Source organism: Streptomyces sp. NPDC054765 (genome assembly GCF_053612065.1).
This window is the reverse complement of sequence record NZ_JBSHBP010000024.1, coordinates 1-107,624: the sequence shown is the minus strand read 5'-3', so window position 1 is coordinate 107,624 and position 107,624 is coordinate 1. Positions and strand designations below refer to the sequence as shown.

General features: G+C 70.1%; 100 protein-coding genes and 4 pseudogenes. 53 read left to right on the top strand and 51 right to left on the bottom strand.

Annotation, left to right across the window (positions count from 1 at the left end):
- Nucleotides 1-148: 148 nt before the first annotated feature.
- A pseudogene (locus tag ACWGJY_RS17895) lies at nt 149-538 on the bottom strand (transposase); the annotation flags it as partial.
- 371 nt (nt 539-909) lie between these two features.
- Here ACWGJY_RS17895 and ACWGJY_RS17890 point away from each other — a divergent pair.
- The 5 genes from ACWGJY_RS17890 to ACWGJY_RS17870 all read left to right on the top strand — a co-directional run bounded on the left by ACWGJY_RS17890 (nt 910) and on the right by ACWGJY_RS17870 (nt 4,843).
- Complete coding sequence (locus ACWGJY_RS17890) at nt 910-1,371, top strand: anthrone oxygenase family protein (RefSeq protein ID WP_453261750.1); 462 nt, start codon at nt 910-912, stop codon at nt 1,369-1,371.
- Nucleotides 1,372-1,534: 163 nt separating this feature from the next.
- Nucleotides 1,535-2,359, top strand: a complete 825-nt coding sequence (locus ACWGJY_RS17885) for an NmrA family NAD(P)-binding protein (RefSeq protein ID WP_453261749.1) — start codon at nt 1,535-1,537, stop codon at nt 2,357-2,359.
- A 131-nt stretch (nt 2,360-2,490) separates the two neighbouring features.
- Complete coding sequence (locus ACWGJY_RS17880) at nt 2,491-3,126, top strand: hemerythrin domain-containing protein (protein WP_453261748.1); 636 nt, start codon at nt 2,491-2,493, stop codon at nt 3,124-3,126.
- A gap of 59 nt (nt 3,127-3,185) precedes the next feature.
- Nucleotides 3,186-3,845, top strand: coding sequence for an anthrone oxygenase family protein (locus tag ACWGJY_RS17875; protein WP_453261747.1), 660 nt, complete (start codon nt 3,186-3,188; stop codon nt 3,843-3,845).
- 5 nt (nt 3,846-3,850) lie between these two features.
- Nucleotides 3,851-4,843 (top strand): AraC family transcriptional regulator, encoded by a 993-nt coding sequence (locus ACWGJY_RS17870; RefSeq protein WP_453261746.1) that lies wholly within the window; start codon nt 3,851-3,853, stop codon nt 4,841-4,843.
- A gap of 16 nt (nt 4,844-4,859) precedes the next feature.
- Here the strand turns inward: ACWGJY_RS17870 and ACWGJY_RS17865 are convergent, their stop codons facing one another.
- From ACWGJY_RS17865 to ACWGJY_RS17840, 6 genes are all read right to left on the bottom strand, one after another.
- Nucleotides 4,860-5,546, bottom strand: coding sequence for a 4'-phosphopantetheinyl transferase family protein (locus ACWGJY_RS17865; protein ID WP_453261745.1), 687 nt, complete (start codon nt 5,544-5,546; stop codon nt 4,860-4,862).
- A gap of 34 nt (nt 5,547-5,580) precedes the next feature.
- Nucleotides 5,581-6,471 carry an alpha/beta fold hydrolase gene (locus ACWGJY_RS17860; RefSeq protein WP_453261744.1) on the bottom strand — a complete coding sequence of 297 codons (891 nt, stop codon included), beginning with the start codon at nt 6,469-6,471 and terminating at the stop codon, nt 5,581-5,583.
- Nucleotides 6,468-7,007: an SRPBCC family protein gene (locus ACWGJY_RS17855; RefSeq protein WP_453261743.1), complete on the bottom strand. Its 540-nt coding sequence runs from the start codon at nt 7,005-7,007 to the stop codon at nt 6,468-6,470. Before ACWGJY_RS17855 ends, ACWGJY_RS17860 begins: the two co-directional genes overlap by 4 nt.
- A 96-nt stretch (nt 7,008-7,103) precedes the next feature.
- Nucleotides 7,104-8,600, bottom strand: coding sequence for an FAD-binding protein (locus tag ACWGJY_RS17850; protein ID WP_453261742.1), 1,497 nt, complete (start codon nt 8,598-8,600; stop codon nt 7,104-7,106).
- Nucleotides 8,601-8,628: 28 nt separating this feature from the next.
- Entirely contained in the window at nt 8,629-10,137 is a 1,509-nt protein-coding gene (locus ACWGJY_RS17845; protein WP_453261741.1) for a flavin-containing monooxygenase, read from the bottom strand.
- Nucleotides 10,138-10,142: 5 nt separating this feature from the next.
- Entirely contained in the window at nt 10,143-11,027 is an 885-nt protein-coding gene (locus tag ACWGJY_RS17840; protein WP_453261740.1) for a class I SAM-dependent methyltransferase, read from the bottom strand.
- Nucleotides 11,028-11,223: 196 nt separating this feature from the next.
- Between ACWGJY_RS17840 and ACWGJY_RS17835 the strand changes: the two genes are divergently transcribed.
- The 6 genes from ACWGJY_RS17835 (at nt 11,224) to ACWGJY_RS17810 (ending at nt 13,896) form a co-directional block, all read left to right on the top strand.
- Complete coding sequence (locus ACWGJY_RS17835) at nt 11,224-11,484, top strand: hypothetical protein (protein WP_453261739.1); 261 nt, start codon at nt 11,224-11,226, stop codon at nt 11,482-11,484.
- Nucleotides 11,485-11,495: 11 nt separating this feature from the next.
- Nucleotides 11,496-11,654 (top strand): 50S ribosomal protein L33, encoded by a 159-nt coding sequence (gene rpmG, locus ACWGJY_RS17830; RefSeq protein ID WP_453261738.1) that lies wholly within the window; start codon nt 11,496-11,498, stop codon nt 11,652-11,654.
- A 60-nt stretch (nt 11,655-11,714) separates the two neighbouring features.
- Complete coding sequence (locus ACWGJY_RS17825; RefSeq protein WP_453261737.1) at nt 11,715-11,969, top strand: type B 50S ribosomal protein L31; 255 nt, start codon at nt 11,715-11,717, stop codon at nt 11,967-11,969.
- Nucleotides 11,969-13,120 carry a CobW family GTP-binding protein gene (locus tag ACWGJY_RS17820; protein WP_453261736.1) on the top strand — a complete coding sequence of 384 codons (1,152 nt, stop codon included), beginning with the start codon at nt 11,969-11,971 and terminating at the stop codon, nt 13,118-13,120. Before ACWGJY_RS17825 ends, ACWGJY_RS17820 begins: the two co-directional genes overlap by 1 nt.
- Nucleotides 13,121-13,176: 56 nt before the next feature.
- Nucleotides 13,177-13,413 (top strand): 30S ribosomal protein S18, encoded by a 237-nt coding sequence (gene rpsR / locus ACWGJY_RS17815; RefSeq protein ID WP_453261735.1) that lies wholly within the window; start codon nt 13,177-13,179, stop codon nt 13,411-13,413.
- 234 nt (nt 13,414-13,647) lie between these two features.
- Nucleotides 13,648-13,896: a hypothetical protein gene (locus tag ACWGJY_RS17810; protein WP_453261734.1), complete on the top strand. Its 249-nt coding sequence runs from the start codon at nt 13,648-13,650 to the stop codon at nt 13,894-13,896.
- On the opposite strand, the pseudogene ACWGJY_RS17805 reads toward ACWGJY_RS17810, so the two are convergent.
- Nucleotides 13,886-14,203 (bottom strand): annotated as a pseudogene (locus tag ACWGJY_RS17805) (ABC transporter substrate-binding protein); the annotation flags it as partial. The gene ACWGJY_RS17810 and the pseudogene ACWGJY_RS17805 overlap by 11 nt on opposite strands.
- Before the next feature lie 76 nt (nt 14,204-14,279).
- Entirely contained in the window at nt 14,280-14,870 is a 591-nt protein-coding gene (locus ACWGJY_RS17800; RefSeq protein ID WP_453261733.1) for a TetR/AcrR family transcriptional regulator, read from the bottom strand.
- A 96-nt stretch (nt 14,871-14,966) separates the two neighbouring features.
- On the opposite strand from ACWGJY_RS17800, the gene ACWGJY_RS17795 reads away from it, so the two are divergent.
- Nucleotides 14,967-15,938: an alpha/beta fold hydrolase gene (locus ACWGJY_RS17795; protein ID WP_453261755.1), complete on the top strand. Its 972-nt coding sequence runs from the start codon at nt 14,967-14,969 to the stop codon at nt 15,936-15,938.
- Between the two features lie 278 nt (nt 15,939-16,216).
- On the opposite strand, the gene ACWGJY_RS17790 is transcribed toward ACWGJY_RS17795, so the two are convergent.
- From ACWGJY_RS17790 to ACWGJY_RS17770, 5 genes are read right to left on the bottom strand one after another with little or no spacing between them, the layout of a single operon-like run.
- Nucleotides 16,217-16,708, bottom strand: coding sequence for a ribose-5-phosphate isomerase (locus ACWGJY_RS17790; protein ID WP_453261732.1), 492 nt, complete (start codon nt 16,706-16,708; stop codon nt 16,217-16,219).
- 9 nt (nt 16,709-16,717) lie between these two features.
- A complete protein-coding gene (locus ACWGJY_RS17785; protein WP_453261731.1) occupies nt 16,718-18,442 on the bottom strand; it encodes a dihydroxyacetone kinase family protein in 1,725 nt (574 codons plus the stop codon).
- 34 nt (nt 18,443-18,476) lie between these two features.
- Nucleotides 18,477-19,931 (bottom strand): FGGY family carbohydrate kinase, encoded by a 1,455-nt coding sequence (locus tag ACWGJY_RS17780; RefSeq protein ID WP_453261730.1) that lies wholly within the window; start codon nt 19,929-19,931, stop codon nt 18,477-18,479.
- Nucleotides 19,928-20,977, bottom strand: a complete 1,050-nt coding sequence (locus ACWGJY_RS17775; RefSeq protein ID WP_453261729.1) for a 2-hydroxyacid dehydrogenase — start codon at nt 20,975-20,977, stop codon at nt 19,928-19,930. Before ACWGJY_RS17775 ends, ACWGJY_RS17780 begins: the two co-directional genes overlap by 4 nt.
- Nucleotides 20,974-21,645, bottom strand: coding sequence for an HAD family hydrolase (locus ACWGJY_RS17770; protein ID WP_453261728.1), 672 nt, complete (start codon nt 21,643-21,645; stop codon nt 20,974-20,976). The genes ACWGJY_RS17775 and ACWGJY_RS17770 overlap by 4 nt, the downstream gene beginning before the upstream one ends.
- 129 nt (nt 21,646-21,774) lie before the next feature.
- Here ACWGJY_RS17770 and ACWGJY_RS17765 point away from each other — a divergent pair, with 129 nt between their 5' ends.
- A complete protein-coding gene (locus ACWGJY_RS17765) occupies nt 21,775-22,560 on the top strand; it encodes a DeoR/GlpR family DNA-binding transcription regulator (protein ID WP_453261727.1) in 786 nt (261 codons plus the stop codon).
- A gap of 210 nt (nt 22,561-22,770) precedes the next feature.
- The gene (locus ACWGJY_RS17760) at nt 22,771-24,093 is read left to right on the top strand and encodes an MFS transporter (protein ID WP_453261726.1); all 1,323 of its coding nucleotides are present in this window, start codon (nt 22,771-22,773) and stop codon (nt 24,091-24,093) included.
- Nucleotides 24,094-24,224: 131 nt separating this feature from the next.
- Here the strand turns inward: ACWGJY_RS17760 and ACWGJY_RS17755 are convergent, their stop codons facing one another.
- The 12 genes from ACWGJY_RS17755 to ACWGJY_RS17700 all read right to left on the bottom strand — a co-directional run bounded on the left by ACWGJY_RS17755 (nt 24,225) and on the right by ACWGJY_RS17700 (nt 38,115).
- Nucleotides 24,225-24,797, bottom strand: a complete 573-nt coding sequence (locus ACWGJY_RS17755; RefSeq protein ID WP_453261725.1) for a hypothetical protein — start codon at nt 24,795-24,797, stop codon at nt 24,225-24,227.
- Nucleotides 24,794-25,915, bottom strand: coding sequence for an ROK family glucokinase (locus ACWGJY_RS17750; protein WP_453261724.1), 1,122 nt, complete (start codon nt 25,913-25,915; stop codon nt 24,794-24,796). Before ACWGJY_RS17750 ends, ACWGJY_RS17755 begins: the two co-directional genes overlap by 4 nt.
- Nucleotides 25,916-26,145: 230 nt before the next feature.
- Nucleotides 26,146-26,955: an ATP-binding cassette domain-containing protein gene (locus tag ACWGJY_RS17745; RefSeq protein WP_453261723.1), complete on the bottom strand. Its 810-nt coding sequence runs from the start codon at nt 26,953-26,955 to the stop codon at nt 26,146-26,148.
- The gene (locus ACWGJY_RS17740; protein WP_453261722.1) at nt 26,952-28,025 is read right to left on the bottom strand and encodes an ABC transporter permease; all 1,074 of its coding nucleotides are present in this window, start codon (nt 28,023-28,025) and stop codon (nt 26,952-26,954) included. The genes ACWGJY_RS17745 and ACWGJY_RS17740 overlap by 4 nt, the downstream gene beginning before the upstream one ends.
- Nucleotides 28,022-29,035 (bottom strand): sugar ABC transporter substrate-binding protein, encoded by a 1,014-nt coding sequence (locus ACWGJY_RS17735; protein WP_453261721.1) that lies wholly within the window; start codon nt 29,033-29,035, stop codon nt 28,022-28,024. Before ACWGJY_RS17735 ends, ACWGJY_RS17740 begins: the two co-directional genes overlap by 4 nt.
- Nucleotides 29,036-29,223: 188 nt before the next feature.
- Nucleotides 29,224-30,246, bottom strand: a complete 1,023-nt coding sequence (locus ACWGJY_RS17730) for a sugar ABC transporter substrate-binding protein (protein WP_453261720.1) — start codon at nt 30,244-30,246, stop codon at nt 29,224-29,226.
- 388 nt (nt 30,247-30,634) lie between these two features.
- Entirely contained in the window at nt 30,635-31,354 is a 720-nt protein-coding gene (locus tag ACWGJY_RS17725) for a GntR family transcriptional regulator (RefSeq protein WP_453261754.1), read from the bottom strand.
- A gap of 255 nt (nt 31,355-31,609) precedes the next feature.
- Entirely contained in the window at nt 31,610-32,437 is an 828-nt protein-coding gene (locus tag ACWGJY_RS17720) for a transporter substrate-binding domain-containing protein (RefSeq protein ID WP_453261719.1), read from the bottom strand.
- A 153-nt stretch (nt 32,438-32,590) separates the two neighbouring features.
- Nucleotides 32,591-33,259: a bifunctional 4-hydroxy-2-oxoglutarate aldolase/2-dehydro-3-deoxy-phosphogluconate aldolase gene (locus tag ACWGJY_RS17715; protein WP_453261718.1), complete on the bottom strand. Its 669-nt coding sequence runs from the start codon at nt 33,257-33,259 to the stop codon at nt 32,591-32,593.
- A gap of 506 nt (nt 33,260-33,765) precedes the next feature.
- Nucleotides 33,766-34,215, bottom strand: coding sequence for a ribonuclease domain-containing protein (locus tag ACWGJY_RS17710; protein WP_453261717.1), 450 nt, complete (start codon nt 34,213-34,215; stop codon nt 33,766-33,768).
- 213 nt (nt 34,216-34,428) lie between these two features.
- Nucleotides 34,429-35,310, bottom strand: coding sequence for a hypothetical protein (locus ACWGJY_RS17705; protein ID WP_453261716.1), 882 nt, complete (start codon nt 35,308-35,310; stop codon nt 34,429-34,431).
- A gap of 411 nt (nt 35,311-35,721) precedes the next feature.
- Nucleotides 35,722-38,115, bottom strand: coding sequence for an IPT/TIG domain-containing protein (locus tag ACWGJY_RS17700; RefSeq protein WP_453261715.1), 2,394 nt, complete (start codon nt 38,113-38,115; stop codon nt 35,722-35,724).
- Nucleotides 38,116-38,557: 442 nt separating this feature from the next.
- Here ACWGJY_RS17700 and ACWGJY_RS17695 point away from each other — a divergent pair, with 442 nt between their 5' ends.
- From ACWGJY_RS17695 to ACWGJY_RS17675, 5 genes are all read left to right on the top strand, one after another.
- A complete protein-coding gene (locus ACWGJY_RS17695) occupies nt 38,558-39,184 on the top strand; it encodes a helix-turn-helix domain-containing protein (RefSeq protein WP_453261714.1) in 627 nt (208 codons plus the stop codon).
- A gap of 37 nt (nt 39,185-39,221) precedes the next feature.
- Nucleotides 39,222-39,467, top strand: a complete 246-nt coding sequence (locus ACWGJY_RS17690; RefSeq protein ID WP_453261713.1) for a DUF6126 family protein — start codon at nt 39,222-39,224, stop codon at nt 39,465-39,467.
- A 155-nt stretch (nt 39,468-39,622) separates the two neighbouring features.
- Nucleotides 39,623-42,310: a beta-N-acetylglucosaminidase domain-containing protein gene (locus ACWGJY_RS17685; RefSeq protein ID WP_453261712.1), complete on the top strand. Its 2,688-nt coding sequence runs from the start codon at nt 39,623-39,625 to the stop codon at nt 42,308-42,310.
- A gap of 224 nt (nt 42,311-42,534) precedes the next feature.
- Nucleotides 42,535-43,215 (top strand): thiaminase II/PqqC family protein, encoded by a 681-nt coding sequence (locus tag ACWGJY_RS17680; protein WP_453261711.1) that lies wholly within the window; start codon nt 42,535-42,537, stop codon nt 43,213-43,215.
- 48 nt (nt 43,216-43,263) lie between these two features.
- On the top strand, nt 43,264-43,566 hold the full coding sequence (locus ACWGJY_RS17675) for a putative quinol monooxygenase (RefSeq protein ID WP_453261710.1): 303 nt from the start codon (nt 43,264-43,266) through the stop codon (nt 43,564-43,566).
- A gap of 119 nt (nt 43,567-43,685) precedes the next feature.
- Here the strand turns inward: ACWGJY_RS17675 and allB are convergent, their stop codons facing one another.
- Nucleotides 43,686-45,029 (bottom strand): allantoinase AllB, encoded by a 1,344-nt coding sequence (gene allB / locus ACWGJY_RS17670; RefSeq protein WP_453261709.1) that lies wholly within the window; start codon nt 45,027-45,029, stop codon nt 43,686-43,688.
- A gap of 686 nt (nt 45,030-45,715) precedes the next feature.
- Here allB and ACWGJY_RS17665 point away from each other — a divergent pair.
- Nucleotides 45,716-46,555 (top strand): IclR family transcriptional regulator, encoded by an 840-nt coding sequence (locus ACWGJY_RS17665; protein WP_453261708.1) that lies wholly within the window; start codon nt 45,716-45,718, stop codon nt 46,553-46,555.
- 126 nt (nt 46,556-46,681) lie between these two features.
- Here the strand turns inward: ACWGJY_RS17665 and ACWGJY_RS17660 are convergent, their stop codons facing one another.
- Entirely contained in the window at nt 46,682-46,972 is a 291-nt protein-coding gene (locus tag ACWGJY_RS17660) for a DUF5955 family protein (RefSeq protein WP_453261753.1), read from the bottom strand.
- A gap of 368 nt (nt 46,973-47,340) precedes the next feature.
- Between ACWGJY_RS17660 and ACWGJY_RS17655 the strand changes: the two genes are divergently transcribed.
- The 5 genes from ACWGJY_RS17655 (at nt 47,341) to ACWGJY_RS17635 (ending at nt 52,243) form a co-directional block, all read left to right on the top strand.
- Complete coding sequence (locus ACWGJY_RS17655) at nt 47,341-47,565, top strand: hypothetical protein (RefSeq protein ID WP_453261707.1); 225 nt, start codon at nt 47,341-47,343, stop codon at nt 47,563-47,565.
- Between the two features lie 176 nt (nt 47,566-47,741).
- On the top strand, nt 47,742-48,320 hold the full coding sequence (locus tag ACWGJY_RS17650; RefSeq protein WP_453261706.1) for a nucleotidyltransferase family protein: 579 nt from the start codon (nt 47,742-47,744) through the stop codon (nt 48,318-48,320).
- Between the two features lie 319 nt (nt 48,321-48,639).
- Nucleotides 48,640-50,268, top strand: coding sequence for a malate synthase A (gene aceB, locus ACWGJY_RS17645; RefSeq protein WP_453261705.1), 1,629 nt, complete (start codon nt 48,640-48,642; stop codon nt 50,266-50,268).
- A gap of 286 nt (nt 50,269-50,554) precedes the next feature.
- Nucleotides 50,555-51,121 (top strand): TetR/AcrR family transcriptional regulator, encoded by a 567-nt coding sequence (locus ACWGJY_RS17640; protein ID WP_453261704.1) that lies wholly within the window; start codon nt 50,555-50,557, stop codon nt 51,119-51,121.
- A gap of 246 nt (nt 51,122-51,367) precedes the next feature.
- A complete protein-coding gene (locus tag ACWGJY_RS17635) occupies nt 51,368-52,243 on the top strand; it encodes a chitosanase (RefSeq protein ID WP_453261703.1) in 876 nt (291 codons plus the stop codon).
- Nucleotides 52,244-52,550: 307 nt separating this feature from the next.
- On the opposite strand, the pseudogene ACWGJY_RS17630 reads toward ACWGJY_RS17635, so the two are convergent.
- The 8 genes and pseudogenes from ACWGJY_RS17630 to ACWGJY_RS17595 form a co-directional block, all read right to left on the bottom strand.
- Nucleotides 52,551-53,105, bottom strand: a pseudogene (locus tag ACWGJY_RS17630) (solute carrier family 23 protein); the annotation flags it as partial.
- Between the two features lie 406 nt (nt 53,106-53,511).
- On the bottom strand, nt 53,512-54,915 hold the full coding sequence (locus ACWGJY_RS17625; RefSeq protein ID WP_453261702.1) for an 8-oxoguanine deaminase: 1,404 nt from the start codon (nt 54,913-54,915) through the stop codon (nt 53,512-53,514).
- Nucleotides 54,916-54,923: 8 nt separating this feature from the next.
- Nucleotides 54,924-55,211, bottom strand: a complete 288-nt coding sequence (locus ACWGJY_RS17620) for a hypothetical protein (RefSeq protein ID WP_453261756.1) — start codon at nt 55,209-55,211, stop codon at nt 54,924-54,926.
- 80 nt (nt 55,212-55,291) lie between these two features.
- On the bottom strand, nt 55,292-56,239 hold the full coding sequence (pucL, locus tag ACWGJY_RS17615) for a factor-independent urate hydroxylase (RefSeq protein WP_453261701.1): 948 nt from the start codon (nt 56,237-56,239) through the stop codon (nt 55,292-55,294).
- A gap of 7 nt (nt 56,240-56,246) precedes the next feature.
- A complete protein-coding gene (uraH, locus tag ACWGJY_RS17610; protein ID WP_453261700.1) occupies nt 56,247-56,660 on the bottom strand; it encodes a hydroxyisourate hydrolase in 414 nt (137 codons plus the stop codon).
- Complete coding sequence (uraD, locus tag ACWGJY_RS17605; protein WP_453261699.1) at nt 56,657-57,208, bottom strand: 2-oxo-4-hydroxy-4-carboxy-5-ureidoimidazoline decarboxylase; 552 nt, start codon at nt 57,206-57,208, stop codon at nt 56,657-56,659. Before uraD ends, uraH begins: the two co-directional genes overlap by 4 nt.
- Nucleotides 57,209-57,391: 183 nt before the next feature.
- On the bottom strand, nt 57,392-57,772 hold the full coding sequence (locus ACWGJY_RS17600; protein WP_453261698.1) for a helix-turn-helix domain-containing protein: 381 nt from the start codon (nt 57,770-57,772) through the stop codon (nt 57,392-57,394).
- Complete coding sequence (locus ACWGJY_RS17595) at nt 57,769-58,038, bottom strand: hypothetical protein (RefSeq protein ID WP_453261697.1); 270 nt, start codon at nt 58,036-58,038, stop codon at nt 57,769-57,771. The genes ACWGJY_RS17600 and ACWGJY_RS17595 overlap by 4 nt, the downstream gene beginning before the upstream one ends.
- A gap of 136 nt (nt 58,039-58,174) precedes the next feature.
- Between ACWGJY_RS17595 and ACWGJY_RS17590 the strand changes: the two genes are divergently transcribed.
- The 6 genes from ACWGJY_RS17590 to ACWGJY_RS17565 all read left to right on the top strand — a co-directional run bounded on the left by ACWGJY_RS17590 (nt 58,175) and on the right by ACWGJY_RS17565 (nt 64,043).
- Complete coding sequence (locus ACWGJY_RS17590; RefSeq protein ID WP_453261696.1) at nt 58,175-59,017, top strand: TIM barrel protein; 843 nt, start codon at nt 58,175-58,177, stop codon at nt 59,015-59,017.
- Between the two features lie 30 nt (nt 59,018-59,047).
- A complete protein-coding gene (locus ACWGJY_RS17585; protein ID WP_453261695.1) occupies nt 59,048-59,944 on the top strand; it encodes a 2-hydroxy-3-oxopropionate reductase in 897 nt (298 codons plus the stop codon).
- 216 nt (nt 59,945-60,160) lie between these two features.
- Nucleotides 60,161-61,618: a catalase gene (locus tag ACWGJY_RS17580; RefSeq protein ID WP_453261752.1), complete on the top strand. Its 1,458-nt coding sequence runs from the start codon at nt 60,161-60,163 to the stop codon at nt 61,616-61,618.
- Nucleotides 61,619-62,128: 510 nt separating this feature from the next.
- Nucleotides 62,129-62,872 carry a hypothetical protein gene (locus ACWGJY_RS17575; protein ID WP_453261751.1) on the top strand — a complete coding sequence of 248 codons (744 nt, stop codon included), beginning with the start codon at nt 62,129-62,131 and terminating at the stop codon, nt 62,870-62,872.
- Between the two features lie 157 nt (nt 62,873-63,029).
- Nucleotides 63,030-63,563 carry a GNAT family N-acetyltransferase gene (locus ACWGJY_RS17570; RefSeq protein WP_453261694.1) on the top strand — a complete coding sequence of 178 codons (534 nt, stop codon included), beginning with the start codon at nt 63,030-63,032 and terminating at the stop codon, nt 63,561-63,563.
- A 96-nt stretch (nt 63,564-63,659) separates the two neighbouring features.
- The gene (locus ACWGJY_RS17565) at nt 63,660-64,043 is read left to right on the top strand and encodes an MmcQ/YjbR family DNA-binding protein (RefSeq protein WP_453261693.1); all 384 of its coding nucleotides are present in this window, start codon (nt 63,660-63,662) and stop codon (nt 64,041-64,043) included.
- Between the two features lie 60 nt (nt 64,044-64,103).
- Here ACWGJY_RS17565 and ACWGJY_RS17560 read toward each other — a convergent pair whose 3' ends face one another.
- A complete protein-coding gene (locus tag ACWGJY_RS17560; protein ID WP_453261692.1) occupies nt 64,104-65,744 on the bottom strand; it encodes an AMP-binding protein in 1,641 nt (546 codons plus the stop codon).
- Complete coding sequence (locus tag ACWGJY_RS17555) at nt 65,741-67,444, bottom strand: AMP-binding protein (RefSeq protein WP_453261691.1); 1,704 nt, start codon at nt 67,442-67,444, stop codon at nt 65,741-65,743. Before ACWGJY_RS17555 ends, ACWGJY_RS17560 begins: the two co-directional genes overlap by 4 nt.
- Nucleotides 67,445-67,537: 93 nt before the next feature.
- On the opposite strand from ACWGJY_RS17555, the gene ACWGJY_RS17550 reads away from it, so the two are divergent.
- From ACWGJY_RS17550 to ACWGJY_RS17535, 4 genes are all read left to right on the top strand, one after another.
- Nucleotides 67,538-68,383, top strand: a complete 846-nt coding sequence (locus ACWGJY_RS17550; protein ID WP_453261690.1) for a response regulator transcription factor — start codon at nt 67,538-67,540, stop codon at nt 68,381-68,383.
- A 708-nt stretch (nt 68,384-69,091) separates the two neighbouring features.
- Nucleotides 69,092-70,621 carry an NAD(P)/FAD-dependent oxidoreductase gene (locus ACWGJY_RS17545; RefSeq protein ID WP_453261689.1) on the top strand — a complete coding sequence of 510 codons (1,530 nt, stop codon included), beginning with the start codon at nt 69,092-69,094 and terminating at the stop codon, nt 70,619-70,621.
- A gap of 53 nt (nt 70,622-70,674) precedes the next feature.
- Nucleotides 70,675-72,498, top strand: a complete 1,824-nt coding sequence (locus ACWGJY_RS17540) for a 3-deoxy-7-phosphoheptulonate synthase (protein WP_453261688.1) — start codon at nt 70,675-70,677, stop codon at nt 72,496-72,498.
- 16 nt (nt 72,499-72,514) lie between these two features.
- A complete protein-coding gene (locus tag ACWGJY_RS17535; protein WP_453261687.1) occupies nt 72,515-73,849 on the top strand; it encodes a cation:proton antiporter in 1,335 nt (444 codons plus the stop codon).
- A 137-nt stretch (nt 73,850-73,986) separates the two neighbouring features.
- On the opposite strand, the gene ACWGJY_RS17530 is transcribed toward ACWGJY_RS17535, so the two are convergent.
- The 5 genes from ACWGJY_RS17530 to ACWGJY_RS17510 all read right to left on the bottom strand — a co-directional run bounded on the left by ACWGJY_RS17530 (nt 73,987) and on the right by ACWGJY_RS17510 (nt 80,970).
- Nucleotides 73,987-75,228, bottom strand: a complete 1,242-nt coding sequence (locus ACWGJY_RS17530) for an XdhC family protein (RefSeq protein ID WP_453261686.1) — start codon at nt 75,226-75,228, stop codon at nt 73,987-73,989.
- A gap of 70 nt (nt 75,229-75,298) precedes the next feature.
- Complete coding sequence (locus ACWGJY_RS17525; protein WP_453261685.1) at nt 75,299-76,756, bottom strand: NCS2 family permease; 1,458 nt, start codon at nt 76,754-76,756, stop codon at nt 75,299-75,301.
- A 295-nt stretch (nt 76,757-77,051) separates the two neighbouring features.
- Nucleotides 77,052-79,463, bottom strand: coding sequence for a xanthine dehydrogenase family protein molybdopterin-binding subunit (locus ACWGJY_RS17520; protein WP_453261684.1), 2,412 nt, complete (start codon nt 79,461-79,463; stop codon nt 77,052-77,054).
- A 5-nt stretch (nt 79,464-79,468) separates the two neighbouring features.
- Nucleotides 79,469-80,092 carry a (2Fe-2S)-binding protein gene (locus tag ACWGJY_RS17515; protein ID WP_453261683.1) on the bottom strand — a complete coding sequence of 208 codons (624 nt, stop codon included), beginning with the start codon at nt 80,090-80,092 and terminating at the stop codon, nt 79,469-79,471.
- Nucleotides 80,083-80,970, bottom strand: a complete 888-nt coding sequence (locus tag ACWGJY_RS17510) for an FAD binding domain-containing protein (RefSeq protein WP_453261682.1) — start codon at nt 80,968-80,970, stop codon at nt 80,083-80,085. Before ACWGJY_RS17510 ends, ACWGJY_RS17515 begins: the two co-directional genes overlap by 10 nt.
- A 270-nt stretch (nt 80,971-81,240) precedes the next feature.
- Between ACWGJY_RS17510 and ACWGJY_RS17505 the strand changes: the two genes are divergently transcribed.
- The 3 genes from ACWGJY_RS17505 to ACWGJY_RS17495 all read left to right on the top strand — a co-directional run bounded on the left by ACWGJY_RS17505 (nt 81,241) and on the right by ACWGJY_RS17495 (nt 85,450).
- A complete protein-coding gene (locus ACWGJY_RS17505; RefSeq protein WP_453261681.1) occupies nt 81,241-82,902 on the top strand; it encodes a PucR family transcriptional regulator in 1,662 nt (553 codons plus the stop codon).
- 397 nt (nt 82,903-83,299) lie between these two features.
- A complete protein-coding gene (locus ACWGJY_RS17500) occupies nt 83,300-84,154 on the top strand; it encodes a hypothetical protein (RefSeq protein WP_453261680.1) in 855 nt (284 codons plus the stop codon).
- Between the two features lie 420 nt (nt 84,155-84,574).
- Nucleotides 84,575-85,450 carry a hypothetical protein gene (locus tag ACWGJY_RS17495; RefSeq protein WP_453261679.1) on the top strand — a complete coding sequence of 292 codons (876 nt, stop codon included), beginning with the start codon at nt 84,575-84,577 and terminating at the stop codon, nt 85,448-85,450.
- A gap of 17 nt (nt 85,451-85,467) precedes the next feature.
- On the opposite strand, the gene ACWGJY_RS17490 is transcribed toward ACWGJY_RS17495, so the two are convergent.
- Complete coding sequence (locus tag ACWGJY_RS17490) at nt 85,468-86,166, bottom strand: GntR family transcriptional regulator (RefSeq protein ID WP_453261678.1); 699 nt, start codon at nt 86,164-86,166, stop codon at nt 85,468-85,470.
- A gap of 171 nt (nt 86,167-86,337) precedes the next feature.
- On the opposite strand from ACWGJY_RS17490, the gene ACWGJY_RS17485 reads away from it, so the two are divergent.
- On the top strand, nt 86,338-87,177 hold the full coding sequence (locus ACWGJY_RS17485) for a (2Fe-2S)-binding protein (RefSeq protein ID WP_453261677.1): 840 nt from the start codon (nt 86,338-86,340) through the stop codon (nt 87,175-87,177).
- 116 nt (nt 87,178-87,293) lie between these two features.
- Here the strand turns inward: ACWGJY_RS17485 and ACWGJY_RS17480 are convergent, their stop codons facing one another.
- Complete coding sequence (locus ACWGJY_RS17480) at nt 87,294-87,758, bottom strand: MarR family winged helix-turn-helix transcriptional regulator (protein ID WP_453261676.1); 465 nt, start codon at nt 87,756-87,758, stop codon at nt 87,294-87,296.
- Between the two features lie 91 nt (nt 87,759-87,849).
- On the opposite strand from ACWGJY_RS17480, the gene ACWGJY_RS17475 reads away from it, so the two are divergent.
- Nucleotides 87,850-88,122, top strand: coding sequence for a hypothetical protein (locus tag ACWGJY_RS17475; RefSeq protein WP_453261675.1), 273 nt, complete (start codon nt 87,850-87,852; stop codon nt 88,120-88,122).
- Between the two features lie 181 nt (nt 88,123-88,303).
- Here the strand turns inward: ACWGJY_RS17475 and ACWGJY_RS17470 are convergent, their stop codons facing one another.
- The 3 genes from ACWGJY_RS17470 to ACWGJY_RS17460 form a co-directional block, all read right to left on the bottom strand.
- Nucleotides 88,304-88,540, bottom strand: coding sequence for a hypothetical protein (locus ACWGJY_RS17470; protein ID WP_453261674.1), 237 nt, complete (start codon nt 88,538-88,540; stop codon nt 88,304-88,306).
- Nucleotides 88,541-88,804: 264 nt separating this feature from the next.
- Nucleotides 88,805-89,788, bottom strand: a complete 984-nt coding sequence (locus tag ACWGJY_RS17465) for a quinone oxidoreductase family protein (protein WP_453261673.1) — start codon at nt 89,786-89,788, stop codon at nt 88,805-88,807.
- A gap of 74 nt (nt 89,789-89,862) precedes the next feature.
- Entirely contained in the window at nt 89,863-90,699 is an 837-nt protein-coding gene (locus ACWGJY_RS17460; RefSeq protein WP_453261672.1) for a helix-turn-helix transcriptional regulator, read from the bottom strand.
- Between the two features lie 331 nt (nt 90,700-91,030).
- Here ACWGJY_RS17460 and ACWGJY_RS17455 point away from each other — a divergent pair, with 331 nt between their 5' ends.
- Nucleotides 91,031-92,167, top strand: coding sequence for an FAD-dependent oxidoreductase (locus ACWGJY_RS17455; protein ID WP_453261671.1), 1,137 nt, complete (start codon nt 91,031-91,033; stop codon nt 92,165-92,167).
- 28 nt (nt 92,168-92,195) lie between these two features.
- Here the strand turns inward: ACWGJY_RS17455 and ACWGJY_RS17450 are convergent, their stop codons facing one another.
- Together ACWGJY_RS17450 and ACWGJY_RS17445 are read right to left on the bottom strand one after the other, a co-directional pair.
- Nucleotides 92,196-92,324 (bottom strand): hypothetical protein, encoded by a 129-nt coding sequence (locus tag ACWGJY_RS17450; RefSeq protein WP_453261670.1) that lies wholly within the window; start codon nt 92,322-92,324, stop codon nt 92,196-92,198.
- A 196-nt stretch (nt 92,325-92,520) separates the two neighbouring features.
- Nucleotides 92,521-92,847 carry a hypothetical protein gene (locus ACWGJY_RS17445; protein ID WP_453261669.1) on the bottom strand — a complete coding sequence of 109 codons (327 nt, stop codon included), beginning with the start codon at nt 92,845-92,847 and terminating at the stop codon, nt 92,521-92,523.
- 38 nt (nt 92,848-92,885) lie between these two features.
- On the opposite strand from ACWGJY_RS17445, the gene ACWGJY_RS17440 reads away from it, so the two are divergent.
- From ACWGJY_RS17440 to ACWGJY_RS17425, 4 genes are all read left to right on the top strand, one after another.
- The gene (locus ACWGJY_RS17440; RefSeq protein WP_453261668.1) at nt 92,886-93,989 is read left to right on the top strand and encodes a reverse transcriptase domain-containing protein; all 1,104 of its coding nucleotides are present in this window, start codon (nt 92,886-92,888) and stop codon (nt 93,987-93,989) included.
- Nucleotides 93,919-95,151, top strand: coding sequence for a site-specific integrase (locus ACWGJY_RS17435; protein ID WP_453261667.1), 1,233 nt, complete (start codon nt 93,919-93,921; stop codon nt 95,149-95,151). The genes ACWGJY_RS17440 and ACWGJY_RS17435 overlap by 71 nt, the downstream gene beginning before the upstream one ends.
- Entirely contained in the window at nt 95,141-95,893 is a 753-nt protein-coding gene (locus ACWGJY_RS17430; RefSeq protein ID WP_453261666.1) for a tyrosine-type recombinase/integrase, read from the top strand. The genes ACWGJY_RS17435 and ACWGJY_RS17430 overlap by 11 nt, the downstream gene beginning before the upstream one ends.
- Nucleotides 95,894-96,224: 331 nt before the next feature.
- On the top strand, nt 96,225-96,713 hold the full coding sequence (locus tag ACWGJY_RS17425) for a group II intron maturase-specific domain-containing protein (protein ID WP_453261665.1): 489 nt from the start codon (nt 96,225-96,227) through the stop codon (nt 96,711-96,713).
- Nucleotides 96,714-97,147: 434 nt separating this feature from the next.
- Here ACWGJY_RS17425 and ACWGJY_RS17420 read toward each other — a convergent pair whose 3' ends face one another.
- Nucleotides 97,148-97,759, bottom strand: a complete 612-nt coding sequence (locus ACWGJY_RS17420; protein ID WP_453261664.1) for an IS5 family transposase — start codon at nt 97,757-97,759, stop codon at nt 97,148-97,150.
- Between the two features lie 246 nt (nt 97,760-98,005).
- Between ACWGJY_RS17420 and ACWGJY_RS17415 the strand changes: the two genes are divergently transcribed.
- The 8 genes and pseudogenes from ACWGJY_RS17415 (at nt 98,006) to ACWGJY_RS17380 (ending at nt 107,565) form a co-directional block, all read left to right on the top strand.
- Entirely contained in the window at nt 98,006-98,587 is a 582-nt protein-coding gene (locus ACWGJY_RS17415; protein ID WP_453261663.1) for a hypothetical protein, read from the top strand.
- Nucleotides 98,588-98,694: 107 nt separating this feature from the next.
- The gene (locus ACWGJY_RS17410; RefSeq protein WP_453261662.1) at nt 98,695-100,284 is read left to right on the top strand and encodes a S1 family peptidase; all 1,590 of its coding nucleotides are present in this window, start codon (nt 98,695-98,697) and stop codon (nt 100,282-100,284) included.
- Between the two features lie 476 nt (nt 100,285-100,760).
- Nucleotides 100,761-102,305: a trypsin-like serine peptidase gene (locus ACWGJY_RS17405; RefSeq protein ID WP_453261661.1), complete on the top strand. Its 1,545-nt coding sequence runs from the start codon at nt 100,761-100,763 to the stop codon at nt 102,303-102,305.
- Between the two features lie 474 nt (nt 102,306-102,779).
- The gene (locus tag ACWGJY_RS17400) at nt 102,780-104,561 is read left to right on the top strand and encodes an ALF repeat-containing protein (RefSeq protein WP_453261660.1); all 1,782 of its coding nucleotides are present in this window, start codon (nt 102,780-102,782) and stop codon (nt 104,559-104,561) included.
- A pseudogene (locus ACWGJY_RS17395) lies at nt 104,540-104,602 on the top strand (hypothetical protein); the annotation flags it as partial. The gene ACWGJY_RS17400 and the pseudogene ACWGJY_RS17395, both read left to right, overlap by 22 nt.
- A 117-nt stretch (nt 104,603-104,719) precedes the next feature.
- On the top strand, nt 104,720-106,666 hold the full coding sequence (locus tag ACWGJY_RS17390; RefSeq protein ID WP_453261659.1) for a polymorphic toxin-type HINT domain-containing protein: 1,947 nt from the start codon (nt 104,720-104,722) through the stop codon (nt 106,664-106,666).
- A gap of 73 nt (nt 106,667-106,739) precedes the next feature.
- Nucleotides 106,740-107,003, top strand: a complete 264-nt coding sequence (locus ACWGJY_RS17385) for an Imm32 family immunity protein (protein ID WP_453261658.1) — start codon at nt 106,740-106,742, stop codon at nt 107,001-107,003.
- Nucleotides 107,004-107,172: 169 nt separating this feature from the next.
- Complete coding sequence (locus ACWGJY_RS17380; RefSeq protein ID WP_453261657.1) at nt 107,173-107,565, top strand: hypothetical protein; 393 nt, start codon at nt 107,173-107,175, stop codon at nt 107,563-107,565.
- Nucleotides 107,566-107,624: the final 59 nt, after the last annotated feature.

Below are 107,624 nucleotides of genomic sequence, written 5' to 3'. Positions count from 1 at the left end.
AGCTACCTCGCCGGCCTCCACCTCCGCGCCTCGATGATCTGGGTCAATGACCTCCTGCAGGCAACTGATTGATCACAACCACACACAGGCCCTAGAACCCAAGAATCCCGACGGGGGTCTCATCTCTCAACAGCCCCTATGACGGGGGTCATGACTGTGCGGGCCTGACCAGGTGGAACACCTCGCGGGCGGCGTAGCGTTTGAGGCATCGGACGATTTCGCGTCGGGTTTTGCCCTCCTTGGTGCGGCGTTCGTAGTAGTCCTGGGGGCGTGGGTCGAAGCGCAGGCGGGTCTGCACGATCTGGTGGAGGGCGGCGTTGGCCTGCCGGTCGCCGCCGCGGTTGAGGCGACGGTACTGCCGAGTGCCCGAGGAGCGTTCTACGGGGCCGACCCCGCACAGCGCGGCGAAGGACGCCTCACTGTGCAGACGTTCCGGGTTGTCCCCCATCGTGATCAGCAGAGTGACGGCCGTGTCCGGGCCGATGCCCACCACAGTGAGCAGCTGCGGGGCATAGCGTTCCACGAGCCGGGCCAGGCGGGCCTTCCAAGTCCTGGATCTCCTGATCCACGCCGTACGCACAGTGTTCCCCGTCCCCACGGATTCCGGCAGGCCTGTGGACAACTCCCGCGGCTCCCGACCCGCGGGGCGCGGAAGAAGAGGGGCGCGCCGAACCGCCTGGCTCGACGGCCGGTTGGGCGCCTCTCCCGGCCGGGCTCCCGAGCCCTCCCATCCCCCTACCGACGGCAGTTCACCCTGCCAGGTGCAGGCGACGGTGGCCGTCACGGCATGTCGTGGCCGTCCGGCCTCAACGCCGCCCCGGTCGGCAGGAGGCTCGGCTCGGGAGGGGCCATGATCCGGATATCGGCAAGAGCCCTCGCCACGGCGGGAGCGGGGCCATGATGACCGGCATGTCTGATGCTCTCGTTGTATGCGCACTCGCCTGCACCGGGCTCTACGCCGGCTATCTGCTCGCCTTCCAGTCGGGGGTCATGCCCGCCTTCCGCACGCTGCCGGACGATCGCTTCACCGAGACGATGCGCGAGGTGAACCGCAAGGTGCCCGGACCGCTGTTCCTGCTGCTCTTTCTCGGATCGGTCGGTCTGCCGACGGCCTCCTGGTTCGTCGCCCCGGAAGGCCGGGACGACGGCGCGCAGCTGCTTGTGGCCGTCGCCGCGGGCTGCGCGGCGGTCGGCCACCTGGTGACCGCCGCGGGCAACGTCCCGCTGAACAGCGCACTGGAGGCGGCCCGCGACCGCGGCGGCCAGCAAGCGGCCCGGCAGGCGTTCGAGGGCCGCTGGAACGCCCTGCACGCCGTACGGACGCTGTTCGCCGTCGTCGCCTTCGTCCTGATGTCAGCCTCCACCCTCTGACTCGTCGTCCGGTCCCGCCCCCCGAGGCCGGACGGACAGTTCTGGGCCCGGACCGACGGTTCTGGGCCCGGCTTACGCCATCGGCTCCGAGGTGAGACGGATGCGTATGCATCTGAGTCTCTTTCTGGTGTTGCGTCCAGACTCCGCAGACTTCAATGCATGCATGACTACTCACGAGCAGACCGTCCCCCTTCTCGTCATCGGCGGCACGGGCAAGACCGGGCGACGCGTCGCCGAGCGGCTGACGGGCCTCGGCCGCTCCGTCCGCATCGGATCGCGCTCCGCCGAGATCCCGTTCGTCTGGGAGGACAAGGGGACCTGGGCCGCCGCCCTGGACGGCGTAGGCGCGGCCTATGTCGCCTACTACCCCGACCTCGCCTTCCCCGGGGCCCGGGAGACGATCGAGGAGTTCGCCGCCTTCGCCGTCGCCCGCGGCGTCCGGCATCTCGTGCTGCTGTCCGGCCGCGGGGAGGAGGGCGCCGTCGCCAGCGAGGAGGCCCTCAAGGCCGCCGGCGGCGACTGGACGATCGTGCGGGCCAACTGGTTCAACCAGAACTTCAGCGAGAGCTTCTTCCTGGACCCCGTACGCGCCGGTGAGCTGGCGCTGCCCACCGGCGACGCCGTCGAGCCGTTCGTGGACGCCGACGACATCGCCGATGTGGCCGTCGCCGCCCTCACCGACGACCGGCACATCGGGAAGACCTACGAGCTCTCCGGCCCCCAGCTGCTGAGCTTCCACGACGTGGCCCGGGAACTGTCCGCGGCCACCGGCCGGACCCTCGCCTACGTCCCCGTCACCATCGACGACTACCGTGCGGCGCTGCGGGAGTTGGGCGAGCCGGAGGAGTTCGCCGATCTGTTCACGCTCATCGTGGACGGACGCAACGCCAGCGTGGTGCACGGCGTGCGCGAGGCGCTGGGGCGCGAGCCCAAGGACTTCTCCCAGTACGCCAAGGAGGCCGCGGCCTCCGGGGTCTGGGACGTCTGAGACCAGCCGCCGGTCCGCCCCGCCGGCCCGAGCGCGTGGGGCCGCGGGCGGACCGGCCGTTCGACGACCTGACACGACACCGATCCAGGCCGGCACCCGGGGGCGTCCGGCGAACCGGAAGAAGAGGGGCCATGGACGGAGCATTGTGGGACGGGCGCGGGGCGGAGGCGTTACCCCGCTACCTGAGAGGATTCGCGCAGACTCATCTCGCGCTGCGGAGGGACTCGCGGCGCCTGCGGTCGGCTGCTGCGCTGCTCACGCCGGCCGGCATGCCGGCGGCGGCCCACTGGTGGCGGCAACTGCGCGGGATCATCGAATGGCACCACCGTACCGAGGACGACATCCTCTGGCCCGGTCTGATGCCGCACGTGCCCGAAGTCACCGCGGCCGCCCATCGCCTGATCCAGGACCATGTCGCCCTCGACGACATGATGCTGCGGGTGACCGAGGCGATGGACAGCGGTCTGGCGGACCGACTGGCCGGGGCAGCGGCCGACTTCGACGAGATCATGCACAGGCACCTCCAGGAGGAGGAGGCGGTCTCCTTCCCCGTCTTCGACAAGGTGCCGGGACCGGTGTTCACCGCCCTGGAACGCAGCGTCCTGGTCGCGGCGCCGCTGCGCGTCAAACGGGTGCTGCCGCCCTGGCTGCTGGACGGGCTACCCGCCCCGGCGGGCGTCATGCCCGCGCCGGTGCGCTTGCTCGGCCGCGCCGTGCTGGAGAACGGCTACCGCCGTTCGGTCGCGGCGATCCTGGAGCCACGGTGAACTCCGCGCCGGGCGGGGGCGGCCGTCCGCCGGCACACGCAGCCGACCGGAGGAGCACCATGCCGCCACGAAAGGACCTGGCCGGCACCGGAGCCGCTCCCCGCACCCGGCTTGAGCCCGCACTGCTCGCGGCGACATCGGGCACCACCGCGATGGCGTGCCTCTACCTGGCGTTCGACGTCGGCGTCATGCCAGTCCTGGCCCGCCGCGGGGACGCCCACTTCGTCTCCGCGATGCGGCGTATGAACGCCCGGCTGGACGACAACGCCCCGTTCGGCGCGTTCTTCCTCGGAGTGTTCGTCGCCGGCGGGCTGGCCGCCCGTCGGTTGCGCCGGGCGGGAGAGGAGGGCCCGGCGCAACAGGTGCGTGCCGCGACGGCGCTGTACGGCGCCAGCATGGTGGTCACCGCGGCGGTGAACCTCCCGCTCAACCGCCGGCTGGCCGGGGCGCCGACCGTTGATCCCGTCGGTCTGCACCGGGCCCGCCGTGCGTACGAGCGCCCGTGGCGCACCGCCAACGCGGTCCGCACTGGGCTGACCCTGTGCGCCCTGGGGCTGCTGCGCCGTACTGTGCGCCCACCGGAACAACGGCCCGGCGCGGGGCGCCGGTCGGGCCCCGTACCGGACCGGGAAGGGGGCCCGCATGACGGGGGCCGCCTATGGGGAGGTCTGCTCCTGAGTCACCGGGCCCGCCCCCAGGACGAGGACAGGGAGAGGTGAAAGCCGTGGACACACTCAGCGGCCTGCTGCAGAGCCCGAAGGCGCGCGGCGCGTTCCTGCTGAAGTCGGTGTTCAACCCCCCGTGGGGCCTGCGCATCGAGGACCGCGCGCCGCTGTCGCTGGTGACGATGCTGCACGGGTCGGCCTGGGTGCTGCGGGACGGCGGGGAGCCGGCGCGCCTCGCCCCTGGGGACGTCGCGGTGCTGCGCGGCCCCGAGGCGTACACCCTCACCGACGACCCGGATTCGCCGCCCGGCATCGTCGTCGGGCCCGAGCAGAGGTGCAGCACCTCCTCCGGCGAGGACGTCACCGATGCCATGTCACTCGGCGTACGGACCTGGGGTGAGGCACGGCGCACCGGGTCCACCGTGATGCTCAGCGGCACCTACCAGGCGCCCGGCGAGCTGGGGCGGCGCCTGCTGTCGAGCCTGCCCGCCCTGCTGGTGCAGCCGGCCTCCGCCGCCCGCACCCCGCTGATCGCCATGCTCGCCGGGGAGGTGGACAAGGAGGAGATCGGCCAGGAGGTGGTGCTGGACCGGCTGCTGGACCTGTTGCTGATCAACGTGGTGCGGTCCTGGCTGGTGGAGCCCGGCGCCGGTGCGCCCCCGTGGGTGCGGGCGCAGAGCGATCCGGTGGTCGGCTGGGCGCTGCGGTTGCTGCACGAGCGGCCCAGTGAGCCGTGGACGGTGGCCTCGCTGGCCTCCGCCGTCGGTGTCTCCCGTGCCGGACTGGCCCGGCACTTCACCGAGCAGGTCGGCGAGCCGCCGATGTCCTACCTGACCGGGTGGCGGCTCACGCTCGCCGCGGACCTGCTGCGCGAGCCGGACCTGACGGTCGCCACGGTCGCGCACCGGGTGGGCTACTCCGGCGCATTCGCGCTGAGCGCCGCGTTCAAGCGGGAACGGGGCGTGAGCCCCCAGGAGTTCCGCAAGGGCCTGCGCTCGGCCGAGCCTCTACCCGGCCGCCCCGCCATGGGTACCGTCGTCCTGGAGCGCTGAACCGGGCGCGCAGCGGTCACCAGCGGCCGGTGACGGCCGTGAGGAGCAGTCCCGAACCGGCGGCCCAGCGGCCAAAGTAGCGCCCGCCGGCCTCGTTCGACGCCGCGGGCCGCACCCGCGCGCGCAGGGGGCCCGTCACCAGGTCGTCGTCGGCAGCCGGGCCGCTCGGTGACGGGGCCGGGGCGAGCGTGACCTCGACGTCGGCGCAGCCGATCCATCGGCCGCTGACCGGGTGCCAGGCCTTGTAGACGGCTTCCTTGGCGCTGAACAGCAATCGGTCCCACGGCACGCCGGGTGAGTGTGCCGCCAGCTGTGTCAGGGAGCGGCGCTCGGCCGGCGAGGCGACCAGACCGAGCACGCCGTGCGGCAGGGGGAGGGCGGGCTCGGCGTCGATGCCGAGCGCTTCCACGGCCGTGCCGGGCGCGGCGACCGCGCCTCGGTAGCCGTCGCAGTGGGTGATGCTGCCGATCAGCCCGGCGGGCCACGCCGGGGCGCCGGACGGGGTACGCAACAGCGGTCCCTCGGGCGCCCCCAGGGCGTCCAGGCAGCTTCGCGCGCACGCCCGTGCGGCGGCGAACTGCCGCACGACGCGCTCCGGGCGGCCGCGGACCAAGGCCATCTCCCGGTGGTCCGGCACACCGGGGAGTGCGTCGTCGAAGGCTTCGGACCAGGCGACCCCGGCCGGCAGCAGTCGCTCGATCACGCCGCGGCCTGACGGGGTGGCGGGGGCGTCGTCCTCATCGCGGCTCCAGCGCCTCCCCCGTGTCCTGCGGGAGCCGGCCGGTGGGCCGGCCCCCGGCCTGTCGCGTGACCTCCTCGATCGCGCGGGAGACCGCCCTCGGGTGTTCCAGTGGCAGGAGATGTCCGGCGCCGGGCAGCGAGGTGAAGCGGGCGCGGGGAAGGGCATCGGCCGTCTCACGGCCCAGTCGGGGAGCGATGATCTTGTCGGCACCGCCCGCCAGGACCTCCACCGGTACGCGCACCGCGGCCAGGTCCTCGCGCAGGTCCATCCCCCGTGACGAGCGGAAGCACTCCGCGCGGACCTCGGGGCGGGTCGCGGCGAACAGCTCCCGGTTGACCTCGCGCAGCCGGGGATGCAGCGCCGTCCCGGTCATCTGGCGCAGCAGCAGCCGCCCCGGCCCGCCGCTGCGCAGCGCGCGGGAGAACAGCGGCGCGCCCATCATCCGCGCCTCCTTCTCCGGCGTGTCCTGGCCGTGCGCGGCTGTGGCGACCAGCACCAGGCCCACCGGACGGGCACCGGGGTCGTCCGCGACCGCCTGGGCCAGCGCGGCGAAACCGCCGCCGGAGTGGCCCGCCACCACGGCCGCACCGCCCGCGTACCGGAGGACGGTTGCCAGGTCGGCGCGCATCGCCTCCGCGGTGATGCCGTCGTCGCCGACAGTCGAGGCGCCGTGGCCGCGCAGGTCGTAGGAGAGGACCGTGTGGCCCGAACGGATCAGGCCGTCCGCCACGCTGCCCCACACACGGCGGCTCCCGCCCCAGCCGTGGGCGAGCACGACGGGCGGCCCGACTGCCGCAGGCCCTTTCAGCGGTGTCAAGCACGAGACCGCCAGTCGTGCGCCGTCGTCGCCGCGCAGGTATGTCTCACCCGCTGTGGGCGCGATCACCGGGAGTCCTCCGGCAGCCGCTCGCCGCCGACGGCGGTCTCCACCGCTCGTCCGCCGACGGCGGGGCGCGGGGAGGTGGACAGCCGGGCGTTCAGGCGGGCGAAGGCCGCGCGGGTGGCGCGGCTGTGCTGCGCGCCGACGTCCACCAGCCGGGCGAGCAGCGCGAATCCGCCGTGCGGCCGGGCGCGGAAGCGCAGGGCCAGCCGGGTGCCGCCGTCCTCCAGCGGGCCCACGGTGAACTCCGCCGAGCCGCGGAAGGCGCCGTGGACGTAGGCGAGGACGAGCCGGCGGCCGGGCTCGACGGCCGTGGTGCGCGCCGTGAACCTGATCTTCGGCCCACCCTTGTCGACGCCCTTGGTGTGCACGGTGACCAGTGTCGTGCCGCCCACCTCGGCGGCGGTGCCCCGTCCCGGCTCGAACGTGTTGTCAGGCACCCACCATTGCGCGGCGCCGCCGAACTCCGAGATCAGCGCGTCCCACACGCGGTCCGGCCCGGCTTCGAGCAGGGCCTCGTCGAGCAGGTCGTAGCGGTCCATCAGAAGTTCCTCCTCACGTGTTCGTCGCTGCAAGGCCGCCGGTGCGGGCGGCGCCGGCGGCCTTGCAGCGGGGTCGTGATCAACGTCATGGGCCGCTCAGCCGAAGAACCCCTGCCCCGGGGTGAGGACGTTGCCGGGGTCGTAGGTCTGCTTCGCCCGCGACAGCTCCTCGTACACCGGCCCGAAGTGCCGCCGCCAGTCGGTGGCGGTCATCCGGGGGACGGCGCCCACGAGGTAGCGCTTGGCGCCCAGCTCGACGGCCTTGTCGTAGAACCAGCGGTTCTGGTCGACCAGGCGCTGTATGTCGGGGGTGCCCGGGTCGGGGAAGCGCAGCAGGTCGAACAGGTAGCCCGTCGGGCCCTGGGGCTGCACGGCCATCGGCACGGTCACCTTGCCGATCTGGTACGGGTAGGTGAGCACCAAACCCGCGCCCACTCCCTCGAGCGTCAGCTCCTTCTCCACCAGTTGTAGGAAGGCGGCCGCCTGGGACTGCGGGAGGAAGAGGCTCAGCCACGGCTTCGGCGCATACCAGTGGCCGCCTTTCTTGAGAGCCGCCTCGAAGGCGTCGAGCCGGAAGAGGTAGTCGCGGATCGCGCAGTCCTCGATGACGGCCTCGGCCCGTATGTCCTTCAGCCCGCTGAGGAGTTTGTTCCGGTCCGGGGTGCGGCCGCCCGAGTAGGTGGCGACGGCCTCGATCTTGTAGCGCCAGCCGGAGTTGTCCCGGCGCCGGATCATCTCACCCCCCTGGAGCTGGAAGCGGCGGTCGGCCAGCAACTTCTCGGAGTCCGCCATGAAGGAGTGCACGTCCGGGTAGAAGAGGCTGAACACGGTGGCCCGCTCAGCGGCTGCCACCGTAGGCAGCGTCACCTGGACGATGACGCCGGCCTGCCCGCCGCCCGCGAGCGCGGCGCGGAAGAGGTCCGGGCGGGCGGTGGGGGAGGTGGTAACCACCTCCCCGGTGCCGGTGACGACCACCATCGAGCGCACATTGTCAGCGATCAGGCCCTGGGCGCCCATGGCCAGGCCGATGCCCCCGACGCTGAGCGTGCCGCCCACCGACAGTGGCAGGTAGTCCGGCAGGGTCGGCAGCATCCGGCCCTTGGGCAGCAGGTGGTCGGTGATCTGAGCCCACGTCACGCCCGCTTCGACGGTCACGGTGTCCGAGCCGGTGGACAGGATGCGCGACATGCCCTTCGCATCGACGGCGATGCCGCCGGTGACCGCGGCCTGGCCGTAGCAGGAGTGGGACTCCAGATCCTTGCCGGTTCCACTGCGGCCGTTGACGGCCAGCTTGAGTTTGTTGTCACGGGCGTAGCGGATCATCGTGGAGATGTCATTGACCGATCCGGGGGTGAGCACCGCCCAGGGACGGGTGCCCTTCACCAGCCCGCCGAAGTCATGGGCATACGGCTCCAGTTGGCCGGCATCGGTAATGAGCGTGCCGTCCAGGTCGGGGACGCCGACGATCCGGTCGCCAGGGCGACGGTCCGCAGCGGTGGCCCAGCCGGCGGTGGCGGCGTTCCAGCCCACCACGGTGGCGGCGGCACCCAGGGTGCCCAACACCGCTCTGCGTGAGGGCCTTTGCAGGTTCATCGTGGACAGCTCCGTCTCTGTACGGTCGTCAGGAGGCACCGGTCAGTGCCGACCGCAGGTCTTCGCTGGTGGTGAGCTGGTGCTCGGCGAGGGAGAAGCTGCGGGTGGCGCGGCGGAAGCGCCAGGTGTAGGTGGGCCAGATGGAGGGGTTGCGGCCGCTCTCGTCCAGGTACCAGCTGCGGCAGTTCCCGGCGTTCCAGACGGTGCCCTCCAGGCGCTCGTCCAGCTCCGCGTTCCAGGCACGCTGCGCCTCGGGCCGGACCTCCACGCTGGCCAGTCGGCGCTGCTCCATCTTCCGCAGGGCGTCCAGCAGGTAGGCGATCTGCGCCTCGATCATGACCACCTGAGAGGAGTGGCCGAGCGTGGTGTTCGGCCCGAGCAGCATGAACAGGTTGGGGAATCCGGCGACGGTGGTGCCGCGGTGGGCGCTCATGCCCTCGTCCCACACCTCCGCCAGCGTCCTCCCCTCGCGACCGGTGATCCGCCTGGCCACCGGCCGGCGCACGGCCTCGAAGCCAGTGCCCAGGATGATGGCGTCCACCGGCCGCTCCGTGCCGTCCTGACCGACCACCGCGTCGGCGGTGATCTTGGAGATGCCGGAGGTGACGATCTCTACGTTGGGTTGCTGGATCGCCGGGTAGTACGTGTTGGAGAACAGCAGACGCTTGCACGCCAACACATAGTCCGGGGTCAGCCTGGCGCGCAGCTCCGAGTCCGGCACGCTCTTGAGCAGATGGTCGGAGGCCATCTTCTGCATCTTCGACGCGACCGCGGGCCGGGCCATGACGAACGCCAGGACCTCGCGGCCCCACATGTTGACGTCGCGCCGGAAGCGCTGATAGCCGGGCACCGAGGTCAACATCCACGTCTGAAGCGCGCTGTTGGCCTTGTCGTTCTTCGGGCCGATCCACGGCGGGGTGCGCTGGTAGAGGTCCAGGTGGCCCACCTGCGGCTGGATCGCCGGCACGAACTGGATCGCCGAGGCGCCGGTACCGACGACCGCGACCCGCTTGCCGGTGAGGTCGTAGTCGTGGCGCCAGCGGGCCGAGTGGAAGACCTCGCCCTGGAAGTCGGCCAGTCCGGGGGTGTCGGGGACGACCGGCTCGCTCAGGTAGCCGGTGCCGGTCACCAGCACCCGCGCGGTGTAGTCACCGCCCGTGGTGGACAGCAACCACCGCTTGCGCCGGTCGTCCCAGCGCGCAGAGGCCAGCTCGTGCCGGAAGCGGATCTTCGAACGGACCCCGAACCGGTCGGCGCAGTCACGGAGGTACTTCTGGAGCTCCGCCTGCTTGCCGAAGGTACTCTTCCAGCGCGGGTTGCGCGCGAAGGAGAAGGAGTACAGGTGCGACATCACGTCGCAGGCGCAGCCCGGGTAGGTGTTGTCGCGCCAGGTGCCGCCCACCTCATCGGCCCGCTCGAACACCAGGAAGTCGTCGATGCCCTGCTGTTGCAGCCGGATTGCGGTGCCGAGGCCGGAGAAGCCGCTGCCGATCACCGCCACCCGCAAGTCGCGGGCGCCATCGGTCGTCCTCGTCACGCCGCTCACCCCTTGCGGGCCAGGACGACCCGGAAGTTGTTGAAGAAGCGGTCCTCCAAGGTGTAGGCGAAGATGTCGAGGTAGCGCTCGAAGCGTGCCACCACTTCCTCGCTCTCCAGCCCGACCGCCTCCGCACGGCGCTCGGCCAGCCGCGCCAGCCAGGCACGGCAGGCGCGGGCGAAGGATTCACGCTCATTGACCAGCTCGACGACCTCGAACAGCCCCTCGGCCGCCGCGGTCAGCTCATGCAGGTGCGGGATGTGCATCCCGGTGAACTCCGAGCGCTGAAGGAACTTCAGGTCGGCCAGGATCTCCCGGCCGATCGGCTGCGCCTCGGCGGTCATCGTGTGCAGCACGAACCGCCCGTCCGTCTTCAGCGCCTCGTGCACCCGCTGGAAGAAGAAGCGGTAGCGCTTCGTCCGCTCCCGCGGTGCCAGGCTGGACGGCACGAAATGTTCAAGGGCGTTGACGCAGAAGGCCGCGTCGTAGGCGCCGGGGTTGCTGTGCGCCGACCAGCTCTCGACGCACGTGGTGATCGAGGGGTTGTCCAGCCCGTCGATGTATCGTTCCTGGGTGCGACTGAGGGTAAGCCCGACCGCCTCCTTCACCCCGTGCCGACGGGTCAGGCGGTCGGTGAGGGTGCCCCAGCCGCAGCCGATGTCCAGGACGCGCTCCTTGCCGGCGGCGCGGGCGAGGCGCGCGAAGACGTCCAGCTTGCGCTCCTGCGCGGTGTCCAGTGCGCCGACCAGGTCCTCGCCGGGCTCCCAGTAGCCGCCGCTGTACATCATGCTGGGGCCCAGCAGCAGGCGGTAGAAGTCGTTACTCACCTCGTAGTGGTGGCGGACCGCGTGCACTTCGGGTTCCGCGGTACGGGTGACAGCCGTGGCCATCCTCGCCCTCCCTCGCGACGTCGTCCGGAGGGCGCCGCGACCGGCGCCGTCCGCTCCTGTTGTCGTGCTCTGGACGAGCCAATCCCCTCGGCGCAAACTCTCCGCAACATCGCGCTGTGGCGCCTGTGTTGCGGCGCGCTTGCGAGCGGGGGCTTGCATGCCTAAGGACTGTCCGCCGACGAGAGAGGACCCAGCCATGGCACTGCCCACCGTCGAGGAACTCGCACAGCAGCTCGCCGCCGTTTCGGGCGCCGACGAGGTGACCCCCGACGCCCCGATCCAGCACCTCGCCGACGTGGACTCGCTGGATCTGATGGAGTGGCTGTACAACTTCCAGAACCAGTACCCGGACATCCCCGCCGACGAGTCGCTCTTCGCCGAACTGGACGACACCACCACCATGCGGGACGTCCACGCGAAGCTTGAGCAGCTCGCGCCCCAGCCGGCCGAGCGCTGACGGCCGCCGGGATGAACGGATTCGACATCGCCGGCTGGGGCACCGCCCTGCCCGCGACCGGCTACACCTGCGTCACCCGCAAGAACCGGCGAAACGACCCTGACCGGATGGTCCTGCGCACATACGACCCGGTGGTCGGCCGGCACGTCGGCTTCCGCGAAGAACGCTGACCCCGAACCCCGACCCCGAACGCTGACCCACGAGCTGAATTCACAGACAGGAACACCGACATGAAACCCGGCATCCACCCCACCTACCGGCCCGTCGTCTTCCGCGACAAGGCGGCCGATTTTGCCTTCCTCACCCGGTCGACCGCGACCAGCGACAAGACCATCGAGTGGGAGGACGGCAACACCTACCCCGTCATCGACGTGGAGATCTCGTCGCAAAGCCACCCCTTCTACACCGGGACGGCCCGCGTACTCGACACGGCCGGCCGCGTCGAGCGCTTCGAGCGGCGGTACGCCCGGCGCGGGGCACGCTGATGACGAAGAACGGCAGGCTCCCCGTCGTCCTCGTCGGCGGGCTGCACTCCGAAGCCCGCGAGCAGGTCGTGCTGCGGCTGCTGCACACCGTGCGTGGCAGTGTCGCGCTCCACCACGACCTCTCCACGACGGACGGCACGGTACGTCGCACGGTGCGGGACGCCTCGGGCGAGCTGTCCTCCGGCGAGGCACCCCTCGTCTACGACTGTGCGTGCTGCGCCCTGCGCGAGGACCTGGTGCCCGAGCTCCAACGGCTGGCCGACAGCGGTCTGCACCGGCTGGCGGTGGTCGAACTCTGGGACTCCGTCGAGCCCCGGGCGATGGCCGAGGTCATCGCGGCGCACGGCGGCGAGTCGCTGATGCTCTCCAACGTGATGACTGCGGTCGACCCCGCGCTCGTGCTGCCCTACCTCGCCAATGGGGACGACCTGGCGAAGGCGGGACTCGCGGCGGCCGCAACCGATCAGCGGACCATCGGGGACACCTGGGCGCGCCAGCTGGAGTACGCCCCCGTGCTCGCGCTCGTCGACGGAGCGGAGGCGGACGACGAGGACCGTGCGGTCCTCACGCAGCTGCACCCGACGGCACGCCATGTGCCCGTGACCTCACGACAGCTCGCGGAGGCCGCGTTCGCCGGATTCGACGTCGAGGCGGCCGCCGCCGCCCAGCACCCCGCCTGCGCACTGCTCCCACAGGAAGCGGAGGAGTCGGGAGTCGCCACCCTGGTGTGGCACCGCCGGCGCCCCTTCCATCCGGAACGGCTCTACCAGGCGCTGGAAGACCTGGCCTGCGCGGCCGTTCGCAGCCGTGGCCGGTTCTGGCTCGCCGACCGCCCCGACACCCTGCTGTCCTGGGACGCCGCGGGCGGCGCACTGTGCGTGGAGAACGCCAGCCCGTGGCTCGCGTCGCTCCCGGACGCCGCCTGGGACATGATTCTCCCGATGCGCCGAGCGGCCGCCGCCGTCGACTGGCATCCCGAACACGGCGACTGCTGCCAGCACCTGGTCTTCACCGCACCCGGCCTGGACCGCGAAGGGCTGGAGCGGCTGCTCGACTCCTGCCTGCTGACGGAGGACGAGTTCGCCGACGGACGTGAGGCATGGAAGCGCCTCCCGGCATCCTTCGACACCCTCCTCGCCCCCGTCTCCTGAGCACCCGACGCCCCAGCTCTTCCCCCGCACCGACCCGACCGAGAAAAGGAAGTGCCATGGCCCGCCGCCCCGATCCCCGCACGCCCGTCAAGTCGCGCCCCAACCCGCTGGACCAGGCCGGTATCACCTACATCGACTACAAGGACAACGACCTGCTGCGGAAGTTCCTCTCGGACCGCGGCAAGATCCGCAGCCGACGCGTCACCCGGGTCACCGCGCAACAGCAGCGACAGCTTGCCCGCGCGATCAAAAACGCCCGCGAGATGGCGCTGCTCCCGTACGCCGCCAAGTAGTGCGGTCCCGCTGCCCTACGGATCTACCCCGAAGAGCGGCCGCCGCGTCGAGCGGCGGCGCTCCCGGGGTCGCGTCATTCCCGACCACCTGCCGCGCTGCCAGAGCGGCCAGAGCGGCCAGAGCGGCAACTCCACGACGGAACAGTCCGCATCGATTCGATTCAGGGAGTGCAACAAAATTCCCGCGCGCGCGGGAATTTCATCTCTGCTGTAGGAACATTCCGATGAGATCCAGTGGTCGTCCCAGTGGCCATGGTGAGCCGCGTGGCGGTGGCCGTCGTGCACCTAGTCGATGTGACCGCCATGCGGCACCGCTACATGCCCGCAGCCTTCCCCATGCGCATGGTCATGACCGGAATGCTCCTGGTGCCCGCCCGGCTCGCACTCGTCCGCAGACTCTTCCTGGCGGGATCCCTGGCTCAGCGCTGCGGGACCGCGTCCGGCAGGACACGGTCCCGCAGATGCCGGACGGTCAGCTCTTGAGTGTGCGCAGGTACTTCGCGAACTTCTCCAGGCCGTCGATGTTGGGTGGCCCGCTGATTCCCTCGTTGTGGTCGAGGAGGAAGAAGTTGTTCTTCTTGACGGTGGGAAATTCCTTCGTGTGGGGAGAATTCTTCAGGAAGTCGATCTTCTTTTTGGCGGGCTGGTCGCCGTAGTCGAGGATCATGATGACTTCGGGCTCGGACTTGGCCACGGCCTCCCAGTTCACCTGGGTCCAGCGCTGGTCGAGGCCGTCGAAGACGTTCTTGCCGCCTGCGGTCTTGATGATGTCGTTGGGCGGGACCTGATCGGGGCCCTGACGCGCACCCTGACGCACGGCGGGTTCTGCTCAGACAGACGGCGAAGTCCGCTTCGCCGGACAAATCTCAGTCGCTCGTGCCGAGAGTCTGCGCAAGTGCGTCGAGGGTCACCTCGACGATGGCGCGCAGCTGCTCCGCGCTCGTTCCGGCTCTGCTCATGACGGCGAGGGACTGGTTCACGGCCGCAAGGTGGGTCGCGAAGTACTCGGCCGCCTCGTCGTGCAGCCGGCCGGCCTTCAGCGCGGCGCGTAGCCGGGTGTGCTGGAAGCCGATCGCCTCCCGTGCACGCGCCGCGACGCTCGCGCTCAGCACTGGGGCCGCCATGACGGTTTGGGCCACCAGGCATCCGTCGGGCAGACCGGGGTCCGCGATGCGTTCCAGGGTGATGTCGAAGAATGCCCGCGCGGCTGCCAGAGGCCGGTCGGCGGCGCAGGACAACGCGGCGTCGTACTTGTCTCCGTAGCGCGTGGTGTAGCGCTCCAGGCAGCGCATGAAGAGCGTGTCCTTGTCGCCGAGGGAGGAGTAGATGGAGCTGCGGTTGAGCCCGGTCGCCCGGGACAGGTCGTCCACCGACGTGTCCGCGTAGCCGGCCCGCCAGAACTGGATCATCGCGGCATCGAGCGCCGTGGCGATGTCGAACCGCTTCTTGCCTGCCATGCCGGCACCTCCCTCCTGCTCTGCCTTCTTTTAGTGGAGACCATCATCCCATCTTGAACTAATCAGTTCAAGATGGATTAGGGTGGAGGCATGATCATGGCCGGATACCCCGCAAACCTCACAGCGCAGCGACACGCGCACGCCCCCGCAAGCACCCCCCGCGACGCCGGCAACCCGGTCCGCGACCTGCCGCTGCCCGACCTGGCCGGTTTCACCCACCGTTGGGTCGACGCGGGCGGCGTCCGGCTTCACGCGGTTGAAGGCGGTCAGCCGGACGGTCCAGCCATCGTGCTGCTCGCCGGGTTCCCTCAGACCTGGTGGGCATGGCGCAAGGTGATGCCGAACCTGGCCGACCGATTCCAAGTCATCGCGATCGACCTGCCGGGCCAGGGCCACTCCGAACGCCCGGACATCAGCTACGACACGCACACGGCCGCTGCGCACGTCCACGCCGCGGTCAAGGCGCTCGGAGTCTCGACATACTGGCTGGTCGCCCACGACATCGGCGCGTGGGTCGCCTTTTCCCTCGCCTTGAAGTACCAGAGCCAGCTGCGTGGCCTGGCACTGCTCGACGCCGGCATCCCGGGCATCACACTCCCTGACGCCATCCCGACCGACCCCGAGCAGGCGTGGAAGACCTGGCACTTCGCCTTCCACCTCGTGCCCGACCTGCCCGAGACACTGCTCGCCGGCCGCGAACGGGAGTACGTCGGCTGGTTCCTGAAGGTAAAGGCCCTCTCCTCCGACACCTTCGACGACGCCGAAATTGAGCAATACGCCGCGTCCGTGGCCGCCGGCGGCGGTCTCCGCGCATCCCTGGCCTACTACCGGGACGCCGCCGAGTCGGCGCAGAAGAACCACGAAGCGCTGGAACAACAGCGCCTGACGGTCCCGATCCTTGGGATCTCCAGCAGCCACGGCTCCATCCCCGACATGGCAGCTTCCATCAGGCCGTGGGCCGACCACGCCACCGGGATCGTCGTGCCGGACGCAGGACACTTCATCCCCGATGAACAGCCCGATGCCGTCGCTGCCGCGCTGACCGACTTCATCACCGAAGACGATTGAGACCGGGCAGAAGCCAGTGTGAGGACCGGCACCCGTGCCCGGCGTAGGTGCCGCGCGTCTCTGCGGCGGCCATGTTCAGGGCGCTGAGGAAGCCGCGTGGCGTCCGGACGCGGCAGACCCTGCCGGGATGCACTGGACGTCGTCGCCAACAAGCCGCTCGGCAGAGCCACTTGAGAGGGCCGGCGACGTGCCGCAAGCGTCCACCGGCGCGGCCCGGGTCGTCCAGCCGGACCGGCGTCCCGGCGTACCGGCCTTGGCGAGGCGCTGGATCATGCCGTTCACGGACGCGCTTGTTTCGTCTGCTCGTAGGTGCCGATCGCGGCGACCTTCTCGGCGGATGCGGACTGCTCGTCGAAGTGCTGGTCGAGCCATTCGTCGACGAGGGTGCGGGCCAGTTCCAGGCCGATGACACGCTGCCCGAAACAGAGGATCTGCGCATTGTTGCTGAGGACCGAGCGGCGTACGGAGTAGCTGTCGTGGGCGGTGACGGCGCGGATGCCGGTGACCTTGTTGGCGCTGATGGCCACGCCCAGTCCGGTGCCGCAGACGAGCAGCGCGCGGTCGGCGCCGCCCTCGGCGACGAGGCGGGCCGCGTCGACGGCCACGTGCGGGTAGGCGGTGTGCTCGTCCGCACGGACGCCGACGTCGGTGACCTCGGCGACGCGGGGGTCGGCGGTGAGGTCGCGCTTGAGGGCTTCCTTGTACTCCAGACCGGCGTCGTCACTGCCCACGACGAGGCGGAGCGGAGGGCGAGGGGTCGCGGTGGTCATCGTGGTTCCTTAGCGCTTCGGGTGGTCGGCCACGGCTTCGAGCACCATGGCGAGGGAGATGGCCCCGGGGTCGGGGGTGCCGAGGCTGCGCTCGGCCAGCGGGCGGGCGCGGCCGAGCCTCGGGCGCAGTTCGGCGGTGGCCTCGGCGGCGGTACGGGAGTCGGCGGCGGCCTGGGCGAAGGCGCCGGCCACCGGGTCGCCTGCCGTGATACGCCGGGTGAATGCGGCGACGAACGGCTGGAGCGCGTCGACCAGGGTCTTGTCGCCCGGCTCTGCCTTGCCGAGGGAGGTGATGGTGGCAAGCGCCAGCTCGGCCCCGGCCGCCAACTCCTTGGGTTCGGCGGCCCGGTCGGCGGGCAGCGCGGAGCCGAGTGCCCGCAGCGCGGCACCCCACAGGGCGCCGGAGGTGCCGCCCGCGTCGGCCGCCCAGGCGTCACCGGCGGTGCCGAGCAGCGCGGCGGGCGCGGCATGCTCGGCGTGCGCCCGTTCGGCGGCGGTGAGGGCCGCGTCCACGCCCTTGCACATACCGCGCCCGTGGTCGCCGTCCCCGGCCACCGCATCGAGGCGGCCGAGGGTTTCCTCCTGCTCGTGCAGCACGCGGTGGGCGGCGCGCAGTGCCCGTACGGCGCGGTCCGCGGTCTGCGCGGCGGCGCCGGTGGCGGTGGGGAGAGGGGCGGCCACGGAGGCACGGCGGCCGGGGTGCGAGTGCGGTGCCTCCGCGGCCGGTTCGGCGGGGTGCACCGTTCCGCGGCGGTAGGCCGGGGTGTCGGCGGGGGCGAGCCACAGGCGTTCCAGCTCGTCGTCGAGCCAGGTCAGGGTGAGGGAGCAGCCGGCCATGTCGAGACTGGTGACGAGCTCGCCGACCTCGGGGCGTACGGGTTCGAGCCCCGCCTCGGCCAGGAGGCGGGAGACGCCGGCCCACAGGACGTACAGCTCCTCGTATTTGGTGGCGCCGAGGCCGTTGAGGAGGACGGCGACGCGGGGGCCGGCGTGCGGGGGGCGTTCGGCCAGCAGTCCGTCGACGAGGGTGCGTGCCAGATCGTGCGCGGAGGTCAACTCGCTTTCGCTGACGCCGGGTTCGCCGTGGATGCCGAGGCCCAGGCCGAGTGTGCCGTCGGGGACGGTGAACAGCGGATCGGACTGGCCCGGCAGAGTGCAGCCCGCGAAGGCGACGCCGAGGGTGCGGGTGCGGGCATTGGTGCGGTCCGCGATCCGTACCACCTCGTCGAGCGAGGCGCCTTCCTCGGCGGCGGCGCTCGCCGTCTTGAACACCACAAAACCGCCCGCTATGCCGCGCCGGCGAGCGAGCTCGCCGGCGGGGGCGGAGGCGATGTCGTCGGTGACCGCGAAGCACTGTGCGGGGATGCCGTCGGCGGTCAGCCGCTGGGCGGCGAGGCCGAAGTTCATCACGTCCCCGGCGTAGTTGCCGAAGAGGAAGAGGATTCCGCCGCCGGTTTCGGCCTCGACGGCCACCGCGTGGGCGCGGTCGGCGGACGGTGAGGTGAAGATGTTCCCGATCACCGAGCCGTCGGCGAAGCCGGGGCCGACGACACCGCAGAACGCGGGGTAGTGGCCGCTGCCGCCGCCGGTGAGGACGGCGACCTTGCCGGGCCGCGGGCGCGCCGCCCGCACGACTCCGCCGGGGACCGCGGTGATGTACTCGGGGTGCGCCGCGGCGAAGCCGGTGACCATGTCGTCGGCGAAGCGCGCCGGGTCGTTGAACAGGCGGGTCATCCAAGGCTCCTAGAGGTGCGCGGGCCGGGTACGGTCATCGCGACCAGCCCTCGCGGGCAATGGCCAGGGTGCGCCGGTAGTCGGCGTAGCCCTGGGCGTAGAACTCGATCGCGTCGGGATCGGCAGTGACGGTACGCCGCTGGGCGCGCCACCGGTCGGCGTCGACGGGCTGCCCGAGGGCTTCCCAGGCGACCTGGGCGGCACCGCGGATGCCGACGGCGTCGTCGCAGACGTACAGATCGGTGCCGAGGACGCCGGCGACGATGCGGGCCCATTCGGCGGACCGGGCGCCGCCGCCGCAGGCGGTGACGGCTCCGGTGACGCCCAGCGTCTCCATACAGTGCCGGGCGGAGTACGCCACGGACTCACACAGGGCACGGATGACATCGGCGCGGGAGGTCAGCGGGGACAGGCCGTCCAGCCGGCCCCGGGCGCGGGCGTCGACGAACGGGGCGCGTTCACCGCTGGCGGACAGGAACGGCAGGGCGGTCACCCCGCCCGCGCCCAGGGGCGAGGTGGTCAGCAGGGCGTCGAGTTCGACGATCCGGACGCCCAGCAGCTTCAGCAGCCAGTCGAGCCCGGCGGTGCCGATCATGGCGGGCATCACTCGCAGATAGCGCTGCTCGTAAGGGGTGGCGAGCAGCATGCCGGCGGGCTCGTCGCCGGGTGCCGGGGACGGGTCGTCGGTGAGCATCTGGCTGGCGAGCGTCGTCCCGATGATCAGGTTGCCGTCGCCGGGTCGGGCGAGGCCGGAGCCGAATCCGCAGGCGGGGATGTCGAACGGGCCCGCGGAAACGGGCAGTCCGGGCGGCAGGTCGAGCTGGGCGGCCACCTCCGGCAGGAGGGTGAAGAGCGTGCCGGGCGGCGCGGGCTCGGCGAGCAGCCGCCGGCCGGAGCTCAGGCCGCACAAGTCGAGGGCCGCTTCGTCGTACGTGCGGGTGGCGACGTTCAGGAACGGCTGGGAGGCGTCGGAGGCGTCGACGGTGATCTCGCCGGTGAAGCGCTGGACGATGGCGTCCACGCAGTATCCGGCGACAGCGGCGTCGGCCAAGCGCTCCGGCTCGTGCTTGGCCAGGTGGGCAAGGAGCGGGGCGGCCGAGCCGGGGAACATCCCGGCGCCGGTGCGCTGGTGGACGTGCTGGGCGACGCCGTCGGCCGTCCAGCCGTCCAGGATGCCGGCGGCGCGGCCGTCCATCCACGAGAGGGCACGGCCGACGCTCGCTCCGGCGGCGTCGCGCAGCCACAGCCCGTCGCCCTGCCCGGTCAGTGCCAGCGCCTCGATGGGCCGGCCGAGCCGCCGGGCGTCGGCGACCGCCGCCCGAACCACGGTGACGACGGTGCCGATGACCTCGTCCAGGTCCTGCTCGACGCGGTTCCCCGGCAGCGTGTAGACGGTGCTGCGGGCCTCGTGGGCGGGGGTGGTGTGGCCGTCCCGGCCGATCAGCTGGGCTTTGGTGACGGAGGTGCCGACATCGACTCCGACGATCATCGTGCACCCCCTGGGAGCACTTCGGGGTTGGCGACGAACGCCAGCGGCTCGCCGCGCAGGAAGCGGGCAGCCTCACCGGCACTGATGGCGGCGGCGCGGTGGGCGGTCTGGCGGGTGGCACCGGCCAGGTGCGGGGTGGTGATGACGTGGGGGGCGCGGTGCAACGGCCAGTCGGCGGGCGGCGGTTCGATGTCGTAGACGTCGAGGGCGAGGGCGCCGAGGCGGCCGGTCTCCAGGAGGGTGGGCAGCGGTGCGTAGTCGAGGAGGCCGCCGCGCGCGGAGTTGACCAGGACCGCACCCTCGGGCAGGAGGCCGAGGTTGTCGGCGTTGAGCAGGTGCCGTGTCTCGGGGGTGAGCCGCGCGTGCAGGCTCACGACGGCGCTGCGGCGCAGGAGTTCGTCGAGGGCGACCAGTTCGACCCCGTCGGCGGCGGCCCTGGCCGGATCGGTGTACGGGTCGGCGACCAGGACGTGGGAGCCGAAGGCGCGCAGTACACGGGCGACGATCGAGCCGATGGCGCCGTAGCCGACCAGGCCGACGGTGGTGCCGTCGAGTTCGAGGCCTGCGTTGTCGTAGGCGTAGTAGTCGCCGCGCCAGATGCCCTTCTTCAGCTCGGTGTCGGCGGCCGGGATACGGCGCAGGGCGGCGAGCATCAGGCCGATGGCGAATTCGGCGGCCGCGGCGGCGTTGCGGCCCGGGGCGTAGGAGACCACGACGCCGGCCTTGGTGGCGGCGGCGAGATCGACGTTGACGGGGCCGCCCCGGCAGACGCTGATCAGCTTGAGCGCGGACGCCTGCTCGATGACCTTGGCGGTGAACGGTGCCATCTGGGTGACGGCGATCTCGGCATCGCCCAGGGCTGCCAGGACGTCGTCCTCGGTGCCGCTGGCCTCGTCGACGCCCCCGACCGGGCCGAACGGGGTGACCGGCCAGGGAGAACGCAGGGTGCGGAAAGCGAGGTCGGTGCCGGGGGCGGCGTCCCGCAGTGCGTCGATGAACAGTTCCGGGGCGACGAATTCATCGCCCGCTGCGAGGACCTGGGTCATGCCCGGTCACCTTCCTTCAGCTGGCTGATCAGGTAGCGGCGTACGGCGTCATGGTCGGCGGCGCTGAATCGGGCCGCGGCGAGCGCGTCGGCGGCCGGCGGGTACTGGGGATTGGGGATGGCTACCACGGTCATCCCCGCTGCGGCAGCGGCGCGCAGGCCATTGCTGGAGTCCTCGACGGCCAGGCAGTCCTCGGCGGGCACACCCAGCTTCGCCGCGGCGGCCAGATACACATCCGGGCTGGGCTTGCCGCGGGCCACCTCGGCGCTGGAGACCGTCGCTTTGAAGTAGTGGTCGATGCCATGGTGCACCAGTACCCCGTCGATCATCCGGCGCGGCGCGGAGGAGGCGAGCGCGATCGGCGCGCAGGTCGCCACCTCAGCCACCATCGCGCGCGCGCCGGGCAACAGGTCTATACGGCCCTGCTCCAGGGCGTGGACCATGCCGTCGACCACTGCCCGCTCGGTGGCCTCGATGCTCTCGCCGCCACCGGCGAACGTGGTGAGGAAGGCGGCCCACTCGGGAGCGCTCATGCCCTGGCAGCTCTTGGTCTGCTCGGGCCCCCACGTCGCGCCGCGTTCGGCTGCGAAGGCCGTCCACAGCTCCTCCCACAGGTGCTCGCTCTCGACGAGCACGCCGTCCATGTCAAATACCACTGCTTCGGCCACGGTCGGCACTCCTTAACATCGCGGGTCCCCTCTCAAATTAACGTCGAACGAGTTAATTGTCATCACTCAACTGATGAAAATATCGACCTGAGGATGCCCCGCCCGGCCGGGCGGGGCAGGATGGCCCCTATGACCAACGAGGGAAAACGTGCCCGCCGCCAGCAGCGACAGCAGCAGATCATCGACCATGTGGTCGCACGCGGGGACGCTACTGCGGCCGACCTGGCGGAGCTGACCGGCGTCAGCCTGATGACCGTGCACCGGGACATCACTGAACTGGTAGAACGCGGCATCCTGCGCAAGTACCACGGCGGCGTCTCGGCGCAGCCTTCCACGGTCTTCGAGTCCAGCTCCGACTACCGGCTGCACTCCCATGTGACGGACAAGAACGCCCTGGCCAAGGAGGCGCTGAAGTTCATCACGCCGGGCATGTCCCTGATGCTCGACGACTCGACCAGCGCCCTGGCGTTGGCCAGGCTGCTGCCGGAGGCGGGGCCGCTGACCGTGGTGACCAACTACCGCCTGATCACTGAGGAGTTGCGAGACGCGGAGGACATCCGGCTGATGTGCATCGGCGGGGAGTACTCCCGTACCCACGACTCGTGGGTCGGACTGCCCGCACTGGAGATGATCGCGGGCTTCTCCGTGGACCTCACCGTGCTGTCCACCTCGGCGATGACGGCCACCATGACGTTCCACCAGGAACAGGAGATCGTCGCGGTCAAACGGGCGATGCGGGTCGCCGGTGCGCGCAGCGTGCTGCTCATGGACAGCAGCAAGGTCGGCCGCAGTGCGCTGCACCGGCTGGTCGGCGTGGAGACCTTCGACCATGTGCTGCTGACCGGCCCGATCGAGGCCGATCTGCTGGCGTCCATGAGCAAGCTGACCGATGTCCGGGTGGTCGACACCGACTGAGCGGACGCCCCCGGCGCTCGGCTCGGGGAGCGCCGCCGGTTCGAGGCCGACAGCGCAACACCTGGGAAACGATTCAGTCGATATTTTTAACGCAACTATTGATATTTTCCATACGGGTACTGACCCTGTAGGTGCCGACAGGTTCCCCTCGAACCTCGCGCTTCGCATACGGCCCCCGGCCGTCCGGACACCTACGCAAGGAGGCGCCCCGTGGGTTCCACGCCCCCCATCCCCAGCGGGCCATCACCCAAGCTGACCGAGCGGCTCGGTATACCGCACTCCCTGACCTGGGGTTTTCTGGGCCTGCTGTTCTTCATGGTCGGTGACGGTGTCGAGTCCGGCTATCTCTCGCCGTATCTGACCGACCACGGGCTCTCCACGCAGCGGGTCGCCCTGCTGCTGTCCGCTTACGGCATCACCGCCGCCGTCGCCGCATGGGCCTCCGGCGCTCTGTCCGAGCTGTGGGGGCCGCGCCGTGTGATGTGGGCCGGACTCGGCATCTGGGGGGTGTGCCAGGTGTTCTTCCTCGCGTTCGGCGTCGCGACCTTCAACTACCCGATCATGCTCGCCACTTATACGCTCCGCGGCTTCGGCTATCCTCTCTTCGCCTTCGGATTCCTGGTCTGGATCACTTCCGCGACGCCCCGGCACCGGCTGGGCACCGCCGTGGGGTGGTTCTGGTTCGCGTTCACCGGTGGCCTGCCCACCCTCGGCTCACTGTTCGCCAAGGCGGCCATCCCCGTCGTCGGCCAGTACACCACCCTGTGGCTCTCCCTCGGCCTCGTCGTCCTCGGCGGCGCCATCGCCCTCCTGGGGGTCCGCGAACCGCACGGCGCGATGCGCGCCGAAGGACATCCCGTCGCCACCCTGCTCAAGAGCATCACCATCATCTGGCAGCAGCCCAAGATCGGCGTCGGAGGCCTCGTTCGCGCCATCAACACCGCCCCCGAGTTCGGCTTCCTGGTCTTCCTCCCGCTCTTCTTCACCAAGACCGTTGGCTTCTCGCTGGGCTCCTGGCTGACGATTCTCAGCGCGATGTTCACGAGCAACATCATCTGGAACCTGCTGTTCGGGGTGATCGGCGACAAGCTCGGCTGGCGCCGCACCGTGGCGTACTGCGGCGGCCTCGGCTGCGCGGTCAGCACCCTGCTGCTGTACTACGTGCCGGTCGCCGCCGGCGCAAACATGGGGATCGCACTCCTCGTGAGCGTGCTCTACGGCGCCGCCCTCGCCGGATACGTCCCGCTCTCCGCGCTGATGCCGTCGCTCTCCCCGGAACACAAGGGCGCGGCGATGTCCATACTCAACCTCGGCGCCGGGCTCAGTACCTTCATCGGCCCGGCCATCGTCGGTCTGGCCATCGGCCCGTTCGGCGTCGAGGGCGTCATATGGATCTTCGTGATCCTCTACGTCATCAGCGCGGTCCTCGCCCTCTTCCTGCGACTGCCCTCCGAGGAGCCGGCCCTGGCCGCCGGCCAAGAGCCCGCCGCCGGCCGGGACAGCGCGCCGCCGGCCGAGCCCGTCAGCCGCTGAGGCACTCGACGTGCTTCGGCTCAGCGGCCCGCCCCGCTGGGCCGAAGCGCGTCAGGCCTCGGTCGCCATCGGATACGAACCGGGAGCAATCCGGCACCGGACCCCGGACCGGGGTCCGGGCCGGGGTCCGCTCAGAACTTCACGGTCGAGACGGTGTAGACGACGGGGTGCCCCGGCTCGTCGTAGTTGACCATGATCCGCTGGTACGGGTGCGGTGCCTTGCCCGTGGCCGTCGTACCGGTCCACGGCACGTCGGTGCCGAAGTCCCAGCCGACCTTCGCCGCCTGTTCGGGCGGGATCGTCTGCTGGTTCTTCTTGAGGGCGGCGGTGCTGGTGCCGACCGCGTTGAGGTAGTGCTCAAGCCCCCACTCGTTGGTCCTGAACTGCACGAACAGCGAGCTGGTCTGCCAGGAGTTGGTCTCGTAGTAGTAGACCGGGGTGGAGCCGATCGGCACCGGGACGTTGTAGATCCGCTGCTGGACCTTGGAGGGGAAGGCGTTCGTCAGGCCGGTGGCGGCGGCCTCGGCCTCCTTGCCCTCGCCGCTGTTCCGGCTCTGTTCGGCGGAGATGACGATATAGCCGGCCGGGATCGCGATCAGCAGAAAGACGATCAGCGCCATCAGCACCGGACGCCGGCGCTTGACGCGGGACGGCGGGACGGGGTGCGTGTCGTCGTGCACGGTGTGCAGGTCGGTGTCGGTCATCGGCGGCCCGCCCGTTCGTAGCGTTCGTAGCGCTCGACGCGGCGCCGGTTGGCGCGCCGGAAGCGGCGGGCCACCAGGCGGGCCAGGTCGGCGGCGCCGACCATACCGGCCTCGGGGCCCAGCTGCGCCTTGGTGAGGGTGGCTTCGGGACGGTAGCCGCGGCCGGTGAGATTACGCCGGAAGGCGTCCCTGGCCGGGCCGATCAGCAGGTCGTCGGCGGCACTGACGCCGCCGCCGATGACGAAGCAGGACGGGTCGAGGGCGGCGGCGAGGTTGGCGATGCCGACGCCGAGCCACTGGCCGATCTCCTGGAGGAGCTCGACGCACATCGCGTCGCCCTCCCGGGCCAGCTCGGTGATCAGCGGTCCGGTGATGTCGCCGATGCGGCCGCCGACCCGCTCGATGATGTTGTACGCGACCGGGGAGTCGGCCGCGGCCAGCTCGCGGGCCTCGCGCACCAGGGCGTTGCCGGAGCTGTACTGCTCCCAGCAGCCGCGGTTGCCGCACGGGCAGCGGTGGCCGCCGGGGACGACCTGCATATGACCGAATTCACCGGCCACGCCGTACTTGCCTCGCTTGACCGCGCCGTCCTCCAGGATCGCGCCGCCGATGCCCGTACCGAGCGTGATCATGACGAGGTGGTCCTCGCCGCGGCCGGCGCCGAAGCGCCACTCCGCCCAGGCGGCGGTGTTGGCGTCGTTGTCGACCATGACCGGGACCGCGAGACGGCCGGCGAGGCGGTCCCGCAGCGGCTCGTTGCGCCAGTTCAGATGCGGCGCGAAGAGCACCTTGCTGCGGTCCGCGTCGACCCAGCCGGCCGCGCCGATGCCGACCGCGTGGACGTCGTGCCGGTCGGAGAGGTCGAGCACCAGCTCGGTGATGGTGTCCTCGACGACCTTGGGGCTCTTGGACTTGTCCGGCGTCTCGGTGCGGACCTTCTCCAGGATGGTGCCGTCGGCGTCGACGACGCCCGCCATGACCTTGGTGCCACCGATGTCGATGCCGACGGTGGGCACCCGGGGGGCGGTCAGATGCGAGCGCCGCTCACGGGCGCCGACCGTGCGCAGCACGGTGGCTCTGGCGGATCCCCGGTGGACCCGGTCCCGGTACATGCTCATCGCCCCACCTCTTCGCCGTTGCTCCCCCACTGCCTCATGGGCGTGGGTGGTACCCCCATGCGGCGGCTGTGTGCTCGCAAGAGTCGTCTCGTCCCTGCGGGGTCTCGGGAGGCCGGGGCCTCGATGTGCTGGTTCGGTGCGATTGTGCATCACCGGCGGCATCCGGCGCACCGCGACGAAGAGTAATGCGCCCCGCGCGGCCCGGGGGCCTGCGCGGGGCGCGGTGATGATCACTCGGGCCGGTGACCGCCGGGGAATTCCGGAGTCGCGCTCCGGGCCAGCTCATGGCTGAGCTGTTCCAGCTCGCTGCCGCCCGCCATTTGGCGGGTCAGCTCTTCCAGGGCGATATCCGATTTTGCGTGGCTGCCGGCCATCGTGCCGCGTTTGAGGAGCACAAAGCGGTCGCCGACGAGGTAGGCGTGGTGCGGGTTGTGGGTGATCAACACCACGCCGAGTCCGGCGTCCCGCGCGGCCGCGACGTACTTGAGGACAACACCGGACTGCTTGACGCCCAGTGCCGCCGTCGGCTCGTCCAGGACGAGGACCTTGGCGCCGAAGTACACGGCGCGGGCGATGGCGACGCACTGCCGTTCGCCACCCGAGAGGGTGCCGATGGGCTGGTCGACATCGCGCAGGTCGATACCCATCCGCAGCAGCTCGCTGCGGGTGGTCTCGCGCATCGTACGGACGTCGAGCCGCTTGAAGGGGCCGGCACCGGTGGTGGGCTCGGAGCCGAGGAAGAAGTTCCGCCACACCGGCATCAGGGGGACGACGGCCAGGTCCTGGTAGACGGTGGCGATCCCGCGGTCCAGGGCCTCGCGCGGGGAGGAGAGGCTGGTCTCCTCCCCGTCGATGGTGAAGGTACCGGCGTCGTGCCGGTGCAGCCCCGCGATGATCTTGATGAGGGTGGATTTGCCGGCGCCGTTGTCGCCGAGCACACAGGAGATCTCCCCCGCGTGCACCTCCAGGGACACGCCTTCCAGTGCCCGGACATTGCCGTAGTACTTGCTGACGTCGGCCAGCTCGACCAGCGCTGTCATGCCTTTTCCTCCGCCCGCTTGCGGACCCATGCGTTCAGGAGTGTGGCGAGCAGCAGCATCGCGCCGAGGAAGAACTTGTACCAGTCCGGATTCCACTGTGCGTAGACGATGCCCTTGCTGGCCATGCCGAAGATGAAGGCGCCGACCGCGGCACCGATCGCCGAGCCGAAGCCGCCGGTCATCAGACAGCCGCCGACCGCCGCGGCGATGATGTAGAGGAATTCATTGCCCACACCGTCGCCGGACTGGATCGCGTCGTACGAGAACAGCAGATGCTGGCCGGAGACCCAGGCGGCGAAGGCGACGCCCATGTAGAGGCCGATCTTGGTCTTGGTGACCGGGACACCGACGGCCCGCGCGGCATCGGCGTTGCCGCCGACCGCGAAGATCCAGTTGCCGACGCGGGTGCGCAACAGGATCCAGGTGGCGAGGGCGACCAGCACGATCCACCACAGGATGGTGATCTGGATGTCGACGTTGCCGAGGGTCAGATGCGAGGCGAAGAGTTTACGGGCCGAGTCGAAGCCCTCCATGTCGGCGATGGACTTCGTCGAGACGGTGCCGCTGATCAGCTTGGTGAAGCCGAGGTTGAGCCCCGTGAGCATGAAGAAGGTGCCGAGCGTGATGATGAAGCTGGGCAGTTTTGTACGGGTCAGCAGCAGCCCGTTGAAGGCCCCGATGGCCAGCGTGACCAGCAGGGACACCCCGACGCCCACCCAGGTGTTGGCCGTCATCTGGTAGCTGACCATCGACGAGATCAGTGCCGAGCTGACGACCATGACACCGGCCGAGAGATCGAATTCCCCGCCGATCATCAGCAGCGCCACCGGCACGGCCATGATGCCGATCGTCGAGGACGCATAGAGCACGGTGGAGAGGCTGGAGGCCCGCAGGAACGGTTCGGCGACGAGGGAGAAGAACACGAAGACGGCGGCGGCACCGACGACCGAGCCCAGTTCGGGGCGGCCCATCAGCCGGCGCGCCAGGGAGCGGTGCAGCAGCCGTTCGTCGCCGGCGGTCCTGGCGGGCGGGCCCGCGGGCTCCAGCGGCGGTGCGTCGGTGCGGCTCATCGGGTGCCCCGCTTCGTGTAGTCCTGCAGCGCGGCGGCGTCCTTCTTGGTGATCACCTGGGGGCCCGTGAGCACCGGCTTCCCGCCGCCGAGGACGTCGGAGTTGTATTTGTGGAGCCACAGCAGGTCGACCGCCTCGTAACCCTGGAGGTAGGGCTGCTGGTCGACGGCGAAGCCGAGGGAGCCGTCCTTGAGACCGCCCGCGACCTGGGCATTGAGGTCGAAGGTGTCGATCTCGGCCTTGCTGCCGGCCTGCTCCTTGGCCTTGACGGCGGTGGCGGCGAACGGGGCGCCGAGCGTGACGACGGCATCGGTGCCCGGGTCCGCCTGCAGCTTGGACTCGATGGAGGACTGCACATCGGGCATGTTGGTGCCGTCGACGTACAGCTTCTGCAGATCGCCCTTGAAGGTTTTCCTCGCGCCGTCGCAGCGCTGCTCATGGCCGACGTTGCCCTGCTCGTGCAGGACACACAGGGCCTTCTTGCGGCCGCGCTTGTTCAGCTCCTCGCCGACCGCCTCGCCGGCCACCGTCTCGTCCTGACCGATGTGGCTGAGCGCCCCGAACGCCTTGGACTCCTCGGCACCGGAGTTCACCGTGATCACCGGGATGCCGGCCTTCTCGGCCTTGGCTATCACGTCCTTCATGGCGTTGGGCTTGGCGAGCGAGACGATCAGCCCGTCGACCTTCTGGTCGATGTAGGACTGCACCAGCTCGCTCTGCCGCTGGGCCTCCTTGTCATGCCCGTAGACGAACTTGATGTTGTCCTTGACGGCGGCCTGCTGGGCGCCGTTCTGGACGATGTCCCAGAAGGAGTCGCCGTCTCCCGAGTGGGTGACCATCGCGAACGTCCACCTGGAGGTGTTCACCGCGGCCTTGCCGCCGGCGGCCCCGGCGGCGCGTTCCTGCTCGGCGCGCAGGCCTCCGGTGCTGCTGCACCCCGCCAGGGAGGCGCCGAGCAGCACCGCCAGCGCGGCGCCGACGACGCGTCCCCTCCTTCGAACCCGTGCCACCAGGACTCGCCCTTCCCGCTGATGCTGCCGTGTCGGCCGCGTTGGTTGTCTGCGCTGTCCGGACCGGCCGGTCCGGGTGCGTACGGTGTCGTACTCCGCCTGCGGCACCGGTCGGCCTGGCCCAGCCGGCCAAGTATCCGTTACCGGTGATCTGTCCCGGTTCATCGGGTCCCGTCTTCCCTGTGGCCTCACCGGGTGCCCCGCCCGGTGTATTCGGTCAGCTTCGGTACGTCCTTACCGGTGACCAGGGCGGGCCCGGTGAGCACCGGCCTGCCGCCACCGAGCACATCGGCGTTGGCCTTGTGCAGCCAGAGCAGATCCACCGCCTCGTAACCCTGGAGGTAGGGCTGCTGGTCGACGGCGAAGGCGACGTCCTTCGCCTTGAGCAGCTTGACGACGGCGGAGTTCAGGTCGAAGGTCGCGATCTGCGCCGTGCTGCCCGCCTCCTCCTCGGCCTTGACGGATATCGCCGCCATCGGCGCACCGAGCGTGACGATCGCGTCGATGGCCTTGTCGGACTGGAGCTTGGCCTCGACCGAGGACTGCGAGGCCGGCGCGTTGGTCCCGTCGACATCGAGGTTCTCGACCGTCCCGTGGAAGGCCTTGCGGACGCCGGCACAGCGGTCCTCCAGCGACACATTGCCCTGCTCGTGCACGACGCAGAGGGCCTTCTTCCGGTGCCGGCTGTTCAGCTCCGCACCGACCGCCCGCCCGGCCACCGACTCATCCTGCCCGATGTGCGTCAGCGCCCCGTACGCCCGGGAGAACTCACCGCCGGAGTTCACGGTGATGACCGGGATGCCCTGCGCCACGGCCTTGCGGACGGCTGCCTTGACGGCCTGCGGCTTGGCGAGGGTGACGATCAGCCCGTCCACCTTCTGGTCGATGTACGACTGGATCAGCGCGGCCTGCTGGGCGCCCTCCTTGTCGTGGGCGTACAGGAACGTCACGTTGTCCTTGGCTGCCGCCTGCTCCGCGCCGTTCTGCACGATGTCCCAGAAGGTGTCGCCGTCACCGGAGTGGCTGACCATGCCGATGGTCATGCGCGGGGTGCCGGCGCTCTTGCCGGATCCGCCGCCCGCACTCTCGGCCTCCCGGCCGCCGGCGGCGCTGCAGCCGGTGGCCAGTACGACGGTCGCCAGTAAAGCGGCGGCGCCGCGCACCGCCACGCTGCGGACACCGAAGGGGGTAGCCGTACGCACGCCGATCATCGTGGGACCGCCTTTTCTCCCGGCCGCCGGACTGCGGCTGGAGGAGTTTGTAACGGCGCGCGCGAAGCCACGTCAATGGTTTGTCAGAACATTCTGACGAGGGAGCGGCGTGGAAGTGCGCCATAGGCGGATATGGCATCCGATACCGCTCCGTCCGATTGCGCCCGGGGCGGCGAATCGGCCGGTCCGGGGGCACCCTCGGGGGCGCTCATGGACTGGCGGGGAAACCCCCGGGAACCACTCATGGGCGGGGCGGGACCGGTGCTGCGCCGGGCACGCCGGGCACGCCGGGCACGCCGGGCACGCCGGGCACGCCGCCAGGATGCGAGGACACCCGCCTACGGCCTCCTCTCGCCCGCCCGGACCCGGTGAGAGCCGCTGTCCCCGCTCAGGGCCGCACCAGCAGCTGGAACTCGAAGGCGTAGCGGGAAGCGCGGTAGATGTGCGAGCCGAACTCGACCGCGCGCCCGGTGTCGTCGAACGTCGTCCGCTGCATCGTGAGCAGCGGGGCACCCTCGGGCTCGTCGAGCCGCTCGCCCTCCTCGGCGGTCGCGGCGCGCGCGCCGACGGCCTGACGAGCGCTGTGCAGGGTGATGCCGGCCGACCGCATCAGGCGGTACAGACCGGTCCCCTCCAGCTCGGCGGTATGCAGCGGGAGCAGCCCCACGGGAAGGTGGTTGCGCAGATGCGCGACGGGCTCGCCGTGCGTCAGCCGCAGCCGCTCGACCAGCGCGACCTCGTCCCCCTCGGCGATCCCCAGCGCGGCGGCGACCTCGGCGTCGGCCGTGGTGGTGGTGTTGAGCAGCACCCGGGTGGCCGGCTTCTGCCCGGCCGCCTCCAGGTCGTCGTAGAGGCTGCTCAGCTCCAGTGGGCGCTTGACCTGGCTGTGGACGACCTGGGTGCCGATGCCGCGGCGGCGCACCAGCAGCCCCTTGTCGACCAGCGACTGGATCGCCTGCCGCACCGTCGGCCGGGACAGACCGAGCCGGCCGGCCAGCTCGATCTCATTGCCGAGCAGACTGCCGGGCGCCAGCTTGCCGTGCTCGATCGCGGCCTCCAACTGCTGCGACAGCTGGAAATACAACGGGACCGGACTGCTCCGGTCCACGCTGAACTGGACGGGGCTCTCGGCGCCCAGGGCTTGTTCTGTCTCGCGTTTCCCCACGCTCGCGAGCGTATCCGTCCGGACAGATGACGGGAAGTCCGGAGGTCACATTGTCCGGACAAGGGCGGACGGCGGCCCGGCTCCCGCGCGGTGGCCGGTGCGGGGGCCGGGGTGAGCAGCGGGGGCGGAGGGCCTGCGTACACGACACCGGCCGGCAGGAAACCCGGCCCTCCAAAACGGCACGCATCCACGGGTGCGCTACTTCATCCAGGCGTCCTCGTACGTCCGGTACGTCCCGTCGTGCGTGGCCAGATGCACCCACTGGTTCACATACGCCGTGAACTCGCTGTCGCCGCGGGGCAGGGCGTAGGCCTTTTCGGAGAAGGAGAAGGGCTTGTCCGGGTGGAGTGAGCAGAGTTCGGGGTGGATCTTGGCCTGGTAGCGGGTCTCGCTCGCATCGGTCATCATCACGTCCGCGCGACCCGCGATGATCTCGTCGAAGATCGTGGTGTTGTCCGGGTGGACCGTCATGGCGGCCCGCCGGAGATGCGCGCGGGCGAACTGCTCGTTGGTGCCGCCGGGGTTGACGATGACCTTGGTCCCGGGCCGGTCGATCTGTTGCAGGGTCCGGTACTTGCCCTTGTCCGCGCAGCGCACGATGGGGGTCTTGCCGTCGGTGCGGGTGGGCTCGCTGAAGGAGACGGAGCGGGCGCGGGCGAGCGTGAGCGAGACACCGCCCATGGCGATGTCACAGCGGCCGGCTGACAGGTCGCCGACGAGCTCGGCCCATGTCGTGGCCACATAACGGGGTGTGGCGTCGAGGCTCTTGGCGAGATCCTCGGCCATCTTGATGTCCACGCCGCGGTAAGTACCGCTCTTGGGGTCGCGGTAGCTGAAGGGGCGGTAGTCGCCGGTGGTGCAGACACGCAGCACACCGCGCCGGGCAACGGTGTCGAGGGCCGATGCTTTCCTGGCGGCTGCGGGTGTGGTCGCCTCTCCCCCGGCGGGTGCGTCCGACACCGCCGGGGCGGCGGCGGTGGCGGCGAGCAGACAGGCCAGGACGGAGAGGGCGACGGCGCGCTTCATGGGGGCTCCTGTGACTCCTGGACGCGGCGGCACGATCGCATGATCGAAGCGCTCAGGGTGGCAGAGCCCGTGGTTCAGGTGAACCCCTTTGACCGGCCTGTGGGGCGGCGTGAGGGGCCGGGACGACGACGAGCCAACGGGCCCGACGAGCCGTCAGTCGTCGTAGAGGTCCGCGGCGCCTCGGGTCGTCAGGCGGTCGGGGGCGGCTTCGTCGAGGCGGCTGAGGAGGTCGGCGGCACGCTTGGCCACGGTGTCACGATCGCCCTCGGAGAGCGCCGCGCCCATACCGACGGCGACCGCACCCGCCGCGATCCACTCCGGCGCGCTCTCGACCGTCACCCCGCCCGTCGGCAGCAGCGGCACCTGCGGCAGCGAGGCACGGACCTCCGCCAGCCAGGACGGGTCGTGCCCCGAGGCGGGGAACAGCTTGACCGCGTCCGCACCGAGTTCGAGCGCGCGGACCATCTCGGTCGGCGTCGACACGCCGGGGAAGACCGGGATGCCATAGCGGTGGCCCGTACGGATGACCTCGGCATCGAGGCTCGGCGAGACGAGGTACCGGGCGCCCGCGTCGACCGCCATCCGCGCCGATACCGCGTCAAGGACCGTGCCCGCGCCGATGATGGCGTCGTCACCCAGCTCGCGGGTGAGCGTCGTGACCGCCTCCAGGGCGAAGGGGGTGGTGAGGGATATCTCCAGGCTGATGATGCCGGCCGAGAGCAGGGTGTCGGCCGTGGCGCTCGCCTCGTCGTAGGTTCTGCTACGGACGATGGCGAAAACCCGCTGCGCCAGTGCGGCCCGGGTGATCTCCCAGCGATACACGGCAGTTCGCCGTCCTTCCTTGTCTCCAGCGCTTCATGCCGGCTCGCCATGCCCCACGGCGCATACGGCACTTCCGGGGCGTGCCGCAGCAGCTGACCGCACATGGTCTTTTTCCGCCGATGCCCGCCCGCTCCTCGTTTCTGTCGAAACGCTACCGGCAGCCACTGACAATCCTCTCTCGGGGGTGCGCCCCGTGCGCCCCTTCTGCCAAGAATGGGGAGAAGAGGGAGGTGGGAGGGGGCGCACGAGATGGGCGCACAGCACCGGCGCACAGCACGGCGGCGGTCGGGGGTACATGTGCACCCCCGACCACCACGCATGGGGGCGGCGAGCCCGACCGGCCCGCCGCCCCTGCTGTTCCGTTGTTGCCCTGCTTGGTGTGGTGCTTGGTGTGGTGCTCGGCCCGTCGGACTCCCAACCGTCAGCCCGTCAGACCGTCAGCCACTCGGCCGCCGAGCCGCCGAGCCGTCAGACCGCCGAGCCGTCAGACCGCCGAGTCGTCGGTCTCAGCAGCTGCGATCGACGAGATCGAACGTCTTGTAGTGGTCGGCGGTGTAGTAGTCCTCGTCCTTCTTCTCGCCGGCCACGATGCGTCGCGCACCGCGGTCGGGCGAGCCCGGCGTGACGACTGTGAACTCGTGGTAGTAGTCGGTGCTCTGGGACGGGAGGATGCCCTCCCGGTTGTCGAAGACCGTCCCGTCCTTCGGATACGGGTAGGGCCCACCCTTGGCGATCAGATCGAGGGTGTCATGGGCCTGCGAAGGCAGCTTGGAGTAGCAGACGTTGCCGACGTCCTTGACGTGCACGGACGAGACGTGCGCCGCCGCGGCGTACGTGGTGGCCGTGTGGGTCGTGGCGACGGCAGGCGTGGCGGCGACCGCGGTCCCGCCGATGAGAAGGGCCGAAGCGAGGGCGCCGGCAGCGCCGATCCTGGTGATCCGTGGGGGGATTCTCATACCTACCAGAATGACGCGCGTAGACATGATCCTGTCAATCCCAACGAGCTTAAGTTTCCCGGGAGTTCACCACATCACGCGCATCAACCGCCCCAATCATTCCCATTTTGCACCCGCACCCCACCGGTCCGCCGGCCCCGGGTCACGGGGCCCACAGGTGACGGCGGCCGGTGTCCGGCCGCCGTCACTGTGGCGCGAGGGTGCGGCTGAGGATCAGCCCAGGCAGCCAGGCACTGCGGTGGGGCTGCCGGAACAGTTGGTGGGGTGGTTGTTGAAGACCTGGACGAGGAGGAGTGCGACGCTTCCGCTGTCGTTGTAGATACCGCCGGGAGCGTTGGTGGCGGTGTTGTCGACGACGCGGCTCTCGGCGGCAGTTGTCTTGGCGCCGGCACCGCCGAAGTTGGCGATTCCGCCCCCGACCCCCGTCGGCCCGATTGCAGCGTTGTGGCTGATGTCGCTCTGAAGGATCTTCAGCGTCGCGTCATTGGCCACTCCGCCACCCTTTTCCAGCGCCGTGTTGTGGGTGACGGAACTCTGGGCGATGGTCATATCGCCGTCGTTGGCCAGCCCGCCGCCGTTACGGGTCACGGAGTTGTCCGAGATGATGCTCTGAATGACGCGAGTGGTGGAACCGATGTTGCCGCCGATTCCGCCGGAGAAGTCGGCCTGGTTGTTCCGGATGACGGATTGCACGACGCTGAGAGTGCCGTCGTTGCGGATTCCGCCGCCGAAGTCTCCCGTCGCGTCACCCTTGCTGATGGTCGCCCGGTCCAAGCTCAGATTTCCGGCGGCGTCCACCTTGAGGATACGGAAGGCAGGGGCCGACACTGCGCGGGTGAGGGTGGCGCCGTTGCCCACGATGGTGATCGTGTTCTGGATGGACGGCAGGGGGCTGGTCAGGGCGTAGACACAGCCGGGCGCCAGGATGAGCGTGCCACCTGCGGTGTTTGCCGTGGTGATGGCGCTCGCCAGTGCGGCGGGAGAACACGGGACCAACGTCTGTGCGGCTGCCGGAGTGATGGCTGCGCCGGTGGCCACGAGGGTGGCACCGGCCACGGTGGCGAATGCGCGGACCGCTGTTCTGCGGTGCTTCATTGCTGCTCCTCGGTTGTGTGGTGAGGGAGTTCACGGACCGCTTTCCGGCGCGCCCGCGAACGAGATGCGGTTTCGATCCGACGCCTCGATGCCGCCTTCTCGGCTTGCGGCCACATCGCGCGGGCCGCTGTCCGGCCGGATTTCACCGGAGCGGAAAAGAACCGAAGAAGGCGGAGGAGGGCGGAAGGGGAGCGGAATGGGGCGGAATGGGGGATGGGGGCGAGGGAAGCCCCGAATGCCATCCGGATGAGGTGACCGTCAAGTGACCTGGCGCGGGAGCAAGTTCAGGGCTCTTGCGCCGTGCGGCGGGCCGCCGTCCAACTGTGGGGGGAGACGGCGGCCCTGGAGCACCGGAAAGGGTGCTCACCTCACCACTCCGGGAGGAGTGGCGCCCGCGGCCGTCGGGGATCGTCAGAAGGTGATGACGTCGCCGTGGGCGGTGGCGGGCTGATAGTTGGAGCTGCCCGCGTAGGTGGCGGTGTATCCGCGGTTGAGGATGATCAGCGGCAGCGCCAGGATGGCCGGGCAGACCGCTTCTCCCTGTGCGTCGGTGACAGAGGTGCACAGGATGGTGCCGCCGGTGGTGAAGGTGATGGGCTGGCCGGCGATGGGCCGGCCGGTGTCGAGGTCGGTCAGCGTCGCGGTCAGAATCCCGGCGTAGGGGTGCGGCGGGAAGATCTGGACGATCGCGGGAGTGGCGGTCAGCTGGGTGCGGTCGCGGGTGTACGTGAACGGGATGCTCGCGCTGCCCCCGGGGGTGGTGACGGTGACGGTGACGCTTCCGGCCGCGTGCGGGGGCAGGGTCGCGTTGATCTGGTTGTCGGAGACGACGATGAAGGGCACCGGGGTGCCGTTGACGGTGACGCTGGTCGCGCCGCTCAGACCGGTGCCGCTGATCGCGACCTGGGTGCTGGCGCCGGCCGGGCCGCTGGTGGGGAAGATCCCGGTGACGGTCGGAGCCGACGTGAAGTAGGTGTAGTTGGTGGCGCTGAAGGCCGTTCCGCCGGGGGTGGTGACGGAGACCGGGCCGCTCGTGGGTGCACTCGGCGCCGTGATGGCGACGATGGTCGTGTCGTTGAGCACCTGGAAGCTCGCGGCGTTGACCCCGGCGATGCTGACCGCCGTGGCCCCGGTGAACCCGCTCCCGGTGATCGTGACTTGGGTACCGCCCGCGGTACTGCCGGAGGTGGGGGCGAAGCCGCTGATGGTCGGGGCCGGGGTGACGTAGGTGTACGTCGCCGGGCCGGTGGCGGTGCCGCCGGGAGTGGTGACGGACACCGGGCCGGTATCGGGTGCGTGCGGCGCGGTGATGGCGGAGATGTGGGTGTCGTCGACGACCTGGAAGCTGGTGACCGGGGTTCCGTCGATGCTCACGGCCGTCGCGCCGGTGAGGTTGGTGCCGGTGATGACGACGAGCGTGCCGCCGGAGGTGGTGCCGGAGACCGGGTTGATGCTGGTGATCGTGGGCGCGGGGACGACGAACGTGAAGCTGCCGCCCGTTCCGGTACCCAGGGGCACGGTCACGCTCGCCTGGACGGTTCCGGCAGCGTGCGCCGGTGTGGTCGCCGTGATGGTGTTGTCGTCGACCACGACGAAACTGGCGACGGGGGTGGAGTTGAGCGTGACGGCTGTCGCGCCGGTGAAGCCGCTGCCGCTGATCGTGATCGGATCGCCGCCGAGCGTCGAGCCCGACGCCGGGGTGATGCTGGTGACGATCGGCCGGATCTGCAGGACGCTGACGTTGTTGCTTCCGTTGTTGGTGACGTAGAGGAAGTTGCCGTCCGGGGTCACCGCGTCCCGGGAGGGCTGGGTGCCCACGGCCAGGGTGGTGAGGATCGTGTTGGTGCCGGTGTCGATCACGCTGACGTTGTTCGCGCCGAAGTTCACCACGAACACCCGGGTGCCGTCCGGGCTCACCGCCACACCCGCCGGGGTCCCGAAGCCGCTGATGGTGGTGACGACACTCGGCGGACCGGTGGTGGTGTCGATGACGCTGACGGTGCTGGAGCCGTTGTTCGCCACGTAGGCGAAGTTGCCGTCAGGGGTGAACGCCACTCCGATCGGGGTGCTGCCGACGGAGACGGTGGCCGTCACCAGGTTCGTGCCGGTGTCGATGACGCTGACCGTGCCGCTGCCGGAGTTGGTGACGTAGACGGTCAGGCCGTCGGGGCTCACCGCCACGCCGTTCGGCGAGGTGCCGACGGTGATCGTGGCAATCGACAGGTTGGTGCCGGTGTCGATGACGCTGACCGTGCCGCTGCCGTGATTCGCGACGTAGGCGAAGGCACCGTCCGGGGTGATCGCGATCTCGAACGGGTTGGCGCCGACGGCGATGGGGGAACCGACGATCAGGTTGGTGCTGGTGTCGATGACACTGACGGTGCTGCCGCTGCCGTTGCTGACGTAGGCGAAGTTGCCGTCCGGCGTGATCGCCACCCCGATCGGCCCGTTCAGGCCCGTGACCGTGGCAGTCACCAGGTTGGTGGTGGTGTCGATGACGCTGACGGTGCTGGAGCCGTTGTTCGCCACATAGGCGAAGCTGCCGTTCGGCGTGATCGCCACCCCGATCGGACCGGTCCCCACGGGCACCAGCGGATCGGCGACCAGCATCGCCAGGGCTTGCGCCGCGGGCGCTGCCGGCCGGCCCGGGAGCGGAAGCGTTCCGCAGGGGACGGTGCCCTGCGAGAGCATGGCGGCGATGGCCGTCGCCGGCATCTCTCCTGCCGCGCTCATCGGTGCCGCTCCCGCCGCCGCCGCGTATAACGCGAGCGCCTGCGCGGATGTCCAACTGCCTGTCGTATCCATGACGACCTCCTTCGCATCAGGGGGCCGTCAACCACCCGGGCCATCATGTTCCTCGCAGCCCAGCGGGTGGTGAAGTCTCTCAACGGGGGCGCCAATACGGCGGCCGGACCGGGAAGTCACGTTCTTCCACGGCATGGCCGCTCACCCCCGGTGAGGGATGGGCGGCCCGCCGGAATTCACTACCAGCAGTAAGGCACCGTCGGTACACCGCGTCCATGCGGCCGATCGAATGTGACCCGGATGGCCGAGCGTGCGAAACCGTCGCCGGGCTCTTCCGGCCTGCGCAGGACACGGTGGCTCAGGAATGTCCCGTAACGATCTCCCGGTCGGTGGAAGTTGACGCCCGCACCCGCCTCGGCCGATGCCCGCACCCCCGGTGGACACTTTTTGCCTCTCAGGCAAATCTTTTGCCTGTCAGGCGAAGGGTCGCTATACCAGGGATATGACCGAGCTCCCCGACGAGCCGTCCGGCACTCCGCCGGAGGTGCTGTCCACCGTCGCGCCGCGCCTTCGCGACCTGCGGAAACGCAGTGGTCTCACGCTGGAGACCGCGGCCCGGCTGGTGGGACTCTCGCCCGCGCACCTGTCACGGCTGGAGACCGGTCAGCGGCAGCCGTCGTTGCCGATGCTGCTGGCGCTGGCCCGTACCTACGGCACCACGGTATCCGACCTGCTCGGCGAGACCGCGCCGGAGCGGGACCCGGTCGTCCGGGCGGGCCGTACGGAGCCGTCGGAAGCCGGCGGCTGGACATACTGGCCCGTGGGCGGCGCCGGCCGGGCCATGCAGGCGCTGCGGGTCCGGGTGCCACAGCGGGCCCAGGGCGAGCTGGTGCGGGTGCACCCGGGCGAGGAGTGGCTGTACGTCCTCAAGGGGCGGCTGCGGCTGACGCTCGGCGCGGCGGTGCATGTGCTGGACCCGGGGGACGCGGCGCACTTCGACTCGCTCACGCCGCACCGTATCGCCGCCGCCACACCCGGCGGGACCGAGCTGTTGTTCGTCCACACGCTGCTGCAGAGCGGGGCCGCCGAGCTGTGCCTCGGCGACGACGCGAGGCATCGCGGGCTGTGAGCCCTTGGCACCGTTCTTGACGGAAGGACCCTACGTCGTGCCTGACCAGACCACTCCTGCCACCCCTGCCACCCCGGCCACTCCTGTTGTTCCTGCCGCTCCTGCCGCTCCTGTCGTTCCCTCGTCGTCGGAGCCGCTTCCCGGGGCGGCGCCCGCCGCCCGGACGTACAAGGAGGACAAGCCACCGCGCGGGCTGTATGTGCGGGTGTTCATCTACGTCGTGGCGACCCACGTACTGCTGGCGTTCATGAGTTTCCTGGTGATCGTCGCCAAGACGCGGTGACGCTGCGCCAGGCTTGCGCGAACGCCCGTCGCCAACGTCCATCCCTTCGGTTCGAAAGTCCATTGCGCCGGTGCGGCGGGCAGGTGAAGCCTGCTGGCGCGAAGGTACACACGACATCGTTCCCTGCACCTCACCGCACCGAGGAGGACCGAAGGATGCACCGTACGCGCACCGCGGCGGCCACCGCATTGGCCATGGCCCTGGCCGTGATCCCTCTGACGGGCATGGCGGGGCCGCCGGGCGCCGGGGGGAAGCCGGGACAGGACGGCCCCGGGGACAGAACCGAAGCGGCAGCTCCCCGCTCCCTCTCCCCCACGCCCCGTTCCGTCCGGAGCCGGTCCGACCGGGTCACCATCACCCCGTCCGTGACCGTCGTCGCCGGACCGGACGCGGATGCCCCGGCGCTGGCCGTCGTCGAGAAGTCGCTCCAGGACGCCGGTGCCGACCGGGTCGTACGGGCCGGGCGGGCGCCGGGCGGCGGGCAGTTGACGGTGTATGTGGACGGTGCGGGTGCGGCGCGGGCTCTGCAGGAACTGGGGGCGCGGGGCACCGGCGGACTGCCCGCCGAAGGGTATGCGCTGGCGGTGGGCGAGGGACGGATCGCGTTGTCCGGCAAGGACGCCACCGGCACGTACTACGCCGCGCAGTCATTGCGGCAGCTGCTGCCCCATCGCGAACGGCCGGGCGCCCGGGTGCGGGGCACGGCCATACGGGACTGGCCGGCCACCCCGCTGCGGGGTGTCATCGAGGGCTTCTACGGAACCCCTTGGTCGCACGACGCCCGGCTCGACCAGCTCGACTTCTACGGCGCGCACAAGATGAACCTCTATGTGTACTCGCCCAAGGACGACGCCTATTTGCGGGAGAAGTGGCGTGACCCGTATCCCCCGGAGCAGCTCGCGCAGCTCAAGGAGCTGGTGGACCGGGCGCACGAACGGCATGTGGAGTTCACCTATGCGCTCTCCCCGGGGCTGTCCGTCTGCTACAGCTCCGACGCGGATCTCAAGGCGCTGACCGCCAAGTTCCAGACCCTGTGGGACATCGGTGTGCGCACCTTCGCGGTGCCGTTGGACGACATCAGCTATACGCACTGGAACTGCGCGGCGGACAAGGACGCGTTCGGGACCGGCGGCGGGGCGGCGGGGGCGGCGCAGGCGCATCTGCTCAATCGCGTCAGCCGGGAGTTCATCGCCGGGCATCCGGGCGCCGGACCGCTGCAGATGGTGCCGACCGAGTACTACGACGTGAAGCCGTCGCCGTACAAGCAGGCGCTGGCCGCCCAGCTGGACCAGCAGGTGCTGGTCGAGTGGACGGGCGTGGGGGTGATCGCGCCGACGATGACCGTCGCCCAGGCGCAGCAGGCCCGGGAGGTGTTCGGGCACCGGATCCTGACGTGGGACAACTACCCGGTCAATGACTATGTGACCAACCGGCTGCTGCTCGGGCCGTTCAACGGCCGGGAGAAGGGGCTGCCGGAGCAGCTGGCGGGGATCACCGCGAACCCGATGATCCAGCCGGCCGCTTCCAAACTCGCCCTGTACACGGTGGCCGACTACGCATGGAACGACACGGCGTATGACGCCCGCGCCTCCTGGGGCGCGGCGATCGGGGAACTGGCCGGCGGCGACGCCCGTACGGCGCGGGCGCTGCGGGCCTTCGCCGACGCCCATTACGCCTCGGCGCTCAACCCGCAGCAGGCGCCCGAACTTGCCGCCGCCATCGCGGAGTTCGGCAGGAGTGGGGATGCCAGGAGGCTGGACGGGGTGCTGCGGAACCTGCAGGACGCGCCGGCGGTGCTGCGGGAGCGGCTCACCGACCGGGGGTTCGTCAAGGACAGCGGGCCCTGGCTGGATGCGACCCACGCCTGGGGTATCGCGGCGCGTACCGCCCTTCAGCTGATCGAGGCGACCAAGGCGGGCGACGGCGCGAGTGCCTGGCAACTGCGGCAGCGGTTGCCGGAGTTGGTGCGGACGGCCAGGTCATTCGTGTATGTGGACATGTCGGGGAAGAGGGTTCCGGTGCTGGTGGCGGACGGGGTGCTGGACACGTTCGTCGAGAAGGCGGTGGCCGCGCATGACGAGGCGCTGGGCGTCGTCGGCCGCCCGAAGGCCACGTCGGATCTGTCGGCTTATCAGGACAACGCGGTCTCGCGGATGACCGATGGTGATGACACCACCTACTTCTGGAGTGGCGCGGGGCCCAAGGCCGGGTCCTTCGTGGAGCTGGATCTGCATGCCGAGCGTCCGCTGGGTGCCGTCCGGCTGGCGATGGGCAAGAGCGGCAGCCCGGACGACTATCTGCGGCACGGCGTCCTGGAGTTTTCGTCGGACCACAAGAACTGGCAGCAGTGGGCGGCCTTCGACGGGAAGGCCGAGGTCGGCGTCGAGCCGCCGGCCGGCGCCAAGGCCCGGTACGTCCGGGCACGGGCCACGCAGGCGCAGGACAACTGGCTGGTGGTGCGGGAGTTCTCGGTGGCCGGGTCCGCGGCGGTGACGGTGACCGGCGGACCGCCCGCGGCGGCGGGCAGCGCGCTGCGGTCGGCGGCGGACGGCGACCCGGCGACCGGCTATCGCGCGGCGCGGGCGGCGCAGTCCGGTGAGGCGCTGGAGTTCACGCCCGACGCGCCCCGTACGGCACGGTCCGTGGTCGTGCTGCGACCGCAGGGCGCACCGGCCGGGGCGGCGGAGGTAGCGGTCCGTACGGGCGGTGCCTGGCGCTCGCTTGGCACGCTGTCCGGGGCCTATACGCGGCTCGCAGCGGGCGACGGGGCGATCGAGGGCGTACGTCTGGCCTGGCGGGACGGGGCGGCGGCGCCCGAGGTCGATGAGGTGATTCTGCACTGAGGAGAGGTGAGGGGCCGGGAGGGACGGGCGGGTGTGCCCCGGCCCCGTCCCTCCCGGCCCCTCCCCCGGCGCGGCATGCCCGGCGGCGTGCCGCGCTGCCGTATCCCGTCTTCCTCGTGCCGTGCATCCCACGCCGTGCCGCGCTGTCGTATCCCGTCTTCTTCGTGCCGTACGTCCTACTCTGAAGCCCTGGCCGCCGCCCTCGCCCCGGAGGAGACCGCCCCATGGCCCGACCTGCTCCCGATGCCCCTCGTCCGACCGCGGCCGCCGTGCTGGATGACGCGGTCCGTGCGCTCGCCCCGGACACCGGCGCCAACCGGCTGGTCTCGCGGATCGAGGCAGGCCAGGCACCGCGCTCCGTGTTCGCCACCTTCGCCCTCGAACAGCACCAGGTGATCTGCGCCGACCGGATCAGCTTCCAGCATCTGGCGCGGCGGGCGGACGGCGACCCGCCCGTCGCCGACTTCTTCGATCTGCTCGCGCAGGGCGAGACGCTGGCGATGAAGCAGCTGGCCGGACTGACGGACGCCTGTGAACTGACCGAAACGGAGATCGCGCAGTACCAACCGCGCCCCGGCTGCCAGGCGTACCCCTCCTATGCGGCGCGGCTCGCCCTCGGCGGCGACCCGGCCGATGTGGCGATCGCGCTGACCGCCAACTTCGCCGCCTGGGGCGGCTATTGCGCGGTCGTCGAGGCCGCGATGCGGGATCACTACGCGTTCCCCGAGGAGGCGTGCGGGTTCTTCGGCTTCTTCGCCGAGCCGGCGCCGGCCGTCGAGGACAAGGCCCGCGAGGCGGTGCAGCACGGCCTCGACACCGGCCAGGCGGAGCCGGCCACGGCGCACCGCTACGGCCGGCTGCTCCAGGCGTATGAGCTCATGTTCTGGAACTCCGTCGCCGGCTGATCCGGTCCTGCACGCATCAGCATCGAACCGAGTGAAGGAGTGCCTCCGATGCCCTACGGCTACCAGGCGACCATGAAAGCCCGCCCCGGACACCGCGACGAGGTGATCGCCATTCTGCTCCGCGGCACCGACGGGCTGCGGGCCGCCGGGTGCCGGCTCTATGCGGTGGGCGTGGCGGATGCCACCGACCCGGACCTGATCTGGGTGAACGAGCTGTGGGACACCAAGGAACAGCATGACGCGTCGCTGCTGCTCCCGGAGACGAAGGCCGCGATCGCGGAGGCGCTCCCGCTGCTGACGGGCGAGTTCACCGGGCAGGAGCTCAGCGTCGTCGGCGGGGTGGGGGTGTAAGGGGCGGGCGTGGCCCGGCGGCCGCGATGGGTGGTCGGTAGCTCCGGATGGGTGGCCGGTGCCCCCGGGCCGCGCCGGTCAGCCGCTCAGTTCGTGGTGGCGAGGGAGGGCGCCGGTGCTCATGTGCGGTGCGGCCGTTCGAGCAGTTCGCCGGTGGGTCCGGCGAGGGTGGCGCCGTCGTTGATCTGCCGGCCGCGCAGCCAGGTGGAGCGTACGACGCCGTGCAGGGTCCGGCCGGCGTATGCGGTGATCTTGTTGCGGTGCTGGAGGGTCTGCGGGTCGACGGTGAAGGTCTCCTCGGGGGCGAGGACCGCGAAGTCCGCGTCCCGGCCGGGCTCGATGGCGCCCTTCCGGCCGAGACCGACCAGCGCGGCGGGTGCGGTGGCCATCCAGCGCACGACGTCATCGAGGGTGTGGCCGCGCTTGCGGGCCTCGGTCCAGATGGCGGGCAGACCGAGCTGCAGGGAGGAGATACCGCCCCAGGCCGCGCCGAAGTCGGCGGTCTTGAGGTCGGCGGTGGAGGGCGAGTGGTCGGAGACGATGCAGTCGATGGTGCCGTCGGCCAGGCCCTCCCACAGCGCGTCCTGGTTGGCGGCCTCGCGGATCGGCGGGCAGCACTTGAACTCCGTTGCGCCGTCCGGGATTTCCTCGGAGGTCAGGGTCAGGAAGTGCGGGCAGGACTCGACGGTGATCCTGACGCCCTCGCGTTTGGCGGCGGCGATCAGCGGCAGCGCGTCGCTGGAGGACAGATGCAGTACGTGCACCCGTGCGTCGAGCCGCCGGGCGAGCGCGATCAGCCCGGTGATGGCGTCGTTCTCGGAGATCCGCGGGCGGGAGGCGAGGAAGTCGGCGTACTTGGTGCCGTGCGGCTCGGGGGCCGCGGCGAGCTGCCCCGGGTCCTCGGCGTGCACGATCAGCAGGCCGCCGAAACCGGCGATCTCGTCGAGGGCTGCGGCCAGTTGCTCCTGGTCGACCTGGGGGAACTCGTCCACCCCGGAAGGCGACAGAAAGCATTTGAAGCCGAAGACACCGGCGTCGTGCAGCGGACGCAGATCCTTGACGTTGCCGGGGATGGCACCGCCCCAGAAACCGACGTCGATATGGGCCTTGCTGCGGGCGACCTGGCGCTTGGTGTCGAGGTGGGCGGCGGTGGTGGTGGGCGGGAGGCTGTTGAGGGGCATGTCCACGAGGGTGGTGATACCGCCGGCCGCGGCCGCGCGGGTGGCCGTCCAGAAGCCCTCCCACTCGGTGCGGCCGGGGTCGTTGACGTGGACATGGGTGTCGACGAGGCCGGGCAGCAGGACGTCGTCGCCGAAGTCCCGGGTCCGCGCCCCGGCCGGAGCCTCGGCGTCGTACGGCAGCACCGCGGCGATCTTGCCGCCCTGGACGGCGACGGACGCGGCGCGCGTCCCCTGCGGGGTGACGACACGTGTGGAGCGCAGCACCAGCTCTGTTTCGGACACCCGGTCCCCTCCTCGTCTTTGTCTTCATCGTTGCGTGATGGTGTGCGGGGTGCACGGCCGCCGGGGAAGCCGTGGCGTCCGGGGCGCGGAATGCACGCCGGAACGCCATGCGGAATGCGGAATGCGGAATGCGGAATGCGGAATGCGGAATGCGGAATGCGTGAAATTCAACATTCTGTTGAATGAGTCTTCACTCCGGGCCGCGGCCCGTCAAGACCCCTTGACCGGCAGCGGCGGGGCAAGCGGCCCGGCCTCCCCGGGCGTCGCGGCCCCCTCCGCCACAACGGCGCCGGCCTGCGACGGGCAGTGGAGTTCACCGGCAGCCCGATCGGATTGCCGCGCCGGCAGGAGCGGTGGTCGGGCGCGGATCGAGGCGGTCATGGAAGCCGTGGTGTCCGGGTTCATGACGAGAAGGCGCATGACACTCCAGCCATGTGGAGGATTCCATAGAATGGACAGTAGGTTTCGCGCAGCAGAACGTAGCTACGCCCCATGGCACCTCAAGGGATCGCGGCCAGGAGCCTGCCGACGGCTCACTCCGTGCGACACCGCGGGGCTGACCGGCGGGAACGAGTGTGCGAGAGACCGTGTGCCCACGTAAGGGGACCGGTAGGCTTCTCCGGTCGGGCCCGGCGCCCGCAAGCCCCGGCCGAGACCGATCCGACCCGCCCCGAAAGGAACGCGACGTGCCGCCGTCCAGCGCCAGCACCTCCGCCGCCGAAGCCAAGCCCGCAGGCGCCAGCACCTCCGCCGCCGAAGCCAAGCCCGCAGGCGCCGGCGGCGGCGTCCAGTCCCTCGAGCGCGCCTTCGACCTGCTGGAGCGGATGGCCGACGCCGGTGGCGAGGTCGGCCTGAGCGAGCTCTCCGGCAGCAGCGGGCTGCCGCTGCCCACCATCCACCGCCTGATGCGCACGCTCGTCGCCTGCGGCTACGTCCGTCAGCAGCCCAACCGCCGCTACGCCCTCGGCCCCCGCCTGATCCGGCTCGGCGAGAGCTCCTCGCGGCTGCTGGGTACGTGGGCCCGGCCGTTCCTGGCCCGCCTGGTCGAGGAGACCGGCGAGACCGCCAACATGGCACTGCTCGACGGCGACGAGATCGTCTATGTCGCCCAGGTACCGTCCCGGCACGCGGTACGGATGTTCACCGAGGTCGGCCGGCGGGTGCTGCCGCACTCCACCGGCGTCGGCAAGGCCCTGCTGGCCCATCACGCCCCGGAGGAGGTCCGCGCGCTGCTCGGCCGTACGGGCATGCCCGCCGCGACCGAGAAGACGATCACCGACCCGGACCGCTTCCTCGAAGCGCTCGCCGACGTCCGGCGCCTGGGCTATGCGGTCGACGACAACGAGCAGGAAATCGGCGTCCGCTGCCTCGCGGTGCCGGTGCCCAACTCCCCCACCTCGGCGGCGATCTCCATCTCCGGCCCGACCGGCCGGGTGACCGAGGCCTCGACGGACAAGATCGTGCCCGTACTGCAGGACGTCGCGGCGCAGCTGTCGGTGGCGCTGGCGAATCAGACGCCGGCGTAAAGGTACCTACCGACGCAGGGCGAGGCGGGCCGCCAGGGCCCTGGCCCGTCGATCGGGTCACCGGTCCACGGCGCGGGTGCCGGGTGCCGGAACGGGCGCCGCCCTGCCCCTGCCCCGCGCTTGTGGTCAGCGGGCGCGCGGGATCCGGCCGAAGCGGTCGATGCCCGCACGGACCTCCGCCAGCGCGGGGGACAGCGCACTCACCGAGCCGACCGCCCCGGCGATCAGCAGGAGCGAGCGGCGTAGCCGGGGCACTTCCGGCAGCCCGTGGCTCACCATCGCGTCCAGTGCGGCCAGCTCGTCATCGGCGGCCGCCCGATCCGGTAACTCCCCCGGAAGTACGGCCAGCTGGCGGCGCAGGCGGGCCACTGCGCCGCGCAGCTCCTGGACCCGGGGGTCGCCCTCGGCCCCGGTCACTCGTCCGTCCCTCTGCAACTGCTCCACAACGACTGCGTCCTCCAAGGCCGTTGCCCGTTCCGCAATGCGGGACAGTTAACGCCACTCTGTGCTGATCGCGCCACACGGAGAGCGAAAAAACCGGGTCGCCGGGCGGATCGTTTGCCCTGCCGGAGCCGGGCCTCGCCATGAAGCGGTAGCCCGCGATCGCCCGCGGTCAGCGGCCATGCCGCGCCATACCCGTTTGCGGCCTGATGAAGCGTCAGTACGTGCGTTCGTCATGCCACCCGTTGGCGTGGGCACATGCGATCCGAAGCGTATGCCGCGACCCGATGGAGCATTCTCCCCTTCAAGGAAATATCCGGCATATCACTGGATCGGAGAACGCCATGGAGTCCCACTCCGGCCCCGACACCGGCTCGAACCGCGGTCGTGTCAGCGTCGTGCAGCTCATCTGCCGCGCGTACGGCCTTTCCGATGCGTCGGAGATCACGATGGACCACATACACCGCTATGTCGCCGAGCGCCGGCGCGCAGAGGAACACATGCATCATCTGCGCGACCGCTTCCGTCCGAGCATCCCCCGCCCACGGGCCTCCGGTGACGCGGCCTGATCCGGCGGGCCACACCCCAACGGGCCGCGCGGCGAGGCGCCATGAGGTAAGCAGTCCCCATGGCACCGACGACACCCGGACGACGGGAAGAACCGCAAGAACCGCAAGAACAGCGGCCATGCGCCGGGGCCGGCACCCCTAGGGGGACGCGGAGCGCCGGGCGGCCCGAGGGAAGGGTGGCCGGCCTGCTGCTCGCCGCGGGCGGCGGGCGGCGGCTGGGGGGACGGCCCAAGGCGCTGCTCGGCCACCGGGGACGGCCGCTGGTCGAGCACGCCGCACGGGCCTTGCGGGACGGCGGCTGCGACCCCGTGCACATCGTGCTGGGGGCGGCCGCCGATTCCGTACGGGAGCGGGCCGACCTCTCGGCGTACGGCACTTCGGACAACCCGGACTGGGCCCAGGGTATGGGCTCCTCGCTCCGGGTGGGCCTCGCCGCGCTGGCCGGTTCGGGGGCGGATGCGGTCGTGGTCTCGCTGGTGGACCAGCCGGGCATCGGCGCCGCGGCGGTGGCGCGGGTGGTGGCGGCGTACAAGGGCGGCGCCTCGCTCGCCTCCGCCGCGTACGACGGGCGCCGCGGCCACCCGGTCCTCTTCGGGGCGGACCGCTGGCCGGACATCGCGGCCGACGCCGAGGGCGACCGCGGCGCGCGCCGCTATCTCCAGCGGCATGCGGACGCCCTCACCCTCGTGGAGTGCGCCGACATCGCCGAGCCGTACGACATCGACACGCCGGAGGATCTCCGCCGGCTGGAGTGAGCCCGCCCGGAGGGGCCCGCACTCCTCGCACTCCCCCTCGCCAACTGCCGGGCGCAGTACGGGAATCCCTGGGCCCAGGGCCGTCATGGAGAGTGACCGGCATGGCACCGGGAGCCATTCGATCACCGCTTCTGTCGACTCCGGGTATCTCGACATCAACAAACCATTGAAGTTCCGCGATAAGGAAACTAGTCTCCACTGGTCAGAAGCGCCCTGAACCCAGACGGCGCCCGCGACCGTATCCAGGAGCCCGCGGCACCCCGTGCCGCCCGGTGTCCCGGAGGCCGCCAGGCACCGCCGCTGAATGGAGTGACAGCTCATGTCCGCACCAGCGCCGTCCCCGCTGGCCATTGCCGAAGTCGACCCCGCGCACACCCCCGAACGGCAGGGCGAGGTTCTCACCGAGGCCGCGCTCGCCTTCGTCGCCGAGCTTCACCGCCGGTTCACCCCGCGCCGCGACGAACTGCTCGCCCGCCGCGCCGAGCGCCGCGCCGAGATCGCCCGGACCAGCACGCTGGACTTCCTCCCGCAGACCGCGCAGATCCGTGCCGACGACAGCTGGAAGGTGGCCGAGGCACCCGCCGCGCTCAACGACCGCCGGGTGGAGATCACCGGCCCCACCGACCGCAAGATGACCATCAACGCGCTCAACTCCGGCGCCAGGGTCTGGCTCGCCGACTTCGAGGACGCCTCCGCCCCGACCTGGGAGAACGTCGTCTCCGGCCAGCTCAACCTGATCGACGCCTATGAGCGCCGCATCGACTTCACCGACGCCGCGTCCGGCAAGTCGTACGCCCTCAAGCCCGCCGAGGAGCTCGCCACCGTCGTGATGCGCCCGCGCGGCTGGCACTTGGACGAGCGCCACCTCCAGTTCGAGGGCCGGCCGGTCCCCGGTGCGCTGGTCGATTTCGGCCTCTACTTCTTCCACAACGCCCGGCGTCTGCTGGACCTCGGCAAGGGCCCGTACTTCTACCTGCCGAAGACCGAGTCGCACCTGGAGGCCCGCCTCTGGAACGAGATCTTCGTCTTCGCCCAGGACTACGTCGGCATCCCCCAGGGCACCGTGCGCGCCACCGTCCTGATCGAGACCATCACGGCCGCGTACGAGATGGAGGAGATCCTCTACGAGCTGCGCGACCACGCCTCGGGCCTGAACGCCGGACGCTGGGACTACCTCTTCTCCATCGTCAAGAACTTCCGTGACGGCGGCGCCAAGTTCGTCCTCCCGGACCGCAATGCGGTGACGATGACGGCCCCGTTCATGCGCGCCTACACCGAACTCCTCGTCCGCACCTGCCACAAGCGCGGTGCGCACGCCATCGGCGGCATGGCGGCCTTCATCCCCAACCGCCGTGACCCCGAGGCCAACGAGCAGGCCCTCGCCAAGGTCAAGAACGACAAGGACCGTGAGGCCGGGGACGGCTTCGACGGCTCCTGGGTCGCGCACCCCGACCTGGTCCCGGTCGCCCGCGCCTCCTTCGACGCGGTGCTCGGCGACCGGCCGCACCAGAAGGACCGGCTCCGTGCGGACGTCGACGTCAAGGCCGCGGATCTGATCGCGATCGACTCCCTGGAGGCCAAGCCCACCTACCAGGGCCTGATCGACGCGGTGCAGGTCGGCACGCGTTACATCGAGGCCTGGCTGCGCGGCCTCGGCGCCGTCGCCATCTTCGGCCTGATGGAGGACGCCGCGACCGCCGAGATCTCCCGCTCCCAGATCTGGCAGTGGGTCGACGCCGGGGTGGTCTTCGAGAACGGGGAAACGGCCACCGCGCAGCTGGTCCGTACGGTCGCCGCGGAGCAACTGGCCGCCATCCGTGCCGAGGTCGGCGAGGACGCCTTCACCTCCGGCCGGTGGCAGCAGGCCCACGACCTGCTGCTCCAGGTCGCGCTGGACGAGGACTACACGGAGTTCCTGACGCTGCCCGCGTACGAACTGCTGGGCTGAGCCGCCCCGCCGCGAGGGCCCGGAGGGCCGGTACGTACCGCTGCACGGCGGTACGCACCGGCCCTCCGCCATGCCGGCCGGTGCGACCGGCGGCGGTCAGGTGGCGACCCCGCCCAGCGCCACGAAGCCGCAGATGAGGAAGAACAGCGGCCTGTGGCCGACTCGGGGAGGACGCCTCCGGGACGGCCGTAGGGCGCGATTCCCGGCCATGCCCGTGCGGTACTACGTTTATAGTGGGTCGGCACTACAGGCACAGCAGGGACGGCTCGGCACGGAGGGCGCTCGGGTGGCACGGCGGCGGGAGCAGGTTCTGGACGCAGGGATCCAGGTGCTGGGCAACGAGGGGGCGCGACGGCTGACCTACCAGGCCGTGGACACCGCGGCAGGCGTGCCGTCCGGCACCACCTCCAACTGCTTCCGCAACCGGGCAGCCCTGATCGAGGGCATCGTCGACCACCTTCAGACCCTGGAACACCGCGACTGGGAGACCTTCGCCGCCGCGGCCGCCCCGGCCGATGCCGGTGAACTCGCCGCTGTCGTCGCCCGGTTCCTCCGGCACACGACCGGACCCGAGCGGACCAGGACCGCCGCCCGCTTCGCGCTCTACCTGGAATCCTCGGCCCGGCCCGAGCTCCGCCCGGCGCTCACCCGCGGCCGCGAGACCGCCGTCGACTGGGGAACGGAGTGGCTGCAGCGCCTCGGCTCGCCGGCACCGCGGCGGCACTGCGAGATCCTCCTCGGCTGCATGGACGGCATTGCCGTCCAGCAACTCACCTTCCCCGCAGTGGACTTCGACCCGGGGCCGGGCATCCGCGAGTTGCTGAACGGGCTGCTGAGCGGGCCGCCCGACTGAGCCTTTGCAGGCCGGCGGGGCGCGAAGAACGTATCCGGGCACCCAGCACCCTCCGGCGGCCCACCGGGGCGGGGTCGCACCGGCCGCCTCGGCCACCCTGGACAACCCCGGCCGTCCGGGCCATCCGGGCCGCCCTGACGGGTAATCCGGGCCGTCCTGACGGGTATACGGCACCTCCCAAGTCTGATAGGAAAGCTTCCTAACGATTGGGGAACCCCCCACGGCCCTCTCCGACTGGAGGACTCCATGCGCACCGGATCGAGAGGCACCACCCTGCCCAGGACCGCCGTCCGCGTCGCCCTGGGCGTCGCGCTGCTCGCCGTGCCGGCCACCGCAGTTGCCGCCACGGCCGGGCCGGCCGGGCCGCACCGCCCGGCCGCGGCGCGGCACGCCGTACCCGCGGCACCCGCCGCGACCGGCCTCGACGACCCGGCGAAGAAGGAGATCGCCATGCAGCTGGTCTCCAGCGCGGAGAACTCCTCGCTGGACTGGAAGGCCCAGTACGCGTACATCGAGGACATCGGCGACGGCCGCGGCTACACCGGCGGCATCATCGGATTCTGCTCCGGTACGCACGACATGCTGGAACTCGTCGAGCGCTACACCCAGCGCAAGCCCGGCAACGTCCTGGCCAAGTACCTCCCCGCGCTGCGCTCGGTGGACGGCAGCGACTCGCACGAGGGCCTGGACCCGAACTACCCCAAGGACTGGAAGAAGGCCGCCCAGGACCCCGAGTTCCAAAAGGCCCAGAACGACGAGCGGGACCGGGTCTACTTCAACCCCGCGGTCCAGCAGGGGAAGTCCGACGGGATCGGGGTGCTGGGCCAGTTCGCGTACTACGACGCTCTCGTGATGCACGGCAACGGCGATGACAAGACCGGCTTCCCCAGCATCCGCAAGCGGGCACTGGCCAAGGCCAAGCCGCCGTCCCGGGGCGGCGACGAGAAGACGTACCTGAATGCCTTCCTCGACGCCCGGGTGTGGGCGATGAAGCAGGAGGAGGCGCACAGCGACACCAGCCGGATCGACACCGCGCAGCGGGTGTTCCTGAAGAACGGGAACCTCGATCTGCACACTCCGCTGGACTGGAAGGTGTACGGGGACAGCTACCACATCGGCTGACCCCGCCCGCCGGGTGCGTCCGCAGCAGTCGCCGCACAGCCCAACGGCCCGTGGGAGAGCCGCAGTTGACGCTCCCCTACGGGCCGTTGCCCTGCCCCGATGTCAGTGGGCGGGCGCCGTCGCGGGTTCTGTGGCGCCGTCCGCCGCAGCGGGGGCGGGCAGTTGGGCGAGGCCCGGACCGGTGGGGCCGCCGGCGGCCGCGCCCCCTTCCTCGTCGCCGTCCGCCGCCTTCCTGCCGCCTTGGTCATCGCGACCAGGCCGATGTTCTGCGCGAAGGCACTGTTGGCGAAGCCGTTGAACAGCGGGCCAGGATCGCGATCTGCTGGAGAAAGCCCCGCAGCACCCGGCGCAGCACCAGCACGATCAGGAAGGTCAGCGCTGCCATCGAGATGTTCGTCAGCGAACCGTAGTCCGGGGCCCGGTCGTTGCCGCCCTGGGACCAGTTAAAGGCGACGGGCAGCAAGGAGACGCCGATCAGGGTGATGACGGTGCCGGTGACCACCGGCGGGAAGAACCGTACGAGTCTGGAGAAGTAGGGGGCGAGGAGGAATCCCAGCACACCGGCGACGATCACCGCGCCGAAGATGACCGGCAGGGCGTTGCCGGGGCTCTGGGACTTTCCGATGGCGACCATCGGTGTGACACCGGCGAACGAGACGCCGTTGACGAAGGGCAGCTTGGCGCCGACCTTCCAGAAGCCCAGGGTCTGCAGCAGCGTCGCGATGCCGGCGGTGAAGAGGCTGGCACCCATCAGGAACGCGGTCTCGGTGGCGCTGAGCCCGCAGGCCGGCCCCACGATCATTGGTGGGGCCACCACTCCCGCGTACATCGCGGCCACGTGCTGGAGGCCGCTGGTGAACATCTTGAAGGGCGGGAGGGTCCGGTCGACCGGATGCTTCCGGTCCTCCTCCGGCTTCTGCCCGGTAACTGCGGCCACTGCGGGCCTTTTCGTTTTCTGCGTCGCCGGGGCCGGCGATGCGAGGCTGTCACGGAGGGCTTGCCATGTGGTGCGTGATACAAGAAGTTGCCTGGTGAGCGATGCTGCGGTGATCCGCGCTTGTGGCGCGTGGACGGCGGTCGGGCCGACCGGCCCGGGGTCGGTGCCGACCGGCCCGGGGTCGGTGCCGACCGGCCCGGGGGTACGAGGAGATCCCGCACCCCCGGGTCCGGCGCCTGTGGACCCCGCTCGGATCCACAAGCCCGGCCGGGAGCCGTCCCTCCCGGCCGAGTTCAGGGGTGTGCGCCGGCCGAGTGACCGCGCCGAGGGGTCAGCCCTCGGCGGCGATCCGGGCCAGACGCTGCGCCTCGGCCCGCGCGGTGCGGGCGATGGCGTCCTCGTCGACGGTGCTGAGGTGGTTGTCCTCGACGACCGGCCGGCCGCCCACGAGGGAGAGGGTGACCGGCGCTGCCGCGCCGAAGACCAGAGCCGTGACCGGGTCGGCGATGGAGGAGTGGCCGAGACCGTCCAGCTTCCACAGCACCAGGTCGGCGAGCTTGCCGGCCTCCAGCGAACCGATCTCGGCGGTACGGCCGAGGACCTGCGCACCGCCGTAAGTGCCCAGCCGCAGCGCCTTGCGGGCGTTCAGGGCAGCCTCCTTGTGGGCACCGAGGCGGTTGATGAGCAGCGCGTTGCGCAGTTCGGTGTGGAGTTCGCCGGACTCGTTGGAGGCGGTGCCGTCCACGCCGAGACCGACCGGGACACCGGCCGCCAGCATGTCGGGAACCCGCGCGATACCGGCGGCGAGACGGGCGTTGGAGGACGGGCAGTGCGCGACGCCCGTGCCGGTGCGGGCGAAGGCGGCGATATCGGAGTCGTTCATGTGGACGCAGTGCGCCATCCAGACGTCGTCACCGAGCCACCCGGTCGACTCGAAGTAGTCGGTCGGGCCCATGCCGAACAGCTCGTGGCAGAACTTCTCCTCCTCCACGGTCTCCGAACCGTGGGTGTGCATGCGTACGCCCTTACGGCGGGCCAACTGTGCGCCCTCCCGCAGGAGTTCGGTGGAGATGGAGAACGGCGAACAGGGCGCGGCGGCGATGTGCACCATCGAGCCGAAGGAGGCGTCGTGATAGGTGTCGATGGCCTCCTCGGTCGCCAGCAGGGCACCCTCTGTCGTCTCGACGGCGAAGTCCGGGGGCAGCCCGCCGTCCTTCTCGCTGCGGTCCATCGAACCGCGGGCCAGGGTGATCCGGGCACCGATCTCCGCGGCGGCCGCCAGCTCGGCGCCGACCAGGTCGCCGGAGCCCCGGGGGAAGACGTAGTGGTGGTCGGCGGCGGTGGTGACGCCGCCCTTGACCATCATGCCGAGCGAGCCCTGGGTGGCGGCGGCGAGCATCTCGGCGTCGATCCGGGCCCAGGTCGGGTAGAGCGCGACCAGCCAGTTGAACAGGTTGTGGTCGGTGGCCAGACCGCGGGTGAGCCACTGGTAGAAGTGGTGGTGGGTGTTGACCAGGCCCGGGGTGACGAGGTGTCCGGTGCCGTCGACGCGCCGGACGACGTTCTCCAGCCCTTCCGGGGCCCTGCCCGCGCCCACCGACTCGATGAGATGGCCGGCGACGACCACATGACCGGTGGCGTACTCCGTGTCCTGCGCGTCGACCGTCGCGATGGCACAGTTCTCGATGACGATGCGCTGTGTCACCGCGCCGTCAGGGGATGCCGGTGCAGCCATGGTGCTTCCTACTTTCGATACTGGGCTTTGGGCACGGCATGACCCCAGGGGATTTGAGTGCCGGAGCCGGACGAGGCGGCTGACAGTACCGCGGTCCGTGAGGTGCTCCGGGTGCCGAGAGGAGGGAAGAACAGATGGAGCTGGACCGCGGTGAGGGGCGGCGGGGTGACGACACCGGCGTACATGGCGGCGATGTGCTGGAGTGCGGCCGGCCCGAGCCGCTTGGCAGCCGGCTTCTCGTCCACCGGATGGACCGGTGGCGCGGGGTGGTACGGGGCGTGCGGTTGCTGTGCCATGGGTCGTTCCCCTCGCGTTTCGCGGTCCCCTCCCCGCTGCGGGGCGGGGAACGCGAGGCACGGCGTTGCGTCGGAGCCGTTCAGAGGTTGGTCAGATCCACCGGGATCCTGGGCTCGACACCGTCGCGCAGAACACTGGCTTCGATCAGGCCGTACGGTCGGTCGGCCGCGTAGTACACCTCGTTGTCGTTCTTGAGCCCGAAGGGCTCCAGATCCACGAGGAAGTGGTGCTTGTTCGGGAGAGAGAAGCGGATCTCGTCGATCTCGGAACGGTTATTGATCACGCGCGACCCCATTTGGTACAGGGTCTGCTGGAGCGAGAGGCTGTAGGTCTCCGCGAACGCGTGCAGCATATGCTTCTTGACCTGCTCGTACGAACGCTCCCAGTGGGGCATCCGCTGCTCGTCGTCGGTCCAGTTGAACCGCCAGCGGCCGGACACCTCGGTGGCCAGGATGCGGTCGTAGGCCTCCTTGAGGGTCGTGTACTTGTCCTTGATGTAGCCCCAGAACTCCGAGTTGGTGGAGTTCATCACCACGAGGTCCTTCAGGCCGGAGATGACCTGCCACTGCTCGCCGTCGTAGGTGATCTCGGTCAGCCGGGTCTCCTGGCCCTTGCGGACGAAGGAGTGGTTGACCTCGTCGGAGCCGATGAAGCGGGAGTTGGCGTCGGAGGTGGCGATCCGCTCCCAGGCGTACTCCTCGATCCGGATCCGGGCCCGGTGGATCGGCTCCTGGCTGGTGACGAAGTGCCGGGCCAGATGGATGCCGAACTGCTCGGCCGACTCGATCCCGTGCTCCTTGGCGAAGGCGTACACGGTGTTCTTGGTCGTGTCCGTCGGCAGGCAGTGGGCGTTGGAGCCGGAGAGGTGGACCTCTTCCAGGTCGCCGGAGAGCGCGACCGAGACGTTCAGGTCCTTGATGTGGTGGGTGTCGCCCTCGCGGGTGATCTTGACGACGCGGTTCTCCGCTTTGCCGTACTGGTTCTGGCCGAGAATCACCGGGCGGGCCGGGCGGGAATGGGCAGTCATGTCGGTGCTAGCTCCCTCGGTATACGGAGTAGCCGAACGGGTTGAGCAGCAGCGGTACGTGATAGTGCTCGCCCGGCTTGACGGCAAAGGTGATTGCCACCTCCGGGAAGAAAGCTCCGCTGTCCCTTACGCGGGGGGCGTCCTGCTGTTCCTCGGCTTGCTGTTGTGGGCTGTGCTCTCGAACGACGAAGTACTCCTCGACGGCGAAGTCGAGGCGCACATGGGTGGTGCCTGCCGGCAGGGCCGGCAGGTCCTTGCAGCGTCCGTCCGCGTCGGTCGTGGAGGCGCCGTGGGCGGCCCAGGCACCGTCGCTGCCGGAGCGCACCGAGAGCGTGAGGGCGACGCCCCCGGCGGGGCGGCCCACGCTGGTGTCCAGGATGTGCGTGGACACCGACGTCCGTGCGGCCGTCTCGCTGCTCATGCTGCGTCTCCTTCTGCGTTCCGGGCGATACGGCTCAGCCGTATGCGGTTGATCTTGCCCAGTTCCCCACGAACGATCTCTCGTTCCTGTTCCGGCGTGTTGTCGATCCGGTTGCGGACGGCGTCCCGCATCTGCTCCCCGGTACGGCCGGAGGCGCAGATCAGGAAGACATGCCCGAACTTCTCCTGGTAGGCCAGGTTGAGTTCGAGCAGCTCCGCCTTGAGCGCTTCGGAGGCGCCGGCCATCCCGCTCTGCTCGCGGTGGGAGGTGGGGTCGCCCGGCTCCGGCCGCCCGATCGGCGGGTGCCCGGCCATCGCCTCGGCCAGGTCCTGGGCGCTCAGCCCGGCCGTGGCGGCGTCGCTCGCGGCGAACAGGGCGTCGGTGGTGGTGTAGGGGCGCCGCGCGAGAACCTTGCTCCCCCATGTCCGGCTGGCACACACCGCGTGCAGTGCGGCCCGTGCCGCACTGTCGTCGGCGGTGTTGAACCGGGTGAGCCCCGGCGTGGGCTCGGGGGCGTCCCCCGTCGAGCGCGATGAACTCGAAGACACGGGAAGCCTCCGTGGCCTGGTGCTGGACAGCTCTTTGCTTGGCTGGAAACAGCTAAGACCCCTGGCAACAACACGTCAACACTTTGTTGAAAACTCGGCAACACAAAAGCCGCCGTCCGGTGCTGCGGGACGGCGGCTTCCGGGTCCGGGCCGCGCCCCGGCGGGGCCTGCGGCCGGCTCACCTCAGTCGGCATCCTTCGCGGCGTTTTCCCTGTTCAGGTAGTTGTACACGGTGAAGCGGGAGACGCCGAGGGCGCCCGCGACCGTCTCCACGCCATGCCGGACCGAGAAGGCGCCGCGGGACTCCAGGATCCGCACCACCGATTGCTTGGTCTTACGGTCCAGCTCCGCCAGCGGCATGCCGTGCCGGCGCTGGAGCTCGGCGAGGAGGTGGTCGAGCGAGTCCGACAGATGCGGGAGCCGTACGGCCACCCGGTCCCGCCCCTCCCAGGTCAGCACGACATCGTCACCCCGGGCCTGGTCCGGCGCGACCAGCTGTCCGCCCATCGCGTCGACCAGCGGCTTGACCGCCTGGACGAACGGGTGGTCGGCGGGCTCCGTCACGTCACATCCCCCTCGCCCTGCCCGGCATCCCGGATCACATTGACCTGCAGGGAGACCCGGGTGGCCCCGGCCTGCAGGGATTCGCGCAGCAGGGCGGCCACCGCGCCGAGCACCTCATCGGCGTCACCCTCGGCCGTATTGCCGAACGGACCGACGTCGACGGCGTCCAGCTCGGCACCCGTGACGATGTCCCGCGCCACCACCGCATGCGCCGGCGCCTCGTCCAGGTCGAACGGCTCCGTCGTGAACTCCACTCTCAATCGCACGCCGCTCAACCTACGCGCGGTTCGGGCCGGCCACCAGAAATTGCCCCAGGGCCCCCTTGACAGCCTTCGAGACGGCCAGGCAGTGTTCCAGTACGCAGAAAAGTAGTTCCGCCATACGGAAGGAGTGCCCGCCCCGATGGGTTTCACGGAGATGCGCTTCCACGTCAATCTGTCGATCCTGTTCACCGAGCTTCCGTTGCTGGAGCGGCCGGCGGCCGCGCGGGCGGCGGGTTTCACGGCGGTGGAGCTGTGGTGGCCGTGGGTGGCTGCCCCGGTCCCTGAGCGGGCGGAACTGGAGGCGCTGGGTGCCGCGCTGAACGATGCGGGCACGCAGCTGGTGGGCCTGAACTTCTATGCCGGGCAGTTGCCGGGACCCGACCGCGGGGCACTGTCGGTGCCGGGTGCGGAGTCGGCGAAGTTCCGGGCGAATGTGCCGGTGGCGGTGGAGTTCGGCCGCTCGCTGGGCTGTACGTCCTTCAACGCCCTCTACGGCAACCGCGTCGAGGGGGCGTCCGCGGCGGAGCAGGACGCGCTGGCGCTGGAGAACCTGGCCTTCGCCGCCCGCGCGGTCGCCGAGGCCGGCGGGACGCTGCTGATCGAGGCGCTGAACGCACCGGAGTCGCCCCACTGCCCGATTGTCAGCGCCCCGAAGGCCATCGAGGTCGTCGATGCGGTCAACGCCGCCACCGGCCTGGACAACGCCCGCTTCTTGATGGACCTCTACCACCTGTCCATGAACGGCGAGGACCTGGACGAGGTCATCGACCGCTACACCGCCAAGACCGCGCATGTGCAGATCGCCGACAGCCCCGGCCGCGGCGCCCCCGGCACCGGCTCACTGGACTTCCCCGCACTGCTGGGACGGCTGAAGAAGGCCGGCTACGACGGCTGGACGGGCCTGGAGTACAAGCCCGGCGACCAGCCCAGCGCAGGCGCCTTCGCCTGGCTGCCCGCCCCCCTGCGCGCCGCCCGCGCCTGACGTCCCACCGCTTCGGAAAGAGGCCTCCTCATGACCAACCTGCCCAAGATCGCATGGATCGGTCTCGGCATCATGGGCTCCCCCATGGCCGAGAATCTGCTCAAGGCCGGCTACCCCGTCACCGGCTACACCCTGGAAGCCGACAAGCTGGAGCGCCTGGCCGCGGCCGGCGGCACCGCCGCCGCGTCCCTGGCCGAGGCCGTCGCCGACGCCGACGTCATCATCACCATGGTCCCCGCCTCCCCGCAGGTCGAGGCGATCGCCTACGGCCCCGACGGCATCCTGGCCCACGCCCGGCGCGGCGCCCTGCTGATCGACATGTCCTCGATCACCCCCCAGACCTCCGTCGACCTGGCCGAGGCCGCGGCAGGCAAGGGAATCCGCGTCCTGGACGCCCCCGTCTCCGGCGGCGAAGCCGGCGCCGTCGAAGCCGTCCTGTCGATCATGGTCGGCGGCGAGCAAGCCGACTTCGATGCCGCCCACCCCTTGCTGGAAGCCCTCGGCAAGACCATCGTCCGCTGTGGCCCGCACGGCGCCGGCCAGACCGTCAAGGCCGCCAACCAGCTCATCGTCGCCGTCAACATCCAGGCCTGCGCCGAAGCCGTCGTCTTCCTGGAGAAGTCCGGCGTCGACCTGACCGCCGCCCTCGACGTCCTGGCCGGCGGCCTCGCCGGCTCCACCGTCCTGGCCCGCAAGAAGGACAACTTCCAAAACCGCGACTTCCGGCCCGGCTTCCGCATCGACCTCCACCACAAGGACATGGGCATCGTCACCGACGCCGCCCGCACCGTCGGTGCCGCCCTCCCCGTCGGCACCCTCGTCGCCGGCCTCGTCGCCTCCCTCCGCGCCCAAGGTGACGGCGGCCTCGACCACTCCGCCCTCCTCCGCGGCGTCGAACGCCTCTCCGGGCACACCGCCGGAAGCTGAGGGGACTTGGAGCAGGTCCCCCACCAACTTCCGGGCGGTGGCCGCGCTGACACCTGTCCTGTCGCGCCCAGGCGTGGCCGCCGCCCGGAATCCCCCGGACACCCCTCAGGTTGTTTCAACAAACTGTTGACGTTTGGTCGGAGCGCTTCTTACGCTCCGACAGCGGAAGCCGACTTCCGCGCTCTCGTACGGAAGGTCACCATGTCGAAGCCCACGCTGACGGCGCGCTTTCTCACTACGGAGGCTGGCGCCCCCGTCGCCGACAATCAGAACTCCGCCACCGCCGGCGTCGGCGGCCCGATCATCCTCCAGGACCAGCACCTGCTGGAGAAGCTCGCCCGTTTCAACCGCGAGCGCATCCCGGAGCGTGTGGTGCACGCCCGTGGCTCCGGCGCGTACGGCTACTTCGAGGTGACCGACGACGTCACCGGCTTCACCCGCGCCGCCTTCCTCGACACCGTCGGCAAGCGGACCGAGACCTTCATCCGCTTCTCGACCGTCGCGGACAATCTCGGCGGCCCGGACGCAGCCCGTGACCCGCGCGGTTTCGCGCTGAAGTTCTACACCGAAGAGGGCAACTACGACCTCGTCGGCAACAACACCCCGGTGTTCTTCATCAAGGACCCGATCAAGTTCCCCGACTTCATCCACTCCCAGAAGCGCGACCCCTTCACGGGCAAGCAGGAGCCGGACAACGTCTGGGACTTCTGGGCGCACGCCCCCGAGGCGACGCACCAGGTCACCTGGCTGATGGGCGACCGCGGCATCCCGGCCTCCTACCGCCACATGAACGGCTACGGCTCGCACACCTACCAGTGGACGAACGCCGAGGGCGAGGCCTTCTTCGTCAAGTACCACTTCAAGACGAACCAGGGCATCCGCTGCCTGGATGCCGAGCAGGGCGCCGAGCTGTCCGGCAAGGACCCGAACAGCCACCAGACCGATCTGCTGCAGTCCATCGAGCGGGGCGTCTACCCCTCCTGGACGCTGTATGTGCAGATCATGCCGGCGGCCGAGGCGGCCGGGTACCGCTTCAACCCGTTCGACCTGACCAAGGTGTGGCCGCACCGCGACTACCCACTGCAGCGAGTGGGCCGTCTGGTCCTGGACCGCAACCCCGACAACGTCTTCGCCGAGGTCGAGCAGTCCGCCTTCTCCCCCAACAACTTCGTGCCCGGCATCGGTCCGTCCCCGGACAAGATGCTCCAGGGCCGGCTGTTCGCCTACGCCGACGCACACCGCTACCGGCTGGGCGTCAACCACACCCAGCTGCCGGTGAACGCCCCCAAGGCGACCCGGGCCGACAACTACGGCCGCGACGGCCTCATGGCCACCAACGGCTACGACCGGCACGCCAAGAACTACGAGCCGAACTCGTATTCCGGCCCGGTGCAGACGAACGAGGCGCTCTCCGCCCCGCTCGCCGTCTCCGGTTACACCGGCACACACGAGGCCCCGGCACACACCAAGGACGACGACTTCTGCCAGGCCGGTGAGCTCTACCGCCTGATGTCCGAGGACGAGAAGAACCGCCTGGTGAACAACATCGCCGGCGGCCTCTCCCAGGTCGGCCGCGACGATGTGATCGAGAAGAACCTCGCCCACTTCCACGCCGCCGACCCGGACTACGGCACGCGCGTCGAGGCCAGGGTGCGTGAACTGCGCGAGGACTGACGGGAGGTCAGCATCCTTGCGCATCCGTGGCGGCCGGCCCGTTGAGGGGTGGCCGGCCGGTACGGAGAGGTAGTGCGAGCTCCGCGGTACCCAGGGAGAACCCAGTGCGGTGGCCGTGCCCGCCCGACAGGAAGGGCGGGCCTCTCCCCCACCGCGGAGCCCGCCTCCTCACCCCCACCTCCTCACCCTCACCCCACAGACTCCGTCCGGCGGCGCGATGTCCTGTCGCGCCCGATTCTCGCGCTGCCGGACGGGCACCACAGCGGGCCCGGAATCCGTACGGTCACGGATTCCGGGCCCTTCGCGCGCCCCGCCCCCACGGCCCTCGCGCGCCCCGCCCCCACGGCCCTCGTACGCCGCGGCGCGCTCCCCCCGTGCGCCGTGTCCCCCGGCTGTCCTCCCCCACCTGCGCCTCTCCTCGCAAATCGCCCCCCTGCGCCCGATTTTGGAGAGACCATGGGGACAGCAGCAGATCCGACCCGTCTGCCGCCCGACCTGCCAGGAGTCGACATGGCCGACAGCGTGCCGGTGCGGTGCCCCACGTGCCGCCGCGAGAACGCCTTCACCCCGCCCACCTTCCCGTGCGCGTGCGGTGCCCCGCTGACCATGCCCGTACTGCGCGGCGGGGTGCCGGTGGAGATAGTCCACCGCACCTGGCAGGGCTCCTGGGTGGAGGTGCGCTGCGAGGTCTGCGGACGGCAGGACGAGTGGCCGGCGCCGGAGTCCGGCTGTGCCTGCGGCACGGTCGTCCGGGTTCCGGTCGCCCCCGCACCCGCCCAACCGTCGCCGAACTTCCCCTCGTTCGGCCCGCCCGTACCGAGGCCCGCGACGCCACCCGCCCCCGATACCCCGCGCGCCATCCTGCGGCCCGCGTTCCGCCCGGTCACCATCCGTACGGCCCGCGACTGCGTCACCGCCGCCGAGCAGTATCTGAAGTGGCTGGGCTACGCCGATGTCGCACGGACCCAGGAGCGCACCGCCTCCGGCGTGGACCTGCGCGGCACGGGCGTGGTCGCCCAGGTCGACCCGACCACCCGCGCCACCCAGCTGCGCGAGATCGAATGCGTCTGGCTCAACGGGCTCAACAACTCGGCCATCGCCGTCTTCTTCTCACTCGCCGGCTACGCCCGCGATGCCCGGTCCCGCGCCGACGACCTGCACATCCCGCTGTTCGTCATGGACCTCACGGGCACCCCGCAGCCGGTCAACGACCCGGCCGACGAACTGATCAAGTACGGCTCGACGGGGCGGTGATCGTGTGGCGGACTCCGGGGTTTCCCGACGCACGGGGGCTCTGCAGGGGCAAGTTCCGGGAAGCCGGCGGCCATGAACGCCCCGAGCCCGCCGGCCGCTTTGGAGGCCCTGCGGAAATCCGCTCGCCGCGCCCGCCCCCACCCGCGACACTGGCCCCGTGATCATCCATGCGCCGTCCCTCGCCGACCTCCCCGTCCTGCGCGACATCGAACGAGCCGCCGGTGAGGCGTTCCGCGGGCTCGGTATGGCTGCGGTGGCGGACGACGAGCCGCCGTCGCTCGCGCAGTTGACGGCGTTGCGGAGTGCGGGGCGGGCCCTGGCGGCCTATGAGGAGCCGGGCCGCGGGGCCACGGACGCGACCGGGCAACCTCTCGGTTTCCTGCTGTGGGAGCCGGTCGACGGATGCACCCACATCGAGCAGGTGTCGGTCGATCCGCGGCAGGCCCGCCGTGGCATCGGCCGGGCGCTCATCGACCGGGCGGAGCGGGACGGCGGCGGGGCCGCGCTGACCCTGACCACCTTTGCCGAGGTGCCGTGGAACGCGCCGTACTACAGCAGGATCGGCTTCCGGGTCCTCGGCGACGCCGAACTCACACCGGGACTACGGGCGGTCCGCGCCCGCGAGGCGGCACTGGGCCTCGACAGCCGGCCTCGGGTGTGCATGCGACGGGAGCCGGGCAGCCGGTCGTGAACGGGGCCGGTCAACGCGGCCGGTATGTCCTGGTGGGCGGGCCCACCGAAGGTGACGTGCCAGCAAAGGCTGCTGCCCGCCGGACATAATGACCACATGATCGACGCGAACGCCCTACGGGCCGTCTGCCTGGACTTCCCCGGCGCGGTCGAGGAATTCCCCTTCCCGCGGAACCCGGATGTGTCGGCCTTCAAGGTCGGCGGCAAGATCTTCGCGTTGACAGCGCTGACGGACGAACCGCTCACCGTGAGCCTCAAGTGCGACCCGGAGCTGGCGGAGCGGCTGCGGGCGGCGCACCCCGAGGTGGTGCCGGGATATCACCTCAACAAGCGTCACTGGAACACCGTTTCGCCGGCGGGCGGCGGCCTCGCCGACCGGCTCGTCCTCGACATGATCGAGGACTCCTACGATCTCGTCGTCGCCTCGCTGCCCCGCGCCCAGCGCCTGCTGCTCGACTGGCCGGGCGAGCGACGGGGCTGACCGGCCGCCGCGGGCGGGCAGCGGGCCGGCACCCGGCCGCGCTGATCGCCATGCGGGGAGTCAGTTCGATATCTGCCCCCGCTCCCTCGCCAGCCGCTCCCGTAGCTCGATCTTGCGGACCTTGCCGCTGACCGTCATCGGGAAGGCGTCGAGGATGTCGAGGTAGCGCGGGACCTTGTAGTGGGCCAGGCGGGAGCGGCAGTAGCGCGCCAACTCATCGCGGGTGAGGGGGTCCTGGGGGTCGCGGAGGATGACGCAGGCGGCGATCTCCTCGCCGTACTTCTCGTCGGGGACGCCGACGACCTGGACGTCGGCGATCTTGGGGTGGGAGTGGAGGAACTCCTCGATCTCCCGCGGGGAGACGTTCTCGCCGCCCCTGATGATCATGTCCTTGATCCGGCCGACGATCCGGACGTAGCCGTCGTCGTTCATCACCGCGAGATCACCGGTGTGCATCCAGCGGGCGGCGTCGATGACCTCCGCGGTACGCGCGGGCTCCTCCCAGTAGCCGAGCATCACGCTGTAGCCGCGGGTGCACAGCTCGCCGGGGACGCCTCGGGGCACGGTCACCCCGCTCGCCGGGTCGACGACCTTCACCTCGATGTGCGGCAGCACCCGGCCGACGGTCGCGGTGCGGTGTTCGAGGTCGTCCTCGCGGCGGGTCTGGGTGGAGACCGGGGAGGTCTCGGTCATGCCGTAGCAGATGGAGACCTCGGCCATGTGCATCTCGGCGACCACCCGCTTCATCACCTCTTCCGGGCAGGGCGAGCCCGCCATGATGCCGGTACGGAGGGAGGAGAGGTCGAAGGTGGCGAAGTCGGGGTGGTTGAGTTCGGCGATGAACATGGTGGGGACGCCGTAGAGGGAGGTACAGCGCTCGTCCTGGACGGCCCGGAGGGTGGTGGCGGCATCGAAGCCGGGACCCGGGATGACGATGCAGGCGCCGTGCGTGGTGATGGCGAGGTTGCCCAGGACCATGCCGAAGCAGTGGTAGAAGGGCACCGGCAGGCACACCCGGTCGTGTTCGGTGTAGGCGACGGTCTCGCCGACCCCGTAGCCGTTGTTGAGGATGTTGTGGTGGGAGAGGGTGGCGCCCTTGGGGAAGCCGGTGGTGCCCGAGGTGTACTGGATGTTGACCGGGTCGTCGGCGGTCAGGGCCTCTTCGCACTCGGCGAGCCGGGTGTGCGGGACGGTGGCACCGGCCGCCAGCAGCCCGCCCCAGGTCGGGTCGCCGATGTAGACCACATCGCGCAGCGCCGGGCTCTCGGCGCGCACCTGCTCGGTCATCCGGCGGTAGTCGCTGGTCTTGTGGTGGGTCGCGGAGACCAGGACGGTGATGCCGGCCTGTTGCAGGACGTACGCCAACTCGTGGACGCGGTAGGCCGGGTTGAGGTTGACGAGGATGGCGCCGATCTTGGCGGTGGCGTACTGGACGAGGACCCATTCGGCGCAGTTGGGCGCCCAGATGCCGACCCGGTCGCCCTTGCGGACGCCCTTGGCGAGCAGGCCGAGCGCCACCTCGTCGACCGCGCGGCCCAGTTCGGAGTAGGTCCAGCGGCGGCCGCTCGCCACCTCGACCAGCGCCGCCCGGTCGCCGAACCGGGCGATGATACGGGCCAGATCGGCGCCGATGGTGTGCCCGAGCAGCGGCTGCTCGGCGATCCCGCCGGCGTACGACAGCTCCTGGTGCGGCCGGCTCATCGGTGGTTCTCCTCCCGGTATTCGGCGCCGCCGTCGCCCTGCGCGGTGCGCTCGCGCAGTTCGATACGGCGGATCTTGCCGGAGACGGTCTTCGGCAGTTCGGCGAACTCCAGCCGCCGGATGCGCTTGTAGGGGGCCAGGACGTCACGGGAGTGCGCGAAGATCACCTTCGCGGTCTCCGGACCGGGCGACCACCCGGCCGCCAGCACGACATACGCCTTGGGTACGGACAGCCGCACGGGGTCGGGGGCCGGCACCACGGCGGCCTCGGCGACCGCCTCGTGCTCCAGCAGGGCGCTCTCCAGCTCGAACGGGGAGATCTTGTAGTCGGATGCCTTGAAGACATCGTCGGCGCGACCGATGTAGGTGATCCAGCCGTCGCTGTCGCGCGAGCCGATGTCGCCAGTGCGGTAGTAGCCGTCGGCCATCGACTCCGCGGTGCGCACCGGGTCGCCCTGGTAACCGGTCATCAGGCCGACCGGGCGGCCGGCGAGGTCGAGGGCGATCTCGCCCTCGTCGGCCGGTGCGCCGCTGACCGGGTCGAGCAGGACGACGTCGTAGCCGGGGGTGGGCCGGCCCATGGAGCCCGGTTTGACGGTCTGTCCCGGGGTGTTCGCCACCTGGACGGCGGTCTCGGTCTGTCCGAAGCCGTCCCGGATCGTCACGCCCCAGGACTGCCGCACCTGCTCGATGATCTCCGGGTTGAGGGGTTCGCCGGCGGCGACGATCTCCCGCGGCGGGGTGCGCAGCGCCGACAGATCGGCCTGGATGAGCATCCGCCAGACGGTCGGCGGGGCGCAGAAGCTGGTGACCCGGGCCCGGTCCATCTCGGTCATCAGCCGGGCCGCGTCGAAGCGGGTGTAGTTGTGGAGGAAGACGGTGGCCTCGGCGTTCCAGGGCGCGAAGAGGTTGGACCAGGCGTGTTTGGCCCAACCGGGCGACGAGATGTTGAGATGCACATCGCCGGGCCGCAGACCGATCCAGTACATCGTCGCGAGGTGGCCGATGGGGTAGGACGCATGGGTGTGCTCGACGAGCTTGGGGCGGGCGGTGGTGCCGGAGGTGAAGTAAAGCATCAGGGGGTCGTCGGCCCGGGTGGGTCCGTCCGGCTCATAGTCGCCGGGGCTGTCGTAGGCCTCCTCGTATGCCAGCCAGCCGTCCGGCGCGCCGCCGACCGCGATCTTGGTGTAGGCGCCCGGTACGGTGGCGAACTTGCCGGTGTCCGCGGCGCGCACGATGACGTGCCGGGCCCGGCCGCGGTCGATCCGGTCGGCGAGATCGGCGGCGCCCAGCAGGGGTGTCGCCGGAATGACCACGGCGCGCAGCTTCATCGCGGCCAGCGCGGTCTCCCACAGTTCCACCTGGTTGCCGAGCATCATGACGATGCGGTCGCCGGCCCGTACCCCGTTGCCGGCCAGCCAATTGGCCGCCTGGTCGGAGCGGTGGCGCAGCTGCGCGAAGCTCAGCCGGGTCTCGCTGCCGTCCTCCTCCACGAGGTGCAGCGCGGTGCGGTCGTTGCCGCGGGCGAGGGTGTCGAACCAGTCCAGCGCCCAGTTGAAGTGTTCGGGGCGGGGCCAGCGGAACCCCGCGCGGGCCGCGTCATAGTCCTCCCGGTGCCGCAGCAGGAGATCCCGCGCCGCCCGGAACTCCTCGGTGGCGGCCGGTGCGCGGCCCCTGGCACCGTTTTCCGTGTCCGTCATGTGTCCTCCTCATTGCCGCACCGCTCCCTGCCATCGTGTAATCAGTGGCGCAGGTCTCACCACCCCCGAATGGGGGGAAGCGGAGGTTTCGGCGTGCAGCTCGGGTCGGGGGCGAACGATGCGGTGGACGTACGGGCGGCGCTGTCGCGGTTGCGGCGGGCGAGCGGGCTGCCGGTCGTCTTCGGCGGGCTGCTGGCCGGTACGGGGCGCTACCGCATCAATGAGCTGGCCGGTACGGAGACCACGGTGCTGCGGGGCCTGGACATCCTGCGGGGCAGCGGGCTGGGCGGGAAGGCGGTGGCGCTGTCGCGGCCGCTCGCGGTGACCGACTACAGCACCTCGCCGGTGATCAGCCACGAGTACGACGCGGCGGTGGCCGCGGAGGGGCTGCGGTCGGTGCTTGCAGTGCCGGTGATCGTCCGGCGCCGGGTGCGCGGGGTGCTGTACGGGGCGCTGCGCCGCCCGGTGCGGCTCGGCGACCGGCCGCTGTCGGCGGCCGTGGAGGCGGCACGGGAGCTGGAGCAGACGCTGCTGCTGCAGGACGAGGCGGCCCGGCTGCTGTCGCTGGCCCGTCAGCCGACCGCCGCCGATCCGGCGGTGTGGGAGGAGGTACGAGAGACGCACGGCGAACTGCGCGCGCTGGCACAGCGGATCGCCGATCCGCTGCTGCGGCAGGAGATGCTGGCGGCGTGCGGCCGGCTCGCGGCGGCCTCGTCGAGGCGGCCCGGCACGGTCCGTGCGGGCCCCGTCCTGTCGCCGCGCGAGGTGGACGTACTGGCCTGTGTGGCGTCGGGCGCGACGAATACGGTGGTGGCGGAGCGGCTGGGGCTGCGCCCGGAGACAGTGAAGAGCTATCTCCGTTCCTGTATGCGTAAGTTGGGCGCGCACACCCGGCTGCAGGCGGTGATCGCGGCGCGCCGGGCCGGGGCGCTCCCGTAGAGGAGGGGCCGGCGAGCACCTCCAGGACCAGGCCGTGGGCGGTGAGATGGTCGGCGAGCGCGGACAGCTCTGCGGTGTCGCGTCCCGGACGCTTCCTCTCGTTCACCGTGAAGATGACGCGGCAGTGCGGGGCGTGTGCGCGAGAACAGGGCCGGCAACCACGTCCAGGAGCGCCTGGACGCAAAGCGGAGGGCATCTACGAAACCCAGCGGATTGACAGGTTCTCGACATCGGGGGCTGATCAGGTCTACGCTGGCCGCCGCCGCATACAAACGGTGCCCACGCTTCAGAAGAGCCCACCGTTAACCCGCTGGCGGACTGTCAGATAACACATTCTGACAACATCCCGATCAGGCAGGCGGTACGTGCCGCACCCAGGGTGACATCCGGGACCAACCGCTCGGTCATCTGTTAACTGCCGGACACTTCAGCCATCCGTTAACTGCCGGACGCTTCGGCCATCCGTTAACTGCCGGAAACCTCAGCCATCTGTTAACTGCGGACAGTTCAGCCATCTGTTGGCTGCCGGAACCTTCAGCCATCCGTTAACTGCCGGACGCTTCGGCCATCCGTTAACTGCCGGACGCTTCGGCCATCTGTGGCCTGCCGGAAACCTCAGCCATCCGTTAACTGCGGACAGTTCAGCATCTGTTGGCTGCCGGACAGTTCAGTCATCTGTTAACTGCCGGACACTTTATGGAGATAACCATGAGCACACCTCCATCACCCGGATCTCTCCACCCAGTCGTCATCATCGGCGGCGGCCCGGCCGGCTCCACCGCAGCGGCCCTCCTTGCCCGGGAGGGCGTCGATGTGGTCCTGCTGGAGCGTGAGAAGTTCCCCCGCTACCACATCGGGGAATCGCTGCTGGCCTCCTGCCCACCCGTACTGGAGCTGAGTGGGGCTCTGCCCAAAGTCGACGCGGCCGGTTTCGTGGACAAGCGTGGCGGGCTCTTCCGCTGGGGCCCCGAAGGTGACTGGGTCATCAACTGGCAGGAGATCTACGGCGAGAACCGGCGCTCCTGGCTGGTCGACCGCAGTGAGTTCGACAAGATCCTGCTGGACAACGCCCGTGACCAGGGGGCCCGGGTGGTGGAGGAGGCCACTGTCCAGGAGGTCGAGTTCGAGGACGACCGACCGGTGGCCGTCCGGTGGAAAGGCCCGGACGGGCAGCAACCGGAGCGGCTGGCCTGTTCCTGGGTGATCGACGCGTCGGGGCGGGCCGGAGTTCTCTCCCAGCAGACATTCCGCAACCGCGAGCACCACAAGGTCTTCCAGAACGTCGCGGTTTGGGGCTATTGGAAGGGCGGCAAAACTCTGCCCGCCACACCGCCCGGCGGACTTAATTCCATATCCGCTCCGAACGGCTGGTACTGGCTCATTCCCTTGGCGGACGGCCGGCTCAGCGCGGGGTTCGTTACCCACCGGGACGTGTTCCGCGAACGCCGTGCTGAATTCTCCTCCCTGGACGACATGGTGAAGGCGCTCATGGCCGAATCCGACGACATACGCCCACAGATCGAGGGCTGTGAGTTCATCGGGCACGCGCGCGCCGAGCAGGACTACTCGTACGCCGCTTCCCGCTTCTGCGACCCTGGCTACATGCTCGCGGGGGACGCCGCGTGCTTCCTCGACCCGCTGCTGTCCACCGGCGTCCACCTCGCCCTGTACAGCGCGACCGTGGCGGCAGCGGGAGTCCTGGCGATGCGCGAGGGGACGGCGACCGAGCAGGAGGCGCTCGACTTCTACGAGTACTGCTACCGGCGTTCGTACGCCCGGCTGCTCACGCTTGTCTCCGGCATGTACGAGCAGTATGGGGGCCAGCAGTCGTACTTCTGGTCGGCGCACCAGCTCAGCCACCAGGTCCCGACACTTGACCGGCAGACTGTCACCAACCGGGATTTCGCCGACATCAGTGCCGGGCTCACTGATCTCGCCGAGGCCGGGGACATGACGTCGGAGGGCCGGCGCATCGCCACCGAGGATCTGCTGCACGATGCCCATCAGGCGCAGCAGCGGGCCATCCAGCTGGGCACCAGCCGCTCGGTCAGCCCGCTGGACTTCGCCCCCGCGCATTGGGAGCCCGTCAATGGACATGAGACGGGCGGCGAACTGACGCTCATCACCTCGCCCCGCCTGGGCCTGGCCAGGATCTCGCCGCCGCGACAAGCCACGCCGGACGAAGCGGGCACCGCCCCGACCGGGCCACACACCCCCGCGGACCCTCGCACGCCATGAGCGGTCCATCAACGGCTTCTGCGACAGCAGCGGCTGACGTCCGGGAAGCCGGGATGTTCGCGCATCCCGGCACCCGGATGCTGCTGACGAGTGACGGTTCCACCACCGCGCTGCTGCAAGCGGTGGCGAATACTCAGGTCCGGGTCGTGGTGCGTGAGCAGTACGAGACGGCCGGCGCCGGGCTTCCTTCCGGCGCGAGGACAGCTCTGCGGCTCGCGCCGGACACCACGGCTCTGATACGGCGCTCGGCGCTGTACGACGAGCACGGCCGGTGCGTGTCCGTCAACGAGGTCGTGGCGGTGTGCCACCAGGACTCTGTGCTGGGCCCGTTGGTCACCGACACGGCCCGTCCGCTTGGCCGCAACCTTGCCGACGTGGGACTGCGGCGCCGTGTCCTGGACACGGGCCTCACCGTCTGGCCGGAAGACCAGCAGGCGCCGGCCGCCGCGTACAAAACGTACCTCCTGCTCGACGGCGACCGGCCCGTCCTCCACATCAACGAGACCTTCAACCCCGAGCTGATCAAGCCGGATCTGCAACCGGGCACCGGTGACGCTGCCCACTCCTGGACGCCGGGCAGCTGGCATAACCTTCCGGTCACCCAACAGCCCGACTGGCCGAGTCCGGAAGACGTCGAGCGTGACGTGCGCGGCCTGGCCCGGCTGCCTGCCATCGCACCGCCCAGGGAGGCCAGACACCTGCTGTCCCTCCTGGCGCGGGCAACCGACGGCGACGGGTTTGTGATCCAGGCAGGGGACTGCGCCGAGACCTTTGACGCCCTCACCACCGATGGCGTGGCCGGCCGGCACCGGCTGCTGACCACACTCGCCCACACTCTTCAGGACATGATGCGGCCGACCGAGCCGGTCGTCGCCATTGGCCGTTGGGCCGGCCAGTACGCACAACCACGCTCCCGAGCCACGGAGACTGCCACCGTCCAGGGCCGTGCGCGCACCGTGCTCAGCTACCGCGGCGACATGGTGAACGGGGCCGAACCCACCGTCCGTTCCCGCACACCCGACCTGCAGCGCCTGCGCACGGCCTACTTCCACTCGGTGGCCACGCTCCACGCGCTGCGCTGCCTTGACGCGGCTGTGCCGGGCGGCATGCCGCTCTTCACCTCCCACGAAGCCCTGATCCTTCCGTACGAGGAGGCGCTGACCCGCCGCTGCGAGACCACTGGCCTGTGGTACGCCACCTCGGCGCACACTGTCTGGATCGGCGAACGCACCAATGACCCCGCCGGGGCGCACGTGCACTTCGCCGCAGGCATCGCCAACCCCGTGGCAGTCGTGATCGGTCCGACCGTCACTCCCGAGCAACTCGTCGCGCTGTGCGAACTCCTCAACCCCACACGTCTACCCGGGCGGCTGACCCTGGTCCCTCGCCTCGGAGCCGACCGGGTACATGCCCTGCTGCCCGCGCTGGTGCAGGCGGTCCAGGCCGAGACGCACCATGTGCTGTGGATGTGCGACCCCCTGCACGGCAACACCCGGACGACCGCCGACGGCCGGAAGATCCGGTGCCTGACGGCCGTTGAAGACGAGATCCGGGGCTTCTTCGAGGTCCACCGAGCCCTCTGTAGCCGCGTTGGCGGACTGCACCTCGAAACGACTCCCGACGACCTCACGGAGTGCATGGGCTCTCCTGTGAGCACTGAGCCGCGTCCGGGGCCCCGGTCCGCCCCGGACTGCGACCTCCGCCTCCACCCGGCACAGGCACTGAGTTGTGTCCTGCTGGCCGCAGGACAGTACGCGCTCAGCAACCGCGCGGCACGGCCCGCAGCGGGGCAAAGAGGGCTCTCCAGCCTGCGGGAATCGCAGCCGTTTTCGCCCAGAGGCGCCGCTTCGGCGCCACCTGCCCCCGATGCGAGGTAAGGCGGAAATCGAAACCATGACCTCACATCAACTCCTCGTGCTCCTGCTCCAGATCACCGTGCTGCTTGCCTGCGCGACGGCCCTGGGCCGGCTGGCCATGCGGTGCGGCATGCCCACCATCGTGGGCGAACTCATGGTCGGCGTCCTGGTCGGCCCCAGCGTCTTCGGAGCGCTGGCCCCAAGCGCGTCCCACTGGCTGTGGTCGAGCAAGGACGGGCAACTACTCGAACCCCTCACCCAGTTCGGGGTACTCCTGTTCGTCGGTGTGGCGGCCGCACATCTCGATGTGCGCATGCTCCGTCGCCGACGGGGGACCATTGCCACCATCGGCGGCACGGCGCTGCTGATCCCATTGACGCTGGGCGTCACAACCGGCTACCTACTCCCGCGATGGCTTGTGGGCCCAGAGGGGAACCGCACGACGTTCGCCCTGCTGGTCGGCGTGGTGATGGCGGTGAGCGCCATCCCCGTCATCGCCAAGACCCTGACGGATCTCAAGATGATGCACCGCGATGTCGGTCAACTGATGATGGCCTCCGCCGCGGGTGACGATGTGGTCGCTTGGCTGATGCTGTCCCTCGTGTCCGGGATGACGGTATCGGGGTACAGCGGTTCGGCCCTCGTACGCAGCGTGGTCCATCTGATCGCCTTCCTGCTTGCCGCCGCTCTGGTGATGCGTCCCCTGGCACGAACCGCACTGCGCGTCGCGGGCCGGGCCGAAGGCCCCGGCCCGAGCATCGCCACCGCCGTCGCGCTCATCCTGGGCGGATCCGCAGCCGCCCTCTCACTCGGCCTGGAAGCCGCTCTCGGCGCCTTCGTGGTCGGCATGGTGATCAGCTCGCACGGCGCCGTCGGGGTCACCAAACTCGCCCCGCTGCGCACCCTGGTCCTCGCCGTGTTCGCCCCCCTGTTCCTGGCGAGCGCGGGCCTGCGCATGGACATCTCCGTGCTGGCCGACCCCGGTGTCGCGCTCATCGCCGTCCTGGTCTGTGCCCTGGCCATCGCTGTCAAACTCGGTGGCGGCTACCTGGGGGCCCGGCTGAGCCGACTGACGCACCGGGAGGGCCTGGCAATCGGCGCGGGTCTCAACGCCCGTGGCGCGGTGGAGATCGTCGTCGCCACCATCGGCTTGAGGATCGGGGTGCTCAGCGAGGCGATGTACACCATCGTCATCCTCGTCGCCGTCGTGACGTCGGTGACAGCCCCGCCGATCCTCCGCTGGGCCATGGCACGGATCGAACAGGACCGCCACGAGCGGCTGCGCGAAATGGAGATGGCCGCCTGGTCCGGCGGCGAGTACCGCTGCGGCGAAAACGACGGGCGCAGATCCAGCGGGCGCCGGACCACCTGAACGGGATCACCTACGTCGTGCAATGCGCGGTGTGCGAGGAGACCGGAGAGCCCAACGAGGACCAGGCCGCCGCGCACGCGTGAGCGACCGGCCACCTGAAGCCGAACGGGGCCGGGGCCGCGTCGGGCCCCACGCCCTCAGGCCACCGACCCGATCCGCCCCACCGGCCGGGCCGAGTCGTGGTGGATGGGGGTGTGCGCGCCGGTCAGCGGTGTGCCGGTGCCGCCGCGGCGGTTGGCGACGATCTCGGCGGCGATGGACAGCGCGGTCTCCTCCGGGGTGCGCGCACCGAGGTCGAGGCCTATGGGCGAGCGCAGCCGGTTCAGTTCGAGCTCGGTCAGGCCGGTGTCGCGCAGCCGCTGCCGGCGGTCCAGGTGGGTGCGGCGCGAGCCCATCGCTCCGACGTAGGCGACCGGGAGCCTGAGCGCCCGCTCCAGCAGCGGTACGTCGAACTTGGCGTCGTGGGTCAGGACGCACAGCACCGTACGGGGGTCGAGGTCCTGGGAGTCCAGGTAGCGGTGCGGCCAGTCGACGACGATCTCGTCGGCGTCCGGGAAGCGGGTCCTGGTGGCGAAGACGGGGCGGGCGTCGCAGACCGTGACGTGGTAGTTGAGGAACTTGCCGACCTTGACCAGCGCGGCGGCGAAGTCGATGGCGCCGAAGACGATCATGCGGGGCGGCGGGACGGAGGATTCGACGAGGAGGACGACCGGCCGGCCGCACCGCGAGCCGCTCCGCTGCGAGGCGCCGTCGCCCGTGGCGTCGTCCTCGGGTGCCGGGCCCGACCCGATCTCGACCGTCGTGGTGCGCCCGGCGTCCAGCAGGGCGCGGGTCTGGGCGAGCGCCGTGCGGTCGAGGGCGGGGTGGCCGCCGAGGGTGCCGGTGTGGCTGCCGTCGGGGCGGACCAGCAGCGCGCGGCCGAGGAGTTCGGCGGGGCCGTCGATGATCCGGGCGAGCGCCGCCGCCTCCCCCGTGGCGGCGGCGGCCAGCCCGGCGGCGAGCGTGCCGGCCGCGCCGTCCGCCGGCTCCCCCGCCGCCCCGCCGTCGCCCGCGGAGCGCGGGGCGCCCGTCCGTACCGGCTGGACGAGGATGTCGATGACGCCGCCGCAGGTCAGACCCACGGCGAAGGCATCCTCGTCGCTGTAGCCGAAGCGCTCCAGGACCGGCCGGCCGGTCTGCAGCGCCTCCTGGCACAGTTCGTACACCGCCCCCTCCACACATCCGCCGGAGACCGACCCGATCGCCGTGCCGTCGCCGTCGACGGCCAGGGCGGCTCCGGGCCGTCGGGGGGCGCTGCCGTGGGTGGCCACCACGGTGGCCACCGCGAAGTCACGGCCCTGCCCGACCCACCGGTGCAGTTCTTCGGCGATGTCCAGCATGTCGGTCTCCTTATGGACGGGATGGGGGTCCCCCCCTCGGGCGAAGCCGGGAGTGGGGGAGGGCGGGCGGCTACTTGACGCCCAGCCACCGCTCGATCGGATGGAGCGAGAAGTAGAGGACGAAGATCGCGGTCAGCACCCACATGAAGCCGCCGGCCTCGCGCCATTTGCCCTGCGCCGCCTTAATGGCAACGTAGGCGATAACACCGGCGCCGACACCTGCGGTGATGCTGTAGGTGAACGGCATCAGGACCACGGTCAGGAAGACCGGGATGGACACCGAGCGGTCACGCCAGTCCACGTGGCCGGCGGCGCTCATCATCATCGAGCCGATGACGACGAGGGCGGCCGACGCCACCTGGGCCGGGACGAGCTGGGTGACCGGCGTGAAGAACAGGCAGGCCGCGAAGAACAGCCCGGTGACCACGGACGACAGGCCGGTGCGCGCCCCCTCGCCGACGCCGCTCGCCGACTCGATGAACACGGTCTGGCCGGACGCGCCGGTCACACCGCCGATCGCACCGCCCGCGCCGTCCACGAACAGCGCCTTGGACAGGCCCGGCATCCGGCCCTTGTCGTCGGCCAGATGTGCTTCCGTACCGACGCCGATGATGGTGGCCATGGCGTCGAAGAAGCCGGCCAGCACCAGGGTGAAGACGATCATGCCGACGCCGAGCGCGCCGATGGAGCCCCAGCCGCCGAACTCGACATGGCCGAGGAGGCCGAAGTCGGGCATCGAGACCGCGCTGCCGCTCAGCTCCGGGGGCGTACCGCCCCAGTCCTTGGCGGTCAGTCCGCCGGTCCTGGTGGCGACGACGGACAGCACACTGCCGGCCACGATGCCGATGAGGATCGCACCGGGCACCTTGCGGGCCTGCAGCATGAAGATCAGCAGCAGGGTGACGCAGAAGAACAGGACCGGCCAGCCGGACAGCTGCCCGGTCAGACCGAGGGTGACCGGGCCGCCCTCGCCCTTGCCCACGAAACCGGCCTTCACCAGCCCCAGCAGGGCGACGAACATGCCGATGCCCATGGTGATCGCGTGCTTGAGCGCCGGCGGGATGGCGTTCATGATCATCTCGCGGAGGCCGGTGACCACCAGCAGACAGATGACCGCGCCATAGATCACGCACATGCCCATGGCCTGCGGCCAGGTCATGTGCGGGACCACCTGTGCGGTCAGTGCGGCGGAGACATTGAGACCGGCCGCCAGTGCCAGCGGTACCTTGCCGATGAAGCCCATCAGCAGCGTGGAGACCGCCGCGGCCAGCGCGGTCGCGGTCACCACGCCCGCCTGCGCGAGGGTGTGCTTCGCCACGTCCGGAGTCGACAGGATCAGCGGGTTGAGCAGGAGGATGTAGCACATCGCCATGAAGGTGGTGATGCCGCCGCGCACCTCGCGCGCGAGCGTCGATCCTCTGTCGGATATGTGGAAGTACCGGTCGAGCCAGGACCGGCCGGCGGGCTGGCGCGAGCCGGCGCCGGCGTCCTCCGCCGTGGTCCTGGGCTCTGTCGACTGCTGGGTCATGGTGCCTTGCTCCCAAGGTTCAAAGGGGCACTCGCCTCGAGTGCGAGATTTGGGATGGAATTTCGGCTGCACGACCCGGGGGACGGCCCGAGACGGACGGTGGGGTACTGACTCCGACGAGGCGGAGCAGCGACTGCGGGGGCGGGGGCGGGGTGGGACTCCGGGCGGTGCGGGTGGGACTCCGGGCGGTGCGCGGAGGAGGACGACAGGGCCCCCTGACACGCACCGCCCGGAGGCCGGTGTCCGGGGTCCGCCCCCGGACGGCCCGGACGGCCCGGACGGCCCGGACGGCCCGCTATGTGCCGGTGAGGTGCTCGGGGCGTACCGGCGTCTTGTTGAGCTCCAGCCCGGTCGCGTTCCGGATCGCCGCGAGGACGGCCGGGGTGGACGACAGGGTGGGGGCCTCGCCGATGCCGCGCAACCCGTACGGGGCGTGTTCGTCGGCGAGTTCGAGCACATCGACCGGGATGGCCGGGGTGTCGAGAATCGTGGGGATGAGGTAGTCCGTGAAGGAAGGGTTGCGCACCTTCGCGGTCTTGGGGTCGACGATGATCTCCTCCATGACCGCCACGCCCAGGCCCTGGGTGGTACCCCCCTGGATCTGGCCGACGACGGACAGCGGGTTGAGCGCCTTGCCGACGTCCTGGGCGACGGCCAGCTCGATGACCTTGACCAGGCCGAGTTCGGTGTCCACCTCGACGACCGCGCGGTGGGCCGCGAAGGAGTACTGGACATGGCCGTTGCCCTGGCCGGTGTGCAGGTCGAAGGGCTCGGTCGGGCGGTGGCGCCACTCCAGCTCCAGATCGACCGCCTCGCCCTCCAGGACCTCCGCCAGGTTGGCGAGAACCTCCCCGCCGTCGGTGACGACCTTGCCGCCCTCCAGCAGGAGTTCGGCGGTCGCCCACGCCGGGTGGTACGTACCGAACTTGCGCCGGCCGATGTCGAGCACCTGCTCGCGGACGTGCTCACAGGTGTTCTTGACGGCGCCGCCGGTGACATAGGTCTGGCGGGAGGCGGAGGTCGAACCCGCCGAGCCGACCCGGGTGTCGGCCGGCTGGATGGTGACCTGCTGGACGCCCAGTTCCGTGCGGGCGATCTGGGCGTGGACGGTGACACCGCCCTGGCCGACCTCCGCCATCGCGGTGTGGACCGTGGCGACCGGCTCGCCACCGACGACCTCCATCCGTACCCGGGCGGTGGAGTAGTCGTCGAAGCCCTCGGAGAAGCCGACGTTCTTGATGCCGACGGCGTAGCCGATACCGCGGACCACGCCCTCGCCATGGGTGGTGTTGGACAGTCCGCCGGGCAGCGCACGGACATCGGCGCCCTCACCGGCCGCCAGCCACTGCTGCTCCGGCGGCAGCGGCATCGCCTTGACCCGGCGCAGGAGTTCGGCGACCGGGGCGGGCGAGTCGACCGGCTGCCCGGTCGGCATCAGCGTGCCCTGTTCCATGGCGTTGAGCTGCCGGAACGCGACCGGGTCCAGGCCCAGTTCCTTGGCGACCTTGTCCATCTGCGCCTCGTAGGCGAAGCACGCCTGGACCGCGCCGAAGCCGCGCATCGCGCCACAGGGCGGGTTGTTGGTGTACAGCGCGAGGGCCTCGATGTCGACGTCCTCGACCACGTACGGGCCGACGCCGAGCGAGGCGGCGTTGCCGACGACGGCCGCGGAGGTGGACGCATAGGCGCCGCCGTCCAGCACGATGCGGCACTTGAGGTGCGTGAGCTTGCCGTCCTTGGTGGCGCCGTGCTCGTACCAGAGCTTCGCCGGGTGCCGGTGGACGTGCCCGAAGAAGGACTCGAAGCGGTTGTAGACGATCTTGACGGGCTTGCCGGTGCGCAGCGCCAGGAGGCAGGCGTGGATCTGCATCGACAGGTCCTCACGACCGCCGAACGCGCCGCCGACGCCGGAGAGCGTCATCCGCACCTTGTCCTCGGGCAGGCCGAGGACGGGGGCGATCTGGCCGAGGTCGGAGTGCAGCCACTGGGTGGCGACGTAGAGGTCGACGCCGCCGTCCTCGCCGGGCACCGCGAGGCCGGACTCCGGACCGAGGAAGGCCTGGTCCTGCATGCCGAAGACATACTCGCCGGAGACGATGACATCGGCCTTCGCGGCGGCCTCGGCGACGTTGCCGCGGACGATCGGCTGGCGGTGCACGATGTTCGGGTGCGGGACACGGCCCGCGTGGTGGTCGTCGCGGTTCTCGTGGACCAGCGGGGCGCCCTCGGCGGTGGCGGAGGCCTCGTCGGTGACGACCGGCAGCTCGGCATAGTCGATCTTGATCTTGGCGGCGGCGCGGCGTGCGGTCTCCGGGTGGTCGGCGGCGACCAGCGCCACCGGCTCACCGTGATGACGTACCTTGCCGTGCGCGAGAACCGGCGTGTCCTTGATCTCCAGGCCGTAGTTCTTCACGTCGGTGGGCAGGTCGTCGTGGGTCAGGACGGCGTAGACACCGGGGGTCGCGAGCGCCTCGGAGGTGTCGATGGACCTGATCTCGGCGTGCGCGGTGGTGGAGCGCAGGGTGAAACCCCACAGCATGTCCTCGTGCCACATGTCCGAGGAGTAGGCGAATTCGCCGGTCACCTTGAGGATGCCGTCGGGCCGCAGCGTGGATTCGCCGATACCGGCCTTGGTCTTGCCGCCCTGGGTGAGGTTGGTGGGGGTGCGGCCCGGAGCGGTGGCGACGCGCGTCGGTTTGTCAGCCATGGCGATCAGGCCCCCTGTCCGGCGGTGCGGTTCTCGCCGCGGGCGGCCGCCAGCCGGACCGCGTCGAGGATCTTCTCGTAGCCGGTGCAGCGGCACAGGTTGCCCGACAGCGCCTCACGGATATCGGCGTCCGACGGGGAGTCGTTGCGCTCCAGCAGCTCGTCGGCGGCGACCAGCAGGCCCGGCGTGCAAAAACCGCACTGGACCGCACCGGCGTCGATGAACGCCTGCTGGATCGGCGAGAGCATCTCCCGCGGGAGGGCGGCGTTCTCGCCGGTCTGCGCGGGGGCGGGCCCGGCCTGCCACCGCTTGGCCTCGTCCACGCCGGTGCCGCCGCTGCCGCAGGCGCCGGAGCCACAGCCGCCCTGCTCGGCGCGCTGCCTGGCGTAGTCCGCCAGGCCCTCGACGGTCACCACCTCGCGGCCCTCGACCTGCCCTGCGGCAACCAGACAGGAACACACCAAAACCCCGTCCAGACGGACCGTACAGGAACCGCATTCGCCCTGCTCACAGGCGTTCTTGGAGCCCGGCAGGCCCATCCGCTCGCGGAGGACGTACAGCAGGCTCTCGCCTTCCCAGACGTCGTCGGCCTCCTGCTCGCGGCCGTTGACGGTGAATGTCACGCGCACTGTGCGCTCCTCTCGTTGCCCCGGTAGGACTCCCAGGTCCAGCCGAGGGTGCGGCGCGCCATGATGCCGACCGCGTGCCGGCGGTACTTGGCGCTGCCGCGCACATCGTCGATCGGGTTGCAGGCGCCGGCGGCGAGCTGCGCGAACTGCCGGGCGACGGACGGCGGGATGGGGGCCGCCGACTCCCAGAAGCCGCCCTCGTCCAGCGCCGCGGCGAGGAAGTCCTCGGCCGTACGGGCCCGGACGGGGGTGGGCGCGGCGGAGCCGATGCCGGTGCGCACCGTGCGGGTCGCGGGGTGCAGCGCGATACCGAACGCGCAGACCGCGATCACCATGGCGTTGCGGGTGCCGACCTTGGAGAACTGCTGCGGGCCGTCCGCCTTGGGCAGATGCACCGAACGGATCAGCTCGTCGGGCTCCATGGCGTTGCGCTTGACACCAGTGTAGAAGTCATCGATCGGGATCATCCGGCGGCCGCGTACGGATTCCACCTCGACCTCGCAGCCGGCGGCGAGCAGCGCGGGATGCGCGTCGCCGGCCGGGGAGGCGGTGCCGAGGTTGCCGCCGACGCCACCGCGGTTGCGGATCTGCGGGGAGGCCACCGTGTGCGAGGCCAGGGCCAGGCCTGGGAGTTCGGTCCGCAGATTCTCCATGATCATGGTGTACGGGACGGAGGCGCCCAGGCGTACGGTCTTCTCTCCGACCTCCCACTCGCTCAGGTCACCGATGCGGTTCAGATCGAGCAGGTACTCGGGGCGGCGGTGGTCGAAGTTGATCTCGACCATCACGTCCGTGCCGCCCGCGATGGGCACAGCGGTAGGGTGCTCGGCCTTGGCGGCGAGCGCCTCCTCCCAGCTGGCGGGGCGAAGGAAGTCCATCGTTGGCCTCTTCTACGAATTCTACGAAACCGGGTCGTCCGCTCCTCATGGTGAGGACGCTGCACCGGCATCGCCACGGAGCTGTTCCTGTCTTGTTCCTGCAGATGACTTCAGTGAACGCGCCCGGGACCCACCCGGTGCAGTCACCGAAAACATGAAGCGGTTGGCTGGCCAGCCCAGCTGTCTTGTAGATTCGAACGAAAGACGAGGCTGCACCGCCTCGCGGCATTCACCGGCAACACGAGACAGCAAAGAACGGCGGGCGAGGTCATGCGGCTCCGCGCACTCCTGGACACCCCCACCCTGGGCCTGAGGCTGCTCGGGGGCGAGGACGAGCTGGACCGCACGGTACGCGGCGTGATGACCACCGACCTGCGCGACCCCAGCCGCTATCTCTCCGGTGGCGAACTGGTGCTGACGGGTCTGGCCTGGCGCCGCGAACCGGACGACTCCGAACCGTTCGTCCGCATCCTGGCCACCGCCGGGGTCGCCGGGCTCGCGGCCGGCGAGGCGGAGCTGGGCTCGGTCCCCGACGACCTCGTACAGGCCTGCCTGCGGCACCGGCTGCCGCTGTTCTCCGTGGTCGAGGATGTCTCGTTCGCCTCGATCACCGAGCATGTCGTCCGCCAGGTCTCCAGCGAGCGGGCCGGTGACCTGGCCGCCGTCGTGGACCGCCACCGGCGGCTGATGACGTCGGGCCCCACGGGCGGCGGCCCGGAAGTGGTCCTGGACCTGCTCGGCTCCGACCTGGATCTGCGGGCCTGGGTGCTCTCCCCCACCGGCCGCCGGATCGCCGGCTCGACGCTGGCGGACTCCGGGCCCGAGCTGTCCGGTGAACTGGCCGCGCGGCTCGCGGGCGAGCATCTGGCGGCGGCCCGCACCGGCCGCCGTGGCCCGCACCGGGTCACCCTGGACAATTCGACGTACTCCCTGTTCCCGATCCGCCACGAGAGCCGTGATCTGCGCCAGACGCTGCTGAGCGACTGGCTGCTGGCCGTCGAGGCGGACGCCGGCGACTGGCCCGAGGAGCGCCTCGACCTGCTGCACGGGGTCACCCAGCTGATCGCCGTGGAGCGCGACCGGCGCGAGGCGGCCCGTACGGTCCGCCGCCGGCTGGCCCAGGAGGTGCTGGAACTCGTCCAGACCGGCGCACCGCCCGCCGAGATCGCGGCCCGGCTGCGGGTGGCGGCCCCGGTGCTGCTGCCCGGACTGGGCGCCGCACCGCACTGGCAGATCGTGGTGGCCAGGGTCGAGTGGGAGGACGGGGACGTTCCCGGCGGACCGGTGGCGCAGACCCTGCTGGAGGAAATGCTCGTCGACCGCGGCACCTTCGGCCCGGAGCCGTCCGACCGCATCGCCGTGGCGCACACCGGCGACGAGGCGGTGGCGCTGGTGCCGCTGCCCGTCCCGGACGAGCCCGGGGCCCCGTCGGCGGCCGGTCTGCACGCCGTTGAGCTGCTCTCCGCCGTCAAGGAGCCGCTCGCCCGCGGTCTGGCGGACGACGGGCGGCTGACGGTCGGGGTGAGCGCCGCGGTCCATTCGGCCGAGGGCCTGCGCGGCGCCCTGGAGGAGGCCCGGCACGCCCGCCGGGTCGCCGCCGCCCGCCCCGGCCGGGTCTGTGCCGCCGGACACGAGGAGCTGGCCTCGCACGTCCTGCTGTTGCCGTTCGTACCGGACGACGTCCGCCGGGCCTTCACCGCCCGTCTGCTGGACCCGCTGCGCGACTACGACCGCAAGCACCGCGCCGAACTGATCCCCACCCTGGAGGCGTTCTTGGACTGCGACGGCTCCTGGACCCGCTGCGCCGCCCGCCTTCACCTGCACGTGAACACCCTCCGCTACCGGGTGGGCCGCATCGAGCAGCTCACCGGCCGCGATCTGTCCCGCCTGGAGGACAAGCTCGACTTCTTCCTGGCACTGCGGATGAGCTGACCGGGCGGCACCTCACGATTCCCTTCGCCCGCCGGCACCTCACGAATCCCGTCGCCCGCCGGCACCCCACGAATCCCGTCGCCCGCCGGCGGGATCCGGGACCGCGCCCGGCCGTCCCCCGGGACCGGCCGGTTCGGCCCGGTCGGTCCCGGTTACGCCATTCGGGGTAATTCGATCGGGCGGCTTCACGTGCCACGGCGGCCGGCCGCGGGACGGCCGTCGTGTGCGGAGCGCCCGATCAGAGCCGTGCAACGCCTCCTGACCGCCCGCCCGGGGATTGTGAATTCATTCACCCACCCCCTTGGCCGCACGCCGGGATCCGTGCTGAGATTCGCCAACGGCTTGCATTTTCCAGCTCAATGGCGCGCTCGGGGAGGGCAATGTGGCGGATACCGCCATGTCAGGATCCGCGGATTCCGCGGATCCGGTCGGCTCTGCGGTTCCGGTATCGCTCGCGGTACCAGGACCCGCATCCACACCGGAAGCAGGGGCAGTCGGCACGGTCGAGGGGGACGATCCCCTCGACCGTGCCGTTTGGCGGCTGCGCTCCCGCGGCTGCTGGGACGATGCGGCCGCGCTGCTGGAACCGCACTCGGTCCGTCACGCGCCGTCCGCGCTGCGGCGCGCCGCGCTGCTGGTCGAACGCTGCATGTTCACGGCCACCGGCTGGGCCGGGGCCGAGGACGCGCTGCGCAGCGCGGAGGCACTGGCGGGCGATGACGACGAGCGGGGCGGCGCGGCCTGCGAGCGCGGCCATCTCGCGTACGCCGCCACGGTCCTGGGCGTCCGGGACCGGGCCGACGAGGCGCGCTCGGCGCTCGGCCGGGCCGCCGCACTGCTGGTGCCCGGCGCGCCCGGCCGGCCGCTGCTGGACTTCCGCCGCGGGCTGATGGCCGAGCACATCGCCGACAGTCCGGACGCGGCACGGGCCGCCTACCGCCGCGCGCACGCCGGCGCCACCGCGCACGGCGACACCCTGCTGTTGTCGTCCACCTGGCGCCATCTGGCCGGACTTGCGCTGCGCGACGGTGAGGTGGCGGAGGCCCGGCACGGTTTCGCCGAGTCGCTGCGGATCCGCGAGGAGCTGGGCTTCCTGGTCGGCACGGCACCGGCCCTGGTGGCGCTGGCGGACGCCGCCCCGGAGGCCGACGCTGACCGGCTGCGCGCCGAAGCGGCGCGGCTCTTCCGCCTGATGGGCGGCGTTCCGACATGGCTCGCCGATCATCTGTCCACCGGCGTCACGGCGACCTGAGGCGCATGGGCAGCGTCCCGCGCGGCTCTCGGCGCCCGGCGCGAGGCTCACGGGCGACGGCCAACCCCGGCAGAGTGCCAAGGGTTGACCGTCGCCCGTCGCTGCCGCCTTCCCCACTCACCCTCTCGTTGTCAACCCACCGCCCTCGGCCATGCGGGCCTTCCCGGCGATTGGCTGGATCTCGACGGTCCTCGCGGTGGATCGGCCGGGGTACGACGGTTGCCGCACCGGGCGGCCGCCGACGCGCCGGGCGAACCCTGAGGTGGGACCATGGGCCGAAGGCCGGGGGCAGCGGCGTCCCACGACGCCCCATGGGCCCCGAGAATGGCCGCAAGTCGCACTGTGAGGCGGCGGCCGGGACTGGATGCTGGTCCGGGACCAGCGGGCCCCACCCACTGGCACAGCCTTTCAGGAGGCCACATGACAGCAGGAGTGACCAACACGACCGCTGCAACCGACTGGGGCAAGGCGGATTTCGAGGCGATTTACAACTGTCCGGATCCCCGCCGGTACTTCACCACACTGCACCCCCTGGACTACCAGATTCCGCACCACGGCCAAGCGGTGTTCCGTGCCGTGACCGAGACCCTGCAGCGGCACCGGAGCGACCGGCCCCCGCTGAACGTCGTCGACCTCTGCTGCTCATACGGGGTCAACGCCGCGCTGCTCAACCACCGGCTGTCCCTCACCGACCTCTACGACCGCTACGCCGCGAATGCCCAGACCCTGCCGTCCACCCGTGAACTCACCGAGGAGGACCGCACGTTCTTCGCCACCCGGCGACGTGCCGAACCGTTTCGGGTGACCGGCATCGACGCGGCGGACCGAGCGGTCGGCTATGCCCGGACGGTCGGTCTGCTCGACCACGGATTCGCGGAGAATCTGGAGCTCGACGAGCCGAGTCCGCAGCTGCGGCGCGTACTGGCCGACACCGATCTGATCACCGTCACCGGCGGCGTCGGCTATATCTCCGCGCGTACCTTCTCCCGCCTCTTCGACTGTGTCTCCACACCGCCCTGGGTCGCCGCGTTCGTGCTGCGCGAGGTGTCCTACCAGCCGGTCTCCGCTGTGCTGGCGCGGGCCGGCCTGGTGACGGAGAAGCTCACCACCCGTACGTTCCGGCAGCGGCGGTTCGCCGACGGCAATGAGCGGCAGGCGGCGTTCGAGGCGCTGGCCGCCCGCGGCCTGTCCACCGCGGGCAAGGAGTCCGACGGCTTCTACCACGCCGATCTCTATCTCTCCCGGCCCGCCGCCGATGTCGCAGCGCTGCCGCTGGAGGAGCTGCTCCCCGGCTGAGCCGCCGGGTGCCCCGCTCAGTGCGGGTGGCGGGCCACCGACACATGTTCGCGGGCGATCCGCTCGGCCACCGCGTACTCCTGGGCGGCCAGCGCATCCAGCAGCGCCGTGTGCTCGGAGGCGTCGGCCAGCATCTCGGCCGTACGCCGCCGGGGGCCGTGGGCCACCGGCCACTGGGCGCGGCGCAGCAGATCGCCGGTGACCTCGGTGAGCCGGCGGTTGCCGGTCAGCGACATCAGGGCGTCGTGGAAGGCATGGTCGGCTTCCGCGTAGCCGACCCGGTCACCGCGGGCGGCGGCCGCGACGCCCGCCTCGGCGAGCGGGCGCAGCTCCGCCCAGCGCTCGGGGGGCAGCGCCCGCGCCAGCCGGACGATCGCGGGCACCTCCAGCATCGCCCGGACCTCGGCCACCTCGGCGAGGTCGCGGGAGCTGCGTTCGGCGACCCGGAAGCCGCGGTTGGGCACGACCTCGACGGCGCCCTCGCCCGCGAGCTGCTGCATGGCCTCACGGACCGGGGTCGCGGAGACGCCGTAGCGCTCGGCGAGTGCGGGCGCGGAGTAGACCTCGCCCGGGGCCAGCTCCCCGCCGACCAGTGCATGGCGCAGCGCGGCCAGCACCTGGCCGCGGACGGAGTGCCGCCGGGGCACCGCGGGACCGGCCTGCACGGGCACCCACGCCCGAGCGCGCGGCTCCTGTTCCGCTGTGCGCTGCTCCATGACGTTTCCTCCTGACGTTTCCAGCACCATAGGCGGCGCGCGCCACAGTTCAAATCCGTAAACCCGTCCGGAAGCCGTGCGGGCCGCCAGGACTGGCGCTCAGCGGGCGCGGGTAGCCTTCGGATAAGGTAAGGCTTACCTGCTAACGATCGCGATTCGGTGGTCTCCCGCATGACCCGTGCCCCCGCCGCTCCGCCCGCCGCCCACCCCGTCGCCGAGGCCTACGCCCGACTCTCCGCAGTCTTCCCCGGTCTGCGGGTGACCCTGCGGGACGCGGCACCGCCCAGCGGCGACGGCTGGGTTTGCGCGGCCGGGCTCGCGGCCGGCGGCGAGAGCCTGGATGCCTTTCTCGCCTGGGACGACGCCCAGATCGTGCGGGACTACGGACAGCGTGCCCGGCCGGACGTCATCGCGAGCTTCGCCCTGCACCGCTACGCCTGGCCCGCTTGCCTGCTGATCACCATCCCCTGGTTCCTGCACCGCCGGGTGCCGCGGCTGCCCGTGCAGGACGTCTCCTTCCAGCGTGAGCTGGGCCGGATGGCGGTGCGGATCAGCACGTTCAGCTGCCTTCCGGACGATCCGGCTGCGGCGCTGCCCGGCGCCCGGGTCGTCGTGGACGAAGAGGCGCTGCGGGCGGAGGTACGGGCGGCGGTGGCCCAGCATCTGCGGCCCGTACTGGAGGGTTTCCGCGCCCGGATGCGGCGCGGGCCGCGGGCGCTGTGGGGCATGGCGTCCGACGAGATCGTCGAGGGTCTGTGGTACGTGGGGCATCTGCTGGGCGAGGAGCCGCGTGCGGTGGCCGCGCTGGAGCGGCTGCTGCCGGGCGCCACCGCTCCGTTCGTGGGCAGCGCCGGTTTCCGCGAGCTGACCGGACCGAAGGGTGAAGCGCTGGCGACCCGGAACCGCGCGGGCTGCTGCATGTTCTACACGCTGCGCCCCCAGGACACCTGCGTCACCTGCCCGCGCACCACCGACGAGGACCGCATCAGACGCCTCACCACAACCACCTGACCGCTACGCCACCTCACTCGCCAGGCCGCCTCGGTCAAACCCAACTGCCTTTAACGCCAAGGGAGTTCGAGGCCGCCGGGCGCCTCACCCGGAGACGCGGAGCATCCCGGCGAGGCTCACGACCGCCTGGGCGGCGTACCGCCCGCGCGCAGCGTCTCGACGAAGCGCTCGAGAACCGCCGCGAAGACGACCCGCTCCTCGGCGGGCCATTCCGACAGTGCGTCTTCCACCTGGCCCAGGAGTCGCATCCGGGCGATATCGATGACACTCCGCCCCTGTTCCGTGAGCCGGAGCAGGGTGGAGCGGGCATCCGCCGGATCGGCATCGCGCGCCACGAGACCCGCGGTCACCAGGCGGTCGGCATAGCGGGTGGTCGCGGTGCGGTCGATACCGATCTCGGTGGCGAGCCTGCTGCTGCTCACCGGTTCCAGCCGGGCAATGCCGCTCAGCACCGGATAGGTGGTCTCGTTCACGCCGTCCAACTGATCGACCAGGGCCGAGTACAGGCTCGCCCGCGTACCGCGCCGAAGCAGCAGGCCCAGAGAGGCCTCCACGCTCGCCGCGACTGAGGAATCGTTCATGAGCAGATTGTACGTGCCAGCGGCACGCTTCTCTGCTATCTTCAGAGAAGCGTGCCGCTGGCACGCATATCCTTCGAACGAAAGAGGCCCCATGTCCACCAAGCCCGTCACCCCCCAGGACGTCCTTGCCGACGGTCAGGAAGTCGCCGAATTCAACGGAGTGTTCGTCCGCAAGGGATCCATTGCCGCCTTCATCGGAAACGCCAAGGCCCTGGACGACCTGGAGCCGGGCACCCCCGAACACGAGGCGGTCGCCCAGCAGATCCGTGATCTGAAGCCCGGCCTCGACGCACTGGGACTCTTCGATGTCGTCGAGATCAAGAACCCGGACGTGGCCGCGCTGCTGGCATCCGCGCCCAGGTAACACGTGGCATCTGACGCCAGGCGGCACAGCGACGGCCGCAATTGCCGGGGAGAGCCGGGCCCGACGGCTCACGGCTGAGCCTGCGCCGAGCGTGGACGATCTGCGGACCCTGCTCGCACGGCATACCGGAACGCCGGTTTCGGCAACAGGAATTCAGCGGCGCCCGCTTCCTTCTCAGCCGTCAGGCCACCGCTGAGGAGGAAGCGGACTCGGACCAAGTCTCCTGACGCCGGAGTTCGAGGTGGCCGGCCGGGGCCTGCTGCCCGGCCAGGGCCTGCTGCCCGGCCAGGGCCTGCCGGACGGCCGGAGCCTGCCGGGCGGTGCGGCCGGGCGCGGCGACCGCCGGCGTGGCCGGCACCACCCCGGCCATCAGTACGGCGGTGAGCATCCGCCGAAGGCGTATTATCGCTCCGCTCATGACGCCCCCCCGCTACAAGTCATTGTGTTTATTAGAACCAGTAACAGACTGACGCGCCCCCAGGCCGCCCGTCAAGGGGGTCACCAAGGATCTATTAGACGCACTTCCATCAGTGATGGGGCATAACTCGCTTGCGACCGAGGGGTGGTGGCCATGGCGGAGGGCAACACCCGAGCGAAACTCGGGTGGGAGCGGCCGAACTCGACGGCCTGCCGGGCGGGCTGACCGCACCCGGCTCAAGCCCGCTCACCCGGCCGGCCCGGGTCACCACGCCGCGACGTCGAGCACCAGCTTCCCGGTGGTCGTGCCCGACTCGATGCGGCGGTGCGCCTCGGCGGCCTGCCCCAGCGGCAGGGCCTCCACCTGCACCCGCAGGTCCCCGGTCGCGGCGGCCGCCACCGCACGGCGCAGGGCTCGCCCCGTCTCCGCGGGGAAGGCCGCGGAGAAGGCAGCCAGGTTGAAGCCGGAGACGGTCTTGTTGGTGAACCACAGCGCATTGGCCGAGAGGCCCACATCCTCGGCGCCCGAGGCGTTGCCCATCACCACCAGACGTCCCATCGGGGCCAGCCGGTCCAGGCCGGCCCGGCGCGCCGGGCCGCCGACCATGTCGATCACGATGTCGAACTCGCCGGCATCGGCGACCCGGTCACGCAGGATCACCTCGTCGTAGCCGAAGCTCCTGGCGGTCTCGATCTTCGCCTCGCTGCCGACCGTGCCGACCACGCGGCCCGCGCCCAGCAGACGTGCGGCCTGGCCGAGCTGGCTTCCCACGCCGCCGGCCGCCGCATGAACCAGGACGCTGTCTCCCGGCTCGATGCGGGCCACCCGGTCGAGCACGAGAAACGCGGTGGTGCTGTTGGACGGCAGCGCCGCGGCGACCCCCGGCCCGATGCCGAGGCCGTCCAGCGGCGCGACCAGGTCCGCGGCGGTGACCACCACCTCGGCGTAGCCCCCGCTGTCGACGATCGTGAGCGCGGCCACCGGCTGCCCGACGGCCAAACCCTCGACGCCCTTGCCGACGGCCCGGATCCGGCCCGCCACTTCGATGCCGGGCACGAAGGGGAGCGGCACGTCGACCACCCCGCGCCGGTAGAGAACCTCGGCGAAGTTGGCGCCCGCGTACGCCACATCGATGGCGACCTGGCCCGGTCCGGGCCCGGGGACCGGCAGGGTGGCGGCGCGGAGCACCTCGGCCTCGCCGAACTCGGGGATGATCACTGCGTTCATGTGCGTGCTGCTGTTGTTCATGTCTGCGATCCTGCGGGCACGGCAGCGGCGCGGGCAGTGTCCCGTCATCTTGGGTGTGGCACCACCAGGCTGCACTACTGCATCAGCGTCTCCAGCCGCTGCTGGGTGTCCGTGCCGGGACGCGGGTTGTGCAGGATCAGATGGTGCCCGGGGTGTTCGGGCAGCGGCAGCAGCGTGGCATCGAAGGTCATCGTCCCGGCCTCGGGGTGATCGACCGCCTTCACCGCACCGGTGTGCTCGGCCACGTCGTGGCGCGCCCACAGCGCGGCGAACTCGGGGCTGACCGCGGCGAGACCGGCGGCGATGCGGCCGAACTCCGGATCGTCCGGGTAGCGCGCCGCGTCGGCCCGGAACGCGGCGGCGACATCGGGCGCGGTCTTGTCCCAGTGCCGGTGCAGCACCCGGTAGCGGGCGTTGGTGAAGAAGGCGACCAGGCAGTTGTGATCGCTCTCGCGGTAGCCGAACACCACGCGCGCCGCGTCGTTGACGGCGGTGAAGTTCCAGTGGCGGTCGCGAACATAGCCGGGCTTAGGCGACCAGGCGTCCAGCAGCCGCTGCACCTCGGGTGAGACCGCCACCGAGGGCGCGGAGGGGAGCTGCGGAGCGGTGAGCCCGGCCAGGCGGAACAGATGGGCGCGCTCCGCGGAGTCCAGCAGCAGCACCCGGGCGATCGCGTCGAGAACGTGGTCGGACACCTTGATGTCGCGCCCCTGCTCCAGCCACGTGTACCAGGACACTCCGACGCCCGCCAGCACGGCGACCTCCTCGCGCCGCAGCCCAGGCGTGCGCCGCCGGCCACCGTCCGGCATGCCGACATCGGCCGGCGAGACCCGGGCGCGACGGCTGCGCAGGAAATCCCGCAACGCGGTGCGGCGTTCATCGCGGGACGTGGACGAAGGAGCGCTGGCCATGGCGCCAACTTTAAGACCTTGCTTCCTTACGCCTCTGGAGACCACTGGCGATCACCACCAGGCCGGACCCCTCGGAGAACTGGTGACCGTGGATACGTGAGCCCGCCAGTGGGCCGGCCGGGGCCGGTGTGGGGTGGTTGTCGGCGGTGGTCGGTGAGCTGTCGGCGATCCGTCGGCGATCCGTCGATGGCTGCCGGGACATTGGAGCTGGTTGGCGCCGGCCATCAACGGCCCGGCCACCGGCATCGCATCGTCCCGGCTTACTGGAACGGCGCTCCCGGCGTGACCTGCCGGGAGTCCGCCCAGCGGTCCACATCAGGAAGGAAGCTCCATGACCACCGACGTCACGATCATCGGCGCCGGGCTCGGCGGCCTCACGCTCGCCCGCGTCCTGCACGTCCACGGCATCCCGGCCACCGTCTACGAGGCGGAGCCCTCCCCGGCTGCCCGTTCGCAGGGCGGGATGCTCGACATTCACGACTACAACGGGCAACTCGCCCTCAAATCGGCTGACTTGATGGACGAGTTCCGTGACCTCATCCTGGAAGGCCGCCAGGCGATGCGGATCCTCGACCCGGACGGGACCGTCCTGTTCGACCAAGCCGACGACGGCACGGGTGGACGCCCCGAGGTACAGCGCGGCGAGCTGCGGCAGATCCTGCTCGACTCGCTCCCGGCCGGCACCGTCCGATGGGGCCACAAGGTCAGCAGCAGCCGTACCCTCGGCGAGGGCCGCCACGAGGTGACCTTCGCCGACGGCAGCACCGTCATCACGAGCCTGCTGATCGGCGCGGACGGCGCGTGGTCACGGGTCCGGCCACTGCTCTCCACCGCCACCCCCGAGTACACCGGCAAGTCGGTCGTCGAGACCTACCTGTTCGACGCCGACGCCCGGCACCCCGCCGCCGCGAAGGCGGTCGGCGACGGGTCGATGATCGCGCTCACGCCGGGCAGGGAGGTCTTCGCCCACCGGGAAAGGGACGACACTCTGCACGCCTACGTGGGGCTGTCCGAGCCGCAGGACTGGTTCGCCGCCATCGATTTCACCGATGCCGCCGCGGCCACCGCGCGGATCGCACACGAGTTCCGCGGCTGGGCACCGGAGCTCACCGCGCTGATCACCGACTCCGACACCGCGCCGGTCCTGCGCACCCTCCACGCCCTGCCGACCGGGCACCGGTGGGACCGGGTGCCGGGGGTGACCCTGCTCGGCGACGCCGCCCACCTCGCGGCCCCGAACGGCGAAGGCGCCAACCTGGCCATGCTCGACGGCGCCGAACTCGGCAAGGCCCTCGCCGCCCACCCCGACGACATCGAGGCCGCCCTCACCGAATACGAGCAGGCCATGTTCCCCCGCAGCGCCGAAGCCGCCGTCTTTGAAGGTGCCGAGGCCCACGGGACCGACTCCGACAACAACACAGCCCACGACCTGATCGCCACATTCGCCCGGCACGAGCAGTCGCAATAATGACGCCTGGGTCGTGTTTGAGATGTGGTCACAGTGCCTGCCGCATCAAGGTGAGTTGGACGGTGGCTTCGTAGCGGACGGCGAGCTTGCCGTATCGGGTGGGTGCGCCACGAGGCGCCAGTGCGCCGTGAGGCGCGGTGAATCGAAGGAGGTGCAAGACCTCCTCGCCAGCCTGTCGCAGCAGGCTGGTGGGAGCTGAGCGCAGCCCGACCCGGGAGACGCCGGGGAGGGCGGGAAGCAGCGCTGACAAAGCCGGGACGGCCGGGAACTGCCAGACGGGCCGGGTCCGGCGAGCGAGATCAGAGGGCATACGAGAGGAATCAGTGGTAAAGCTCCGTAAGCGTGGCACCGGCTCAAATCTGGTGGATATGGGCCGGGTTGCAGTGCACAGTCTGCTCATTGGGCGGGCTGACTCCGTAGTCGACTTGGCGTGTCGGTGGGGAGGTCATGGTGAAAGCCTGCGGCGTAACCGTGGCGATGCTGCCGGGGCAAAGCTGGATGCCGGACTGATCGATCGATTCACCGTGAACACGGGAACCATCCCACATCACTCCCTTGGCCCGGTATCCATCCGGGTTCTTGGGATAGATGCGTCGTCTGTCGAAGGTGCGGGATGGGGCGGAGGCCCCGTAGTAGTCCGAACGGGCGAGAGGCCCGTGCATGGCGAAGGGGGCCAGCAAGTCAGCAGTACGGATACTGGAATGCCGGGAGGTCGTTGGTGAATACCGACGAGCTGGAATACGTCTTACTCAAGGCGGAACGCCGGGTACTGGAAATCCAGACCAAGCTGCACCGTTGGGCCAGTGATGATCTTCATCGCAGGTTCGATGATCTGTACAACCTCGCTGCCGACCCGGGCTTCCTAATGGTTGCCTGGGATCGGGTGCGGAACAACAAGGGCGCACGCACGGCAGGAGTAGATGGCGAGACCGCCTACTACATCGAGTCCGTGCGCGGGCTGGAGGGGTTCCTTTCGGAACTGCGAGAGGATCTCAAAGCTCGCATCTTCCGGCCCCTCCCGGCGCGGCGACGCGCGATTCCCAAAGCTGGCGGCAAGGTCCGCTATCTGGGGATCGCGACTATTCGCGACCGGGTGGCTCAGGCGCCCTTGAAGCTGGTGTTGGAGCCGATTTTCGAGGCGGACTTCCGCCCGTGTTCCTACGGGTTCCGTCCGAATCGCCGGGCTCACGACGCGGTGGCAGAGGTGCACCATTTCGCATCCCGCTCGTATGAGTGGGTGGTTGAGGGTGACATCAAAGCCTGCTTCGACGAGATCTCGCACTCCGCCCTTATGGATCGGGTGCGGGAGCGCGTCGGAGATAAACGCGTCCTGGCCTTGGTGAAGGCATTCCTGAAGGCGGGCATCCTCGACGAGGACGGCACGCTGGTGGATACCGACGCCGGAACTCCGCAGGGGTCGATTCCCTCCCCGTTGCTGAGCAATGTGGCTCTCTCGGTCTTGGACGAGTACATCGCCCAAGGGCCGGGCGGGCCAGGAGCCAGCCCGTATGGAAGGGCCAAGCGACGACGCCAAGGTCTGCCCAACTACCGCCTCGTGCGGTATGCGGATCTATGCCGAACTCGGCATAGGTCGGCTCATGCCGCATGCCGGGTCATGCCGAACCGCGGGGGCGGGAGTGTAGTGGACCTGGTATCTGGTTTTGGAAGGTTCGGCATAACCCGTGTCGTGTGCTGTGCGGCGTCATATCCCTGTTTGTGTAGGCGAGTTGGCCTCCAGGCAGGAGAGGATCATGGATGTGATCGGAGGGCGGCGCCGCGGTCCGGTGCCGCTGGTGACGGTGGGAGCGTTGGCGCCGTATGAGCCGTTGCTGCGGACGGAGTTGGCGTCCCTGGGGTATGCGGCCGGGTCGGTGACGGACGCGGTCCGCATGCTGAGGCGGTTGAGTGACTGGATGCAGCGGCGGGAGATCGCCCCGGCCGAGCTGACGCCGTCACGGCTGGAGGAGTTTCTGGCCTTCCGGCGGGCGGTGTGCCGGTCGGAGCCGGTGGCGAGGCGGTCGCTCGGCGCGGTGATCGGGGTTCTGCGGGGCGGTGGCGCGATACCGGGGCCGGCTGCGGTCGGCGGCGGTGCGGTGGAGGAATTGCTGGCGGATTATGGCGCCTATCTGAGGGGGGAACGTGGTCTGGCGGCCGAGTCCGTCCGTTGTTACTGCGGGCAGGCACGCAAGTTCCTCGACGCGTTGCCCGAGCCGTTGGAGGAGTCGCTGGCACGTCTGGATGCCGCGCGGGTGACCGCGTTCATGGTCCGGCACGCTGCCCGGGCTGAGAGCGTCTGGTCGGCGAAGGCCCTGGTGACCGCGGTCCGGTCGCTGCTGCGTTACCTGCATGTGGACGGCCGGATCCCGGCACCGCTGACTGGGGCGGTTCCGGCGGTGGCGGGCTGGCGGCTGGATTCCCTGCCCCGCGGCCTGGCGCCGCAGCAGATATCCGCGCTGCTGGCCGCTCCGGATCTGCGGACCCCGGCGGGGCGGCGGGACCGGGCCATCTTGGTGGTGCTCGCCCGGCTGGGACTGCGCGGTGCGGAAGTCGCCGCTCGCCGGCTGACCGATGTCGACTGGCGGGACGGCCAGATCGCCGTGCGGGGCAAGGGGTCCCGCATTGAGAGGCTTCCGCTGCCAGCCGAGGTGGGCGAGGCCCTGGCCGGCTACTTGACCGGTGCTCGGCCCCGGTGTTCGGCAACGGCCCTGTTCGTCACTGCCCGGGCCCCCTATCAGGGCCTCACCGGGACTTGTATCCGGGCGATCATGGGGCGGGCCTGCGACCGGGCCGGACTGCCGCGGCTGGGAGCCCACCGGCTCCGCCACAGCCTGGCCACCACCATCCTGCAGGCCGGGGCCCCACTGCCCGAGGTCGGGCAAGTGTTGCGGCACCGAAGCCAGTTGAGCACCGCCGTCTACGCGAAGGTCGACCACACGGCACTGCGGGCCCTGGCACAGCCGTGGCCGGAAGGCGGTGCGCGGTGACCACGATCCGACAGCACGCGGAAGACTATCTGGCCATGCGCCGCCGCCTGGGATTCAAGCTGACATCGCCGACCTGGACGCACCGGCCATCGGAGCGTTCCTCCAACACCTGGAAACCGCCCGCGGCAACACCACCGCGACCCGCAACGCGCGCCTGGCAGCGATCCGTTCCTTCTTCCGCTACGCGGCCCTGCGGGCCCCCGAGCATGCAGCGGTGGTCCAGCGCGTCCTGGCTATCCCGCCCAAACGCTTCGACCGGGCCATCGTCAACTACCTGACTACGGCGGAGACCGACGCCCTGGTCGCCGCACCGGACCGCACCACCTGGACCGGACGCCGTGACCACGCCCTGCTACTGACGGGCGTCCACACCGGACTACGGGTCAGCGAACTCACCGGCCTTACCCTCCAGGACGTCCACCTGAAGACCGGCCCTCATCTGCGCTGTCACGGCAAGGGCCGCAAAGACCGGTGCACCCCGCTGACCAGCAGCACCGTCAAAGTACTCAAGATCTGGCTGCGAGAACGCGGCGGTGAGCACGGCGACCCGCTGTTCCCGACCCGCCGCGGCACCCCGCTCAGCCGGGATGCCGTCGAACGCCTCGTCACCAAACACACCCGGACCGCCGCGGACACCTGCCCGTCGCTGACCAGCAAACACGTCACACCGCACACCCTGCGGCACAGCACGGCGATGGCGCTTCTCCACGCAGGAGTCGACATCTCGGTGATCGCTCTTTGACTCGGCCACGAATCAACCGAAACCACTCAAATCTATCTGCACGCCGACATGAGCATCAAGGAACGCGCACTCGCCCGCACGGCCCCCGCCGGGAGCCCACCCGGACGCTACACCGCCCCGGACACCTTGCTGGCATTTCTCGAAACACTCTGAACAGCAGCCAGGTTATGCCGACCGCATTGGTCCGGGCGCCAGCTCCACTACACTCCCGCCCCCGCGGTTCGGCATAACCCGGCATGCGGCATAAGCGGACGACTGGTGCCTGCTCGTTTCGGGCACCAAGGCGCACGCCGAAGCCCTGCGGGAAGAACTCGCCGGGGTTCTGTCCACGATGGGCTTGCGCCTGTCGCCGGAGAAGACCCTGATCACCCATATCGACGAGGGCCTTGCCTTTCTCGGATGGCGCATCCAGCGTCACCGGAAGCGAGGGACCGGCAAACGATACGTCTACATCTATCCGGCCAAGAAGGCCCTGGTGACCATCATGGCCAAGGTGAAGACGGTCTGCCGGCGGAGCACGAACCTGTCGCTCGAAGACCTGCTGCGTCAGCTCAACCGGATGCTGCGGGGATGGACCGCGTACTTCAAGTACGGATGCTCGAATGCGACTTTCAGCTATCTGAGGGCCTACCTCTGGAAGGAGATCGTCAGATGGCAGGAGCGCAAGCACCGGCGTGTTCCCTGGAAGGTACTACGCCGACGCTACGGCATATGGCCCGCCGAGGGCGGGATGGAATTGTTCGACCCGGCAAGGGTGAGCGCCAAGCGCTACTACTACCGGGGAACACGCATCCCGACGCCTTGGCCGAGCACAGCATGAAGTGAACACAAACGCACGGGACTTGTGGAGAGCCCGGTGCGCTTAGCGGTGCACGCCGGGTTCGGGAGGCGACCCGGAGAAACGGGCTGGTCGTGAGGCCAGTACCGCGCTCCGGGTCGACCTCACCGTTGTATCCCCGACGCAGTCGGGAGGAACTCGGAGGGAGGTTCTTGGGTCACCTGACTTACCTGGACGCGAAAGCGCGAGGGAACAAGAGCATGTCAGGGAAGCGGTGGTCGCCCGGAGGTGTCCGGGGCGGGGTGCCGCGAGACCCGCACGATATGGCCAAGGCTGGATTGCTTGAAGCCCAATCTCCAGCAGTGAAAGTGCGCACTCGTCGGAACGACACCTGAAACCGACGCCACGTCATGTCCGGTCATGAACCCGAGGACCGGACAACCTCCGTGACGTGGAACATCGCCCAGCGAGGGCGGTCAAGGAGATAACGCCCGGTCGGCCAGGAGCAGGTCAGGTGCGCGGGTGCCCGCCGCCGGTGCAGGGAACGCGGAGGCAGTCCATGGCCTCGGTGAACACCGGGGCATCTCCGCGCTGGCCGGCGGTGACAACGGCCGCCAGGACGTGGAAGGAGGCGTCGACGGCCAGGTGGATCTTTGTGGTCTGGCCGCCACGCGAACGCCCGATCGCGTGGTCGGCCGGCTCGGCCGCCAGGCCGTCCGGACGCGACCGGCCCGGATCGTGATCCCCTTTTCGCGAGCCCCTGCGGCGTGCTGGTGGGCCCGGCGGATCGTGGAGTCGACGGACACCTCCCACTCGATGTGCCCGGCTGCATCGGCCTTGACCTGCAACTTCTTCAGGGCGCGAGCCCAGGTCCCGTCGATCTGCCAACGTCGGAATAGGGTGTATGCCGTCTCCCACGGTCCATACCGCTCGGGTATGTCCCGCCACGGCGAGCCCGTGCGGGCTCGCCACCAGATCCCGTCGAAGACCTGCCGCCGGTCCCGGGGCTTGCAGCCCATCCTCGGCAGCGGCGGCAACACCGCCTCCAACCGGGCCCATTGTCCGTCGATCAGGTCTCCACGCGCCATACCAAGATCGTTTCACGACCTACCGCCGGGTCGGTGCCGTCGACCGCGGCAACCAGCTTCGGGCCGAGGTCGGGGCCGCAGAGCCAGTACGTCTGGAGCGTGCCAATCCAGGCGTAGTGGTACTCCTGGAGCGTCTGGCAGCAGAGGCAGGGGCGTAGGGACGCGCAACGGGCTCGAGGTGAGTGGCCGGAAGTTGGCAACCGTCGGCACGAGCGTGACATGTGCGCGTTCACACATGCCTTACATATGCTTTACTTCTTCACTGCAACGACACATGCTGACATTCACCCCTTTGAGCAGAAGGACGCCGTGGTGATACCTCGTGCCCGAAAGGCGCTGATATCCAGCCTTGTTGGCGCAATGTCAGTGTCGGCTGTGATGGCCGGCCTGACGATGGCGCAGGCCGCGCCGCAGGACGACTCGCCTCCCTCGACCGCGGGCTCCGCCGCATCCGATATGCCCTCCGCGGTCGAGGACTTCAGCTACCCGAACGCCGCGCGGATCCTGCAGGATCAGGGGATCTCCCTGAAGCGGGGCGACGGTCACATCGTGCTGACCGGCTGCGACTCCGCCTACAACATCATGGTCAAGTCCCGTACCGGCGCGAAGGAATTCTGTTTCGCGGTCCGTGGCACCAAGGGCTACCTGACGATGGAACTGGCTGACGCCTTCGGCATGTGGACCGTGGGGCACCCGGTGCAGGCCACGATCACCGCAGGCGGCAAGGAGACCGTCATCAACGCGCCTAAGAACGACTACAAGCCGTTGGGTGAGGCCGGCAGCTCCGAGAAGCGCTCGGTCCTTGTGGAACTGCGCGTCACCAGCTGACGCCGTACGGCGGCAACACCTCCAGCCAACAAGTGGGCAGGGGCGCGCTCTTGAGCGTGCGTGCCCGGAACTGTGCCACCTCTTCGATCGAACGGAAAGTGTGAGTGATGGGCAGACGTTCGCGCGCCGCGTGGATATCAGGATTATGTGCAGCCTCGCTCATGATGGGTGTGCCGGCGTACGCAGTCGCCGGTGGCAGCGCCGCCTCGGGCGGGTCCTACACGTTTGCTGTGAAGCTCGACATCGGTGACGGCAAGCGCAGCTGTTCGGGCGTGCTGGTGGACAAGCAGTGGGTGCTCACCGCTGCCGGCTGCTTCGCCGACGACCCCAAGAGCCCGACGGTCGCCGAGGGTGCGCCGAAGTGGAAGACTATGGCGACTGTCGGCCGGGCCGACCTGACTGGTTTGGCGGGAACGGTCGCTGACGTCACCCAGGTGGTGCCTTATCCGGGGCGCGATGTGGTGATGGCCCAGCTGGCGAAGCCGGTCAGTGGTGTCACGCCTGTGACCGTCGCTTCGGCTCCTCCTGTGCAGGGTGAGGAGTTGAAGGTCATCGGTTTCGGCCGGACCGGGACGGAGTGGGTGCCCGATACGCTGCACGCGGCCGCCTTCGCGGTGGACGCGGTGCAGGACGGGAAGCTGGAGATCACCGGGAAGAGCGCGGCTGTGTGCTCGGGCGACACCGGCGGTCCGGCGCTGCGTGAGAGCGGTGGCCGGATGGAACTGGTCGCCGTCAACAGCGTCTCTTGGCAAGGGGGTTGTCTGGGCACTGATCCGGCCGAGGCTCGCACGGGCGCTGTCGATGCCCGGGTGGATGACCTGGGCGCGTGGGTGCAGCAGGTCCGTTACCGTCCGGTCTTCGCCGCCGCGCCGTGGGAGAAGGCCACCCACATCGCGTCGGGCTACTTCACCGGCGGCTCGGCCGGCGGCAGTCGGCACATGGATATGATCGTGCGCTGGGCCGACGCGGAAGTCACCCTCTACCAGGGCTCCGACGACAAGGACCCCCGCCACCCCTTCGCCGCCGAGTACCAGCTGGCCAAGCCGCCGGAGCCGGGCAAGACCAGTATCTGGCAGCATGCCAAGCAGATCACCGGTGCCAGTTTCGGCGGCGGTACGGACGGGCTGGTCGTGCGCTGGGGCGACGGGGAACTGACCCAGTACACCCACGTCGACGCCACGGGCTTCCACGGGGAGAAGCAGCTTGCCACGGCCAAGAACACCCTCTGGCCGCATGCCACGCAGATCACCGCCGGCCGCTACTCGGCGAGCCGGCAGCGGGGCGACTTGCTCGTGACCTGGGACGACGGCCGCGTCACTCTCCACCCCGACATCAACACCAACGGCGTGGCGGACAAGGCCCAGAAGGTGTTCGTCAACAAGAACACCACCTGGACACACGCCACCCAGATCAGCGCCGGAGAGTTCACCGGCAAGAAGACCATGGACCTGCTGGTGCGGTGGTCGGACGGCGAAGCCACCATCTACCCGGGCCTCGACACCGCGGGCTTCCACGGCGAGAGCCAGCTGTTCAAGCCGAAGACCGACTGGAACGACGCCACCGTCCTCAACGCCGGCGCCTTCGTCGGCAACGAGCGGATCCACGACGTCCTCGTGCGGCGCGCGAACGGCGCGCTCAGCATGTACCCGGGCCTGGAACCTGGTGGCAAGCCCAGTGAGGTAAAGATCGTCGGTTGAGCCAACGCCGCGTGATGCGACGGGATGGCTGGTGCCCCCGCCGTGTCACGCGGCACCGATGGAACATCTCGATCAGCCACGTCCGGTTGACCCCGCCTCCACACCCCGACACCACAACGGAAAGCTCCATGAGACACATACCGTGGTTACCCGCCACTGCCTTGGCCCTGTGCGCGTCGCTGGCCGTCACTGCCTCGGCGGCCGCTCTCCCCCACGAGGGGCCAGGTTCCCCTGGTTCGCAGCGTGCCACAGCGAGCTCCACCGTCATTCCGCCGGCCACAGGGCACGGTTCTGCACATGACGCGGCCAAGGACCAGATCGACAACGCACGTAAGGCACAGCGGTATTGGACACCTGCCCGCATCCGCGCCGCCGTTCCGGTGGACGCCGCGCAGTCCCGTAAGCCCGATTCGAAAGCGCCGCCAGGAGCCGGACGAAATCGTAAGCACTCCCTGGCAAGCGAGCCGTCCCGCCAGGTGCCCGAGGGGATCGCCACGGTCGGCGTATTCCTGATTCGTACCACCGATGGCTCGGCCACCCCGGACCAGTTCTGCACCGCCAGTGCGGTGGCCTCGCCTACCAAGAGCCTCGTCATCACGGCGGGGCACTGCCTCAAGGGTGACCCCCGACACCGGGACTTCGCGTTTGTGCCCGGCTACCGCACCGGAACATCGACGGCCGGGCAAGCAGGGGAAGCTCCCTATGGCATCTTTCCGGCGCAGGAAGGGAAAACTTGGATCGATGCCCGCTACCGGGCATCAACTCCCGATGACGATGTCGACTTCGCCTTCCTGAGTGTCGGCCCGAACGTCCAGGGGCAGCTCCTGGAGGACGCCGTCGGACGCGGCAACGAACTCACCTCCGTCCCCACAGCCCAGCTCGCACGCAAAGCCGTGACGCTCGTCGGCTACCCCGGCGGCCAGAAGACTCCACTCCAGTGCACCAATGACACCACCGCCTTCCAGGGCCGGTTCATGGAAATCAAGTGCGACGGCTTCCGCACGGGTGTCAGCGGCGGCCCCTTCCTGGAGAACTTCGACGGGCGGCGTGGCAACCTCGTCGGCGTCATCGGCGGTTACAAGACTGGCGGCCCGTACGACCACACCAGCTACACCTCTCAATTCGACAAGGACGTCTTCCAGCTCTACCGGCAGGCCCTGACCGGCACACCGTCGAACCCGGATCCGGGCACCAGTACGTCCATGGGCTCCGCGGACACCTGGACCCACGCCAAGGGCATGACGACCGGCCGCTTCCACACCGCCCCGGTAGGCAACAGCGTCAGTGATCTGATCGTGCGCTGGTCCGATGGCGAGCTCTCCCTCTACCCGGGTAATGGCGCATACGGCTTCGGCAAGGACATCCAGCTCGGCAAGGACAAGGCATGGCAGCAGGCCGCGGTCATCACCGCCGGCGACTTCACCGGTGACGCGAACTACGACCTCCTGGTCCGCTGGACCGACGGCGGACTGACCCTCTACAAGGACGTCAACGAAAAAACCAAGCTGACGGACAAGGTGGAGCTGAAGGGCGCCAACGGCACCTGGACCCACGCGAGCACCATGGCCGCCGGGCGCTTCGGCGGAGGCAACACACGCAGCGACGACCTCATGGTCACCTGGACCGACGGCGAAGTGACGCTCTACTCCAACGTGGACGCCAAAGGGCTGCACGCCGAAAAACAACTCGTCAAACCACCCGACACCACCTGGCCGCACGCCCGGGACGTCTCGGCGGGAGACTTCCGCCCCGAAGTAGGAGACCAGGACCTGTTCGTCCGCTGGAGCGACGGCGAGGTCAGTGCATACGAGAACATCGCCGCCCAAGTCTTCGGGCGCGAACACCGACTGCTGCCCGCCAAGTCCCCCTGGCGCGACGCCCTGCTGGCCACCGCCGGCGCCTTCGGCGGCCCTGCACGCCAGAACGACCTCGTCGCCCTCTGGCCCGGAGGGAAACTCACCCTCCACCCCGACACCACCAGCGCCTCCCTGGCTACCGAACGCATCCTCGTGAGCCCGTGACCACAAACATGTGCGCGCTGCTGACGAGCTGACCGTGACCTCGACGTGCGTCGAGCTTCTCGGCCTTTCCCCACTGACGTCCTGAATCCCGTGGGGACAAGCCAGGTTTACCAACTGGTGAACGGGCTGTCCATGCCCTGACGCCGTTCACCGTCACAGGCCCGCCAATTCTTTACCCGGACGCTGCCCTCAGCGGAAGCCCGAAACACGTCACGGCCGCCTCCGCGGTCCGGGTGCCAGACCCGGAAGCAGATCCACTTGCGTGGATCTATCTACCCGCCCTGAGGCATGTCCGTACGTGCTCCCCCTTTGCTGAATGAACTTACGAGGCGTTGGGGCACTACCGATCGCTATGAAGGACAAGAGAGGACTGAACGGATGAGGCTGAGACCAAGCACAAAGAGAGCCGAGTGGCTCCTCAATAGCGGACCCTTATCCAGCAGAAGCAGACCGCCGCATCGTGGCACATGGACCATGCTGCTGTCCGCCTCGCTGGTGGCGGGGCTGCTGGGGGCAGGGCCCGCCTCCGCGGCGGACACCAACAACGACGACCTGCCTTTCATGCGTGAACTGGTCGTCGGCGTATGGATGGACGGCGGTGCGGGGATCAAGGAGGCGGCCGAGCGGGCACTTCTCGGCTCGGGCCAGGACATCAAGACGTTCATTGACCAGAGGGACGGCATCGAGTTCGACGACGATTACGTCGATGCGAGCCGGATCTTCAACGCCGGTGGTCCTGCGGTGCGCGAGGCCGCCAAGACGGCCTTGAAGAGCAGCACTTCGGAGAACCCCGGGCCGCTGCGGGCGTTTTTGAAGGATGGTTGGAAGGCTCCGCTGGAGGAGGACCAGGAGGTCGAGGTCTCCCGGGTCATCAACTTCGGGGGCAACGGGGTCAAGGACGCCGGCAAGGCAGCGTTGAAGGGTACCCCGGAAGACCGGGCGAAGTTCCTCGCTGAGGGGCAGTACACGGCGCGGGAGACGGACAACGAGGTCGAGGTCTCGCAACTCATCAACTCGGGCGGCCCGGCGGTCAAGGCGGCCGGCAAGGTCGCGCTCAAGGGCACGCCCGACGACATCGTCGAGTTCCTTGAGGTGGGGCAGTTCGTCGCGCGTGATCGCGACCAGGAACATGCCACCATCGCCCAGCTGACCGAGCAGGCCACCTTGGCCGGGAAGCGGGCCAAGGACGCGACGGAGCAGGCGCAGGAAGCCTCCACGCGTGCGATCGAGGCGTCGGATCTGGCCAAGGAAGCCGCGCTGAAGGCGGCGCGGGAGACCAACGCCGCCAAGAACGACTCCCAGCGGGCGGCAGTCAAGGCCAAGCAGGCCGCCGACGCGGCCCGGGCTGCCGCCGCCGCATCGCAGACGGCTATCAGTGCGGCCAACGCCGCCAACCGCTCGGCCCGCATCGCCGCCTTCGCCGCCGCACAAACGGCCGCGGCGGCCGCCAATGCCGCTGATGCGGCCAACGACGCCTACAACGCCTCGATCGCCGCCGCCTCCGACGCCGGCCGCGCAGGCGAAGCCAGAGACATGGCGAAAAAGGCCCGCGCGGCGGCCACCCTCGCAAGGACCTCCGCACAGGCGGCCAAGCAGGCCGGCGCAGCCTCGCTGGCCGCAGGCGCAGCCGCGAAGGCCTCCCGCAGCGCCAGCAGCAACGCCAACGCCGCAGCCGACGCGGCCGATGAGGCCAACAACTACGCCGAGGCCGCGGGCGTCCACTCCGGTGAGGCGAGGGCGGCGGCAGCGGAGACCCGTCGCCACGCCAACGAGGCCGACCGCGCGGCCAACGCCGCCGAGGCTCTGGCCGGCAAGTCCGCCAACGCCGCCGACGAGGCACGAGACGCGCGGAATCCGCAGCCACGCACGCCGACAACGCCGCGGCGGCCGCGGAGGAGGCTGCCAAGCATGCCGGTGAATCAGCCAAGGCGGCTGAACAGGCAAAGAAGCACGCAGATGCGGCAAAGAAGGCAGCAGATGCAGCCGAGTCGGCGGCAGCGACGGCCAAGAAGGTCTTCACCATCGCCCGCGAGGCCGAGGCGGAAGACCTCACCACTCGTACCGCCGCCGCCATCGAACGCGCCCGGACCCACGCGGCACAGACCGCCTCAGCCACCTCCGCCTCCGCCGCCGGCCTGGTCGAGTCCCGCTCCCTGGACACCACAGCAGCCGAACTGGCCGCCGAGGCCGACAAGCCCGACGCCGACACCAAGGCCATCGCGCAAAAGGGCCGCATCCTCGCCCTCAAGGCCCTGAAAATCCGCGGCCCCTGGCACCAGGAGGCAGCCGCCAGGGCCCTGTCCGGCCTGGACGACGAGGTCCTGGAGTACCTGCGCACCGGGTGGACGCAGGCCGCCCAGGACGAGATCCGCGAGCAGGTCTCCCAGCTCAGCACGCAAAGCCCCTACGAGGTCGTGCGCAAGGGCGCTGCAGAAGCACTCCAGGGTTCCGACCAGCAGGTCAGCGACTTCTACACGACCGGTCAGTACGACGTGGCCGTCACCGACTACGCCGTGCGCGTCTCCCAGATCAACAACGCCGGCGGCCCCGGTGTCAAGGAGGCGTCCAAGGTCGCACTGGCCAACGGCAAGGGCAAAGTGCTCGCCGCCTTTATCAGCAACGGCCAGTACGCGGCGCTGAACTCCGACGAGCAGGTCATCGCCTCCAAGCGGGTCAACGACGGCGGCCCGGAGATGAAGGCCGCGGCCAAAATCGCCCTGGCCGGATCCGCCGACGAGCTGCACGAATTCATCCAGGTCGGCCAGTACATGGCCGACCGCAAGGACCACCTCGCCAGCACCCACATCGCCCAGATGCAACGCCTGACCGCCGAAGCCTCCGGCGTAGCAGCCAAGGCCCGGCACAACAGCTGGAAGGCGGCAGAAGCCGCAGCCAAAGCCGGCGACGCCAAGGACGAAGCCGCCAAGGCCGCGGACGGGGCGAAGAAGTCCGCCAACCTCGCCAAACAGTACGCCGACGACGCCGACAAAGCCGCCACCAGCGCAGAGAACAGCGCCGCCCAGGCAGCCAACTCCGCCAAGACCGCACGCAACGCCGCCAATACAGCAGACCGCGACGCGGCCGATGCCGAAACCTCCGCAGCCCAGGCGGAATTCTCTGCCACCTATGCGCGCAGCTCGGCCTCTCTGGCCACTTCGGCGGCCGACGACGCCCGTGCCTCTGCGCTCGATGCCGGCAAGAGCGCCAAGGAAGCCACCGCCCTTGCCACCCAGGCGTGGACGGAGGTGCAGAAGAAGCGCGAGAGCGAGGTAGCCGAAGCACGCCGCAAGGCCGAAGAAGCCCGCAAGCAACAAGAGAGGGAGAAGGCCAAGAAGCCGCACTGCGTCTCTCACACCGGCAACGAGATAGCCGGGCTCCTGCCCTGTGTGATGTCCGGTGGCGACGTCACTCCCGTAATCGACCCCACCCTCACCGCCGTGGTGTGGGAAATCACCGGCCTGAACGACCTCAGGGAGTGTATTAAGAACCCAGCCTTCGGAGCATGCACCGCCTTCGCCATTTCCGTCCTCCCGGTCGGCAAGGTCAGGCTCCTCAAGAAGCTCGGCGAGGGCATCGAAGACATCGCTGAAGGTTCAAGGGTGGCCAAAAAGGCGAAGTGCTTCAAGTGCTTCCTCGCCGGCACCAAAGTGCTCATGGCGGACCACTCGACGAAGAACATCGAGTCGGTGAAGGCCGGGGACCAGGTACTGGCCACCGACCCGGTCAGCGGACTCACAGGGAAGCGCTCGGTAACCGGCCTCATCGTCACGGAACACGACAAGAACTTCAACGAACTCACCATCGCCACCCCTCAGGGCAACCGCCACCTCACCGCCACCAACGAGCACCCCTTCTGGTCGCCATCGCAGAACGCATGGACCGATGCCGCCCACTTGCATCCCGGCATGACCCTGCGGACCATCGATGGCAGCGCAGTCACGATCAAGGGCAATCGTCCCTTCAGTGAAAACGCCAGGACCTACAACCTGACAGTCGACAACCTGCACACGTACTATGTCCTCGCAGGCGAGACGCCGGTATTGGTTCACAACAGCAACTGCCCCTGGACTTCTTACCGCAAATTCGATGACGATGGCCATCCGGTGGATGGAACTCAGATTCCAATGAATGAAGCTCTCGAGGCGGCGCAGAAGTGGATCGGCCCCGGCTATTCTGAAACCGTGAAGGGTAGTGGGCGGTATCTCTCGAAGGACGGCACGCGCGTTGCCAGGCTGGGCGAACGGGATATCACAGGGCAGCACGGCGGTGGTCCGCACATGAATTTTGAGCGATTGGTACCGAACCCCAAGAAGCCTGGCAAGTTCATGATTGTCGAAAACCGGCACATCTATCTCGAATAGACCCTGCGGGTGGGGAGCCGTTGATGGGGCATCAACGGCTCCCTGCTGCCCCAACAAAGGAGCGACAGCTGCAATGGATCTTGTGATGAGCGTTCCAGAACATCGCGTCGGCGAAGGACTGCAATTCGCCTGGGACGACGATTTTGAGATTGAGTTGGAGGTCGGCCCTACGGAGGTGGTCATCAAGGCGAATCGCGCCGGATTGACTTCACTGGCACGTCACCTGTTGACCCTTGCCCAGCAAGGCGTTCATGAAGGTTCGCATCTTCATCTCACAGCGGATCAAGAGATCGAATCACAAATTGATCTCATTCTTGAGCGAGTGGAGAAAGATTGATCCTCTTGTGCCTGGCAGGGCGTTGACGGCAGCTGGTGAGCTGTTCAGAGTTTCTCTACTGGTTCAAGGGCGGCCCGCTTTGTGCGGGCCGCCGCCCGCTCCTGGCTGCCATCCCGCTGGCGACGGTCCTGGCCCGCTCAACGCGTCGGATGCACCGCACTGAACTGTCGTGCTGCCGGTTCCGCGACTCCGCTTCGGGCCGGTAGACAGCCGGGAGGACCCCAGCAGGACCGGACTCGTCGTCGATCGCCGGGCGAACCTTCTCGAACACCGCCGTCAGCCGGATCAAGCCTTTGCCGCGCTGTTCGTCGAGCGGGCCTTTGAGAACGCCCAGGGCGTAGCCGTAGGTGTCCGCACCAAGCATCACCATGTCCTGGTCCTCGACGTCCAGCTGCGAAAGCCTGGCGGGAACGGCAGGGCCATGTGTTCGGCCATCATCTGCGAGAGCGCTTCGAGCATCTCTTCGAACATGCGTGAGATCCTGCCGGATCCCACCCAGCGAACCAAAGCGGTCACGGCACTAGATGCAATACCGGTGACTTTGGTAATGCTGGCTCGTTGAGTTGGTGTGCCAAGGCCCGGACAGTTGAAGGTAGTTGAGGGCGATCGGTTTTCGGATCG

What these genes read in the sequence shown, in the direction of transcription:
- ACWGJY_RS17890 (WP_453261750.1), top strand. Translation starts at nt 910, where the DNA reads ATGTCTGATGCTCTCGTTGTATGCGCACTCGCCTGCACCGGGCTCTAC.
- ACWGJY_RS17885 (WP_453261749.1), top strand. Translation starts at nt 1,535, where the DNA reads ATGACTACTCACGAGCAGACCGTCCCCCTTCTCGTCATCGGCGGCACG.
- ACWGJY_RS17880 (WP_453261748.1), top strand. Translation starts at nt 2,491, where the DNA reads ATGGACGGAGCATTGTGGGACGGGCGCGGGGCGGAGGCGTTACCCCGC.
- ACWGJY_RS17875 (WP_453261747.1), top strand. Translation starts at nt 3,186, where the DNA reads ATGCCGCCACGAAAGGACCTGGCCGGCACCGGAGCCGCTCCCCGCACC.
- ACWGJY_RS17855 (WP_453261743.1), bottom strand. Translation starts at nt 7,007, where the DNA reads ATGGACCGCTACGACCTGCTCGACGAGGCCCTGCTCGAAGCCGGGCCG.
- ACWGJY_RS17850 (WP_453261742.1), bottom strand. Translation starts at nt 8,600, where the DNA reads ATGAACCTGCAAAGGCCCTCACGCAGAGCGGTGTTGGGCACCCTGGGT.
- ACWGJY_RS17840 (WP_453261740.1), bottom strand. Translation starts at nt 11,027, where the DNA reads ATGGCCACGGCTGTCACCCGTACCGCGGAACCCGAAGTGCACGCGGTC.
- ACWGJY_RS17835 (WP_453261739.1), top strand. Translation starts at nt 11,224, where the DNA reads ATGGCACTGCCCACCGTCGAGGAACTCGCACAGCAGCTCGCCGCCGTT.
- rpmG (WP_453261738.1), top strand. Translation starts at nt 11,496, where the DNA reads ATGAACGGATTCGACATCGCCGGCTGGGGCACCGCCCTGCCCGCGACC.
- ACWGJY_RS17825 (WP_453261737.1), top strand. Translation starts at nt 11,715, where the DNA reads ATGAAACCCGGCATCCACCCCACCTACCGGCCCGTCGTCTTCCGCGAC.
- ACWGJY_RS17820 (WP_453261736.1), top strand. Translation starts at nt 11,969, where the DNA reads ATGACGAAGAACGGCAGGCTCCCCGTCGTCCTCGTCGGCGGGCTGCAC.
- rpsR (WP_453261735.1), top strand. Translation starts at nt 13,177, where the DNA reads ATGGCCCGCCGCCCCGATCCCCGCACGCCCGTCAAGTCGCGCCCCAAC.
- ACWGJY_RS17800 (WP_453261733.1), bottom strand. Translation starts at nt 14,870, where the DNA reads ATGGCAGGCAAGAAGCGGTTCGACATCGCCACGGCGCTCGATGCCGCG.
- ACWGJY_RS17795 (WP_453261755.1), top strand. Translation starts at nt 14,967, where the DNA reads ATGGCCGGATACCCCGCAAACCTCACAGCGCAGCGACACGCGCACGCC.
- ACWGJY_RS17790 (WP_453261732.1), bottom strand. Translation starts at nt 16,708, where the DNA reads ATGACCACCGCGACCCCTCGCCCTCCGCTCCGCCTCGTCGTGGGCAGT.
- ACWGJY_RS17785 (WP_453261731.1), bottom strand. Translation starts at nt 18,442, where the DNA reads ATGACCCGCCTGTTCAACGACCCGGCGCGCTTCGCCGACGACATGGTC.
- ACWGJY_RS17780 (WP_453261730.1), bottom strand. Translation starts at nt 19,931, where the DNA reads ATGATCGTCGGAGTCGATGTCGGCACCTCCGTCACCAAAGCCCAGCTG.
- ACWGJY_RS17775 (WP_453261729.1), bottom strand. Translation starts at nt 20,977, where the DNA reads ATGACCCAGGTCCTCGCAGCGGGCGATGAATTCGTCGCCCCGGAACTG.
- ACWGJY_RS17765 (WP_453261727.1), top strand. Translation starts at nt 21,775, where the DNA reads ATGACCAACGAGGGAAAACGTGCCCGCCGCCAGCAGCGACAGCAGCAG.
- ACWGJY_RS17755 (WP_453261725.1), bottom strand. Translation starts at nt 24,797, where the DNA reads ATGACCGACACCGACCTGCACACCGTGCACGACGACACGCACCCCGTC.
- ACWGJY_RS17750 (WP_453261724.1), bottom strand. Translation starts at nt 25,915, where the DNA reads ATGAGCATGTACCGGGACCGGGTCCACCGGGGATCCGCCAGAGCCACC.
- ACWGJY_RS17745 (WP_453261723.1), bottom strand. Translation starts at nt 26,955, where the DNA reads ATGACAGCGCTGGTCGAGCTGGCCGACGTCAGCAAGTACTACGGCAAT.
- ACWGJY_RS17740 (WP_453261722.1), bottom strand. Translation starts at nt 28,025, where the DNA reads ATGAGCCGCACCGACGCACCGCCGCTGGAGCCCGCGGGCCCGCCCGCC.
- ACWGJY_RS17730 (WP_453261720.1), bottom strand. Translation starts at nt 30,246, where the DNA reads ATGATCGGCGTGCGTACGGCTACCCCCTTCGGTGTCCGCAGCGTGGCG.
- ACWGJY_RS17720 (WP_453261719.1), bottom strand. Translation starts at nt 32,437, where the DNA reads ATGAAGCGCGCCGTCGCCCTCTCCGTCCTGGCCTGTCTGCTCGCCGCC.
- ACWGJY_RS17710 (WP_453261717.1), bottom strand. Translation starts at nt 34,215, where the DNA reads ATGAGAATCCCCCCACGGATCACCAGGATCGGCGCTGCCGGCGCCCTC.
- ACWGJY_RS17705 (WP_453261716.1), bottom strand. Translation starts at nt 35,310, where the DNA reads ATGAAGCACCGCAGAACAGCGGTCCGCGCATTCGCCACCGTGGCCGGT.
- ACWGJY_RS17700 (WP_453261715.1), bottom strand. Translation starts at nt 38,115, where the DNA reads ATGGATACGACAGGCAGTTGGACATCCGCGCAGGCGCTCGCGTTATAC.
- ACWGJY_RS17695 (WP_453261714.1), top strand. Translation starts at nt 38,558, where the DNA reads ATGACCGAGCTCCCCGACGAGCCGTCCGGCACTCCGCCGGAGGTGCTG.
- ACWGJY_RS17685 (WP_453261712.1), top strand. Translation starts at nt 39,623, where the DNA reads ATGCACCGTACGCGCACCGCGGCGGCCACCGCATTGGCCATGGCCCTG.
- ACWGJY_RS17680 (WP_453261711.1), top strand. Translation starts at nt 42,535, where the DNA reads ATGGCCCGACCTGCTCCCGATGCCCCTCGTCCGACCGCGGCCGCCGTG.
- ACWGJY_RS17675 (WP_453261710.1), top strand. Translation starts at nt 43,264, where the DNA reads ATGCCCTACGGCTACCAGGCGACCATGAAAGCCCGCCCCGGACACCGC.
- ACWGJY_RS17655 (WP_453261707.1), top strand. Translation starts at nt 47,341, where the DNA reads ATGGAGTCCCACTCCGGCCCCGACACCGGCTCGAACCGCGGTCGTGTC.
- aceB (WP_453261705.1), top strand. Translation starts at nt 48,640, where the DNA reads ATGTCCGCACCAGCGCCGTCCCCGCTGGCCATTGCCGAAGTCGACCCC.
- ACWGJY_RS17635 (WP_453261703.1), top strand. Translation starts at nt 51,368, where the DNA reads ATGCGCACCGGATCGAGAGGCACCACCCTGCCCAGGACCGCCGTCCGC.
- ACWGJY_RS17625 (WP_453261702.1), bottom strand. Translation starts at nt 54,915, where the DNA reads ATGGCTGCACCGGCATCCCCTGACGGCGCGGTGACACAGCGCATCGTC.
- ACWGJY_RS17620 (WP_453261756.1), bottom strand. Translation starts at nt 55,211, where the DNA reads ATGGCACAGCAACCGCACGCCCCGTACCACCCCGCGCCACCGGTCCAT.
- pucL (WP_453261701.1), bottom strand. Translation starts at nt 56,239, where the DNA reads ATGACTGCCCATTCCCGCCCGGCCCGCCCGGTGATTCTCGGCCAGAAC.
- uraH (WP_453261700.1), bottom strand. Translation starts at nt 56,660, where the DNA reads ATGAGCAGCGAGACGGCCGCACGGACGTCGGTGTCCACGCACATCCTG.
- ACWGJY_RS17590 (WP_453261696.1), top strand. Translation starts at nt 58,175, where the DNA reads ATGGGTTTCACGGAGATGCGCTTCCACGTCAATCTGTCGATCCTGTTC.
- ACWGJY_RS17585 (WP_453261695.1), top strand. Translation starts at nt 59,048, where the DNA reads ATGACCAACCTGCCCAAGATCGCATGGATCGGTCTCGGCATCATGGGC.
- ACWGJY_RS17575 (WP_453261751.1), top strand. Translation starts at nt 62,129, where the DNA reads ATGGCCGACAGCGTGCCGGTGCGGTGCCCCACGTGCCGCCGCGAGAAC.
- ACWGJY_RS17565 (WP_453261693.1), top strand. Translation starts at nt 63,660, where the DNA reads ATGATCGACGCGAACGCCCTACGGGCCGTCTGCCTGGACTTCCCCGGC.
- ACWGJY_RS17560 (WP_453261692.1), bottom strand. Translation starts at nt 65,744, where the DNA reads ATGAGCCGGCCGCACCAGGAGCTGTCGTACGCCGGCGGGATCGCCGAG.
- ACWGJY_RS17555 (WP_453261691.1), bottom strand. Translation starts at nt 67,444, where the DNA reads ATGACGGACACGGAAAACGGTGCCAGGGGCCGCGCACCGGCCGCCACC.
- ACWGJY_RS17545 (WP_453261689.1), top strand. Translation starts at nt 69,092, where the DNA reads ATGAGCACACCTCCATCACCCGGATCTCTCCACCCAGTCGTCATCATC.
- ACWGJY_RS17540 (WP_453261688.1), top strand. Translation starts at nt 70,675, where the DNA reads ATGTTCGCGCATCCCGGCACCCGGATGCTGCTGACGAGTGACGGTTCC.
- ACWGJY_RS17535 (WP_453261687.1), top strand. Translation starts at nt 72,515, where the DNA reads ATGACCTCACATCAACTCCTCGTGCTCCTGCTCCAGATCACCGTGCTG.
- ACWGJY_RS17530 (WP_453261686.1), bottom strand. Translation starts at nt 75,228, where the DNA reads ATGCTGGACATCGCCGAAGAACTGCACCGGTGGGTCGGGCAGGGCCGT.
- ACWGJY_RS17525 (WP_453261685.1), bottom strand. Translation starts at nt 76,756, where the DNA reads ATGACCCAGCAGTCGACAGAGCCCAGGACCACGGCGGAGGACGCCGGC.
- ACWGJY_RS17520 (WP_453261684.1), bottom strand. Translation starts at nt 79,463, where the DNA reads ATGGCTGACAAACCGACGCGCGTCGCCACCGCTCCGGGCCGCACCCCC.
- ACWGJY_RS17510 (WP_453261682.1), bottom strand. Translation starts at nt 80,970, where the DNA reads ATGGACTTCCTTCGCCCCGCCAGCTGGGAGGAGGCGCTCGCCGCCAAG.
- ACWGJY_RS17505 (WP_453261681.1), top strand. Translation starts at nt 81,241, where the DNA reads ATGCGGCTCCGCGCACTCCTGGACACCCCCACCCTGGGCCTGAGGCTG.
- ACWGJY_RS17500 (WP_453261680.1), top strand. Translation starts at nt 83,300, where the DNA reads ATGTCAGGATCCGCGGATTCCGCGGATCCGGTCGGCTCTGCGGTTCCG.
- ACWGJY_RS17495 (WP_453261679.1), top strand. Translation starts at nt 84,575, where the DNA reads ATGACAGCAGGAGTGACCAACACGACCGCTGCAACCGACTGGGGCAAG.
- ACWGJY_RS17490 (WP_453261678.1), bottom strand. Translation starts at nt 86,166, where the DNA reads ATGGAGCAGCGCACAGCGGAACAGGAGCCGCGCGCTCGGGCGTGGGTG.
- ACWGJY_RS17485 (WP_453261677.1), top strand. Translation starts at nt 86,338, where the DNA reads ATGACCCGTGCCCCCGCCGCTCCGCCCGCCGCCCACCCCGTCGCCGAG.
- ACWGJY_RS17480 (WP_453261676.1), bottom strand. Translation starts at nt 87,758, where the DNA reads ATGAACGATTCCTCAGTCGCGGCGAGCGTGGAGGCCTCTCTGGGCCTG.
- ACWGJY_RS17475 (WP_453261675.1), top strand. Translation starts at nt 87,850, where the DNA reads ATGTCCACCAAGCCCGTCACCCCCCAGGACGTCCTTGCCGACGGTCAG.
- ACWGJY_RS17470 (WP_453261674.1), bottom strand. Translation starts at nt 88,540, where the DNA reads ATGAGCGGAGCGATAATACGCCTTCGGCGGATGCTCACCGCCGTACTG.
- ACWGJY_RS17465 (WP_453261673.1), bottom strand. Translation starts at nt 89,788, where the DNA reads ATGAACAACAGCAGCACGCACATGAACGCAGTGATCATCCCCGAGTTC.
- ACWGJY_RS17460 (WP_453261672.1), bottom strand. Translation starts at nt 90,699, where the DNA reads ATGGCCAGCGCTCCTTCGTCCACGTCCCGCGATGAACGCCGCACCGCG.
- ACWGJY_RS17455 (WP_453261671.1), top strand. Translation starts at nt 91,031, where the DNA reads ATGACCACCGACGTCACGATCATCGGCGCCGGGCTCGGCGGCCTCACG.
- ACWGJY_RS17435 (WP_453261667.1), top strand. Translation starts at nt 93,919, where the DNA reads ATGGATGTGATCGGAGGGCGGCGCCGCGGTCCGGTGCCGCTGGTGACG.
- ACWGJY_RS17425 (WP_453261665.1), top strand. Translation starts at nt 96,225, where the DNA reads ATGGGCTTGCGCCTGTCGCCGGAGAAGACCCTGATCACCCATATCGAC.
- ACWGJY_RS17420 (WP_453261664.1), bottom strand. Translation starts at nt 97,759, where the DNA reads ATGGCGCGTGGAGACCTGATCGACGGACAATGGGCCCGGTTGGAGGCG.
- ACWGJY_RS17415 (WP_453261663.1), top strand. Translation starts at nt 98,006, where the DNA reads ATGCTTTACTTCTTCACTGCAACGACACATGCTGACATTCACCCCTTT.
- ACWGJY_RS17410 (WP_453261662.1), top strand. Translation starts at nt 98,695, where the DNA reads ATGGGCAGACGTTCGCGCGCCGCGTGGATATCAGGATTATGTGCAGCC.
- ACWGJY_RS17400 (WP_453261660.1), top strand. Translation starts at nt 102,780, where the DNA reads ATGCTGCTGTCCGCCTCGCTGGTGGCGGGGCTGCTGGGGGCAGGGCCC.
- ACWGJY_RS17385 (WP_453261658.1), top strand. Translation starts at nt 106,740, where the DNA reads ATGGATCTTGTGATGAGCGTTCCAGAACATCGCGTCGGCGAAGGACTG.